Source organism: Blattabacterium cuenoti (assembly GCF_014251635.1).
GTDB lineage: Bacteria > Bacteroidota > Bacteroidia > Flavobacteriales > Blattabacteriaceae > Blattabacterium > Blattabacterium cuenoti_S.
This window is the reverse complement of the sequence record NZ_CP059194.1, coordinates 1-115,343: the sequence shown is the minus strand read 5'-3', so window position 1 is coordinate 115,343 and position 115,343 is coordinate 1. Positions and strand designations below refer to the sequence as shown.

Genomic DNA, 115,343 nt, shown 5'->3' with positions numbered 1-115,343 from the left:
CTTGTGATGAAATACGATATTTTCGTTCTAATATATCTAATATATCTAACGAGAATATTGAATCCATATCTTTTATAACTCAAAAAATTCCTTTTTGTAAGACATTAAAAGAATTTGAAGAATTATTGTTAAAACATGAAAAAATTATATCAAAAATACTAAACCTTCCTACTATTAAAGAAATATATTTTCCAGACTATTTAGGGGTAGTAAAAAGCCTAGGTGCTTGGGGAGGGGATTTTGTTTTAGTTAGTTCTAGAAAAGGAATGAAAAATTATTTCTCTAAAAAAGGATTTAATACTCTTATTTCATTTGATGAAATGATTTTTAAAATATAAAAGTTGCATTTTCCTTATATTATATATATTTAAAAAATTTATTTATTATGTGCAGTGTCGTGAATTTTAATATCAATGGATATCATTACAAACTTCCTATAATTTATGGAACTTTTTATGACAAAGCTATTAATATTTCTCAATTAAGAGAAAATACAGGTTTTATTACGTTCGATCCAGGATTTAAAAATACAGGAATTACCAAAAGCTCCATTAGTTTTATAGACGGAGAAAAAGGAGAACTTTTATATAGAGGATATCCTATTGAACAAATTATTAATAAATGTTCATTTATAGAAACAAGTTATCTTATTTTAAATGGGGAACTTCCTGATACTGCACAATTAAAGTCTTTTTCTGAAAAAATAAAAAAATTCAATCATATTCACAAGGAGATAAACAAAATACTTAATAATATTCCAAATTTTTATCATCCAATGGGAATTTTATCTTTTTTGACTTACACTTTAGATGCGTTTATAAATTGTTTACAGGAAGAGGATATGTATCTACATCTGTTAGCTAAGTTACCTATATTGGCTGCTTTAACTTACAGAAAAAAAATTGGATTACCTCCTTCTTATGCCGATCATCGCCTTGATTACACGTCTAATTTGTTAAAAATGTTTTTTTCTATCCCTAATAAATCTTATGAGAAAAGTCCCATTATAGCAGATGCTTTGAATAAAATTTTAATATTACATGCGGATCATGAGCAAAATTGCTCTACAACTACTGTTCGTTTATTAGGTTCTGCTCATGTTGGTTTATTTTCATCTATATCTGCAGGAATGAGTGCTCTTTGGGGGAGACTCCATGGAGGAGCAAATCAAGCTGTAATTGAAATGTTAGAATCTATTTTACAAAGTGGAGGAGATATAAAAAAGTGGATAGAAAAAGCTAAAAATAAAAAAGATCCATTTCGACTCATGGGGTTTGGGCATCGAATTTATAAAAATTTTGATCCTAGAGCTAGGATCGCTAAAATTGTAGCTGAAAATGTAATTCAACAATTAGGCGTTTCTGATCCAATATTGGAATTGGCTAAAAATCTTGAAAGAGAGGCTCTTAAGGATTCTTATTTTATAGAAAAAAAACTTTATCCTAATATTGATTTCTATTCCGGAATTATTTATCAAGCTATAGGAATTCCAAAAGATATGTTTACTGTTATGTTTGCTTTAGGTAGATTACCAGGATGGATGGCTCATTGGAAAGAAATGAAATTAAATAGAGACCCCATAGGAAGACCTAGACAAATTTATATAGGATATAAAAAAAGAAATATAAAAAATTAGTGCGGGCGAAGGGATTCGAACCCTTACGCCTAGCCTATAGGCATCAGATCCTAATTCTGACGTGTCTACCGGTTTCACCACGCCCACTCAATGGAAAATTGATTCTAGATTTTTAATGAAAAAAAAAAGAAGATGATACAATTTCGTGATTTTTATTTAGAATTTGATATTCTGTATATCCAAATGAATCTCTTGGAATTATCTTAATCCATTTTTTATATTTTAATAACCATTTTTGTTGAATAGAAGGGAATCCTTTTTTTAAATAAGAAGAAACAAAAGAATGAATATGTAATTGTATTCCTTTATGATTTTTATTTTTTATAATACTTTCTATAACGAATTCTAAATAATGAACATAATCTTCAGGAGAATTTTGATACTGTTTATTATTCATTTTTTTTAATTCAGGCCTTACTCTATGACGAGTAAATTGAACTAAACCAAATTTATTGGGAGGCAAAATTTTGTGTTTTGCTCTATCATTTTTCATTTTTTCCTTTAAATGTTTATATAGCTGTTTTTTTTGTATGGAATCAGACATATCTATAAAATCCACCACAATTATGCCGCCCATATCTCTTAATCTGAGCTGTCTTGCTATTTCTGTTGCTGCTAATAAATTTATTTTAAATATATTATCAATTCTTTCTGATTCTGTACAATTTTTCATCATGTGATTACTTATTCCACTATTAACGTCTATAACATGTAAAGCTTCAGTATGCTCTATAATAAGATACGCTCCATTTTCAAGAGGTACATTTTTACCTAAAAAAATTTGTATTTGTTTTTCTATCCCATATTTTTCAAATATGGGAACATTTCCTTTATAATATTTAATTATACTGGTTTTTTCTGGAGCGATTAAAGATAAATATGAATGGATTTCTTGGCAAAGAAAATCGTTATTACAAGAAATAGATTTAAAATCATCATCGAATATATCTCTTAATAAACAATAAGTTTTACTCTTTTCACTTAATACCCGAACTGGAGGTAAAAATTTCATTAAATTATTTAATGTTTTTTTCCATTTTTCGATTAAAAAAATTAGTTCATCGCTCAGAACTTTTTCTATTTCATGATCAGCAGCCGTACGAATAATAATACCAAATTCATTAGGTATTATTTTTTTTATGCAAGAAATTAGTCTACTTCTTTCTTTTATATTTTTTATTTTTTTAGAAATAGAAATTTTTTCAGAAAAAGGTATGAGTATTAAATTTCTACCTGGAATACAAATCTTTGTGGTAAGTTTTGGCCCTTTATTAGAAATTGGTTCTTTAGAAATTTGAACCAATATTTTTTGTCCAATATATAATATCTGATCTATAGAATTTTTATCATTTTTATTTTCAAAATTATTAATAACAGATTTTTTTTTTATGTGATTTGTATATATCAAATCTAACATTTGACTGATTTGAAATCCAAGATCATCATAATGTAAAAAAGCTCCTTTCGAATTTCCTATATCTATAATAGCTGCATTTAATCCATACAAAATTTTTTTAACTATTCCTAAATAAATATCTCCTACAGAAAATTTTTTATCAAAAATATCTATGTGAAGCTCCAATAACTTTCCTTCTTCCAAAAGAGCGATTTTAACTTCTTGTTCTTCTGCATTTATAATTAACTCTTTATTCATACACAAAAACAAGGAAAAAAGTTTCAGAAATTACAATATGTTAATTTAATTAAAATTATTATTTCTTTTTATGCCTATTTTTCCTATTTCTTTTTTTTCTTTTATGGGTTGCTATTTTACGTCTTTTTCTTTTTTTTCCGTTTGGCATAATTCTCATTTAGTAATTATTGATTCATCATATTTACACTATTCTTATTCCTTTATGGGGACATTTTTTTTCACTAATTCTGTGAAAGATTTTGCAGGTTTAAATGCTGGTATATTATGCGCAGGAATTACAATAGACATATCTTTGGATATATGGCGTCCAAGTTTTTTCGCTCGATATTTAATAATAAATGATCCAAATCCTCTTAGATAAACATTTTCTCCAGATGTTAAACTTTGTTTTATTTTTTTCATAAATGTTTCTATCACCTTTTGCGTATCAATTCTTTCAGATCCAGTTTCTGATATGATTTCTGTTATTATATCTGCTTTTGTCATGTTTAATCATTATATCGAATAACAAAATTCGGTTTCCTAAATATACCAATTTTTTATAAAATTGCTCTAAAATTAAATAGATATGGATTTTTCCAAAAAAATAATAAATTGGTACAAAAAAAATCATAGAAAACTTCCTTGGAGAGAAACTAAAAATCCATATCATATATTGGTTTCAGAGTTTATGTTGCAACAAACAAGAGTTTCACAAACCATAAAGTATTATTTAAACTTTATAAAAAAATTTCCTAGTTTAGAAAAACTAGCTCAAGCAGAAGAGAAAGATGTCTTGAAAAAATGGGAAGGACTGGGCTATTATTCTAGAGCAAAATATTTGCATTCTTTTGCTAAAAAATTAAAAAATGATAAAAATTCTTTTCCAAAAAAATATCAAGAATTAATAAAGTATAAAGGAATAGGTTTGTATACAGGAGCAGCTATAGCATCTATATGTTTTCATGAAGTTATACCGGCTATTGATGGAAATGCTTGCAGAGTATTTTCTAGATATTTTGGAATTTACAATGACATCACATCTACTACTACAAAAAATATGTTTAGAATTATTGTATCAAAAATAATAGATTTTAAACAACCAGGAATTTTTAATCAAGCAATTATGGATTTGGGTTCGATTTTATGTACTCCAAAAAATCCTAAATGTTTGTTATGTCCAGTGAAAGACTCTTGTTTTTCCATTAAAAATGAAACTGTACATAAATTACCTGTAAAAAAAATAAAAAAATTTATAAAACATAGATTTTTTTATTATCTTTTCATATGTGATCGGAATCATAATATTTGTATAAATAAAAGATCAACTAAAGATATATGGAAGGGCCTTTATGATTTTCCTTTAATAGAATCAAAAAAAAATCTTTCAATTCATGAAATAAAAGATAAAATTTGGGAAAAATTTCGTGTAGTTGTTTCTAGCACTTTGATCTATAAAATCAAACATAAACTTACTCATCAAATTTTATCAATTTTATTTTTTAATTGTGAAGTTTTACAAGATTTTAAAAAAAATATATTATTTAATAATTTTTTTTTTATACCACATAATAAAATAGGAGAGTTCCCTTTTCCTCGTCCTATTATTTTATTTTTAAAACATGAAAAAATGATTTAGTTTTTATTTTTCTATAGAACCCTATGTGTATATGAATAAGGGATCCGTTTTTTATCATATAAATTTTACATTTTCTTTTCTAAAAATTATTATCAAAATTTAATCTGTTGGAAAAAGAATCTTCGACGAATGTTTTTTTAGAAAAAACTTTATATTTAGTTTTTTATTTTGCATTAATAATAATATTGTTATTATTTTCTGCATTAATATCTGGATCAGAAACTGCTTTTTTTTGTATTGAAAAAAAAACTCTTGACAAAGAGAGAAAAAAAAACTCTTCTAAAGGGAATATTGTATTTAAAATTCTAAGAGAGAAAAAAAAACTTTTAGCAACAATATTAATATCCAATAATATTTCTAATATTGGAATTGTCATATTAAGTTCTTATTTTATAACAGAATTTTTACAAAAAAAAAATTTTATTATTTATAACCGACTTCGTGTACCCATAAATTTCCTTTTAGAGGTAGTCGTTCTTACTTTTATTTTACTTTTATTTGGAGAAATAATACCTAAAATATATGCTAGTAAAAATAATTTTCGTTTTGCTATTTTTATGGCAAAGCCTTTAATCATTCTTAGTAAAATATTAGATCCAATAAGTAAAATCATAATTTTCATTTCAAAGTCTATAGAAAAAAAAGTAATAAAAAAAAAGAATCTGATTTCTGTAGATCAGCTTTCAAAAGCTTTGAAAATTACGTCTAAAAATCAAAAAAATATTAAAGAACGTCAGTTTTTACAAAGAATTGTTGATTTTGGAAATACAGAAACACATCAAATTATGACTCCAAGAATAGATATGTTTGCTTTAAATAGCAATAAAAATTTTTCCGATGTTTTAGAATTAGTCCGTAATCAAGGATACTCTCGTATTCCTGTTTACAAAGACAGTATTGATGATATAGAAGGAGTTCTATTTGCTAAAGATCTTCTTCCATTTATTTATGACAAAAGTTTTAAATGGAATAAACTCATTCATATTCCTTTTTTTGTTCCAGAAAAAAAAAAGATAGATGATCTTTTAAGTGATTTTAAAAAAAGAAAAATACATTTAGCTATTGTGGTAGATGAATACGGAGGTACATCTGGATTAGTTACTCTTGAAGATGTAATTGAGGAAATAGTAGGAGATATTATTGATGAATTTGATGAAGAAGATATGTCCTATTCTAAATTAAACCAAGATAATTATTTATTTGATGGCAAAACATCTTTAATTAATTTTTATCGTATTATGAATATTAAAGAAGAAATTTTTTTTGAAAATCAAAAAGGAGAAGCAGATACTTTAGGGGGATTTATTATGGAAATAAATAAAGAATTTCCTAAAAAAAAACAAAAAATAAATTTTTTAAATTATTCTTTTATTATAAAAAGTATTGATCACAAAAGGATCAAAACTATAGAAGTTATAAGAAAAAAAATGAATTAGATAATATATAGCATTAAAATGAAAAAAATTAAATTTGATAGAATATTATAGTTACATTTTTGTAATAAATCAATGTCATGACATGAAAGTAAAGACAATTTTTTTTTCTATCATATTTATAATCATAATAACGGGGACATATTTTCTTTTAAATAAATTTTTATTATACCCCTCAGAAGAAAAAGCGATGAAAGAATTGAGTTATGCTCAACAATATCTTTCTCAAGGAGACATAGATAAGGCCTTAAATAAAAAAAATATTAAAATTAATTATTTAGGATTTTCAGGGATAGCTTCTAAATTTCCTTTCACTAAAGCAGGAAATATATCTAAATTTTATGCAGGAATTTGCTATTATAAGTTGGGGGACTACAAAGAGTCTATAAAAATGATGACAAGTTTTTCCGCAAAAGATGAAATTTTATCTTCTATGAAATACGGAATTATAGGTGATGCTTTCAGTCAAATAAAAAATAAAAAAGAAGCTTTAAAAAATTACATCATAGCAGCAAATATAAGAGAAAATGAAATCACGACTCCTCTTTATTATTACAAAATAGCGTTACTCAATTTTTATATGAAAAGATATAAAGATTCTAAATATTTTTTAAAAAAAATAGAAAAAAAATATCCTTTTTTTTTGTATAAAAAAAACATTGAAAAATATCTTATGTTTATTGAAAATAAGTTATAAATTATGTTTATGAAGACAAATCCTGCTTATTTATTAGATAAAGAAAAAATAAAAAATGCAAATTTGAAATTTGCTATTGTTGTTTCTCTATGGAATAGAGAAATTACGAGTAGATTATATAAAGGAGCTTATGAAACTTTAATTCAATCAGGAGTATTGAAAGAAAAAATTCAAACTTGGGAAGTTCCTGGAAGTTATGAACTAATTTATTCTTCTAAAAAAATAGCTCATTGTTACAATTTTGATTCAATCATTGCAATAGGATCCCTGATACAAGGAGATACTCCTCATTTTGAATATCTATGTCAAGCTATTTCGCATGGTATTAAAGATATTAACATACTATATGATGTTCCTGTTATATTTTGTGTCCTTTCTGATAGGAATCAACAACAATCTTTTGATAGATCAGGCGGAAAAAATGGAAATAAGGGAATAGAATGTGCTAAAACAGCTATATATATGTCTTTATTTAGAAAATCTATAAAATAAATGAAAAATATTATTCAATTTTTGCCTGAAAAAGTGATTCAACAAATAGCTGCAGGAGAGGTAATCCAACGTCCTTCTTCTGTTTTAAGAGAACTTTTAGAGAATGCAATAGATGCAAACGCTAAAACGATTAATATTTTTATCAAAGATTCAGGGAAAACATTGATTCAATTGATAGATGATGGAATAGGAATGAGTATTGATGATGCTAAAATGAGTATTCAAAGACATGCTACTTCAAAAATTAAAAAAACTGATGATATTTTAAAAATTAAAACAAAAGGTTTCAGGGGGGAAGCTTTAGCTTCTATAGCCTTTATTTCTCAATTAGAGATCCAAACTAAAAATCAAGAAAATCTACTAGGAATTCACCTTTTTGTGCAAGAAGGAAAAATAAAAAAACAAATTCCTATAAATATTCTTAAAGGAACAAGAGTTTCTGTAAGAAATATTTTTTATAAACTTCCCGCTAGGAGGCAATTCTTAAAATCTGATAGAATAGAATTTCAACATATTATTTATGAATTTTATAAAATTGTTCTAGCACACAGAAATATAACATATCGCTTTTATCATAACGATAAAATTATTTTTTATTTAAAAAAAACTTCTTTAATAGAAAGAATCAAAGAAATTATTAAAAATAAAAGAAAAAATTTAGTTTCTATATTTATAAAAAAAAATAGAATCCTTATAGAAGGATTTGTTAGTATTCCAGATAGTTCTATAAAAAAGGGAGATCAATTTTTATGGGTTAATCGACGTTGTGTTACACATCTATTTTTACATAAAAAAATTGTTCATGCTTATGATGGTTTTTTAAAAGATTTCAAAACAGCTTCTTATTTTATTTTTATTTTTTTAGATTCTAGTTTAATAAATTGGAATATCCACCCAACGAAAAAAGAAGTGAAATTAGAAGAAGAAGAGATGATTGGTGTAATGATTCAACAAGAAATTAAAAACATCCTATTTCATCAATATAAAATAAAAAATAAAGAATTAAAAAACTATGATATTTTTTTATCTTGTAAATCCATAAAAAAGGATTATTTATTAAATAATTTTTACGATAAACTTTCTGAGAAAGAAAAAGTCATACAACTAGAAAATTGGGTTAATAAAATCAATGAAAATGAATCTGATTCTAATATATTCAAAAATTTAACGAATGAATTATATGATTATGTTTCTCATAAAACAGAAATAAAGACTCTTCAGATTAACAGAAGGTATATAATTTTTGTATTGAATAATAAGTACATAATATTGGTAGATCAACATAGAGCACATCAAAACATATTATTTGAATTTTTTTTAAGAAAAAAAAACTTGGTAAGTCAACAATTCATTTTTCCTATAAAAGTAAATCTTTTAAAAAAAGAATCTATTTCTTTGAATAATATAAAAAATGACTTGATCAATCTTGGATTTCATTTATATATTTGTAACGAATCAGCTTATTTGTATTCTGTACCTGAAAAGATTCATCAAAATATCTTGGTTGAAGTTATTCAAAATATTATAACATCTAATTTTATTAAAGGAGAAAAAAATAATAAAAAAAAACTTCTTCAAATTATATCCAAATCCGCGTCTATAAAATACGGCACAAAATTATATCCTGAAAAAATGGAATGTATAATTAAAGATTTATTTTCTTGTCAAAACCCAAATTATACGTATTCAGGAGATCCTATATTTTTTGTATTAAGCAAAAACCTTTTTTAAAAAGTGAATTTTTATACAAATTTTCATTCAGATGCTGTCAAACATTTAATTAGTATAAATATACTTGTGTATACAGCTATTTTTGTTTTTTCACAATATAAAATAGAGTCCTTACTTTCATTATATCATCCTTTAGATGAACGATTTGAATTCTATCAAATTTTGACTCATATGTTTGTACACTCTAAACGACTTTTTTTGCATATAATTTTTAATATGTTGGCTTTATTCATGTTTGGAGGACAAATAGAAACTCTGTTAGGGGTTAAAAAATTTATAATTATATATTTTTTATCAGGTATTTTAGCCGCATTATTTCAAATTATTTTTAATACTAGTGTTTTATATTACTTTGTTCAAACTTTAGATTTTTCGCAAGCTAAAAAAACGTTAGATTATTTAAATGAAGAACAAAAAATTAATATTTATAGCTCTATGTATTCTCCTATGATGGGGGCTTCTGGAGCTGTTAGTGGAATAGTAGGAGCTTTTGCTAAATTTTTTCCGGAACATAAAATTTTTATTCTCCCTTTTCCCTTTCCAATAGCAGTTAGGAAAGCTCTGATCATTTTTATTTTTGGAAGTTTTATTTCGTCTGTTTTTAATTTAGCGCCTGGAGTTGCTCATTTTGCCCATATCGGTGGCATTTTATCTGGTTATTTTATAGGAAGTTTTTTTAAAAGAAACACTTTTTATTGAGTTGATGATTTTTCGTTTTTAAACAAAAAATAAATTAAATATACAAATGAAAACAAAAAAAATAAAGACAAATAAGAATGTTTTCCGTTTATTGTTTTCATGATGCGGTCCCAACGAAATTTCCAATGAAACATATTTAAAGGACTTTCTCTATTCCAATCGATACTCATCCATATGAATATAGGTTTTCCTACTATATGATCTTCTGGAACAAAACCCCAATAACGAGAATCGGATGAATTATGTCTATTATCCCCCATCATAAAATAATAATTATTTTTTACTTTATAATATTTTTTATAAAAAATATCGAATTTATTAACTTTTTCATAAGTAAAAATATCATTATAAACATGAATATTTTTTGAATTTAATTTAATGAATTCCCCTTTTTTAGGGGTATGTAATGGGCCAAAAAAATCTCTATTCCAATCAAAATAATTAGAAAATATAGAATGCTCTTTAAAATGAATAGGAAGAATATATTTTTTTATAAAAACTATGTTTTCGAATAAATTTTTTATCTGATCTGCTTTTTTTTCGTTCAACATAATTTGATAAAAAAATTCATCATTCTTTTCCCCAATATATTCAATATCTTCAATATCCATTTTATTTTTAAGATATTCTATATTTAAAGGAATATTTTCCGTTTTAATAAAATAAGCTTGTTGTTTTTCAGAAAAAAATTTTTCTTTTTTATGATTAACAAATAAAATTCCATTTTTAATGGAGATTAAATCTCCTGGTAACCCTACACAACGTTTAATATAATGATCTTTTCTATCTATTATTTTATGATGATAATCTTTAGGAAAATTAAAGACGATTATATCATTTCTTTGCACAGTCTGTATGGAAGGAAAACGAAAATAAGGCCATTGAAAAATAGAAATATAAGATTTTATATTTCCAATAATATTATTATGTGTAAAAGGAATAGAGATAGGAGACATAGGCATTCGTAATCCATAATGAATTTTACTGACTAGTATAAAATCTCCTACCAATAAAGTTTTTTCCATAGAAGAAGTAGGAATAACAAAAGGTTGAACTATATAAGTATGAGTGATAAAAGAAAAAATCACAGCTAATAAAATTCCTATATTATCTTCTTTTTTTTTTGCATTTACATTTATATTTTCAATTTTTAATAACTGAATTTTTTTAAAAAAATTTATGTAAAAAATATATAAACCTGCAGATAAGAAAAATAAAATAATATTTTTTTTCGTTTTTTCTAAAAACGAAAAAATTAAATCCATCCACAAAATAAAAATTAACATTATACTAGTTAATGGAACAAGTAATAGAAAAATCCACCATATAGATTTTTTATAAATTTTTAAAAGAATGAAAATATTATATATGGGAATAAAAATCTTCCAAGATTTTATCCCCAATTTTTTATAAAATTTCCATGTACCCAAAATATGAAAAACATGTTCAAAAAATAAAAAAACCCCACTAAAAATAAAATATTGAAGCATAAAAAGATATTTTATATTCCTTTATATTCCTAAAACCTCTTTCATAGAAAAAATTCCTTTTTTATTTTGGATCCATTCTGCAGAAATAACTGCTCCCAAAGCAAATCCTTCTCTACTATGAGCTTTATGTTGTATTTTTATATCCTCCATTTTAGATTCATATTTTACGATATGTATTCCGGGAACATTATTCAACCTTTTTGATAAAATTAAAATCTGATTTTTTGTTTTTTTATCATCCAAAATCCATGTATCTTTCATTTTATTGTTTACTATATCTCTTGCTAGAGAAAGTGCAGTTCCACTGGGTTTATCTATTTTTTCCTTATGATGAATTTCCTCTATTGTAACTTCATAATCTTTAGAATATGAATGTAATAATTTTGATAATTTTTGATTAATTTCAAAAAAAATATTCATTCCAATACTAAAATTTGAAGAATATAAAAAAGATCCATTTTTTTCTTTACATATTTTTCTAATAATTTTAAATTTTTCTAGCCATCCTGTAGTTCCACTCACTATAGGAATATCATTTTCTATACAAATTTTTACATTGTTGAATGCAGAATCAGGTTGACTAAATTCTATTGCTACATCTGAATTTGAATTATTCAATAAATGTAAAGAAGGAGTTCCATCATAACATAATGAAATTTTATGATTTCTAATTTTTGCTATTCTCTCTACAGCTTTTCCCATTTTTCCATATCCTATTATTGCTATATTCATATTATTTTGATTTGAATAGAATTCATAATTCATTCAAAGATAGCTTATATTTTTTTTTGATGAAATATCAAGAAATTATATATTTGAATAGATATGCAGATATGGATTTTATTATTCAATTATTCATATGATATAGTAAATGATAAATTGAAATTTTATTTTTTTGGGATGTAATACCCACGTGGTGAAAATGGTAGACACGCCACTTTGAGGGGGTGGTATCCGATAAGGATGTGCTGGTTCAAATCCAGTCGTGGGTACAAAATAATTATTTTATCATATTTATTCTTTCATATAAGAACACGAAATAAATCTGGATTTTTATTTAAATATTGAAAATGAACCTTATATTTTTTCATTCTTCCTAGTAATCCAGAAAATTCGTTTTTATCTGCCAATTCTATTCCTATTACTGCTGGTCCTTCTTCTTTAGAAGTTTTTTTAGAATATTCAAAATAGGTAATATCATCTTTTGTCCCCAAAATATTATTCACAAATTCTTTTAAAGCACCAGCTCTTTGTGGAAATTTTACAATAAAATAATGTTTTTTTTCTTCATACAAAAGAGATCTTTCTCTAATCTCTTCCGTTCTAGTAATATCATTATTTCCTCCACTTAAAATGCAAACAATGGTTTTTCCTTTTATTTTATCAGAATAAAAATCTAAAGCCGCTATTGAAAGAGCTCCAGCAGGTTCTGCAACAATAGCTTCTAAATTGTATAAATCCAAAATTGTTGTGCAAACTTTTCCCTCAGGAACAGTTATAATCTCAAATAATGTTTGATTACATATATTAAAATTTAATTCTCCTACTTTTTTAACTGAAGCTCCATCAATAAATCTATTTATTGTTTTTAATTCAACAATTTTTCCTTTTTTTAAAGAATAACTCATAGATGGAGCTCCTTGAGGTTCTACTCCTATGATTTTAGTCTTAGGACTAAATTCTTTAAAATGACTACTTACACCAGAAGCTAATCCCCCTCCTCCAACAGGAATAAAAACATAATCTATATCTGAAATAGATTGTTGTAATATTTCTAATCCAACAGTAGCTTGCCCTTCAATAATTTTAATATCATCAAAAGGATGAATAAAAATTTTTTCATTTTTTTTACAATCTTTCATTGCTTCATAACTGACTGCATCAAAAGTATCTCCTATAAGAATAATTTCAACATATTCTTTTCCAAACATTTTTACTCTTTCCACTTTTTGTTTAGGAGTAGTGCTAGGCATATAGATTTTTCCCTGTATTTTTAATATACTGCAAGAATAAGCTACCCCTTGTGCATGATTCCCTGCACTTGCACAAATAATCCCTTTTTTAAGTTGTTCTGGTTCTGTATGAGATAAACTTTTAATTTTATTATAAGCTCCTCTAATTTTGTATGAACGTATGATTTGTAAGTCTTCTCTTTTTAGAAAAATATTAGCTTTATATTTTTCTGATAAAATATAATTTTTCTGTAATGGAGTTTCATAAATGATATCTTTTAATATATTTTTAGCTTTAATTATTTCTTTGTAAGAAGGAAAATATCCTTTAAACTTATTTTTCAATCCTTTAAAAATAAAAATGAGTAAATCTTATTAATTTTGATCTTTTTTTTCCGGTCTAAGATTACGAATCATGGATCCTACTTTCCATAATTCACTTTTTCTTAGGTCTTTCAATTCTTTTTGTAATTCTTCTCTATAATTTATATGACTATTAGCTTTAATAATTCTTTTTGCTTCATTGCCAGAAGAAACTTCTTCATATAATTCTTGAAATATTGGAAGAGTAGCATCTCTAAATTTTTTCCACCAATCTAAAGCGCCTCTTTGTGCAGTGGTAGAGCAATTAGCATACATCCAATCCATTCCTTTTTCAGATACAAGTGGCATTAAACTTTGAGTTAATTCTTCTACTGTTTCGTTAAAAGATTCTGAAGGAGAATGCCCTTTATCTCGTAATATTTGGTATTGTGCAGAAAAAATGCCTTGTATAGCTCCCATCAAAGTCCCTCTTTCTCCTACTAAATCAGAATAGACTTCATTTTTAAAATTTGTTTCAAATAAGTATCCAGAACCTATTCCAATTCCAATTGACAAAGTTTTTTTTAAACTGTTTCCACTATAATCCTGATAAATAGCATAACTGGAATTAATTCCTTTTCCTTGTTTAAAAAGTCTTCTTAAACTAGTTCCGGATCCTTTGGGGGCTACTAAAAAAATATCTATATTTTTAGAAGGAGATATTTTTGTTTGATTACAAAAAGTTAATCCAAACCCATGTGAAAAATATAAAGATTTTCCTTCAGTTAAATATTTATTAAGAGTAGGCCAAAAAGCGATTTGTCCTGCATCTGATAACAAATACATGAGTATTGTTCCTTTTTCAGAAGCTTCTTCTAAAGAAAAAAGATTTTCACCTTCTATCCATCCATCTTTTAAGGCTTTTTTCCAAGATAAAGAATGTTTTCTTTGTCCTACTATCACTTGAAATCCATTATCTCTTAAGTTTAGAGATTGTCCAGGACCTTGAACTCCATAACCTAAAACAGAAATAGTTTCTTTTTTTAAAATTTCTCTAGCTTTAGATAATGGAAATTCATCTCTTGTAATGATAGTTTCTTCTATCGATCCAAATTTAAGTTTCATAACTTTTGTTTAAATTTAATTTAAGGAATTTAATATGTTGCTAGTGGTAAATCCATTTTTTTCCATGAATTTCTTCTGGAATTTTTTTCTTCTAATCTGTAATAGTAAACATGAATAATTCCAATTAACTTTTCAATTAATTTTTTGATTTTAAATAATTGTTCTTCCTTGCATTCTAAGTCAATAAGATATTGAACATTTCTGATTGTTTCATTTTTATTATTACTAGATACATTTACGTTAATATGATTAGTTTTTAGATTTCTTCGATTTAATAGAATAAGAATTCTACTTAATAATCTTGTTTCTTTTTCTCCTAAAATTATTATTCTAAATTGATACTTCATAGTGTTATATATTATTATATTTTTATAATTATGTTAAACGAATTTCATCTACAGCGGCTCCTGCAGGAATCATAGGAAAAACATTGTCTTCTTTTTCTATTACAACTTCTAATAAAAATGCTTTTTCATGATTTAATGCTTTTTTTACTGATTCTTTTAATTCTTCTCTTTTATTCACTTTTTTTGCTTTTATGTTATAAGCATTAGCTAATTTTATAAAATCTGGATTAACTAATTCTGTACAGGAATAACGTTTATCAAAAAAAAGCTGTTGCCACTGACGGACCATTCCCAAAAAATTATTATTTAATAGTATGATCTTAATGGGAATATTATTTTGTAAAATAGTTCCCATTTCTTGTATTGTCATTTGTATTCCTCCATCTCCTACAACGCAAATAACTTGTCTATTTTTCGATCCTAATCGAGCTCCTATAGAAGCAGGTAAAGCAAACCCCATAGTCCCCAATCCTCCAGAAGTTATTTGACTTTTTTTGTAAGTAAAATTGAAATATCTTGAAGCTATCATTTGATGTTGTCCTACGTCAGTTACAAGAATCGCATTGTTTTGCTTATATAGATTGATCCATTTGATCACTTCACCCATGGTAATCCCTTCTTTTTTTGGATTTAGATCACCTTGTATTACTATAGCTTTCTCTTTTTCTTTAAGATGAAAAAATTTATCTATCCATTCTTTATGAAAATATTTTTTAACATAGAAAATCAATTTTTTCAAAGATGTTTTGCAATCTCCCAAAATTGGGATATGACATAAAATATTTTTATCTATTTCAGAAGAATCTATCTCTAAATGAATGATTTTAGCTTGTTTCGCATATTTTTTAATATCTCCAGTTACACGATCGTCAAATCGCATACCAACCGCAATAAGAATATCACATTGATTAGTTAAAATATTAGGAGCATAATTACCATGCATCCCTAACATTCCTACATATAAATGATGATTACTATTTAACGCTCCTAATCCTAATAAAGTACTAGCTACTGGAATTCCAGTTTTTTCAACAAATTCTTTAAATTCTTCTTCTGCTTCAGCTAAAATTACTCCTTGACCTACAAGAATTAAAGGACTTTTAGCCGAATTAATTAAATTTGCCGCTTCTATTATTTTTTCGTTTTCTATACAAGGATATGGATGAAAATTTTTTATATATTCACAACGTGTGTAGTGAAACACAGTTTTTTGAAACTGAGCATCTTTAGTAATATCTATCAATACAGGGCCTGGTCTACCTTTTTTAGCGATAAAAAATCCTTTTTGAATTGATTCACAAATATCCTTCGCTTTTAAAACTTGAATATTCCATTTTGTTACAGGAATAGAAATATCTATAATGTTTGTTTCTTGAAAAGCATCAGTTCCTAATAAATGAGAAGAGACTTGTCCAGTAATGCAGACAATAGGGGTACTATCTATCAAAGCATCTGCTAATCCAGTAATTAAATTAGTAGCGCCTGGACCTGAAGTTGTAAAACATACACCAATTTTTCCAGTTGCTCTAGCGTATCCTTGTGCTGCATGAATAGATCCTTGTTCGTGACGCATAAGAATATGCGAAATGGAATCTAGATAATCGTGTAAAGAATCATATATTGGCATAATAGCACCACCTGGATATCCAAATATGTATTCTACCTCTTCATATAAGAGTGCTTTTATTACTATTTCTGAACCATAGAATAACTTTGTTCCCATACACAACTAAAATTGATCTGTAATGCATCCTTCAGAAGCTGGAGACACCATTTTTGTATATTTGTATAAATATCCTTTTTGAACTTTTAATAAAGGAGGAATCCATGATTTTCTCCTTTTTTCTATTTCTTCATCTTCTACTTCAAGAGTAATGATGTTGTTTTCCGTGTCTATTTTAATGAAATCTTTATTTTGGACTAAAGCTATTAATCCTCCAGATTGTGCTTCTGGAGTGATATGTCCTACAACAAAACCATGTGATCCTCCTGAAAATCTACCATCTGTAATAAGGGCTACTTTTTTTCCTAATCCGGATCCCATAATATAAGATGTTGGTTTTAACATTTCTGGCATTCCTGGACCACCTATTGGCCCTACATATCGAATAACAATGACTACTCCAGGTAAGATTTTATTGTTTAAAATAGCTTGATTTGCTTCTTCCTCAGAATCAAAAACATTAGCCATACCCCGAAAAATTGTTCCTTCTTTTCCAGTAATTTTGGCGATTGCCCCTTCGGGGGATAAATTTCCGTACAAAATTCTAATATGTGCGTTTTTTTTTATGGGTTTTTCTAAAGGATGAATAATTTTTTGATTAAAAGTTATATTTGGGATATTTTTCATATTTTTGGATAATGTTTCTCCAGTAACGGTTAAACAGTCTCCTGATAATATTCCTTCATTCAATAAATATTTTATAATAACCGGCATACCTCCTATGTACATATGAATATCTTCCATTAAAAAAATCCCACTAGGTTTTAGATTTCCGATGAGAGGAACTTGATTGCTAATTTTTTGAAAATCTTTTAAAGAAAAATCAATATTTGCCGATTTAGCAATAGCTAAAAAATGTAAAATCAAATTAGTAGATCCCCCCAAACACATCGCTAATTTTACCCCATTTTCTATAGAAGTTTTTGTTACTATATCTTTTGGTTTGATTTCTTTTTTTAATAAATTTTTAATATATATAGAAACTTTTTCACATTCTATTTTCTTATTTTCGCTTGTTGAAGGAGAAGAAGAAGAGTAAGGGAGCATCATTCCCATAACTTCTAAAGCAGAAGCCATAGTATTTGCTGTATACATCCCTCCACAAGATCCTGGTCCTGGGCAAGAATTCTTTACAATATTATTATACTCATTTTCAGTGATTTGAAAGGTGTTTTTTTTTCCTAAAGCTTCGAAAGATGAAACGACATCTAATTTTTTTCCATTATAATAACCAGAAGAAATACTTCCTCCATATACAATTATAGAAGGTCTATTCAATCGTAGTAAAGCGATCATTACTCCTGGTATATTTTTATCACATCCAGGTATAGCTATTACTCCATCATAATGATGAGAGGCGACTACAGTCTCTATACTGTCTGCTATTAATTCCCTAGAAGGAAGCGAATATCTCATTCCTGATGTCCCCATAGTAATTCCATCGCTTACTCCAATAGTAGTAAATTGAAATCCTACTAAATCTTTAGTTACAACCGATGATTTTATTATTTTAGACAATTTATTTAAATGCATATTACAAGGATTTCCTTCGTACCAGTTGCTAACTATTCCTATTTGAGCTTTATGAAAATCGGATTCTTTCATTCCTGTAGCATACAACATAGCATGTGCTGCTGGTAAATTAGGTTCTTTTGTAATTTTCTTGCTAAAATCGTTAATTCTTTTTTTCATGAAATATTTTAATAAATCAAAAAGCCCTACTGAGCTATCAAGTAGGGATAAAAAAATAACACCGAACTTGAATAGTTTTTATGAACTAAACTATACAAATTTTGAATTATATAATATGCAAAAATATGAAAAAATAGATTATATAAAAGCGGTTTTTAGGTATTTATTTTTATAATATTATTATTTTTTGATTTATTAATGAATATATTGTAAAGTTTTCAATTAAGAAATTGTTTAAACAATGTATTTTTTCTTTTTTTCAAAAAAAACTGTCTTTTTGAAAAAATTATAAAACAAAATTTTATATTTATAAAATATATTCAATTTTTGAAAAAAAATATAAAATAATATAAATAACTCCTGACCCTATTAATTCTTTTCCAAGATACCAAGCTGCAAATTGTCCTTCCGTTATAGCACATTGCATGTGCTCAAATTCGATGAACATTCCTTTTTTTATTTTATATAATTTTGATTTTTGTAATGGTTGTCTATAACGAATTCGACAAAATACATCCATTTGTTCCCCTTCAAAAATAGTAAGATCTTTTCGTATCCAATGGATGTTTTTTTCCTGAATAAACAAAGATTTATTGTACAATCCTGGATGTTGTTTCCCCATACCTGTATAAACAATATTGTTTTTAATATCAGTATCTATAACAAAAAGAGGTTCTTTATAACCTCCTAATGCTATCCCCTTTCGCTGTCCTTTAGTAAAATAAGGAGCACCTTGATGATACCCAATTATTTTTCCATCTGATTTTTTGTATTTTTTTTTTCTAGATAGAAAAAATAATTCTTTTTCTTTAGAAGAAAAAAATTTTTTTTCTTGATATACTGATGTATTAGAATTAATGTATACTATTTCTCCTTTTTTTGGAGGAATTCTTTTTTTGAGAAAATCTGGTAAATTGATTTTTCCTACAAAACATAAACCTTGAGATTCTTTTTTAGAAGCATTCCATAATTTATGCTTTTTTGCTATTTTTCTCACTTGATTTTTAGTCAATAAACCTAATGGAAATAAGGATTTTTTCAATTGATATTGCGTTAATTGACATAAAAAATATGATTGATCTTTATCAAGGTCTTTTCCAATCAAAAGACGATAAATCGTTTTTTGATTTTTTACAATTTTTTCTTTATTTACATAATGTCCTGTAGCAATAAAATCCGCTCCTAAATCAAGGGCTTTTTTCAAAAAAACATTAAATTTTATTTCTCTATTACACAAAACATCTGGATTAGGGGTTTTTCCTGATCTATAATCGTTAAACATATAATTGATAACATGTTTTTCGTATTCATTTTTCATTTCTACGACTTGAAAGGGAATATCTAATTGTTTAGCAACTAACATAGCATCAATGCTGTCTTCTTTCCAAGTACATTTATTATTAGAATCTTTATCTTCCCAATTATGCATAAACAAACCAATGACTTCATACCCCCTTTTTTTAAGAATTAATGCAGCTACACTTGAATCTACTCCTCCTGAAAGCCCAACTATTACTTTTTGCATTTCGATAAAAATTTATTTTCTTTTTTAAGAAAACATCTCCCTTACACGATCAAAAAACGATTTTTCTGAATTTCCAGGATGAGGAAGAAAATTTTCATTTTTTCTCATTCTTTCAAAAAATTTTCTTTGTTCTTCATTAATTTTTTTTGGAGTCCAAACATTCACATGAATTAAAAGGCTCCCATATCCATATCCTTCAAGATTAGGTAATCCTTTATTTTTTAGCCTCAGAGTCTTTCCTGATTGTGTTCCTGGATCTATTTTTATTCTTGCTTTTCCATTAATGGTAGGTACTTCTTTTAAAGAACCCAATATTGCATCTGGAAATGATATGTACAAATCATAATGAAGATTGCTCCCTTCTCTTTTTAATTTAGGATGAGGAATTTCCTCAATTAATACAATCAAATCACCAGAAATTCCACCAAATGGGGCTTCATTCCCTTTTTCAGAAACTTTTAATTGAATTCCTTCTGTAAGACCTGCGGGAATTTTAATATTTACTAATTCTTCTTCTTTAATTAATCCATGTTTATTAGCTCCATAAGGAATATTTTCAATGATTTTCCCCGTTCCAGAGCATGTCCCACATTGAGAAGTGGTTTGCATTCTTCCTAAAATAGTGTTGGTTATTCGTATTATTTGACCACTACCATTACAAGGAATACAATTTTTAAATTGTATTCCTTTAGCAACTTTGAGTCTCTTTACTTTAACTTTTTTTTCTACTCCATTAGCTATTTCTTCTAATGAAAGTTTTACTCTGATTCTTAAATCACTCCCTTTAATAGTTTTATGTATGTTGGATCTTCCAAATCCAAAACTGGAAAAACCTTCTCCAAACGCATCTGCAAAAATATCTCCAAAATTTGCAAAAATATCCTCCATGTTCATTCCTGAACCAGCCCGATTTCCTTTCACTCCAGAATGTCCAAATTTATCATAACGTTGTCTTTTTTCTGGATTGCTTAAAATTTCATAAGCTTCAGCTGCTTCTTTAAATTTTTCTTCCGCTTTTTTTTTATTATCTAAATTCTTATCTGGATGATATTTTATTGCTAGTTTTCGATAAGCTTTTTTTATTTCTTCTGGAGAAGCGTTTCTAGAAACTCCTAATACTTCGTAATAATCTTTTTTCATCATGAAGATAAAAATTATGAATTATTATTTTCCGGTAATAACTTTAGCATGACGTATCACTTTTTCTTTTAGAATATATCCAGCTTCTATGATTTCTATAATTTTTCCTTTCAAATTTTCTGTAACAGCTGGAATTTGTGTTATAGCCTCATGAAAATCTGTGTTAAAATCATCTCCTTTTTTTATTTTGATTTTATTCAATCCTTTTTCTTTTAAAATTTTAATAAGTTTCTCTTGTATCAAAAAAACTCCCTTTACAAGATGTTCATCTTTATATTTATATTTTTTTAATTCTTTAATTCCTCGTTCAAAATCATCTAAAATCGGAACTAAATCTATAAGAATTTGTTCATGAACATTTCTGAAAATATCAAATCTTTCTTTTTGAATACGTTTCTTATAATTCTCAAATTCTGCAAAAAGACGTAAAAATTTATCTTTTTCTTTTTTTAATTCTTCTTCTTTTTCTTTTTTTAATTCTTCTTTAAGAAACTCAATTTCTTTTTTTAATGGATCATGTATTTCTCTTTTACAAGAGGAGAATACTCCATCAGACATATCATTAGATGGATTTGACTGTTTTTCAGTATTTTTTTGTTTTTGGTTGATATTGATATCCATAATATAAAAAATATTTTTCAATATAATTCTACGGACTGTGGGCAAAAGATTTGCCAAAAATTATAATGATGTCATAATGACATTTGATAAATCAAATTATAGAATTGAATCTCAAATGTTTTCTAATGCAATTTAATCTTTTGTAGGCTATGTTTTTCGCTTTCTTAGCACCCAAAGATAAAATATGATCTAATAAAGATTTGTTTTTCAAAAAATAAAAAAATTTCTCTCTCTCCGAGGAAAATTTATGAATAATATGTTCGTATAATGCAATTTTTGCCTCAAAGTATCCATATCCTCCTCTGATATATCTTTTTTTCATAATCTCTATTTTGTCTAAAGGAGCGATCAAACTGTATAAAGACATGATATAATCCGTTTCAGGATTTTTTTTTTCTTTTACAGATTTACTATCTGTACGAATACTCATAATCTGTTTTTTCAAAACTTCATCTGAAGAAAAAATATTAATATAATTTTTTTTAGATTTACTCATTTTTTCTCCATCTGTTCCTATCACAAACATATTTTTTTTTTGTAAAAAAGCATTAGGTAATACAAATAATTTTTTCCCTATTTTTTTATTAAAAAAATTGGCTATACGACGAGTAATTTCTATATGTTGTAATTGATCTTTTCCTACTGGAATGAGTTTTGCATTATAAAGTAAAATATCAGCAGCCATTAAAATAGGATAAGTAAATAACCCCACACTTATTTTTCCTTTATCTGTTTCTTTCAATTCCTTTTTGAAAGCATGAGCTAATGAAAGTCTTTGGTATGGATAGAAACAATTAAAATACCAAGCTAATTCAGTAACTAATGAAACATCGGATTGTCTGTAAAATAAACAATTATCTATATCTAATCCAAAAGCTAACCATGCCGCTGCAATTTGATAAGTATTATTCTTTATTATTTTTACGTTATCTATTTGAACCATAGAATGAAAATCCGCTATAAATATAAATGAAGAATGTTTTTTGTTTTTGTTAGCTATGGATACAGACGGAATAATAACTCCTAAAATATTACCTAAGTGAGGGGTACCTGTGCTTCTGATTCCTGTTAACATTCTTTCCATAATTATGTGTTTTTTATTTATTTAAAGATTCTAATCCACTAATAATTTCAAGTATTTCTTTAGTAATCGTAGTTTGTCTTTCTTTATTATAATTTAAGATTAGATTATGTTTAATGTCAGATGCGTTTTCTGCAGCTTTATGCATAGATATCATACGAGCAGTATGTTCTGCTGTGGTCGATTCCAAGAAAATTTTTAGTAATTTTGCATTTAAAAATTTAGGAATTATAAAATTTAATATTTTTTTTTGAGAAGGTTCTAAAATGTAGGATATTTCTAACTTTTTTTTTTTAAAATTTTCATAAGTAATTGGAAGAAATCTCTCTATGTTTATTTCTTGAAATAAGGTTTTTTTTAAATTATTGTATATTAAATAAATAGAACAAAATTTTTTTTTTAAAAAATCAGAAATTAACTCTGACACTAAAAGTTGAATTTTTCGATTAGATAAATCATTTCCGATCCAATTTTTATTGTACATATTATATTTTTTACATAAAAAATCAAATCCTTTTTTACCGATAGAAAAAAACATGCATTCATTATGTAAATATCCTTTTTTTTTAAAAATATGATTAATTTTTTCAAAAATTAAAGAATTAAAAGAACCACATAAACCACGATCAGAAGTAAATACAATAAACAATTTCATGTTTCCTTTTCCAGTTTCAGAAAAATATTGATTGTTTTCAAAATTTTCTTTAAATTCTGATTCTGTAAACAAAAGATCTAAAAGAATTGTCTCGATATAATCTAAATAAATTTTCATTTTCATAAGTAAATCTTTTGTTTTTCGTAATTTTACTATAGAAATCATTTTCATTGCTTCTGTTGTTTTTATAACTGATTCTATAGATAATATTCTTCTCTTAATTTCTTTTGGATTAGACATAATAAAAATTTAAGAAACGTATTTATCAGTTAGTTCTAAGGCTACTGTTTCTAAAATATCAGATATTTTTTCGTCAAAAATTCCATTTCTTAAAAAATTTAAGATATTTTCATGTTTTTCTTTTAAATATAAAAGATATTCTTTTTCAAAATCTGAAATTTTATCAATAGGGATTTTTTTGAGTAAATTTTTAGTCCCAGCATAAATAATAGCTATTTGATCTGCTATATCATAAGGTGTATGAGGAGGTTGTTTTAATATTTCTATATTAATTCTTCCTTTTCTGAGAATATTCATAGTAGATGAATCTAGTTCAGAGCCAAATTTTGAAAAAGATTCTAATTCTCTAAATTGAGCTTGATCTAACTTTAGAGTTCCAGATATTTTTCTCATAGATTGAATTTGTGCAGATCCTCCTACACGAGAAACAGATATACTTTCATTAATTGCAGGACGAATTCCAGAATGAAATAAATCTTTTTCTAAAAAAATCTGTCCATCTGTAATAGAAATAACATTAGTAGGAATATAAGAAGAAATATCTCCAGATTGAGTTTCAATAATAGGCAATGCAGTTAAAGATCCTCCACCTTTAATTTGTTTTCTAATAGAAGATGGGATATCATTCATTTTTTCAACCATTTTTTGATCCTTTATAATTTTAGAAGCTCGTTCTAAAAGACGAGAATGTAAATAAAAAACATCTCCTGGATAGGCTTCTCTACCAGGTGGACGTCGTAGTAGGAGAGATATTTCCCGATAAGAAACCGCTTGTTTTGAAAGATCATCGTATACCACTAAAGAAGAACGACCAGTATCCCGAAAATATTCTCCTATAGCAGTTCCAGAAAAAGGAGCAAAAACCTGCATAGAAACTGGATCTGAAGAAGTTGCAGATACTATAATTGTATAAGACATCGCTCCTTTTTCTTGCAATATTCTTGAAATTCTAGCTATTGTAGAACCTTTTTGACTAATGGCGACATAAATACAATAAACAGGTTTCTTTTTTTCAAAAAATCTTTTTTGATTAATAATCGTATCAATAGCTATAGTTGTTTTTCCAGTTTGTCTATCTCCAATAATTAATTCTCTTTGTCCTTTTCCTATGGGAATCATAGAATCTATAAATTTTATACCAGTTTGAAGGGGTTCTTTCACAGGTTCTCTATAAATAACTCCTGGGGCCTTTCTTTCCAAAGGCATTTCAAATAACTTTCCTTTTATAGGTCCTTTACCATCTATAGGCCTTCCTAATACATCAACAACACGACCTAACATATTTTCTCCTACTTTTATCGACAAAATTTTTCCAGTTCTTTTTACTATATCTCCTTCTTTCAAATTTTTTGATGAACTAAGTAAAACGATACTAACGTGATCTTCTTCTAGATTTAAAACCATACCTTTTATTCCATCATGGAATTCTACTAATTCCCCATAAAAAGCAGAATTTAGTCCAAAAGATCTAACGACACCATCTCCTATTTGAACAATTATCCCAAACTCTGATAATTTTGATTCAAACTTAAAATTTGATAATTCTTCCTTAAGAATTGATGATATTTCAGAATATTTTATATCTGACATATGAAAATAAAAGCTTTTATTTTTTATTAATTATTTATGAAATATTTTTATAAGATGTAACAATTGTTTTTGAACGCTAAAATTCCATTCTTTATATCCTATACGAAATATAAACCCCCCAATAATAGATTTATCAATTTTATTAATGATATGAAATTTTTTTTTATTTTTATTTTCATATTTTTTATGACAATTAGTTGTTATTTTATGTGCAATTATTTCTTGCATCTCCTTATTCAAAGGATAAGCAGAGATAACAATAGATTTTATTAATCCTTTTTTCTCTTCTTCGTATATTTTCTGATATTCTATAAAAATTTTTTCTAAAAGAGATTCTCTTTTTCTTAGAATTAATAGTTTAACAAATTGAAAAAGAAAAACATCAAAATTATAAAGTATTTTTTTGAAAATTTCTATTTTTTTTTCTTTCTTTAATAAAGAAGTATGAATAATCTTATATAAATCTATATTTTCTTTTAATAAAGAAGATGTTTTCTTAATTTTAAGATAAAAGATTTCACTATTATGAATATGAGTAATAGAATACTCAAAAAAAACTCTAGCGTAATGTTGAATGATTTTTTTATTTGAAAACATTTTTACTAAAATTAGTACAATTTATCTACTAATTTTTTTATAAATTCATCTTGTTTATCTACTTGATCTAACTCTTTTTTTAATATTTTTTCGGATATACGAATAGAAATATCTCCTATTTTATTTTTTAACTTATAAAGTTCAACTTCTTTTTCTATTTGAATATTTTTTTTTGTTTCTTCTATAATTCTTCTTTTTTCTATCATTCCTTCTTCTTTAGCTTTTAATTTTATTTTTTCTCCGATTTGAATAGCTTCTTTTAAGATCATGTCTCTTTTCTCATGGGTTTTCTTTAAAATTCTATTTTTTTTATCTTCTATATGTTTTAATTCTTTTTTCATTTGATCAGCTTTTTCAATAGATATTTTAATTTCTTCCTCTCTTTGGTCTATAAAATTCATTATTGGCTTCCAAGCGAATTTTGAAAGGAAAAGCATGAGTATTATAAATATTATAGTATGCCAAACAATTAGTCCAATAGAAGGAGTTACTAAATCCATTGGTATTTTTTTTTATTTAAACACAGCTAATAATGTAGTGACTATTCCGAATAATGCTGCTCCTTCAATTAATGCAGCTGCTACAATCATAGCATTCTGTATTTTATTCGAAGCTTCAGGTTGTCTAGCAATTGCATCCATTGCAGAACTTCCAATTTTTCCAATTCCTAATCCTGCTCCTATTACAGCAAGACCGGCCCCTAAAGCCGCTAAACCTGAGTAAGTTAAATCTATATCCATATTATTTAATTTTTAATGCGTTTCATTATCATGATCATGGTCATAATTTTTAACAGACATTCCTATAAGTAAGGCAGACAAAGTTGTAAAAATAAAAGCTTGTAAAAAGGCCACCATAATTTCTAACATAGAAATAAAAAAACCAAAAATTATGGAAAAACCAGCGATGAAAAAACTTTTGAAAATAAAAATGAGACAAATAAAACTTAAAATAATTATATGTCCAGCAGTAATATTAGCAAACAACCGAATACATAAAGTTAATGGACGGATAAAAATTCCAATAAATTCGATAGGCGCTAATAACAATCTAATTCCCATTGGAATTCCTGGCATCCAAAAAATATGTTTCCAATAACTTAAATTTGCATTTGTATTACTCACAATAAAAGTCATAACTGCTAACATTAATGTAATGTTAATGTTTCCTGTAACATTTGAAAACCCTGGAATAAGACCTAATAAATTGTTAATTAATATAAAAAAAAAGGATGTTAACAAAAAAGGGAAAAATATTTTATATTTTTTATTTCCAATATTAGGAATTGCAATTTCATCCCGTATAAATAAAATTAAGAATTCTAAAAAAATACCTAAACTCCATTTAGTTTGATAATTAGTATAACTACGTTTCATTCTTATAAAAATATAAGACAACAAAAAAGAGGATATAAAAATGGATACCACATTTTTTGTAACAGAAAAATCCCAAGGTTTATCATTTTTTGGAATTCCTTTTGGATTTATATATAACAATCCAAGATAATTAGTCTTATATATTTTTCCTCGAAACATCTTATAATACCCATATTTTCCTTTTACCACATTATGAGATGAAAATGTAGAGGAAGAAAAAATTTCTAATCCATTATTCCATAAAATAACTGGTAAAGAAAAAATAATTCCCCGATTGTGAGTCCCTGCAACATGCCATTCATGAGAATCACTTACATGATCCAAAATAATATTAGCTATATTTTCTTGATTTTTATTTTCATTTTTTTCATTCTTTTTTTGATTTTGATTAGAATTAGAAGCAGAAGATTCAAAAAATAAAAATAAAAAAAAGAATAATAAATATATTATCTTTTTTGAAATCATTTACTGAAAATCGAAAAATAGGAGACAAATTTATATTTTTTCCAAAAAAAATATTGTTTTTATAGAAAAAAATTTTTTTTCAAAAATTGTATTTTCATTTTTAGTACATTTGCATACAATAATGAAATTTCATAACTAACTATGACGATGAAGGAAGAAACAAAGCTTATTCAAAACATTTTATCTGATCCTCTTACGGGAGCAATATCTACACCAATATATCAAACTTCTACTTACGTACAGGAAGCTCCTGGTGTTCATAAAGGATTTGATTATACTAGAACCAATAATCCTACAAGAAAAATATTAGAAAACTTAATAACTAATTTGGAATATGGTTGTGCTAGTTTAGCATTTTCTTCTGGATTAGCATCTGTGGATGCTGTTTTAAAATTGCTAAAATGTGGAGACGAAATAGTAGCTGTAGATGATATTTATGGAGGAACATTTCGTTTACTAAATTTGTATAAAAAATTAGGAATTAATACTAAATTTGTGGATACAACAGATGCAGAAAAAACTATTTCTGCTATTTCTGATAGTACAAAATTAGTTTGGCTGGAATCCCCTACCAATCCTACGTTAAAAATATCCGATATAGAATTTATTAGTAAGCAATCTAAAAAGAAAAATCCAACTATTTTAGTTGTTGTAGATAATACTTTTGCTTCTCCTGCTATTCAAAATCCTTTGAAATTAGGATCCGATATAGTAGTTCATAGTGCTACAAAATATTTAGCAGGACATTCAGATGTGCTAGCTGGATTAGTTACTGTAAAAAATACAGATTTATATGAAAAATTGAAATACATTCAAAACACAACTGGAGGGGTTTTATCACCTATTGATTGTTGGTTAACTATAAGAGGAAGCCAAACATTATATTTACGTATAAAAAAACAATCTCAAAATGCATTTCAAATCGCTTCTTTTTTAAAAAATGAAAAGAATTCTGAAATAGATAAAGTTTATTATCCTGGATTATCCCATCATAAAAATCATTTTATTGCAGTAAAACAACAACGATATTTTGGAGGAATTGTTTCTTTTAGTCTTAAAAAAAATACAATAGAATCAGCAAAAAAAGTAGTAACTTCCACTAAAGTATTTAAGTTAGCAGAAAGTTTAGGCGGAACAAAAAGTCTGATTTGTCATCCAGCTACTATGACTCACAAATCTACACCATTAGAAGTCAGAATTAATGCAGGAATACAAGATTCCCTTATTCGTTTATCTATTGGTATAGAAAACGTAGAAGATCTTATAGAGGATCTTGATCAAGCCTTAAAATAAAATAAGTGTGTTAAAACGTTTTTTCATCATGTAATGAAATACCTATGTAAGAGAGCTCTTGTCTAATTTTATCTGAAATTATCCAATTTCTTTCTTTTCTTATCTCTATACGAAGTTTGATTAATCTCTCTACAAGTATTTTAAAATTTTTAGAATTTTCTTCATCATGATTGATTTCTTGAATTCCTAAAATATCAAAAACAAAATAAATCATATATTTTTTTAATAAATTAACATAATATATATCTATATCATGAAGAGAATTATTAATAATATGCATAGAAGCTTGAAATAAATAAGTAATTAATAAAGGAAGATTAAAATCATCATTAATCGCTTGATAACAATTATTTATCCAATGATGAATATTAAAAATATTGTGATTTTTTAATGTTTTTTTGGATGTTTTAGGTTCAAAATTTTTTAACATCTCTATTGCTTTCATTATTCGATAATATACTTTTTCAGCATCCATAAGCCCTTTACTGGAAAAATTTATAACATTTCTATAATGAGATTGCAGAATGTAAAATCTAAAAATACTAGGAAAAAAGGTTTTTCCACAAATTTTATCGTGAATAATATCTTTTAACTCCAGAAAATTTCCTGTAGATTTGCTCATTTTATTCCCATTTAAAGTTAGCATATTAGTATGCATCCAATAATGTGCAAAATTACTTTGATTATAAACTCCTATCGCTTGTGCTAACTCGCATTCATGATGAGGAAATTTTAGATCTATTCCTCCACCATGAATATCAAAAGTCTCTCCTAAATATTTTGTACTCATAGTAGTGCATTCTATATGCCACCCTGGAAATCCTTTTCCCCATGGAGAATTCCAATTCATAATATGACTATCATAAGCTTTTTTCCAAAGAGAAAAATCCTGATATCCACGTTTTTCTTCTAAAAATTTTAATTTATTATGAGAAAGTTCATCAATTTTATTTTTACTAATCACACCATAAGGATATAATTTTCTATATTCTTTTAAATCGAAATATACAGATCCATTTATTTCGTATGCTAATTTTTTGGCAATTAATTCTTGAATCATATCTATTTGTTCTATAATATGACCTGTTGCTGTAGGTTCTATACTTGGAGGTAATACATTTAAAACGTTCAATAAATTATGAAATGAAAGAGTGTATTTTTGAACTATTTCCATAGGTTCAAGTTTTTCTATACGAGATTTTTTAGAAATTTTATCTTCTACATCGTGGTTTTCATTTTCTAAATGTCCAACATCAGTAATATTTCTTACATAACGAACTTTATATCCCAAATGTTTTAAATAACGAAAAACAATGTCAAATGATATAAAAGTTCTACAATTTCCCAAATGTAAGTGATTATAAACTGTAGGACCACATACATAAATTCCTACATATTCCTTATGAATAGGCTGAAAAAATTCTTTTTTTCCTGTTAAAGAATTATATATTTTTAGATGATTTCGATTTTTTTCTAGAAAATTTTTTTCCTTCATTTTTTCATTTAAGAAATTCCAATATAATGCAAAAATTCTTTCCGAATCTCTGAATTCTTTTTAAAAGATCCTATTAACTCAGTAGTTATAGTCTTACTGTCAGTATCTCTAATTCCACGAGAATTTACACATAAATGTTTTGCTTCTATAACACAAGCAACATCTTGTGTTTCTAGCATATCTTGTAAAGATTGAACAATTTGCATAGTTAAACGTTCTTGAACTTGTGGTCTTTTTGCATAAAAATTTACAATTCTATTAATTTTAGAAAGGCCTACAACTTTTCCATTAGAAATATAACCTACATGAGCTTTTCCTACAATAGGAAGAAAATGATGTTCACAAGTGGAGTAAACTGTTATATTTTTTTCTATTAACATTTGATTATATTTATATTTATTCTCGAAAATAGAAAAATCAGGGATATTCTTTGGGTTAAGACCACTAAATATTTCTTGTATAAACATTTTTGCTACTCGTTTAGGAGTTTTACGCAAACTATCATCATTCATATCTAAACCTAAAATTTTCATAATTTGAAAAAAATGTTTTTTTATTTTTTCAATCTTTTCTTCATCAGTCATAAACAAAACATTATTTTGTAAAGTTGTATCTGTATTAATTGAATGATTAAAAATAGAATTAGATTTTTGAGTAAATTTTTCTTTTTTTAAAATTTTTTTATGTTTTTCTTCCATCATAGCATAAACTTAATCCATGAAAAACAAAATTACGAAAACGATTCTGTTATAATCTATTTTATTTTACATTGATTTATATATATACAAATAAATAACAAAATTTTCATTTTTTAATATCATCAGGAATTTTACATATAGGAATAGGAATCATCTTATGTATATTTTTTTGATGTAAAATTTGATATTTTTTTAAAATTTTGTATTCTATATCGGATAAAGTATCATCTTTTTTTTTCATAATTTCCATTTTCATTGCCCATTCTAGTTCCTCATAAGTAGCTCCTAATTGATCTTCATCCGATCTATGATCATCCCAAAGTCCATCCGTTGGCTTTGCTTTTTGAATTTCATCAATAATATTTAATTTTTTAGCTAAAAAACGTACTTCACTTTTAGTCAAATCAGCTATAGGATGTAAATCTACACCTCCATCTCCATATTTTGTAAAAAAACCCACTCCAAAATCTTCCACTTTATTTCCAGTTCCAACAACAAGATAATTTTTAATATTAGCATAATAATATAAAGTCAACATACGAATACGGGATTTTACATTAGCTAACGCTAAAGAAAGTTTAGAATTTTTAACGTCATGAGTTATATGACAAAAGGTTGTAAATAAAGCAGACAAATCTTTTTCAAGATAATGAACGTTTGAAAATTTTTTTTTCAAAAAATTTGCATGTTTTATAGACAAAATATTTTTTCTATTTTCCATAATAGGCATTTCTAATATGATAGTAGGAAACTTAGTCATAGACACTAAATAAGATACTACTGAAGAATCTATTCCTCCAGATATTCCAAGAATAAAGCCATTAGATTTAGATTTTTGAATATATTCTTTCAACCAGGAAACAATATGTCTAATTACTTTTTTTTCTTTCATTATTTTATTTTAGTTTGAATACCATTATAAACATTTTAATATGTCTTTAATACTAAATATAGAAACTTCTACTAAAAATTGTTCAGTCAGTATTGCTAAAAACGGAATATGTTTAGCTTCTGTAGAAGAATGTTCGGAAAAATATTTTCACTCAGAAAAATTACATACATTTATACAGTACGTTATAAATATTTCCGGAATTCATTTTCAGGATTTAAAGTCTATCTGTGTTAGCAAAGGGCCGGGGTCTTATACTTCTTTGAGAATAGGAGCATCCGCTGCTAGAGGTTTATGTTGTGCTTTAGATATTCCTTTGTTATCTATAGATACATTGACAATTATGAGTTATAAAATAAACATAAAAAAAGGATTTTTGATTCCCATGATACATGCTAAATCTGATTTTTTCTATACATCATTATTTAATGAATCAAAAGAAAGATTGAGCCCTATCAGGATAAAAAAATTGGATGATGATTTTTTTAAACATTTTTCAAAAAATGAAAAAGTCTATTTTATTGGAAATTACCCTCTCATATATAAGAAATTATTTTTTCTTGTAAATAAAAATGAATGTTCATATAAAATGCCATCTGCAATGGATATGTCTCTCATTTCTTACAAAAAATTTTGTAAAAAAAAATTCAATAATGTAGAAAAATTTGTTCCTTTTTATTTATGAAATACATAATTTTTTTAAAAAACTATGAATAATAAATAGTTTATTCACTATTTATTATTGAACAAAAAACAATGTACTTTTTTTAAATTTAAAGAAACCCCTGTTCCCCTAATAAAATTCTTACGATTTACTAGCGTAGTAAGTATAGTTTCAATACAATAAAAAGCCATTATTTTACGTTAATTTTTTATTTAAAGTAAAGTAAGTGTAAGAAACGTCGTGTAAGTGCGTGTGTATGACATGAAGTATTATAGTAGCATATGCTGTGATTCAAAATAAAATTGTTTATTTTACCAGAATGTTACTGAATTTAGATAGAATGGGGAAAGCATGATATAATTTATATTTCAATGTACTGAAAAAATTTTATCAAAGAACAAAGAAAGAGAAATAAACATATTATAAAAAATAAAAAAGTATTTCATAGAAAATCATGATCCAAATTAGATTCCAAAATTTTTTGGATATGTTTACTCCAATTATATTTATTTATATAATTCTATCTTTAGGATGGAAAACCTTTCGATTTTTTAATGTAGAAATTCTTTTAGGTATTGTATTAATAATAAGTATTTTACATTTTTTTATTCTTTTTGATAAAAGGATCGAAAAAGGTTATAGGTCTATGATTTTTTTATCCTTTTTGATATTGACGCTTTCTCTTATTTTTTCTTTTGTAAAAATTTCATTCTTTTATAATGGAAGGATAACTGCAGATATAAAAATATCCACGCTTATTAGTTTAATTTTATATATACTAATTCGTGTCACTTATTTTATGCGAATAGTATACGTTAAAATTCATAATCCTGCTTTTATATTCATTATAAGTTTTGTTTTTTTATCTTTTTTAGGATCTATTTTATTAATGCTTCCTGCATCTACAGTAAAAAAAATATCATTTATAGATGCTTTATTTACTTCTACTAGTGCTGTATGTGTGACGGGGCTAGTAGTATTAGATACAGCTAAAGATTTTACATATTTAGGAAAAATATTTATACTTATATTAATAGAATTAGGAGGTTTAGGTATTTTAACTATAACTTCTTTTTTTAGTTACTTTTTTAGAGATGGATTTTCTTTTAAGGAAGCTATTTTTGTTAGTAATTTTTTAAATACAAAAACAACGAGTAACGTTCTTAGCTTAGCTGTTAAAGTAGTTATGTTTACTCTAACAGTGGAATTTATTGGTACTTTATTAATTTATTTTTCTATTAAAAATAAAAATACAATAGAATCTGATAGTATTTTGTTTTTTTCTATTTTTCATTCTATATCTGCTTTTTGTAATAGTGGATTTTCTACCTTGAGTCAAGGACTATATTCACAATCTGTAAGATTTAATTATATATTTCAATTAATTATTGCTTTTTTATTAATATTAGGTGGAATAGGTTTTAACATTTTATTCAATTTTTTTTCATATGTATGGTTAACTGTAAAAAAATATTTTTTAAAAATTTTTAAAGATGAAGGTTTTAGGCGTCCTGCACATGTAGTAACTTTAAATACACAAGTTGTTATATTAACAACTTCTTTTTTGCTTTTTTTTGGAACAATTTTTTATTATGTAAGTGAATATCATTGTTCTCTTTCAGAACATTCTTCTTTTCATGGAAAATGGATTGTTTCGTTTTTTTCTTCAGCTACATCTAGAACAGCTGGATTTCATGTGTTAAATATGAGTCTTTTAAGCCCAGTTACTATTTTTTTTACTATGTTATTAATGTGGATAGGTGCTTCTCCAGCTTCTACTGGAGGTGGAATAAAAACAAGTACTTTTGCATTAGCGTTGATGAATATCATTTCTTTGTCTAGAGGAAAAAATAGATTAGAAATTCAAAGAAAAGAAATCTCTCAGGAATCTATTAGATTGTCTTTTTCAATTATTATGTTATCTATAATAGTTATATACATGAGCATTTTATTGATAATTTTCATGGATCCAAAAGAAGATATTTTATCTATTTCTTTTGAAGTTTTTTCCGCTTTTTCTACAGCAGGATTATCTTTAGGGATCACTTCTAGTTTGTCAAATGGAAGTAAATTAGTTTTAATACTTTTAATGTTATTAGGAAGAATAGGAGTTTTTAATGTTATGATTGGTTTATTAAGGAAAAATAAAATTGGTTCCCATCATTATTACAGATATCCTAAAGGAAATATTCTTATCAATTAATTAAGATTAAGAAATATATATGAAAATTATAATTATTGGGTTAGGAAATTTTGGAAGATCTTTAGCTCTTAATTTAACAGATAATGGACATGAAGTATTTGGTATAGATCATAAAATGGAAAAAGTAGATTTATTAAAAGATCATATAGCAAATGTAGTATGTATGGATGCTAACAATGAAGCAGCTTACAAAGTATTACCTATTCAACAAGCAGATTTAGGAATTGTAGCTATTGGAGAAAACGAAGGCTCTTCAATAGTAACTACAGCTATACTAAAAAAATACAAAAATTTGAGAATCGTAAGTAGATCTTTGTCCAAAATTCATGATACAATATTAGAAGCAATGGGTATTAATGATGTGATTCATCCAGAACAAGATGCCGCATTTCGATTAACTAAACAAATCTCTTTTAATTATGCTTTAGATTATTTTAGAGTCGATAATAAACATTCTATAGCAGAAGTTTTTTCCCCATATTCTTTTAGTGAAAAATCAGTTAAAAGTTTAAGATTAACTCAAAAATATTCTGTTTCTTTAATTACCGTGATACGAGATATTAATAACCCAACGTCTTCCAAAGGAACTCCTACAAGAAAAGTCATAGGATTAGTCACAGGAGATACTGTTTTACAAAAAGGAGATATATTAACTCTTTTTGGATCTAATAAATCTATCATGAATTTTGTTAAAGATAAAAAATAGTAATTATGATGAGTATTTCACATATAAGGATACTTATAATTTTTACTTTCCTGAAAAAAAGGATTTCCTTCAGAAGTAGAAGAATCAAATTTTCTTTTATTAAAATTTGAAAATAAAATATAAATAAACCCCCCCCCTATTATCAATAAAAAACCTATTATTTCGAATATACAAAATTCAACCCCACTATTAATATCTGGAGCTATTAAATTATATATATCTATGTAATGGCCTATGAGTAAAATTAAAGATACTAAAAATACTATTTTGTAATTTGATTTACTTTTACTGCTAATTAATCCAAAAAAAGGAATTAAAAAATTAGGAATCAACATCCAAAAATGAATGGAATTATAAATTTCTTCTCTTTTTATAAAATATATAATTTCTTCTGGAATATTTCCATACCAATAAAGTAAAAATTGTGAAAACCAAAGATAAGTCCATAATAAGCTCCCAGAAAATAAATATTTGCTTAGATCATGTAAATGATTTTTATTGAATAAGGGAAAATGTCCTATATTGTTTAGATAAATAGCTACTATTGTGATAGTGCTTATTCCCGTTATAATAAAACTACTCAAAACATACCAACTAAATAAAGTACTGAACCAATGTGGATTTAAAGACATAATCCAATCCCATATCATAAATATAGAAATGATAGAGAAAAATATAACAAAAATAACAGATCTATTATATAATTTTTTATAGTCACTTAAAGAATATGATATATATAATTTATATGATAGTTTTTTTATATTTAAATAAAAAAAACTATATAATAATACATAAATCGTACTTCTTATCAAAAAAAACGGAATATTCAAAAATAATTTTTTATTTGCAATAATTTTATCATATTTTAAAGAAATAGGATTATATAAATCGGAATTCATCCAATGAAATATGTGTACTATATCCATAGCATTTAATAACAAAAAAATAAGAATCATAAAACAGCCATATGGAATAAAAGAAGAAATTTCCTCCATAATAGGATGAATAATTACGGACCAACCTGATTTTGAAATATTTTGTACTCCCAAAAAAAATAATGTTCCTAGAGATATAGAAGTAAAATAAAAAATGGAAATATATAATACTGTACAAGAAGGGTTATGATCCTGAAAGATTTTATCTAAAAAAACAAAAATAAAACCTACAATTATTATAATAAAAACAAGAATTTTCTTTTTTTTTTTATAAAACTGATACATGTTGATTTTATTTATTTTTATTTTTTAGAAACATAACATATTCTGATACTCTCCATCTATCTATTTCATTTAATTGTGAAGCATAAGAATTCATATTGTTTTTTCCATATGTAACAACAGAATAAACACTTCCAATAGTAAGATCTCTATCTTTATAATTAGGAATTCCAAAAATTTTTTCATGTTTTACTAACTCTCCTTCTCCATCTCCATTTTTACCGTGACATATAGAGCAATTGATTTCATATATTTTTTTTCCTTTTTTTATTATAATTTCTTTTTTTTCATTGCTATATAGAGGATTTTGAACTATATTTTTTGAGTCATTTAATCCTTTATTTTCAATATTTATTAAATTATAAAATGTTTCATTTCTAGAAACAGTTCCTCTCACTGGTAAAAGTGAAGAAGTTTTTCCTTTTAAAAAGAAAGGAATTTGAATTTTTTTAGTTTTTTTGTAACTAGGATAAGGATCTGAATAAGGTTCATATGCTTCTGAATAATACATATCCGGCATATATACTATATTAGGTTTAGTTTTATCAAACCAACAAGATTCTAAAAACATTGATAAAATTATGTTTAAAATAATAATAATTTCGTAAAAATATTTATTCATAGCACTACACTTAACTTATAATCTTTTATTTTTATTTTTTTTGAATTGAGTTTAACATTTTTTTATCATAACCTCTATTGCTCCATTTTCTTTTAATAGATCAACTAATTTTTCTGTATTTTTTTCAGTATAAATTTCTACTAGAAACATGTTATCAGTCGTTCTTGGATCTGGGTTTTTTGGCATACGTCCTGGAAATAATCTACATTGAATAAGATAAGTGATACACATAAAATGTGCAGAAAAAAAAATTGATAACTCAAATATAACAGGGACAAAAGAAGGAAGATTTTTAATCCAAGAAAAAGAGGGTTTTCCTCCAATATTTTGAGGCCAATCCCAAATCATAGCATACCAAGTTAATAGACAAGCTACGCAAAAACCCAATAGTCCATATATAAAAGATAAAAAAGATAAATTTGTTTTTTTTAGTTTTAACACATTATTTAAATTATGAATAGGAAAAGGAGAATATACATCATGGATATTATAATTCTGATCCTGTATAATTTTTATGCTATTGATCAACGTATTATTATTATTATATAATGCATGTACATATACATATGCATTCACATTCATTTCATTATTTTTTCTCATGATCAGGGTTCAATATTGTTTTTAATTCTGATTGTGAAATAACAGGAAAAACACGTATGTATAACAAATAAAGCATGAAAAATAGCCCAATAGTTCCTATAAAGATTCCAACATCTACAAATGAAGGAATAAAACCTGTCCAAGAAGAAGGAAGATAATCATGACTCAAGTTTAAAACAATAATGTCAAACCTCTCAAACCACATTCCAATATTTATGATGATAGCTATAACATAAGACCAGAAAAAGCTTCTTCGTATAGATTTAATCCATAAAAATTGAGGAATAATAACATTACAGATGATCAAAGCCCAAAAAGCCCACCAAAATGGCCCTTTAGACGCTTCTACAGAAAAATAAATGAATTTTTCAAAAGGATTTCCTGAATACCAAGCAAGAATAAATTCTGAAATATAAGCTAATAAAACAATTCCTCCTGTTAATAAAATAATCATATTCATGTATTCAACATGGTTTTTGGTAATATAATCTTCCAAAGAAAGAACTTTTCTTGCTACGCCTAATAAAGTTTGTACCATAGCAAAGCCAGAAAATATAGCTCCTGCCACAAAATAAGGAGGAAATATTGTGCTATGCCAACCCTTAATAACAGAAGTAGAAAAATCAAAAGAAACTATGGTATGTACAGAGAATACTAATGGAGTGCATAAACCAGCTAAAATTAAGGAAACTTCTTCGAACCTTTGCCAATCTTTTGATGTCCCCCCCCATCCAAAACTCAGAATACTATATATTTTTTTTTGAAAAGGATCTGAAATCCGATCTCGTATCATTGCGAAATCTGGAATTAATCCCATGAACCAAAAAACTGTAGAAACAGAAAAATAAGTACTAATAGCAAATACATCCCATAATAAAGGAGAATTAAAATTTGGCCATAAAGTTCCAAATTGATTAGGTATAGGTAATACCCAATGAGCATTCCATGGTCTTCCCATATGAATAATAGGAAATAATCCTGCTTGGATTACTGCAAAAATTGTCATTGCTTCTGCTGAACGATTAATAGACAAACGCCATTTTTGACGAAATAATAACAAAACAGCTGAAATTAAAGTTCCAGCATGACCGATTCCAACCCACCAAACAAAATTGGTAATATCCCAAGCCCAGTTAATAGTTTTATTTAATCCCCATACACCAATCCCTGTTCCTATTGTATAAAAAATGCACCCTAATCCCCATAAAAAAGCTAAAATAGAAATAAATAAAGATATCCACCACAGATTTCCGGCTTTATTATTTATAGGATTTAATATATCATCGCTGATATTTTCAAATGTTTTTTTTCCTAAAATTAGGGGTTTTCTTATAGGAGATTCATAATGATTTAACATAATTTTCTCTATTTCATTTTCTCTATTTCATTTTCTCTATTTCATTTTCTCTATTTCATTTTTCTTTTTATTTCTAATTTTCAATTGATAAGATACATTAGGTCTTACTCCTATAAAATCTAATAGTTTATAAGATCTAGAATTTTTTATTTTTTTAGAAATAAGACTATTCATATCATTAACGTCTCCAAAAGTAATGGCTTTGGTTGGACAAGAAATGCTGCAAGCTGTTTCAAATTCTTGGTCTTTAACTTTTCTATTTTCTTTTTTTGCAATGCCTATAGCATATTGCGTTCTTTGTATGCATAAAGAACATTTTTCCATAACTCCTCTAGTTCTAACAACGACATCTGGATTTAGAACCATTTTTCCCAAAGTATTATTCATGTTAAAATCAAATTTTTGATTATTAGCATAATTAAACCAATTAAACCTTCTAACTTTATAAGGACAATTATTTGCACAATAACGAGTTCCTACACAACGATTATAGGCCATCATATTTTGCCCTTGTATTCCATGAGAAGTCGCTCCAACAGGACATACTGTTTCACAAGGCGCATGATCACAATGTTGACACATGATCGGTTGAAATATTACTTTTGGATTCTTATAAATATCTTTTTCATTTTCATCATTTTCTTCTTTTTCTTCTTGTGGAAAATAATACCTATCTATACGTAACCAATGCATATCTCTAGATTTCTCTATTTCCTCTTTTCCAACAACAGGTACGTTGTTTTCAGAATGACATGCGATTATACAAGATCCACATCCAATACAGGCATTTAAATCTATGGATAAATTAAAATGATGTCCATTTTTATTTTCATGGTTTTTATCCCAAATCGAAATTTTTTCTTGAGAAAACATTCCTTTATGAGTTAAAACTTTTTCTTCTTCATTCCAAACTTCTTTTGGGTTGTTTAAAAATGTATCCAAATTAGTTTCTTTCACTAAACTTCTTCCTACTGTTGTGTGATGCAGCTGCACACAAGCAAATTTATGTATTTTATCTACTTTTTTTATTTGTATATTATTTTGTACTATGAAAAAATTTTCATAACCTCTGTAAGCATTTTTTCCATTAACTAGTTTAGATAATTTTCCTTTTTTTTGCCCATAGCCAAAAGCTAATCCTACAGATCCTACAGCTTGTCCAGGTTGAATAAAAATAGGAATATTTTGAATTATCGTTTTATTATTCTTAATTAAATTTACACAGTTACCATTTAAAGATCCATCTCCCGAATTCCAATTTTTCAATTCCATTTTATTTGCATCGGAATATGATATAGTCAAATAATTATCCCATGTGGTACGCGTAATGGGATCCGGAAGCTCTTGCAACCAAGGATTATTATATTGATGACCATCTCCCATACTAATTTTTGTGTATAATCTAAGTTCAAGATTTTTTCCTATTTCTTTTTCTTTGTCAATTAGTTTTTTTCCATATTTCTTGATTTTTTCGTTATCTTTTGAATAATTCCAATTATTTGAAATAGGTTTATAGTTACTCATTTTCACTACTCCATGAAATAAAGCTTCATTAAAAGAGGAAACATTAGATTTAGGAATAATATCTCTCTCCCAAGCTTTTTTCAAATATTCGTAATAATTTTTTTCTTTTATTTGACTCCAAATTATTAAAGAATCCTGAAATTGTCTTGTATTAAAAATGCATTGAATTGTGGGTTGTATTAATGTATAAACATTAGTAACCGGATGAGTATCCCCCCAACTTTCCAACCAATGAGGAATAGGAGCTAATACATCCATAATTTCATTTGTTTCATCTTTTTTCATAGAAAAAGAAACTGTTAAAGGTATTTTTTTTATAAATTTTTTTACTTTTTCAGAAATGGATAATGGAAGGCTGTAAATAGGATTAACATTGTGAATAAATAAACCTCCAATATTTTCTTTTTCTAAATTTTTCAAAAAACTTATGAATTCATTATCATTACTTTCTTTTGAAAAAAGATATTTATTCTTTTGTAATGCATGACTATTAATTTTTTTATTAATTAAAAAAGATAATTCATAAGATTCTTCATCTCCATCTGCAAGAATAACGCTTTTAGATCCCATTTTATTTATTAATGAAGCTATTTTTTCTGCATTTTCATCCTTAGGTTTTTTCCCTAAAAAAATTTTTTGAAAAATTTCAAGCAACATTTTTTTTATGTCAGAAGGTTTTTTAGATAAACGAATATCTGCATTAGCTCCAGTTATTGTCATATTACTTTCTATTTGAATATGTTGCGTCATATTTTTTTTAGGGGTCCTGTTAAGGACATAAGATTTAGCCATATTTTCTGGACTCCAATCCCCCAAAAAATCAGCATCAAATGAAACTATTAATTCGGATTTTTCTAAATCAAAAACAGGGAAACCACGAACTCCAAATGTTTCTTCTGAAGCATCCAAAGCTTTGGAATATGAAATAGGATCATAAGTAATCCATTTAGTATAAGAATATTTTTTTTGAAAATCTTGAATCAATTTTTTTGTTGAAAAACTTGGAAAAGAATAAGAAAGAAAAATTATATCTTTTTTCGTTTTAGATAAATATTCCAAATGTTGGATAACATAATTATCTATTTCTTTCCAAGAACTTTTTTTTCCTTTTATAAAAGGGCTTCGTAATCTTTCTTCATCATAAAGAGAAAGCAAAGAAGATTGTATCCTTGCAGAAGTTGTATTAAAGTGTTCAGAAGATGAATTCGGTTCTATTTTTATAGGTCGTCCTTCTCTTGTTTTCACCAAAACACTTCCTACATCAAAAGAATCAATCATAGTTGATGCATAATAATTAGGAATTCCTGGAGTGATATTATCTGGTTTGACTACATAAGGAATAGATTTTATTACTGGCCCTTTGCAAGCGGCTAAAGTTACTGAAGCTGTCCCAAACCCTAACCACTTAAGAAAATCACGTCTAGATGTTTCTCCTTTAAAAAGATCTTTTACCGGATTGTAATTTTCAAATATTTTTTCCTTTTTATTTGATTTCATAATAATTTTATTAATCGCTTTCATTTTATTTTCAGTAATGACATTTAGCGCATTCCGTTCCTCCAATCATATCAACAGTTATTTGTTTTTTTTTATTCGGAAAATATTCTTTATAATATTGATTTTTAGTGTCTATTTCTACTTGTCTATGACAAGAAATGCACCATTCCATGGTGAAATCATTAGACATTTCTACTGTATCCATATTCTGAACTTCTCCATGACAAGCATTACAAACTAAATTTACTTTTTTTAATTTTTTAATTGTTTTTTCTCCTGTTATGATATGTTGAGAATGATCAAAGTAGACAAAATCTGGCATATTGTGAATACGTGTCCATTGAATGGGGTGAGTTTTTTTAGAATATTCTCTGGTTTCAGGATTCCATCCTACTGCCTTATATATTTTTTGTATCTCCTGATTATACTCATTTCTACTTTTTCCTTTTTCTAAATAATCTCCATTATATTCATGAATAGTAATATGACAATTCATGCAAACATTAACTGATGGTATACCAGAAACTTTCCCATATTTTGCAGAAGAATGACAATATTGACAATCAATTTGGTTAATTTCAGAATGAATTTTGTGAGAAAAGTAAATAGGTTGTTCAGGTTTGTAACCCTTATTAACATCTATTTTCATTAAAAAATTCCAACTTTCATATATTCCTGCTAACAAGAAAAAACCTGTAAAACAAGAAAATAAATACCATTTTTTCTTGTCATCTCCTAATATTTTTTTATATAAAATATTTATTAAAAAATTTTTTTTTCTAAAAATAGAAACTTCTGTTTTTCCTTTATTTATTAACCTTATTAGAATTTGTATTCTATATAAAACCCAAAGTAGAATTAAAGATAAAATACCAAAACAGAAAATAATTAATTTCACTAAAAATTCTTTTTCTTCTTTTTCATTAGTTTCATCATTATTATTATTATTCCCATGATTTTCTTTTTCTTTTCTTGAATCTGGATTTTGTATTATAAAAGATAATATGTCATCTATCTCTTTTTCTGAAAATTGAGGAAATGAATTCATTTCTATATTTCCATATTCCTTATAAATTGCTATAGCTTCTTTATCTCCACTTTCTCTTAAAGATTTATTATCCTTAATCCATTGGTGTAACCATTTACGATTTCTTTTTTCAGTCACTCCATGTAGAGCAGGCCCTATCATTTTTTTTTCTAGATCTATGGAATGGCATGCTGTACAATTTTTTTTAAAAAGTTTAGTTCCATTTTCTACGTCTCCTTTTATACTGTCAGCTTTTATCTTTTTTTCTCCTACTCCTATTAAAAAAAAAGAAAAAATGAAAATAAAAAACGAAATTTTTCTCATACTATAAATTATAATGAATTCATACATTATTTTATATTATAAACAAAATAAAAGAAAAAAATCCCATTTTTTGGAAAAAAAAATTCGTAAATTCCTTTTATGAATCTATGAATCTTTTAACTTTGTTTCATGAATAAGATTTATTTTTCTTTATTAATGTTAATAACTATGACCTATAATAATTTGATTTCCAAAGATTTTAATTCTTATAAAAAATCGTATAAAATTAAATTTTTCGAAGAAAAGCTATCAAATGGTTTGCATGTTATTTTACACCAAAATAAAACAAACCCTTTAGTTTCTATTTCCGTTTTGTATCATGTAGGAAGTAAAAATGAAATACCTGGTAGATCAGGTTTTGCTCATTTTTTCGAACATCTTATGTTTGAAGGATCTAAGAATATTAAAAAAGGAGAATATTTTAAATATATAGCTTCTAACGGAGGAAAAAATAACGCTTATACAAATTATGATGAAACTTGTTATTATGAAATATTGCCATCTGACCGTCTTCCATTAGCTTTATGGTTAGAATCGGAAAGAATGCTTCATGCTAAAGTAGATGAAGAAAGTATTAACATACAAAGGGAAGTAGTAAAAGAAGAAAAAAAAATGCGAGTAGAAAATCAACCATATGTGAAAGCAATTTCGGAAATTATTCCTTCTTTATTATTCAAAAAACATCCATATAAATATCCAATTATTGGATTGGATCAAGATTTAGATGCCGCTACAGAAGCGGATTATAAAGAGTTTTATAAAACTTACTATGTTCCAAATAATGCTGTTTTAGTTGTATCTGGGGACTTTGATATGAATGAAGCTAGAACATTGATTAAAAAATATTTCGAATCTATTCCTAAAGGAACAATGAATTTTAGAATGAAAAAAATAGAAGAAGAACCTATGAAAAAAGAAATATTTTTTACTTATGTAGATAAAAATACTAAAGTTCCTGGAGTATTTTTATCCTATAGAGTGCCTAAACTCACAAATAAAGATTCTTATGTATTAAAAATGATTGATCACGTATTATCTTCTGGAGAAAGTTCTCGTATAATAAAAACTATTGTAAACACAAAACAAATAGCTTCTTATGCCGGTTCTTTTTTAGATACTATGGAAGATTATGGTATTTTTGTAATATATGGATTAATAAACCCTGGAATTACATTAGACCAATTAACAAAAATAATAGATGAAGAAATCGATTTTTTAAAAAAAAAAGGAATAACACAATATGAATTGGATAAACAAAGAAACTATTTTGAAAAGAAATTTATTTCCGATAACTATTCTATGAGTGGAATAACTGCAAATTTATCTCACTATTATTTATATTATCATAATGCTGACTTAATTAATACTGATATAGAAAAATATCGAAAAATAACTATAGAAGATATAAAAATAGTTGCTAACAAATATTTAAATAAAAATAATAGAGTTCGTTTATATAATGTTCCAGATAACAATAACACAAATAAATAAATTCCTTGTAAAAATTATCCTTTCTATAATAATTTTTTTTCATACAATAATTATGTTTGCTCATATATTTAATCGGAATATACCACCTCAATCTCTAAAAAGAAAGACTACTATAAATATTGAAAAACCTAAATTTTTTCAAATGAAAAATGGGTTAAAAGTTTTAATAGTAGAAAATCACAAACTTCCTTTAGTTAGAATTGGGTTAGAATTAGATTGTAAACCTTTTCTAGAAAAAGATAAGGCCGGAATAAAAAAAGTTTTTGGTCAAATGATTCGTTCTGGAACAAAAAATTACACTAAAGAAGAACTAGACGAAATTGTTGATTACATGGGATGTAGTTTATACACTTCTTTTTCAGAAATATCTATTTTCACTATGAAAAAATATTTGGATAAATCAGTTTCAATCATGAGCGATATTTTAATGAATAGTGTGTTTGATAATTCCAAAGAATTAGATAAAATAATAAAACAAAGAATTATCGATATCAGCCTTTCAGAAAAGGATCCAAATGCTATTTTACAAAGAGTAAGAAACGTTTTATATTTTGGAAAAAATCATCCTTATGGAGAATACGAAACTCATGATACTATTAAAAATATCACCCTTCATGATTTAAAAAAATTGTACGAAAAATATTATATCCCAAATATATCCTATCTTTCTTTTATCGGGGATGTATCCAAAAAAGAAGTAGAAAAATTGTGTCATCTTTATTTTTCTAAATGGAAAAAGAAACCATATATAGATGATCCTGTTATAGAGGAGTATGTGATTCCATCTAAAATAGAAATTGATGTAGTGGATATTCCTTCTTTAACTCAATCTACTATTTGTTTCGGTGGACCGGTTTGTTTAAAAAAAAATGATCCTGAATATTTTTCTTCTATACTTGCAAATGGAATTTTAGGGGGAGGGCCTCAAAGTCGTTTATTTTTGAATCTTAGAGAAAAGAAAGCTTATACATATGGAGCTTATTCTATTTTAAAATCAGACAGAAATATTGGTTATTTTTCAATTTATACTCAAGTAAGAAATGAAGTAACAGAAAAGGTTATAAAGGATATTATAAAAGAAATTGTGGAAATAACAGAAAATCAAGTCTCTTTAGAAGAATTAAATATCAAGAAAAAAGAAATAAGTGGTCAATTTATTCTTGATTTTGAAGATCCTAATAGAATTAGTGATCTTTTTATATGTGAATTAAAAAATAATCTTCCAAGTGGATTTTACAAAAATTATTTAAATCAAATAGAATCAGTTACGATAGATAATATATATCAATCATCCAAAAAATTTTTTTCTACAAAAAATGGAAGAATTATAATTGTTGGAAAAAATAGTGATATATTACCTAATCTCAAAAAGTTAGGTTATCCTATTCGTTATTTTGATCAATTTGGATCTTTAATAAAAAAAGAAGAAAAATGAATCAAGATTGTTCTTTAGAAGAACGTATTATTTCAGTACTAAAAAGTATATATGATCCAGAAATTTCAGTAGATATTTATGAATTAGGTCTGATTTACGATGTTCAAGTTTTTGGAATAGATAAAGTAAAAATAGTAATGACTTTAACTACACCTAATTGTCCAGTAGCAGAAAGTTTACCTTTGGAAGTCAAAGAAAAAGTTAAATCCATACAAGGAATAAAAAAAGTAGATGTAGTTTTAACATTTGATCCGCCTTGGAGTCGGGAATTTATGAGCGAAGAAGCTCGTTTAGAACTAGGATTGTTATAATATAAATATAATATGAGTATTTTCAGTTTATTATTTTATGGAATATTGGTTCTTTTAATTTTATCTTTTTTTTCTAGTTTTATTTTTATAGTGAACCAGGAAACAGCCGCTATTCTTGAAAGAGTGGGAAAATTTCATAATATTTGTTATGCAGGATTAAATTTTAAGCTTCCTATTATAGATAATATAGTAGGAAAATTAACATTAAAAATTCAACAATTAGATGTATTAGTGGATACGAAAACAAAAGATAATGTCTTTGTTAAAGTAAAAGTATCGGTTCAGTTCAAGGTTATAAAAGATAAAGTATATGAAGCTTTTTATAAATTGGATAATTCTCATGCTCAGATTACTTCTTATATATTTGATGTTGTTAGAGCAGAAGTTCCTAAAATGCGTTTAGATGATGTTTTTGAACGAAAAGATCATATTGCTCTTGCAGTTAAAGGAGAATTGGAAGGATCTATGTTGGATTATGGATATTCTATAATTAAAGCATTAGTTACAGATCTTGATCCAGACGAACAAGTAAAACAAGCTATGAATCGAATTAATACAGCGGAGAGAGAAAAAGTAGCGGCTGAATATCAAGCAGAAGCTGAGAGGATTAAAATAGTAGCTAAAGCTAAGGCAGAAGCTGAAAGTAAAAAATTACAAGGAAAAGGAACAGCAGACCAACGTAGAGAAATAGCTAGAGGAATTTTAGAATCAGTAGAAGTGTTAAATAATGTAGGAATAAATTCACAAGAAGCTTCTGCTTTAATTGTTGTAACACAACATTATGATACTCTTCAATCTATGGGAGAAAGTGGAAATACTAATTTAATTTTATTACCTAATTCACCAGGATCAGCGAATGAAATGTTAAACAACATGATCACTTCATTTAATATTTCTAACCAAATTGGAGAAACTCTTAAAAAAAAGAACAATAATAGAAAAAAATAAATTTTAAATTTCATGGAAATTATAGGAATAGTCAAAAAACTATTTGATATTCAAAAATTTAATAGCGGATTTCAAAAAAGAGAAATAGTTATTACCACTGAAGAGCCATATCCTCAAAATATATTAGTTGAATTTATTCAAGATAAAGTGGATTTGTTAGAAAATGTAAAACCAAAAGATAAAATAAAAATTTTTATCAATATTCGAGGAAGAGAATGGACAAATCCTGAAGGAATTATTAAATACTTTAATTCTATACAAGGATGGAAAATAGAATATCATTCTAATTATACAGGAACTTCAAATAAAACTTCCACTGCTTCTTCATCTTCTTCTTTATCCTCTGATGATTTTGATGATTTACCTTTTTAAATTTAAAAAATATTAGTTTACAATAAATTATTAATTAATAATTCTTGGTATATAATATCTTTTTTATAATCCCATTTTTGGGATGGAGAATATTTTTTAGCATAAAAAATAATTTGAAAATGTAATTTTTTCCAATTTTCTTTTTTGAAAATACGTTTTGCATCTTGTTCTGTTTGTTTCACGTTTTTTCCATTACTTAGTTTCCAACGAAACATCATTCTATGAATGTGCGTATCCACAGGAAATACAGATTCATTAGATACATGAGATAAAAAAACAGACGCAGTTTTATGTCCTACTCCAGGTAAAGATTTTAATTTTAAAATATCCTTAGGAATAATTCCATTATATTCTTCTATTAAGATGACAGATAAATCATAAATATTTTTAGATTTTATATTATAAAGCCCTATATTTTTTATATAATTTTTTATTTCTTCAATAGAGATACAAATTGTATCCATGGGGGTCTTTATTTTTTTAAATAAAAGTTTTGTTATTTCATTTACTTTTTTTTCTTTACTTTTAGCGGTTAATATTATAGAAATCAATAAGGTATATTCGTTAATATAATAGAGAGTACTCGTTGGATTAGGATATAAAAAATCTAATATTCTTTCAATGATATTTTTCTTTTTTAAAAGAATATTCATTTTTTTTGACTAATTAATACTTTTACATTGTCATAACTTGCATTCATTTTTAGTGAAATTTTATCTCCTTTTTTTAATTTTTCACTAATTATATATTCAGATATAGGATTTTTTATAAATTTTTCTATTACTCTTTTTAAAGGACGAGCTCCGTATTCTTGATCAAATCCTCTTTTTTTAATAAAATCTATTACTTCAGGAAATAGGACTAATTCATAACCTAAATTATGTACATGAAGAATTATTTTTTTCAATTCTATACAAGTTATTTTTGATATATCTTCTTTTGATAGAGAATTAAAAATAACAATATCATCTATTCTATTTAAAAATTCAGGAGAAAAAGTTCGTTTTAAAGCTTGTTCTAATACATTTTTAATATAATTGTTTAATTTTCTTGCTTGAGTATGAAAACCTATTCCCTGACCAAATTCTTTTAATTGTTGTGTTCCCGTATTTGAAGTAAAAATAATTACGGTATTTTTAAAATTTATTTTTCTTCCAATACTATCTGTTACACATCCATAGTCTAACATTTGTAATAAAACATTAAATACTTCATGATGAGCTTTTTCGATCTCATCTAATAATATTACAGAATAAGGTCTACGACGTATAATCTCTGTTAATTGTCCTCCTTCTTCATAACCTACATAACCTGGAGGGGCCCCTATTAATCTAGATACAGAAAATTTTTCCATATATTCACTCATATCTATTCGAATTAATGATTCCTCAGAATCAAATAATTCTTTAGCAAAAATTTTTGCCAAATAAGTTTTTCCTACTCCTGTTTGTCCTAAAAAAATAAAAGAACCTATAGGTGAATTGGGGTCTTTCAACCCAGTTCTATTTCTTTGAACCGCTTTTACTATTTTTTCTACAGCTTCATTTTGTCCTACTATTTTTTCTTTTAATATATCTATCATTTTGCTCAATTTTTTCATTTCAGCTTGAGCTATTTTATTTACTGGAACTCCACTCATCATAGACACCACTTCTTCAACATTTTCTTCGGATACAATTTCTTTATTTTTTTTAGAAGATTCTTCCCACTCTTTTTGAGCTTTTATTAATTTTTTTTCTATCCGTTTTTCTGTATCACGTAATCGTGCCGCTTCTTCATATTTTTGACTTTTAACTACTTTAGATTTCTCTTTTCGAATGCTTTCTAATTCTTTTTCCAAAAGAACTATTTCCTGTGGAACTTTTATATTCTTAATGTGAACACGGGATCCCGCTTCATCTAAAGCATCAATCGCTTTATCTGGTAAAAAACGATCTACAATATATCGTACAGTAAGATGTACACAAGCTTTTATCGCTTCTTCTGTATAAATAACATTATGATGACTTTCATATTTTCCTTTTATCTTTTTTAATATTTCTACGGTTTCTTCCTCAGAAGAAGGTTGCACAATGATTTTTTGAAATCTTCTCTCTAATGCTCCATCTTTTTCTATGTATTGTCTATATTCATTTAGTGTAGTAGCGCCAATACATTGAATATCTCCTCTCGCTAAGGCCGGTTTAAATATGTTAGAAGCATCTAATGAACCTGTAGTCCCTCCTGCTCCAATCATAGTATGAATTTCATCTATAAAAAGAATTAGTCCTGTATTTTTTTCTGATTCATTTATAATGGCTTTCATTCTTTCTTCAAATTGACCTCTATATTTAGTTCCAGCAACTAAACTTGCTAAATCTAATACAACGACTCTCTTATTATACAATACTCTAGAAACTTTTTTCTGCACAATACGCAACGCTAACCCTTCAGCAATAGCAGATTTTCCTACTCCAGGTTCTCCTATAAGAAGAGGGTTATTTTTTTTTCTCCTACTCAATATTTGAGATACACGTTCAACTTCTTTATCTCTACCTACCACTGGATCTAATTTTCCTTCCATCGCTATGGAATTTAAATCTCGTCCAAAATTATCTAAAACAGGAGTTTTACTTCTTATTGAAGACCCTCCTCCATAATAACCAGAACCTGTTCCACTCCCTCCAGATCCATAAGAAGAGGCAGTACTATCATTTTCAATATCTTCATCGGAATAAGCAGAAGAGAAAAAAATTTTTTTTCTACTGTTTGACGAATAATGATGAATCATAAATTAAAATCATTAAAAATATTTTATAAATAAAAAAAAAGATAAAATATCTCTTTCATTTCTACAAATTATAAATAATTTGAATAAAAATATTATTAAAAAAAAGAATCGTTTATCAAAAGTTTTTTTTTTCTTGTATTTCAGAAGAAGAAATTTTTAAATTCAACCGTTCTATTAATGTTTCTATTAATTGATTTTTCTGATATAAAAGATTATATTGTTTTATTGTATCTGAATTTTTTTTCACTATTTCAAATTCTAAATGTAGATTATTTAATTTTTCTTTAAAATATTTTAAAAAATGTGTTTGAATGAACAAAAAACTATGGTTTCCTAATTTATATGGGATAATAAAAAATATTTTATTTTTTTCTATTTGAAATTCTATTTCATTTTTCAAAAAATATAAATAAATAGGACTTATTTTCCCATAAAATTTATGTACAAATTCTGTCCAATTCTTTTGTAAGAATTGAATGATTTCATGATTCTTATAAAATTTTTCATTTTTTTTTTCTTCTTCTTCTATTAAGGAAGAATTTTTATTATTATTATGAAACAAATATGCTAACTGTATTAAATAAATTTCGATTGTTAATCGATAATTTTGATTTAATCTTTCATATTCTCTTTTCAAACGAAAACAAATATTTAAAGCATTCACTAAAAAAAAATAAGACATTTTTTTTGATTGCGCAACGTAAGAGAATATTATTTCTTTTTTAAATTTCAAAACAGAAATTGTTTCATAATTTTTAGATAAAAATAAATTTCTGAAATGTTTGATTAATCCTATAATTAAATAATCATAAGAATCAATTTTTTCTTGTAAAATTTGATCCAATAAAATAAACGCTTTATGTATTTTTTTATCTAAAAGATAATCTACTATTTTAAAATAATACTTTATATCAATAATTCCTAATTTTTGAATTATAAAATCTTTGGATATTTTTTTTTCACTATATAAAATTAATTTATCAAATAAATAAAGAGCTTTACTAATAGATCCTTTTACATGTTTTGATAAAATCAATAACGCTTCACTTTCTACTTTTATATTTTCTTTTTCAGCGATCATTTTTAAATGAAAAAAAATTTCTTTTGTAGAAATACTTTTGAATTCGTAAACTTGGCAACGTGATAAAATAAATTTTGGAATTTTTCTTTCTTCTGTTCCACAAAAAATGAATAATACATGTGTATGTTTTTCTTCTAAGAATCTTAGAAAAAAATTTAAAAAATATTGAGAAAACATATGTATATTATTAATGATAAATACATTGTATTTTCCTATTTTAGGGATAAAACGAGATTGGCTGATGATTTTATCAAAAAATTCTAATGAATTATTAAATAGACCATTAATTTCAAATAGATTCAAAGGGGTATTTTCTAATTCTGAAAAAGAATTTAATTCATTTGATAAAATCCGAGCACATGTATTTTTTCCGACTCCTTCTGGACCAAAGAAAAATAAAATTTTAGATAAACAATTTTCTTGTATTGTTTTTTTTAAAAGAAAAATTATGTCTTTTTGTCCTATTACTTCATTCCATTTTAAGGGTTTATATTTTTCAGATAATACAGAAAAATTTTTTTTCATAAAAAATGAATCTTATCTTATAATTTCTTGAATCTTATCAGCAGCTTCTTTTAAAGTATCAGTAAAATAAATAGGTAATAAACTTTTTTTAATCAATTTTTTTGCTACTTTTTCATTTGTTCCTTGCAAACGAACAACTACAGGAATTTCAATATCATGATGAATTTTAGAATAAGAATTGACAATTCCTTCTGCAACCGTATCACAACGAACAATCCCTCCAAATATGTTGATTAATATTGTTTTTACAGATTTATCCTTTAATATCAAATAAAATGCTTTTTCTACACGTTCTCGATCAGCAGACCCTCCTATATCTAAAAAATTAGCCGGAATTCCTCCACAAGACTTAATCATATCCATAGTAGCCATAGCTAATCCAGCTCCATTCACCATACATCCTACATTTCCTTCCAATTTTAAGAAATTTAACTTAGCATCTATCGCTTCTCTTTCTATTGAATTCAGATCATCTCTATCATGTATAAAATCGTATTTTTTATAACGGAACAAAGCATTATTATCTAAAATAATTTTTACATCAACGGGAATGAATTTGTGATTAAATGTTTTTATCAAAGGATTGATTTCTAATAATAAAGCATCGAAAGCTATATAAGCCTTATAAAGTGAAAATAAAAAAATACTAAAAAATTTCAAAGACTCATTATTATGAAGACCTAAATCCAAACCAATTTTTCTTGTTTGAAATAGTTGAAGGCCTAATAATGGATCTATTATTTCTGTATATATTTTATTTTTTCTTGAAATATCTTCTACATTTACTCCTCCTTCTTTAGAATAGATAATCATATTTTTTCCTATATCACGATTCAATAATATGGATAAATAATACTCCGTTGGAGGATTTAATTCATGAAAATAAACATCTTCAGATAACAAAATCTTCCGAACTAATTTTCCTTTTTTGGAAGTTTGTGAAGTAATCAAAAATTTTCCTAAAATTTTTTTTGATTTTTCATAAACTTCATCCAAATTTTTTGCGATTTGAATACCACCAGCTTTTCCTCGTCCTCCAGCATGTATCTGAGCTTTAATCACTAAAGAATTTTTTTTAGTTCTTTCAAAAAGGATTTTAGCGACTTTTACCGCTTCTTCAGGTGAAAAAGCCAGCATTCCATCAGGAACTTGAATTGAAAAAGAATTCAATATTTCTCTACCTTGGTATTCATGTAAATTCATTGAAAATAATTTTAAAAGTAAATTTAAACGAAAATTCGTTTATTTTTGAAACGATTTTTTTAGCTTTATAATTTGGTTTATTCATTTATTTAAAATAAAAGAAGAATTTTAAATTTACGAAAAAATGATTCAGGCTGAAAATATTTACAAATCTTTTGGAAAAGATAAAATTTTGAAAGGAGTCAATATTATGGTAAAAAAAGGAAGTATGGTGTGTATTTTAGGAGAGTCTGGCGCAGGAAAAAGCACTTTATTACATATTTTAGGAACTTTAGAAAAACCGACTATAAATAAAAAGATAAAAACCATTTTAAAAATCAATAAAAAAGAGATATTATCTCTTACAGATAAAGAACTCTCTATTTTAAGAAATCAAGAAATAGGTTTTATATTTCAAACTCCTCAATTTTTTCCTGAATTTACTGTATTAGAGAATATTTGTTTACCAGGTTTTATCTACAAAAAAAATAAAAAATATGTTAAAAAAAAAGCCATAAAATTATTAAATAAATTAAACTTATCTAAATATGAAAATTCAAAAGTAGAAGAATTATCTGGAGGTCAAAAACAAAAGTTATCTGTAGCAAGGGCTTTAATTAATGATCCAAAAATAATTTTCGCAGACGAACCTTCTGGTAATTTAGATTCAAAAAATGCAGAAGAATTACATAATTTTTTTGCTTTACTTAATCATCAATTAAAACAAACTTTTTTAATTGTTACTCATAATCTACAATTAGCAGATATGGCAAATGAAAAACTAAAAATAGAAAACGGGACAGTATACAAGATTGATAAATAAAAATATTTTATGCTTTTAAAAAATCAACTTTCTATTAAACATATTATAAAAAAATCCATAAGTGGAAATGAAAATATCCTATTTTTGATGATTCACGGATATGGAAGTAACGAAAAAGATCTTTTTTCTTTTGAAAAAGATCTTCCAGAAAATTTATTTCCAATTAGTATTCAAGGTCTTTATTCTATTGGAACAGATAAATACTCTTGGTATGATATAAATTTTGATAATGAAAAAAAATTCATTAACATAGTACAGGCTAAAGAAACTATTGAAAAAATATCATTTTTTATACATGAAGCCATAAAAGAGTATAAATTGAAAAAAAATCCAATATGGATATGTGGTTTTAGTCAAGGCGCTATTTTAAGCTACGCTATCGCACTAAAAAATTCTGATAAAATAAAAAAAGTAATCGCTTTAAGTGGATATTTAGAAAATGGTATTTTGCCAAAAAAAATAAATCATTATACCGATTTAGAATTTTTTATATCTCATGGGAAATATGATCCCATAATTCCTGTGAATTGGGCAAAAAAAGGATTAAAATTTTTAAAGCAAAAGAAAATACTTTCTTTATTTTATAAAGAATATAACTCTGGACATACTTTAAATGATATGAATTATCAAGATCTTATCAATTGGATTAAAGAAAAACATATTTCTTATAATGTTAAGAATAAAAATTTTAATCATGAGTAAATATTCAAAAATGGGTTTATTTATATTTATTTTCTTGGTATCCATTTTTTCATTCTTTAACAAGAATTATATATATGGATATATTCTACTTTTATTAAGCTTGATTCCTGTTTTTCTGATTTTTAGAAATGAATTTTTATTATTAGCTTTTATTAAAATACGGAAAAAGGATATGATAGGATTAAATAAATATTTAGGATACGTTAAAAACCCTAAATTACAGTTAACTAAAAATCAAATAGCTTATTATTATTTCTTGAATGGAATTCTGTATTCAGAAAACAATATTTCTAAATCAGAACATTATATGCAAAAGGCTTTAGATACAGGACTAAAATTTAAACAAAATATAGCTATTGCTAAACTAAACTTGGCAATAGCGTCCTTATCAAAGGGAAATAAGAAAAGAGCTGAATTCTTATTGTTAGAAGCAAAAAAAATGGATATCTCTGGTTTATTACATGATCAAATTCAAATCATAAAAATACAAATGAAAAAAATAGGAAATATAAATAGACCTGATCCTTATGTGAGAAAAAAAATTTAATGTAAACGAATTACCCATAATCCTCTATTAAGATATCCTCCTTTATCATAAATTTTTTCATATCTATATTTGCTAATCAATCCTGAAAAAGGTTTTTTATCTATGATTTTAAATAAATTGTTGTTTTCAATCAAACGACACAATATATCATAAGATAAATCAAATCCAAATAATTGGTATTTGTTTAAATGAGATCCAAGTTTATTCCTTATAAAAAAAAACATTTCTCTTTTATTCTGATCATTTTTGTTAAAATGATACTTAGTTGTAAATAAGAATTTATATTCTCTTAATAAGGAAATATTCTCATAATAAACGCTATTGTAACCTATTCCAAAAGGAATAATTTTTTTTTTAGAAAACTTTTTGATAAATTCAATAAATTTTTTTCCTAAAAAAGGGTTTCCTCCTAAAAAAATCGCAAAAAAAGGCATATCGTTTATAACATTAAAAGAATTATTTTTAAAATAAAAAACTTGAAAATGAGGGTTCCATTGTAACAATTTTTTTTTTATTAAATTTGTGATTTTTTTGTATGGATCTTCTCCTAACAGATATAAAGTTTTTATTTTTTCTTTTTGGTGAATAATTTTAATTTCTTCCAAAATAGGTTCTATTAGATAAATATCTTTTGCTTCAGCTTGAACAATGTTAGGATAAAAATTTAAATGGTCAGAAGATATAAAAGGAGAAATTATAGGTATTTTATTGTTATTTTTAGCAATTTTTTCTAAGGAAGAACGAAAAAAAGGGCCTATAATAGCATGAATTTTTGAAAAATCATATGAATCTATAAAGTTATCTACTCTTTTTTTTTCATTTTCAGTATCAAAAATTTTGATATTTATTTTTTGTTTTTTTTTCTTATTAAGAATAAAATCAATAGCCGTTTTAGACCCAAAATAAAAGGACAAAGCATGATCGCTCAATTCTTTATTTTCTTGATTTATTTTTTTAGAACTAAAAAACAAAGGCAACATAAAAATTATGTTAATAGGTTTTGTAAGATGTGATTTATCTTCTTTTTTTTTTATTATAATTTTTATTTTATTATTAGATTCTTGTTTTTCTACTCCTTCTAATAAAAAAATAAAAGAAAAAATAATGAAAAAAATTTTTTTCATGTTTTATTTTAAACCTTAACTAGAAAACTAAAACTTGCCTTTATTTTATATTTTACAATTCTAATATTTTATAAATATTTTCTTCACTTCCTCCCATCAAAAATTTTATAGGGTTTTCTATAGACTCCTTTACAGATACTAAAAATCCTACAGATTCTCTTCCATCAATGATTCTATGATCGTAAGATAAAGCTAAATACATCATAGGACGTATCTCTACAGACCCATCTATCACTACAGGCCTTTCCATAATTTTATGCATTCCTAATATGGCGCTTTGTGGGGGATTTATAATCGGAGTAGATAACATAGACCCAAAAATACCTCCATTAGTAATAGTAAAAGTTCCTCCTGACATATCATCAATAGATACTGTTCCATTATGAACCCGTGTTGACAATTTATATATTTCTTGTTCTATTCCACGAAAAGATAAATGTTCAGCATTTCTAATTACAGGGACCATTAATCCTTTAGGTCCAGATATAGCAATACTAATATCATAATATTCAAAATTTATTTTTTCTTCTCCACTAATCATAGCATTGATATCTGGATAAAGTTTAAGAGCTCTTACACAAGACATAGTGAAAAAAGACATAAAACCCAAGTTTACTCCATGTTTCTTCTTAAAAATATCTTTATATTTTTTTCTAATAAGAAAAATTTCTAGCATATCTACTTCATTAAACGTGGTAAGAGAAGCCATTTGATTTTTTGCAGAAACCAACCTTTCAGAAATATTTCTTCTTAGAGAAGAAAGAGGAGTTCTTGTTTTTGATCTATAAATTGGTCTATCCATACTAGTAGTAGTTTCATTTTTTTCATTTTCTAAATGAAAAATACAATCTGTTTTTGTAATTCTACCATGTTTTCCTGTCCCTTGAATAGATTCTATAGAAATATTTTTTTCTTTCAAAATTTTTTTCGAAGCTGGAGAAGGTATTTTTAGGTTTATAGGAGATATTTTTTCAATATTATCTTTTTGTTCATGAACAATATGTTTTTTCGTCTCTTTTTTAGAAGAATCGATAATACATAAAATATCTCCAACTCGTACTCTTTCTCCTTTTTTCACCATTAAGTTTATAATTCCATTATCTTCTGCAGAAATTTCTAAGGTAGCTTTATCTGAATCTATTTCTGCTATTGTTTGACCTTTATTAACATAATCTCCATTTTTTACGAACCATGTGGATACTTCGACCTCTGTAATTGATTCTCCTGGAGAAGGGACTTTTACTTGTATTATCATAATTTAAATTTTATTTATTATAATTTAAATTTTAAAGAAAAGCTTTTTTTAATATTTCATTTTGAATTCTTAAGAAATCAGGATAAGATCCTGTAGACGGACTAGAACTTTCAGATGGAGCTATTAAATTAAATGGAATAACATTTCCTAATTTTCTTAAAATAAAACTCCATAACCCCATATTTTCTGGTTCTTCTTGAACCCAGAAAATTTCTTTTTTATTTTTATATTTATCTAGAAGCTTTTTAATTGTTTCCATTTTTAATGGATAAATTTGTTCTATACGAATTAATGCGGTTATTTCATCTTGAATGGATTCTTTCTTATTTAGTAATTCATAATAAACTTTACCAGAACAAAAAATTAATTTTGTAATTTTTTTTACGTCTTTAACATAAGGATCATCCAATATCTCCTGAAAGATTCCTGTTGAAAGATCTACTATTTTAGATAAACACCTCGTATTTCTAAGTAAACTTTTAGGAGTAAAGATTATAAGAGGTTTTCGGTATTTTAATTTCATTTGCCTTCTTATAATATGATAAAAATTCGCTGGAGTAGTGCAATTAACTACAAATAAATTATTATTAGCACAAAGTTGTAAATAACGTTCAATACGAGCAGAAGAGTGTTCCGGACCTTGCCCTTCATATCCATGAGGTAACAATAATACAATTCCATTTCTAATTTTCCATTTATTTTCTCCAGAAGAAATATACTGATCTATTACGATTTGCCCCCCATTTACAAAATCTCCAAACTGAGCCTCCCACAAAGTTAAAACATGAGGAGAATACATAGCATATCCATAATCAAAACCCAAAACTCCATATTCTGAAAGTGGAGAATTAAAAATTTGTATTTTTCCTTGTTTTCTACATATTTGATTAAGAAGAATAATTTCTTCCTCTTCTTCTGTTTTAACAATAGCATGACGTTGAGAAAATGTTCCTCTTGCTACATCTTCTCCTGATAAACGAATATGAATTCCTTCATACAAAAGAGTTCCATAAGACAGTAGCTCAGCCATACTCCAATCTACTAATTCTTTTCTAATCATTTCTAATCTTTGTTGAAAAATAAATTCTGTTTTTCTAAAGAATTTTTTCTCTTTAGGAAGAGAAAAAATTTGATTAGATATTTTGATCATCTTTTCGGTAGAAAATCGTGTATCTACTTTTTGAAAAATTGTTTCATTATCAGATACTATAGCAAAATTTTTCCATTCTTCTTCTAAAAAAGAGTTCAATACGTTCCATTTAATATTACTTGCCTCATGATATTTCATATTAAGAATATCTTCATATTCTTTTTCCATATTTTTTATATCATCATTATTAATAATTTTTTCTTTTTCCAATTTCTTTTTGTATAAATTGTAGGAATTAGGATGTTTGGAAATTGCTTTATATAAAGAAGGTTGAGTAAATCTAGGTTCGTCTCCTTCATTATGTCCATATTTTCTATATCCCAATAAATCTATAAAAATGTCTTCATGATAACGCATTCTAAAGTCTACAGCAAAATAGACTGATCGAATAACAGATTCTACATCATCCGCATTAACATGTAATACTGGTAACATCAAGGTTTTGGCTATATCAGTACAGTATACACTGGAACGTGCTTCAGTATAACTAGTAGTAAATCCTATTTGATTATTAATTACTATATGAATAGTCCCTCCCGTTTTATATCCTTTTAATTGAGATAATTGAAGAACTTCATATACAATTCCTTGCCCGGATAAGGCTGCATCTCCATGAATCAGAATAGGGATAATTTTTTCAGAATTACTATTTTGATTGTAAATGATATCTATTTTAGCACGCGTAATTCCTTCTACAATAGCATCTACAGATTCTAAATGAGAAGGATTAGGGACCAAATTCATTTTAATATATTTGCCTTTACGAGTTTTTTTTATTTTTGAAAATCCTAAATGATATTTAACATCACCAGAAAAAGTTTTTTCTTTATATTCTTTTCCTTGAAACTCACTAAATATCTGAGAATAATTTTTTTCAAAAAAATTAGAAAGTATATTTAAACGACCTCTATGTGACATTCCAATTATGAAATCTTCAGTAAGATATTTATCCGATGTATATTCTATCATTTCTTCCAATGCAGGTAACGTGGATTCATTTCCTTCTATAGAAAATCTTTTTTGACCTACGAATTTGGTATGAATAAAATTTTCAAATGTAACTGCTTGATTTAATTTTTTCAAAAAAAACTTTTTTTCTTCCGAAGAAAATTGCAATTTTTCTTTTTGGAACCATTTTTCAATCCATTGAATTTTTTCAGAATCCGAAATATACATGTATTCTATTCCTATAGATCCACAATAGATTTTTTTTAGTTGATTAATTATATTTTTTAATGAAGTTTTTCCTACACCTATTGATTTTCCAACTTCAAAATAAGTATCTAATTCTTTTTCTGATAATCCAAAATCTTTCAAATCTAAAAAAGGAAAATGTTTTCTTCTCTTCCGTATGGGGTTTGTTTCCGTGAAAAAATGACCTCTTTTTCTATAAGCGTGAATCAAATTATATACTAAAAATTCTTTTTGGATAATATCATTTTCTGATTTTATATCATTTTTATAGATTCCTTTTCCTAAATCAAATCCATTAAAAAATGCCCTCCAACTTGATTCTATTGAATTAGGGTTTTCTTTGTACTTATTATATAAAAATTCTATATCTTTAAAATGAATGGCGTTTAGAAAAGAATATCTATCATTCATATACATATACTATTTTTTACTTCAAATTTAAACATTTTAAATATCTATCAAAGTTTATTATTTTTTTTAATTTGTAAATGATTTTGATATGCTATTGCATCTTTTAAAACTAAATTTAATCCATTTTTTTTAGTTCCCATAGCTGTAGCAAAAGAAGAGTTTCCCCAATATTTTCCGTGTATATGAGGGGCCATTTCACATATTATTTTATGAGCATGAACATTATGATTTTTAATTACAAAATCAGAAATAGATATGAAAATAATTACTTTTTTATTTTTTACAAACCCTATAATCATAAATAAGTTATGAATTTCATGTCTTAAATCTAAGACAATTCTCCTCATAATATCTATTTCTTTTTCTCGATGAGAATCAATTTCACATATATATTTTATTTTTATAGAAGATAAATAGATGATTTTCGAAAGATATTTTTGTTTTAATCTTCTGATTTTTTGTAAGTGAATATTTGATATTTCTTGTTTTAATTTTTCATTAGAGTTCTGCAAAATTGAAAAACTTTTTATAGGAGATTCTGTGCATTTCATCATCTTTTTTAAAGACAAATACTCATCACGAATAGATTTCAAATGTTGAATTGCCTTTTTCGAAGTTATAGCCTTAATTCTACGTATTCCATGCGAAATAGAAGATTCTGATAAAATATCAAAAACTTGAATTAATCCAGTATGTTTAACATGAGTCCCAATACATAACTCGGAAGATTCCCCAAAAGTAACGACTCTAACTTCTTTTTGATATTTATTTTCAAATATTTCACTAAAAGAAGCATTTTTTTTAGCTTCTTCTAAAGAATTAAACGTTTTTTCTTTTAATAAAAGATCAGAAAAAATTAGTTCTTGAACTAAATTTTCTATATGATGCAATTCTTGAATAGTTATTTTTTTATAATGAGAAAAATCAAATCTTATATAATCGTCTCCTACATAAGAGCCTTTTTGCTGAATATGATTTCCTAAAATTTGTTTCAAAGCGAAATGTAATAAATGAGTAGAAGTATGATTTTTTTCTATTTCTGTTCTTCTATTTTGATTTACTATAGCCTTAAAAGAAGAAAAAATATCTAAAGGTAATTTTTGAACACAATGTATAATAATGGAATTTTCTTTTTTAGTATTAAAAACGTTAAGTTTTTCAACTTTGTTTTTTATAATACCTGTATCTCCCAATTGCCCCCCTCCCTCAGGATAAAAAGGAGTTTTAGAAAAAACTAATTCATAATAATGTATTTTCTTTAATTTATTTTCTACTTGTCTATATTTTAATATGATTATATTACATTCTTTTGAGTTGTATCCTACAAAATTTGCATTTTGATGAATATCATTATGGACTTTTATCCAGTCTTTTTTTATGATGGAATTGTTTTCTTTTTTAGATCTTTCTTTTTGTTCTAACAATTTTTTTTGAAATGATTGTTCATTAATGGACAAATTATTTTTTTCAACCAAAATTTTAGATAATTTCATGGGAAATCCATAAGTATCATATAATTGAAAAATTTTTTCTCCATCAATAATTTTTTCATTTTTTTCTTTATATTTTGTAATTATATGTTGAATTTTTTTACTTCCTTTCTCAATAACACCGAAAAAAGAGAATTCTTCTTCTTTAATAATGTCTTGTATGTGTTTTTTTTTATTTTCTAATTCTGGAAAAAAGTCTTTCATTCCTATCACTAAAGAATTTACAAATTTATAAATAAAAGGTTCTTTTTTATATAAAAAACGAGTGGCATAAATAACGGCTCTTCTGAGTATTCTTCTTATTATATAACCAGCTCCACTATTGGATGGTAATTGTCCATCTGAAATAGAAAAAACAATAGCTCTTAAATGATCTACTATAATCCTTATTGCCACTTTTTGATTAAAATTTTCTGGATTATAAACATTTCCTAAATAATCTTTTATATCTTGAATAATAGGATAAAAAACATCAGTTTCATAACTAGAAATTTTCCCTTGCAAAACCATACATAATCTTTCTAACCCCATTCCTGTATCTACATGTTTTGTTAAAAGCTTTTCTAATGTTCTATCTGATTTGCGTACAAATTCTATAAAAACAAGATTCCAAATTTCTATAACTTCAGGATGTTTTTTATTTATAAGGTATTTTCCAGGTAATCCTTTTTTTTCTTTTTCGTTTCGTAAATCTATATGAATCTCTGAACAAGGGCCACAAGGCCCTGTCGATCCCATTTCCCAAAAATTTTCTTTCTTTCCAAAAAAAAGAATATTATTTTCGTTAATTAAAGTTTTCCAATATCTAAAAGTTTCCTTATCCATGGATAATTCATCTTTTTTATCTCCAATAAAAACAGATACATAAATATTTTGATCAGGAATATTATATACTTTAATTAATAACTCCCAAGCCCATTCTATCGCTTCTTTTCTTGAATAATCCCCGAAAGACCAATTTCCTAACATTTCAAACATAGTATGATGATAATTATCATATCCTACATTCTCTAAATCATTATGTTTTCCAGTTATTCTAAGACATTTTTGAATATTTGCTATTCTAGTGTATTTAGGCCTTACATGCCCTAAAAAATAGTCTTTTAAAGGACTCATCCCTGCATTAACAAAAAAAAGAGTGGGATCATTTATTGAATGGATGGGAAAAGAAGGAATGATTTTATGTTTTTTTTTTTGAAAAAAACTGAGAAAAGTATCTTTTATCAATTTATATTTCATTACTATTTTATTTTAAAACATTTATGTATTGTATTATGTTATGTTGTATTTATGAATTAAATCCTCTATATTTTTTTATATTTAGGAGATTGTTCTATAGCATCCATAATTTTTTCCATGATAGAATCTGTTGTATCTTTTTTCAAATCCAATTGAATTGGCTCTTTAAATTTCATTTTTTGTAAAACTCCTTTTTTTTTAACGCGAATTCCTTTTTTGTCATAAGCTTTTTTAAATCCATCTATAACAATGGGGACAACAATAGGACTATACTTTCTGATTACGTGCACTATTCCTCTTCGTCCAGGAGCAAAAGCTTGAGTTGTTCCTTGCGGAAAAGTAATTAACCAACCATCATTAAGTGCTATTCCCATACGAGTAATTTCAGATAACACATCTAAGGAACGATTGATTTGTTTTTTTCTTTCTCTCCAAGTTCTTTTTACAGTAATCCCTCCTGAATAACTAAATAATTTAGTTAACAAACCTTGATCCATAGTTTCTTTAGCTGCCACGTAATATAAATTAACTTTAGGATTTAAAAGATAAATAGGATTTCTAATACTATTAACAAAACCATTTTTTACGCTACAAAATACATGAAACATAGCAAAAACATCGGCAAAATAAGTTTGATGATTGGAGACAAAAAGAACTTTTTTATCAGGCAAATCCTTTATATATTCAGTCCCTTCTAAATGTAACTGATTGAATCCATTATAACGATTATAAGAAATACAACCAAAAGTAAAAATTAAAAAACGTTTTATAAAATGAAAATTTCCAAATGCATCTCTGAATAAAGTACTTTTTTTTTTCCTTAAATATTTCTTAAAAAAATATGAATGAAAATTCACTGTTTATTTATATTAATTTTTTTGTAAAATCTAAATGAATAATAAGATGAAATAGAGATAATTAACAAAATCAACAAACTATAATATATCCAAAAAGGAACAGAAGGAGGATTTCCTTTTGCATAAGAATGTAATCCTGACAAATAATAATTTACTCCAAAATAAGTCATTAAAATAGAACTTATTGAGAATATACTGGATAAATTAAAAATAAATATATTTCTTAAATATGGAATTAAGCGAATATGTAATACAAACGCATAAATCATTATGCTAATCAAAGCCCAAGTTTCCTTAGGGTCCCAACTCCAATAACGGCCCCAACTATTATTAGCCCAAACAGAGCCTAAAAAAGTTCCTATGGTTAATAAAAAAAGTCCTATAGTCAAACATATTTCATTAATAATAGTCAATTTTTCAATGTGAATATGAATAATTTTGCTATAATTACGAAAACACACCTTTAATATAAAAAAAAGTAATACTAAAAATCCTAAAAATGCTCCTGTTAAAAAAAAACCATAGCTTGATGTGATTGTCGCTACATGTATAATTAACCAATGAGATTTTAAAACGGGAACTAAATTGGTTATTTCTGGATCCATAGCATTTCCATGCGCTATCATTAGTAAAATAGATGAAATTAAAGCTGTGATTCCTGAAACAAATTGATTTTTATAAAATAAGAAACCTATACCGATTAAACTCCAACTAATGAAAACAGCTGATTCATATCCATTAGTCCATGGAGCATGTCCAGAAATATACCATCTGGTAATTAAACCAAAAAAATTGAAAATAAATAAAACAAATAAAATGAAAACAAATATTTTAGAAAAAAAATACATGTATTTTTTTTCTAAAAAAATCATCAAAAAAGAATTAATAATAATAATTACTCCAAATAAAGCATAGAGAAAAGATAATACATAAAATATATTTAATTTATTATAAATGATTTCTACAGATATTTGATTATCCGATGGTAAAATCGATTTAGCATACTTACGTTGATACAGTCGTATTTTTTGAACTGCATTATCCGCAATATTCCAATTTTTTTCATTTTGAGAAAATGATAAAGATTTAAGATAATTATTAAACATAGATAAACCTAAAGGATTCAACTTATTTGAATCTGAAACCCAACTAGACCAAGTATGATTGAGATCATGAGGGATAGGAAAAATCCGAATATACTTTCCTTGAAATATTTCATGTATTATTCCTACACGTTCACTAAGATTTAGTACCGCTTTATCATATTCATTTCTTTGAATAGGATCTTTAGAAAAAGCTCGTTCATAATCTTCTTGTAGAAGAAATTTAAGTTTTGAAGTTCTTGAATCTATAAAATATAAATCCATAAGAGAAACATAATATTGTTGATTTGCTTTTACTTCATTTAAAAATTTATTTCCTCCTTTTTTATCAACTTTAATAAAAGGTATTTTTGCCCAAAATATATTATCTTGATGTATAGATATAAACCATTGATTGGCATCTAAACTTCCTATAGAATCTTTTTTATGTATTTTTCTAAGTAATTCAATGGCGATAGTATTAACAGGTTTAATTCGACCTTTCTGGTCTTGTATTAATAAACGTCCAAAATTTTCACTATGTTTTTTAGGAATATGAATTGCGTCGAAAACACTTTCTAAGGGAATTTTTTTTAATTCGTGTATTTGAGAATACACAAAATTATGTAGACTTGACAAAATAAAAAACAAGATTGAACAATTTCTATAAGACAAGTATTTTAGTTTTTTTTTTAGGTAACTAAAGCGAGTTCCTTTCCAAAATAAAGTAAAAAACATCCCTATAGTCATAAAAATATAACCTATATAGGAAAAGTATGTTCCTAAATAATCATTATTAACAGAAAAATGAGTCCCTTTTCCATCTGGATCATATCCAGATTGAAAAAATCGAAACCCTTTATAATTTAGAATATTATTCATATAAATCAAATAGTTTTTTTCCTTATTTTGATCTATTAATGTTACATGACTCTTAAAAGTAGATGGAAATTCAGAACCGGGATAATTTTCTACTTTAAATTTTTTTAATTTTAAAAAAAAAGGAAGATGACAAAAAATAGATCCATATCCGATGGATATTTTATAATCCTTAAAAAATAAAGGATTACTCATATTTAGAGCATTTTTTCCTCCTAAAAAGGTTACTAATTTGAATTGATTTTTGAAAAATATTTTTGCCGTAATTGCGCTCAACTTATTATTTTCTTCTTCATGTTCATGATTACATGACTGTATATATTTTAACTTTCCTTTTACTACTCCTTCAGGAATAACCCATTGCATAATTTCATGATTTTTATCTATCTTGACTTGATACAATGCTCTGTTATTCAATAATATAACGTTATCTTTAAAAAAAGAATCGATTTTTTTATTAACCATGTTAATGGTTTTACCTGAAAAAGATGATTTTATGTAAAGTTTATTATTCTTTTCAAAAATTATAATTCCAAAAGGAATTTTTTTATTAAAAGAAAATAAAATTCCATTTACATTTATAATATCTCCATTTTTTACAAAATGCTCTGTTCTTTCTCTTTGATTTGTTGAAACTATTTTTATAATTTTCTCTTCAGGTTTTTCTTTTGAAAGAAGAACTTTTGCACATGGGATATAATCTATAACTTTTACTTTTAAAGGATTTTCTTTAAAAAAAAATTTTCCTTTATATCCATTGTGAAAAGAAGAAAAAATATAAGGATCACGATAAAATCTAGTGTAAGATCCCTTACTTATTTTTAATTTTACGTAATTTTTTCTAGAAAGAATTTTTCCATTTATTTCTCCCTCTCTTATAGACATTGTTCCTTCAAAACTGGAATATCTAGATAAAACTCCACCAACAAAAATGAATATAAATGAGAAATGAAAAATGAACAAAGGTAACTTTTTATAATTCCATAATTTATATTTCCATATATTTCCTATTAGATTGATTATGGTAAATAGCATGATAACTTCAAACCAAGTCGACTCATAAATAAATATTTTTGCTACATCTGTAGAATATTTTTTTTCTATAAAAGTAGCTATCGCCATAGATAAAGCTAACAATAAGAATAAAAAAGAGGTAATTTTTGTGGAAAAAAGAATATTTTTTAATGTTTGCATTTACTTATTTTATTTGTAATGTTTGCATTTACTTATTTTATTTGTATTGTATTCTTACATAAGAAATTGTAATTTTTATTTATTCATATATAATTAATCTATCATAAGCTAGATATACGTTTTTAGGTAATTGTGTTTCAATTTCTTCGTGAAATCCGAATGTATGACTAATATGTGTTAAATAAGTTTTTTGAGGGCGAATTTGTTGAATGATATTCAAAGTTTCAGAAAGCATGAAAGAAAAAGGATTTTTTTCTATTTTCCTTAGTACATTTAATACCAAAATATTGATTCCTTTTAATTGTTGTATGGTTTTAACAGGAATACTGCTAGCATCTGTGATATACGCAAAATTTTCTATACGAAAGCCTAAAATCGGAAGATGTCCATGCCATATGGATAAAGGATAAATTTTATAATTTTCTACGAAAAAAAAATTCGTGTAATCATCTAATTCATGTACAGAAATTTTTGAAAAATTTGATTTTTGATTTTCCAAAAAGATGTAAGAAAATCTTTTTTTTAAACTTTCTACAACTCTACGTAAACCATAAATAGGAATAGGTTTATTTATATTAGAATTAATTGGTCTAATATCGTCTAATCCTCCTATATGATCTTGATGTTCATGTGTCATAAAAATAGCATTCAACTTTTTATAATTATTTCTGAGCATTTGATAACGAAAATCTGGGCCACAATCTATCAAAAAATTTTTTTCATCTTTTTCAATTAGAATTGAACTTCTAAGTCTTTTATCTTTTGAATTTTTAGATAAACATACCGGATGTCTAGATCCAATAATAGGAATTCCCTGAGAAGTTCCAGTTCCCAAAAAAGTAATTTTCATATATTTTTATATATATTTTTTTGTATTTCAGTTATGATATTTTCTTTCTCTTCTAAAAATTCTCTTACAGAATCCCTTCCCTGACCTAATTTGATATCTCTATAACTAAACCAAGATGCATTTTTTTTAATAATTCCTAAATCTACTCCTAGATCCAAAATTTCTCCTATCTTTGAAATTCCTTTTCCGTATATAATGTCAAATTCAGCACTTCTAAAAGGAGGAGATAATTTATTTTTCACGACTTTTACTCTTGTCCTATTCCCTAATATTTTTTCTCCATTTTTGATTTGATTTCCTCTTCGTATATCTAATCGTATTGAGGAATAAAATTTTAAAGCATTACCTCCTGTTGTTACTTCTGGGTTCCCATAAATTCCTATTTTTTCTCTTAGTTGATTAATAAATATCAATATGCTTTTAGATTTTCCTATACTAGAAGTTAGCTTTCTCAAAGCTTGAGACATTAATCTTGCTTGTAATCCAATTTTAGAGTCCCCCATTTCTCCTTCTATTTCACTTTTAGGAGTTAAAGCTGCGACAGAATCTACCACGATGAGATCAATAACACTAGATCTAATTAAATTATCCACAATTTCAAGCGCTTGTTCTCCATTATCTGGTTGAGAGATTATTAATTCTTTTATATTGACTCCTATTTTTTGAGCATAAACACGATCAAAAGCGTGTTCTGCATCAATGAAACTAGCAAACCCCCCTAATTTTTGAGATTGAGCTATAGCATGTAAAGCTAAAGTAGTTTTTCCGGAAGATTCCGGTCCAAATATTTCAACAATACGGCCTTTTGGAAAGCCTTTTATCCCTAAAGCAATATCTAAACTTAAAGATCCAGAAGAAATAATTTCTAAATTTTCTATATGAGAATCTCCCATTTGCATCACTGTCCCCTTACCATATATTTTGTCCATTTTTTCCAAAACAAGTTGTAAGGATTTTCTTTTTTTTTCAATTTTTTCATTCATAATTTTGAAAGTGAATTTTTTCAAAAAATTAATTTTACCCATAATACATAATATGTATCCATTATTTAGGAATAATAGTTAACTCTTTTGTTTTTTTTCTGAAAAAAAATCCCTCTTTACTTTTTAAAAGTAAAATCTTATTTTTTGGTAGTCTTAATTTATTACCAGAAGGAATACTATCTACAAGATATTGCGGATTAAGGATTATTATATCTTGATAAGGAATATTAAGATTATAAGCAAAAAATTTCAACGAAATTTTTTCTTTTATAGGGATTAATACAGTTTCTTTATATTTATATTTGTAAGGAGAAGAATAGAAATGATATGTAGAAATATTATGTTCTTTATAATAATTCATTACATAATTTATAGCAATAAATTTTGGAATATAATTCTGAGTTTCTTTCGGAAAAAATTCCCATAATTTCCAAAAATCTTTCATATTTTTATGACGTTGTAAAATTTTATCTACGGTTCCTGGACCTGCATTGTAAGCAGCTAAAACCAATTCCCAATTTCCTATTTTTTTATATAAAAACTTCAAATATCGGCAAGCTGCTTCTGTGGATTTAATCGGATCATTTCTTTCATCATAAATATTGTTAATATTGAGATTATATATTTTTCCAGTTTCAGGCATGAATTGCCAAATCCCTTTCGCTCCTGCCTTGGAAGTAACAACTGGATTTAAATTTGACTCTATAATAGCTAAATATTTTAATTCTTTTGGAAGGCGATAATTTTCAAGTTTTTCTTCAAACATAGGAAAATAGAAATCTGACAATGAAATTATTTTTCCTATATATTTTCCCATACGAAGATAACTTTCAACAGAAGCATGTACAATGCTATTATATTTTAATATTTTAATTTGAGATTTTTGATTCAGAAAATTTAGTCTTAATCTTAATTCTTCGGGGGTTATATTGATAATAACAATATTTTTTTTATTATTATGAGATAACTTTTTTCCAGATAAAAATTTTTTCTTTCCTCCTAATATTTTCTTCCATAATTTTTCTATATATATATTATTTAAATCTAATTTTGGATTAGAAACATTTTTATGAAAGTTTATTACATTTTTTTGTTCTAAAAATGGTTTAGATACAGATTGTATTACCAAACTTTTCAATATGAACAAAGAAAACATAATATTTTTTATCGTTGTCGTTCCCATTATTTATTAGTTTGATTAGTTTCTAAAATTTTAGAAAAAAAGTACTAATAAACAAACATAAAATGAAATAAAAATTTTTATTTTTCTGTTTCTGAATCTTTTTCTTCAGTTTCAGAAGCTTTTTTGAATTCTTTCAATCCAGTTCCTAATCCTTTCATTAATTCTGGAATTTTTTTCCCTCCAAATAATAAAAGTGCAAGAATGACAATGACCACAATTTCAGTGGTCCCAAAAGTCCCAAGTAGTATAGAAAAAATATAAATAAAATCTATGTACATGGAATTTTTTGATCAAATATAAAAAAAATAAAAATAATGAATTTTTAATTTACTTAAAAACAGAATAATCACTTAAACTTACCTTTTTAGATTTTTCTCCTATATATGTTGAGTGACTTCCTATTATTGAATGATTTAAATTTGCGTGTTGAATTGTTGTATAATCTTGAATTAAAGATTTTTTTATGTTGCTATTTTTTATTTTTGTGTATTTTCCAATTGAAACATAAGGGCCTATAATACTGTTTTCAATATTTGTGTTTTCTTCTATTGAACATGGTTTTATAATTAAACTATTTTTTATAACAACTTTTCTATGAATTAATTCCGAATTTTTAGACTCTCTAGATAATATTTTTGAATTTGAATAAATAGTTCTTTTTTTATTTCCAAAATCCATCCATTCTTTAACCTGTTTGCTAGTAAATTTTTCTCCTTTTTTTCTCATATTTTCTAAAACAGATGTTAACTGATATTCTTCTTTATTTTTTTTATTTTTTATATTATGATCTAACATAGATTGTAATTCTTTTTTTAAAAGAAAACTATTATTAAAATAATAAAGTCCTACAATTGCAATATTTGATACATAATTATTTGGTTTTTCTATAAAATTAGTAATAATTCCCGAAGAATCACATTTTACAATGCCAAATAAATGAGGGTTTTTAACTTTTTTTGTCCATATAATGTTATCTACTTGATCAGTGATTTCTTTATCAAAAGAATCATGATAGAATAAAGAATCAGAAAAAGCAACAATAATTGGTTCTCCTGTTAAAGAATTTTTAGCTTTTAACAAAGCATCTGCAGTACCAAGAGGAATTATTTGATAATAGATAACAGGATTAACACTCATATCATGAGATAGTTTTATTAATTGTTTCTCTACATCATTTCCAAAGTTTCCTATAATAAAAATAATTTCTTCTATGGAAAAAATTTGAATAATTTTGGATAAACTTTCCACTAATCTTCTCAAAATTGTTTTTCCTCCAATAGATATCAGTGCTTTAGGAGTATTTAAAGTATGTGGAAGAAAACGTGATCCTTTTCCCGCCATGGGTATTATAATTTTCATATCATTTTTTTTTATATTCCAGTGCTTCCAAAACTATTATTTCCTCTCATACTTCTACTTAAAATAGAACATTTTTTCCATTTTATTTCAACATCTTTAACAAGATCTACTATTACTAATTTTTCATTGGGTTCAATCATTATTTTTTTAAAAAAGACATTGATCGCAATTATTTGAATCTCTTTATACAAAGAATGTTCTTTCTTTTCAGAGAGATGAACTATACAAATAGACTCTACAAATTTTCTTCTCAAAAGAAAAGAACATCTAGTCTCTTTCGAGATTTTAATAAAAATACCTGTCGAAATCAATTTTCTTTCCAAAAAATTAATGAAAATAGATTTTTTTAGGTTAGCAATTAAAGTTAATTGATAGATTCGCAAGGTTTACTTTTATTTGATTAAATGAATCAATCTTTTTTTTTCTAAAAAGAAAATAATTATTAAATATAAAAACTGTATAATTAAGCTGAATTCTATTTTTTTTTTTATTATAAAAACGATAAAAAGTGCAAATAAAAAATGTATTATAATATTTCTGATTTTTTTATTACAAAATTGGAAAAATTGCTTTTTTCCCCAAATATATAAAACTATTAGCATTGCCCCATAAGACGTCAACGTTCCCCAAGCAGGAATCATAAAACTATTATTAGAAATTAAAATAAAAATAGTATTAAATAAAAAAGTGATGAATACACCGATTAAGGATATATAAGTTCCAATAATAGGTTTATCTATAATTTTATAAAATATGGATAAATTTGTGTAAACACCCAAAATAAGATTTCCCATCATTATTATGGGAATAATGGGTATAGCAATATGATATTTTTTATCGATTAAAAATTTCATAAATATGTTAATATTCCCACATACTAATACATAAAAAATTAAGCCAAATAGAATAAACATATAAGTGATTTCTTCATAAAAATATATCGCATCAGAATCCTTAGATTTTTTAAAAAAAAAAGGTTCAATTCCTAATCTAAATATCCTATTATACAGACTCATAAAAGACGCAATTTTATAACAGGCAGAATAAGATCCATTAATTTCATCTGAAATCCACCTTTTAATCAAAATTTTATCCAAATTTTCATTAATAGAAAAAGCTATAGCTCCTAGCATAATAGGAACACCATAATTTAACATATTCATAGCAAGAATTTTATTGAATTTTTTTATAGTTACTTTTTTTAAAAGAATAGGAAGTATTAAAAATAAATTACCTAAAGAAGAGATCATATTTGCAAAAAATACATAACCTATTTTATCTGTAAAAGAATTGATCCATTTAAAAATGAAAAAAAAGAAAGTTTTTTTATCATAAACATTATCATAACAAAAAAATAAATATATTACTAGAAATGATTGTATTAGGATATTTATAATATTTATTGCAGAATATTGTAAAGGTTTGTCATTTACACGAAGCCAGGCCATAGGAAGAATACAAATTGTATCGAAAAATACAATCAAGAAAAACATGAAAAAATATTCTGGATGATTATGATATCCAGCGATGGAAGATAAGTATCTTATTAAAGATATAGAGATTATCAAAAAAAAAGAACTAATCAACAGTTGCATTATAACTCCCGTTGAAAAAACAATTTCTTTATTACAATTTTTTTTATATAAAAACCTAAAATAGGCGTTTTCTAATCCAAAAGAAAGAAATCCTATCGCTATAAAAGATAATGCATACATATCTGTATAAAGTGAAAATTCTTCTCTTTTAAAAAAAATAGTAAAGAATTTTAAAAAAGCATAATTAACGATTCTAGGAAATATGAATCCTATAGAATAGATAATTGTTTGTATTGCTAATTTTTTGTACAAAAAAAATACTTTTATTTAAGATTAAAAGTTTCTAATTTCTACATTTTTTTATGCATGTATAAACTTTTTTGTAAAATTTTACATAGAAGAAAGTAACTTTGATGAAAGTTTCAACATAAAAAAAATGGATTTTCATAAAAAATCAGAAGAATTTATGCTATATGCCATAAAACATAAAAGGATTAGTAGTTTAACCATTAATGAATATATTAAGTTTATGACTCCTTATATTGTTGAAGAAAGAAAACTAAATGTTGCTCAAATGGATGTTTTTTCTCGTTTAATGATGGATAGGGTAATTTTTTTAGGAACTCCAATAGAAGACCAAGTTGCTAATATAGTGCAAGCTCAGTTATTATTTTTGCAATCTGTAGATTCTATGAAAGATATACAAATATATATTAATTCACCAGGAGGGGATGTCTATGCTGGATTAGGGATATATGATACAATGCAAATTGTAGAACCAGATGTAGCAACTATTTGTACTGGAATGGCTGCATCTATGGCGGCTGTATTACTTTGTGCGGGAGTAAAAAATAAAAGATCAGCATTAAAACATTCTAGAATTATGATTCATCAACCTATAGGAGGGACACAAGGTCAGGCTTCAGATATTGAGATAACCGTTCGTGAGATTTTAAAATTGAAGAAAGAGCTTTATGAGATTATCTCAAAACATTCAGGATTACCTATTGAAAAGATAGAAAAAGATTCAGATAGGGATTACTGGATGACTTCTATAGAAGCTAAAGAATACGGAATGATAGATGAAATATTAGAAGGTAAAAGTAAAAAATGATCACGACAGGATTTGAACCTGTAACCTACTGCTTAGAAGGCAGTTGCTCTATCCATTTGAGCTACGTGATCCCACATTATCAGTAAAATATCGGGATAGCAGGATTTGAACCTACGATCTCCTGGTCCCAAACCAGGCGCGATAACCAAACTTCGCTATACCCCGTTTGCGGAGAATGTGGGATTCGAACCCACGCGGTACTTGCATACCGACAGTTTAGCAAACTGTTCCGTTAACCACTCCGGCAACTCTCCAAAAAAATACAAATCTAAAATAGATCTATTAAATAACCAAATCATTATTGATTTATATAGAATTAATAGTTAGGATATTCTATTCTCGTGTGATAAATATTCCTTAATTTTTTTTTTAGAACTTGTTTAACTTTTTCTATTTCTTTTAAAGTAATATCTGCATTGGAAAATTGATTTTCTATTTTTTGTTTTTTTATTATATTTTCTACTAAGTTTTCCAGATCTTTAAAAGATGGGTTTTTAATGCTTTTTGAAGCCGCTTCTACAGAATCAGCTATCATGACAATAGCAGTTTCTTTAGAAAATGGTTTAGGACCAGAATATTGAAATTGTTTTTTATCCACTTTTATATTGGGATATATTTTTTTTTGTTTTTCATAAAAAAAGTAAATAATACTATTCCCATGATGAGTACGTATAAAATCAGTAACAGGATCAGGTAAATGATATTTTTTTGCAAGTACAACTCCTACTGATACATGTTCTAAAATAATTTTAGCGCTTTCTTTTGGGGTCAATTTTTCATGAGGATTAATAATAATATTATGTTGATTCTCAGTAAAAAATATAGAATTTTCAATTTTTCCTATATCATGATAAATTGCTCCTATTCTTACTAATAGAGAATTAGCCCCAATTGCAACAGCTGCTTCTTCGGCAATATTTGCTACTGTTAATGCATGTTGTAGAGTTCCTGGAGCTTTTTTAGATAATAATCTTAATATAGGAGTATTGGGATCAGACAGTTCTAATAATGAAAGATCTGAAGTTAAATTCAATAATTTTTCAAAAAGAAATATTAATGGATGAACAAATAAAGTTAAAACTCCACTAAAAAAAAATAAAGAAAAAGTATCCCAAGAAATTTTCTCTAAAGATCCTTCACGGATTAAAGTGAGTAGAATAAAAGTAATAACATAAGTAATGGTTATTTTTGCTACAGCTATAAAGAGATTTTCCATTTTGCAAATATTTTTTTTTGTCAACATAACTAAAAAACCTGCAGTGATTTGAAGAAAAATAAATTCAAAACTATTTGGTGTAATTAAGGATAACAATAAAATTGTTATTAAATGAATAAAAATACTTAAATTAAAATTGAAGAAAGCTCGTATACTTATGGGGAGGATACAAAAGGGGATTATATATAATATTTTAGAATGATATCTTAAAACTGTAATGGTAATTAATGATATCAATAATATATTTATAATTAAAAAATTTACTTCTCTATTATTATGAAATGTTTTGTTTTCAAAATGAAAAATATATAATATAAATAGAGTAAATATCATACTAATTATTAAAAAATATCCTATAACAAGACAATAATATTTTTTTTTGTTCCATACTTTACTCTCATATTCTTTTTTGAAATGGGATAAAATCTTAAATTTGTTTTGATTTATAATCTCATTATTTTTAATAATATTATCTCCTTTGATAAAGGAATATTTAATTTTTTCTATAGATTGTATTTTATTTTGAAAAAAAAAATCAGTGTAATATTGGCTATAAAATAAATTTGGGACAATAATTTTAATTAAAATTTTTTTTAAAATCCTTACATGATAACTTTTTTTTCTAAAATTATTTTCAATAATATTATTAACTTTTCCATGATTAAAAATTTTTTTGTATAAAATCGGAATCCATTTTTTATTTTTCTTTAAAAGAAATATGTGATTTTCTTTTGTGAAATTATTATAGTTTTCTATATATCCATATTTGTATATCGTGTTAATTGTTTTATGGACAATCTTATTGTAATGTTTGTTTTTTCGTATAAATGAAATCTTTTTTATCTTTTTCTTTATACTTTTTACTATTTTTTCATTTTTAATACAAAATATTTCTTGATTTTTTCTTAATTCTTTAATTTCTAAATCTATATCTTTACTATTTTTTAGAACTAAAAAATTAAATGGAGAAAATAAATCTTCGTAAGACCAAATTTTTCCTTCTGAAAATTCATATTTAAAAATTTCTTTTTTTGGGAAAAAAAATGTCAATAATAAGATTGCAATAATTAAAACTAGAATTCTATATGTAATAGTTTTATTATTATAAAACTCGAAGAAGTTAGCCATTACCTAAAAAATTGAAGCTTATGCAATTTTTTTGGAAGGAAAAATTTTTTTTCTTTTTTAAAGAAGAAGTTTCATATTGAAATGATGGAAAATTATAATAATAATTCTCAATTATTATATTATTATAATCATATTTTTTTTTTATAAGACGTTTGATGTTTTTGTAATATATTGGATAATAATCTATTTTCATCATTAATGCTTTCTTCTAAACAAATAGTAGATTCTGTTCTAAGCACTCCTTTTATTTCCCCTATTTTAGAAATAACATCTCTTGCATCTGAAGGGTCTCTAGCAATAATTCTACAAAACAGATTATATTTTCCTGAAGTAATATATAGTTGTACTATATTTGGTATTTTTTTTAATTCTTCTTTTACTAATTTAGATTCACGAGAATCCGATAATATACCTACAAAAGCTATTAAATGAAAACCTAATGATTCATATCCTATAATTAAAGTACTCCCCTTTATAATCCCTGCATCTTCTAATTTTTTTACTCTAACATGAACAGTTCCAACAGATAATGGTTTAATTTCTTTACTGATTTGTTTACTAATTTCAGTATAAGGTGTTCTAGCATTTATGTTTAGTTTTCTGACAATAGTATTGTCGATTTCGTCTGTATTATATGTATTATATCTTAGAATCATTGTTTTATATTTTTATTTTTTCTTAATTTTTTGAATAAAGGTATTAAAAATACCAAGATACAAAACTTTCTATTGAAGAAATGGATTATTTTTTTTCAATATATTTTATAGTTTTCATTCTATAATATAAAAAATTTCATAATTTTTTTAAGTTAATATAATTATACTTCAATTTGATATGATATCAATAATTTCGTTTTTATTGATTTTTGAATATCAATATTTGATTTATGTTAACTAAAATAAAATTAATTAATGTATCATCATTACATTGCATTTTTTTCTTTATTTCATTTAAAAATAAACTATAAAAACAATGATTTTTAGCATTTGATAAAATAGAATCATTATCTGTATCTGTCAATTGATCAATTTGACTTTGATTGTTGTATGATAGTATATTTTTTAATTTTTTCAAAATAATTCCATATATAGAAAAATATAAAAAATTTTTTATAATATCAGTTTTTAATAAAAATTTTCCTAATATTAGAACAGAAACAAATTGCATTGTTTTTTCCTCGAAAGAATTTAATTTTTCTGATAATTTTTTTTGGATATTTTCATTACTTTCAGGAAACAAAATATCCATATTAATATTAGGTTTTTGTATTTGACCAGAAATATTAATTCTTAATTCTGTAAAGATCATATTTTCTGTATTTTTTTTCATATTATCTATGTATTCAATTACATTGTTTACATATTTAGTATCATAAACGATCAAATTGATATTTGATTGATGAAAATTATTTTCCCAAGTAATAGAGCCTCCTGGTTTGATTTTAAATTTTTTTTCTAATTTTATTGGAATTCTTTCATCTTTGTATAAATGATATAATCCATCTTTTACAAAATATTGACCACTAATTTGCATGTTTTCTTTATATCTTTTTCTTATAAAAAGAAAACCTTCCCCTCTCAATTCTATAAAGTGATTTTTATCTAAAAATATTGATACTTTTGTGTTTTTGCTTATAATAGTATTTATATTATCTATTAATAAAAAATAATTATTTTCCTCCTTTTTTTTTGAACCATTTAATTCAGATTCAGATCTATTTTTTTTATGGAACTTCAGTGTTTTAGGGTTTATGTATAAATGAGAAAAATTCATAATTTTTCCGTTATTCATAGAAATACGAATTTTATTTTCTTTTTTCATTATTTGAATTTTTCCATGAGTAAATATTTTTCCAAATAAAAAATTATTTTGTTTTTCATTTGAGTCTAAAACAAGCAAATTTTTTGTATTAATAGATAATTTTATTAAATTCCATTGAATAAGGTTTTTATGTGAAAAAGAACCATTAATGTATCCTTTTGTATTATATTTAGTATCTACAAAACAAGAAGTGGATAACGAACAGGATTCGGAAAGAATATTAATATAAGCTGTATTTTTAATTTCATAATTTGTATTTGTAGAATTGATTCTGATTCCAAACTTGTGAAGTTCTAATTTTCCAAAATATTGAAGATCATTTAAATAACCAAAAACTTGTATTGTTCCCGTTAGAGCCCCTTTTACTTCAGTATTCATTTTTTTCCAAAAAAAAGAAAAATTATCTATTCCAAAATTTTTAATAATTATACTTAAATTAAGTTTGGATTGATTTTTTGATTCATTTTTAATATTTCCAAAAACCTTTAAAACATCATGAGAATTTTTTCTAATAATTCCATTGATTTCATAATTATTTTTCTTCTTTTGAAAAGAATAAATAAAAAAATCTCCTAAAATCGTTTCTCTAATTGAAAAATTTTTAATAATTATATTAACATTGGGTTCAATTTGATTATAAATGTTCTTACATAAAAAGAAACCATTTGCTACCCCATCTATATTTTCATTAAAAAAAATTTTTTTTAATTGCACATTTTTTAAATGAAACTGAAATATTTTTTTTTGGTTTTTAATACAATTTGCATCAATAATGATTTTTTGTTTTCCATAGAAAAAAATAATATTGTCAATAATATATTTTTGATTGATAAAATCAATTTTAATGATTCCAGATTTATAATGATCGTAATCAGTAAACCAGTTATATCCATTTATATTTAATTTAGAAAGGAAAGGATAGCACACTAAAAAATTTTTTTCTTTCTTGCAAAAGAAATTCAGGATCTGTTCTTTATATTCTTGTTTTTTAAATTTTAATAAAAACTTAGAATTTATTATCCAAAAATTTTGTTGATTTAAAACAGATATATTTATTTTTTTCGAAAAAAAATTTTTGTAAATGATCTTTTCTATATAAATTTTAATCTTTTTTCTTAAAGAAGAATTCACCATTATAAATAATTTTTCCAGTAGAATATCATTCACTTGCATAGTTTTCGTGTAAAAAATCATTTTAAATTCATTATCTTTTTTCTCTCCTGAAATTTGAATATCAGAAAATATATTTTTGTTTTTTATTGGTTTTATAAAATCAAAAAAAGATTTTTTAATTAGAAAATTAAAGATTGCGTATTTTATTTCTTTTTTGTCTGGATTCTTTAAACAAGAAATTTGTAATAAATTTTTATATTTTATATCTCCATAAATATGACCAATAATCATATCATATATATTGATACGGATCTTTTGAAAAGATTGATTCTCATTTTTAATAAATGTTATTTTTATATTTTTGTTATTTTCGTTTTTGTTATATATTTTAATATATATTTTTTGAAAATTTGAAAATACTTTTCCTATAAAATGCATTTTGTATTTTGAATGAGAGAATAATAATGTTATAAAAAATTTAGAAAAATTACCTTCAAAATCCATTACATATAAATTTGATAACGTATTATATATGAAAAGCGGAATTTTTGATGTTAAATGAGAGATGTTGTTCTTCTTTTTTATCAAAAAATATTTTTTTTCTATAAAAATTCTTCCTGCATATTGGTTTTTCAAAAAATCAACATGAGTAGATATTTGAGCGACAAAAAAACGATTTTGAACAATGCCTTTTATTTTTAAATTCTTTTTATTATCAAATAAGGATAAGGTAAAATCTCCTTTGTAGAGAATAGATTGTTTAAAATCTAAAATAAATTTTACAAATTTAAACTTGTAATTTAAATTATATGGAATTACATTTTTAATGATATAAGGATTTAATTGCATTAAAGTTTTAAAAAATTTGATTTCTTTCCATTTTTTTTTTGCATAGGAAATATGAATTTTATCTGCTAATAATTTGTTTTTCTGTGAATCTTTTATAGACATGTCATAAAGAAAAAATGTTTTTTCTTTATGATTAAATTTTCCATGAATATAGCCTCGAATGAATACTTTCGTATAAAACCCCCATTTTTTATAAAAAAAAATTCCTAAATCTGAACCTAATTTTGATCCTTCAAAAATTTTGCACTGTATATTTATTTTCGGAAAAAGTATTTTATTCCCTACTGCTTTATCTTGAAATATAGTAAGATATCCTTTTAGATAACTGCTAGATGTTTTGATTAATAAATTGTTAATTTTTAATCTTGAAGGGTAATAATAGGTTAAATCACAAAATATATTTTCTATAAAAGGAAACTTACTTTTTTTAAGTAATCTTTTATTAGATTGAAAAGAAAAAATAGAAGCTTTTACTTTTTTATTATCAATTTTAACATTTTTTATGCAACTGGAAAAAAAATGTTGAAATCCTTTATTAGTATTTATATTCTTATATTTTATATAAGATTTATGTATTGTTAATTTGGAGCAAGTAATGAAATTGACATTAAATTTATTTGATTTTTGATGAATCAAAATATTTTTTATAAAAACAAGAACATTATTTTCTTTTTCATTAAAATATTTTTTTATAAAAAAAGAAGAATTTTCAACAAAAATATTTTTTATTTTTAAATTATCAGAGTTTATAAAAATAAAATAAAGTAAATTATCAATAGATATTTTACATTTAGACAAATGAATAAAAGAAAAACGATGGTGGTCTAAAATTTGTACATTATAAAAAATGAATTCTTTTTCTAAAAAATCAATAGAAGCATGTTTTATGGTAATTTTATCGTTTAAATGATTCCTTATTCTTTTCAAAAGAAATGTGGAGGTTTTTTCTTTTATTTCTTGTTTATGAGAAACATAAAAAAAAAATAATCCCAATAAAAAAAATAAAATAAGGATTTTTTTCTTATGAAATTTATAGAAAAAAGCATTATTCATTTTCAAAGATATTGTTATTTTTTTTATGAAAAAAGAAACTATAATTATTATTGGAATAGAATCGTCATGTGACGATACAGGTGTTTCTATCATTAGAAATAGAAATGTATTATCTAATATTATTATTCATCAAGAAATTCATAAAAAATATGGAGGAGTTGTTCCTGAATTAGCTTCAAGATTACATGACATAAATCTTGCAAAGGCAGTTCAACAAGCGATTTTTTCAGCAAAAATTAATCAAGATCAAATTGATGCAGTATCTTTTACTTTAGGACCTGGATTAATCGGGCCATTATTAGTAGGAGCTTCTTTTGCAAAATCATTTTCCATGGGATTAGGAATCCCCTTATTGACTGTGAATCATATACAAGCTCACGTTCTTTCTCATTTTATACAAGACGCTAATCTTAATAATTGTTATCCAAAATTTCCATTTTTAAGTTTAGTTATAAGTGGAGGTCATACTCAAATTATAAAAGTTAATGATTTTTTTCAAATGGAAATATTAGGAGCTACTTTAGATGATTCTGTGGGAGAAGCTTTGGATAAAATAGCTAGAATGTTAGGGTTTTATTATCCTGGTGGACCTATGATCGAGTATTTTTCTAAGAATGGAAATGATAAAAAATTTATTTTTTCAAAACCCAGAGTAAGTGGACTAAACTTCAGTTTTAGTGGATTTAAAAGCGATGTTTTTCAATTCATAAAGAAAGAACTAAAAAAAAATACATTGTTTATAAAGCAAAATTTGTATGACATTTGTGCTTCCATACAAAAAACAATAGCAGAAATTCTTTTAGAAAAAGTACAAAAAGCCATTATAATAACTGGAATTTCCAGAATTGTTTTGGCAGGAGGAGTTTCCGCTAATTCTGAAATTAGAAAAATATTTCTGTATTTTTCTAAAAATCAGAAAAATAAAAAATTTGAAGTTTTTATTCCGAAAAAAGAATATACTACTGACAATGGGGCTATGATAGCCATTACAGGATTACTAAAATATGAAAGGAATCTATTTGATTCTATTCATGTAACCCCATATTCAAAATTTAAAAAATTTTAAATATAGGGTTAGGAATTTTCATGTAGGATCTCTTTTATCTATTATTCTAATAATAGAATCTACTCGTATCGTAGGCACTCCTCTTACAATAACGAAAGTCATAAGTAGACCATAAGGTCTCTATTTTATTATGTACATGTACATATTAAATTTCTATCCCCATATCCATCATCAACGCGATTTACTGATGTCCAAAATTTTCTATCTTTAATCCAACGTAAAGGATAAGCAGCTTTTTCTCGACTATAAGGATATTTCCATTCATCTTGAGTCAAAATATCTATACTATGGGGGGCGTTTTTTAATACATTATTTTCCTTTGAAAACTTTCCATCCTCAATTTCCTTAATTTCTTGTCTTATACTGATAAGGGTGTCAATAAAACGATCTATTTCTTCTTTAGACTCGCTTTCCGTAGGTTCTATCATCATGCATCCTTCTACTGGAAAGGATACGGTGGGGGCATGATACCCATAATCTATCATTCTTTTTGCTATGTCTATAACTTCTACATTCGTGGATTTAAAAACTCTACAATCTATAATTAATTCATGTGCTACAGCATTGTTTTCTCCTACATACAATATATTAAAAAATTTTTTCAATTTTTCTTTGATGTAATTTGCATTTAATATAGACATTTCTGTAGATTTTTTAAGACCATCTGGCCCTAACAAGCGAATATAAGCATAAGAAATTGTTAAAATTAAAGAAGAACCATATGGAGATGAAGAAATAGTTAGTGTTTTATCGTTTTTTTTATAATCTTCTTCTTTTTGAAAAGGATGGGTTGGTAGAAAAGGTTTTAAATGTGAAGCAACACAAATGGGCCCCATACCAGGGCCACCTCCTCCATGAGGGATTGCAAAAGTTTTATGAAGGTTAAGATGACAAACATCTACACCTAAATATGCCGGTTGAATTAATCCTACTTGAGCGTTCATATTTGCTCCATCCATATAAACTTGCCCTCCATTTTCATGGATTATATCTATAATTTCCTGAATATTTTTTTCATATACTCCATAAGTAGAAGGGTAAGTTATCATTAATACTGACAGTAAATCTTTATTTTCTTTTGCTTTTTTTAACAAGTCATTTTTATTAATGGATCCATCGCTTGTTGTGGAAACTAACATGACTTTCATTCCAGCCATATTTGCTGATGCAGGGTTAGTTCCATGAGAAGAAGAAGGAATTAATGCTATATTTCTTTTATGTTCTTGTAATGAATGATGATAATGTTTTATAACCATAAGTCCAGCATATTCTCCTTGAGCCCCTGAATTGGGTTGTAAAGAAACACCAGAAAACCCAGTAATTTCTTTCAAATATTTTTTTAAATTCCGAATAATAATATGATATCCCATTGCTTGTTTTTTAGGGACAAAAGGATGTATATTTTTCCATTCGTGTTGACTTAAAGAAAATAATTCCGCAGAAGCATTTAGTTTCATGGTACATGATCCAAGTGGAATCATGGAATGAACCAAGGAAATATCTTTTTTTTCCAATCTCTTTATATAACGCATCAGCTCATTTTCTGAATAAAAACTTTGAAAAATTTTATGTTCTAAAAAATTAGAAGTTCTTTTAAAAAAATTTGGAAATTTATATTTCTCATTATCATGAATACTCGTATGGTATTTTATTTTTTTATACGTTTTTTTATCTTTATTATATGATTCATGAAAAATTGATAGAATATGATTTATATCTTCTTGACAGGTTGTTTCATCTAAAGTAATAGTTAAATGATTTTCATCTACATATCTAAAATTAGTTTTTTTACGTTCCGCCACTTTTTTTAATGTATTTATATGATCTGTTTTAATTCTAAGAGTATCAAAATAAAAAGTATTCACTTGAAAAAGATGATTGATATTATTAATCAATAAAAATTCCAATTTTTTAGCATACTCATGAATAGATTTTGCTATTTCTATTAATCCTTTTTTTCCATGATATAAAGCATACATAGAGGCCATTACAGCAGGAAGGACTTGCGATGTACAAATATTGGAAGTGGCTTTTTCTCTTTTGATATGTTGTTCTCTTGTTTGTAAAGCCATACGAAAAGCTTTTTTGTTTTTTTTATCTACAGACATTCCGATAATTCTTCCAGGAAGAAAACGTTTATATTGTTCATGAGTGGAAAAAAAAGCAGCATGAGGACCACCATATCCCATAGGGATTCCAAAAGATTGACTGGATCCGATAACTACATCAGCACCCCATTCTCCAGGCGGTTTTAACAAAGATAAAGATAAAAGATCCGTAGAAACAATTATTGATATATTGTGACGTTTTGCGTATTCAACTGTTTCCCGATAATCATATATTTCTCCTAGAATAGAAGGATAAGATATTATCAATCCAAATATTTTTTTATTATTATATTTCCTTTTTAAATTTTTATGAGTATCATTTATGATATGTATTCCCAACCCAAAACATCTTGTTTTTAAAACAGCAAAAGTTTGTGGAAGAATTTCATCTGAAATAAAAAAACAATAGTTATTATCTATTTGTTTTTTTTTTATTTTTTCTTGAAAAATCATGAACATAGCATCAGCTGCTGCTGTAGATTCATCTAACATCGAAGCGTTACTAATTTTCATTCCGGTTAAATCTGAAATCATAGTTTGAAAATTAATTAAAGCTTCTAAACGCCCTTGAGATATTTCTGATTGATAAGGAGTATATGGCGTGTACCAACTAGGATTTTCCAAAATATTTCTTTGAATTACACTTGGAGTTATAGTATTTTTATATCCTAATCCTATATAAGAACGATAAATTTTATTTTTTTTACCTATTCTGTAAATGTGATTTAAATATTGATATTCAGAAATAGAGTTGGGAAGATTTAATTTTCTTTTTAAACGTATTTCTTTGGGTACCGTTTTATTTACAAAATCCTTAATAGAAGAACATTGTAATTTTTTCAACATGTTATCAATTTCACGATAGGATGGCCCTATATGTCTAAAATAGAATTTTTTTCTTCTAACGTAATCCTCTTTCATTATAATAAAAAAATTGTGTTTATATTTAATATTTATTACAAATTTAGGTAAAAAATAAGCTTATCATTAAATAAATAAAAAAATAAAATGAAAGTAACTATTATTGGAGCGGGGAATGTAGGAGCTTCTTGCGCTAGTTTATTAGCTCAAAAAAATATAGTCCGAAAAATTGTTTTGTTAGATATTAGAGAAAAACTTTCAGAAGGAAAAAGCTTAGATATATCTCAAATGCTTCCTATGACGGAATCAAATACTAAAGTTATTGGAACAACTAATGATTATTCTAAATCAAAAAATTCAGAAATTATCATTATTACTTCTGGAATTCCTAGAAAACCTGGAATGAGTAGAGACGATCTTATTCAGACTAACGCAGAAATTATCCGTTCTGTAACTAAAAAATCTATTTTTTTCTCTCCAAAAGCTAAATTCATTATAGTATCTAATCCATTAGATGTTATGGCGTATGTAAGTTATATGACGGCAAAGATAGATTCTTCCCGTGTCATTGGTATGGCTGGAATATTGGATTCTACCAGATATCGTTTTTTTTTATCAAAAAGACTAAATATTTCTCCTATTGATATACAATCTTTATTGTTAGGAGGACATGGGGATACAATGGTTCCTTTATATAGATATACATCTGTATCAGGTATTCCTATTAAAGAATTTTTATCAGAAGAAGAAAATGATGCAATTGTTGAAAAAACAAAAAAAGGAGGAGAAGAAATAGTTGATTTGTTAGGAACATCTGCTTGGATGGCCCCCAGTGCATCTGTAATAAAAATAGCGGAGTCTATTTTAAAGGATTCTAAGCGAATTTTTCCATGTTCTGTTTTTTTAAGAGGACAATATGGATTAAAAAATATATATTTGGGAGTTCCATCTATTATAGGAAAATCTGGAATAGAAAAAATTATAGAATTGCAATTAAATCGTAAAGAAAATGATCTTTTAATAAAATCTGCAGATCATGTAAAAAACATGATCAATAAACTTAAAAAGTTTAATGATTAATTTTTTACAAATACAAAATTTTATTTTTCTATAAAGATCAATAATTCTCCTTTTTTATAATTGATTTCTATTTTATGATTAAAGGCTTCATTTCTGATCCCTATATTTTTTCCTATTTGTAATGATCCTTTATCTATAAAATATTTTAGTCCACAAGTGGACAATCCTTCTACTTTAGGAAATGGAAATAAAGATACTTTTTTATTTTTTTTCTGATAAAAAGAAGTTTTTTTATCAGAAAAAAAATAGCAGTGATATTTATCATGAAACATGATAGATAACTTTTTTTTATATTTTAAAGCTATAGATAAATTTCCTAAAAAATGATCTTGTTCCATTCCACTTGCACCCCAAACATTTATATTAAAAAATCCTTTATGATAAATGATATTTAAAGCTTTATCAAAATCAGTATATTTTTGATCACAAGCATTCAATAAACGAGTTTCTATAGGGATATCATTTTTTGAAATAGAATCAAAATCACCAATTATATAATCTACTGAAATTCCAAATGCACTTAAATAATAAAAAGCCCCATCTGCTGCAAATATTTTTTTATAAGAAAGAAATTTTTTTCCTGAAAAAGGAGGAATTTCTCCATTTAGAAATAATCCCACTTCAGGACCATGAAACCTGTGATTCATTTCTTTTTAAAATTTATAATTCTATTTCCTAAATAAATTTTTCTTACTACAGAATCTTGCATAATTTCTGTAGTGGACCCACATTTCATGATTTTTCCATTAAATATTAAATAAATACGATCTGTTATTGTAAAAACTTCTTGTACATTATGATCTGTAATTAATATACCTATATTTTTTTTTTTAAGAGAAAGAATTATTTTTTGTAATTCTTCTATAGAAATTGGATCGATTCCAGAAAAAGGTTCATCTAAAAGAATAAATTTAGGATTTATAGCTAAACATCTAGCAATTTCGGTTCGTCTTCGTTCTCCTCCAGAAATAAGATCTCCTCGATGATTTCGTATTTTTTGCAATCCTAATTCTTCAATTAATTTTTCTACTATTTTTTTTCTCTCTTGATTTGATATTTTATACATTTCTAATATGCATAAAATATTATCTTCCACAGATAGTTTCCTAAATATAGATGGTTCTTGAGATAAATAACCAATTCCTTTTTTTGAACGTTTATACATTGGTTTTGATGTAATATCCTGATTGAAAAGAAATATTTTTCCTTTGTCTGGTTTAATTAAACCGACCATAATATAAAAAGAAGTTGTTTTTCCTGCACCATTAGGACCTATTAATCCTACTATTTCTCCTTTGTTCAATTGAATTGAAATATTATTTATAATATGTTTATTTTTATACTTTTTACATATATTTTTGGCTTCCAAAGTCATAAATCAATGATTTTTTTTGAAAAAAAGAAAAAAATATGAATATTTGTATGTGATGAATAATTTTATTATAAAATGTTTTTTTATTGCATTTATATGTAGTTATTTTTCTTATTCTAATTCTTCTGATTTAGAAAAGATAAGTGGGATTTTTGCAGTCATAGGAAACGATATTATTTTAGATTCTGATATAAAGAATAGTGATGATAAAAAATCGTTTTGCAATACTGATGGTTTAAATAATTTTATAATTCAGAAATTAATGCTTTATTATGCTAAAAAAGATGAAAGTATACAAATCAACGATCAAGAATTAGAATTGAAAACTCAAGCATTTCTATCAGAAATGAGGGAAAAATATGTAAATCAAGAAGAATTTTTAACACAACTTGAAAATAAGGATTTCTTAAAAGAATTAACTGAAAAAATTAAAAACAAACAGTATACAGAAATATTTTATAAAAAAATAACGGATGATGTGGAAACTTCTCCTGAAGAAGTTAAATATTTTTTTAAACAGAATAAAATCCCTATTTTTCCGAAAAAGATATGTATTTCTTATATAATATTCTATCCAAAATTAAGTGATATTAACAAAAAAAAAATAATTGATTTTTTAAATAAAATAAAAAAAGAAATACATTCTGATACTGATTTTTCCACTAAAGCTATTTTATTTTCTGAAGATGATTCTTCAGCATTAAAGGGAGGTTTTATAAATATAAAGGGGATAAAGATAAATAATCTTCCACAAAAATTTAGACATTTAGTCCTTGCTTTAAAAGAAGGAGAAATATCTGAACCGTTTGAAACGGATTTAGGTTTTCATCTTATTAAACTAGAAAAAAGAAAAAAAGATGAGATTGATTTTAGACACATTTTAATAAAACCTAAATATTCAAAATATGAATTACATAAAACAAAATTATTTGCAGAATCCTTTAAAAAACGTTTTTTTAATAATAAAATAGATTTAGATAAAATACCTAATTTATTGAATAAAAATAAAATAGTTGATGTAATGATCCAGAAGCGTATTTGGATAGAAGAAAATAAACTATCAAAAAATATGAAAAAAACGTTCCTTTTTTTAAAAAGAGGAAAAATGACTAATCCTTATAAGGAAATTATAAACGGAAAAGAAGCATTTATCATAATCAAATTATTGGATGAAATTCCATCTAAATCAGCGTCTTTTGAAAAAGACTACAGTACATTAAAAGACTTTGTAATAAATTTCAAAAAAAAAGACAAAATAATAAATTGGGCAAAAGAAATTTTAAAAAAAACTTATTATTTAAAATATAATTGTTAATTTTTTTTGCTAAAAGATTCTTTATATAATCCAGCATAGTATCCATTTAATTGAATTAATTCTTTATGAGTTCCTTTTTCTACAATGTATCCTTTATCAATCGCTAATATTTTATCAGCATTTTCTAATGTGGAAAGACGATGAGTAATGATAATCGAAGTTTTATGTTTAGTTAAAAGATCTGTAGCATGATAAATCATTTTTTCTAATTCTTTATTCAAAGATGCAGTCGCTTCATCTAATATAAGAACAGAATAAGGATGCATTTGTACTCTTAAAAAAGAAATCAATTGTTTTTCCCCAAGAGAAAGTAAATTACCTCTTTCTTTTACAATAGATTTGTATCCATTAGGTAATGATGTAATAAAATTATGTATTCCTATTTTTTTTGCCATATTTTCTACTTTATCAACACTAATAGATGGATCCCCTAAAGTAATATTATTAATAATTGAATCATTAAATAAAAAAGTGTCTTGTGTTACTACTCTTATATGAGATCTTAAATTTTTCAATTCTATATCTTGAATAGAATGTCCATCGATCCAAATATTTCCTTTTTTTATTTCATATAATCTAGATATCAAATGAGTAATCGTAGATTTCCCCGAACCTGTTGATCCTACTATAGCAACTTTTTCTCCTGGTTGAATATCAAAAGATACTCCATTTAATACCATTTCATCATCTATATAAGAAAAATAAACATTATTAAATACAATATGTCCTTTTAATTTTTCAAAACGAAAATTTCCTCTATTAATAATGATTTCTTCAGAATTTAATATAGAAAATATACGTTCTATTCCAGCAATTCCTCTTTGTATAATATTAAATCTATCAGCTATTTGTCGCATGGGACGAAAAAGAAGATAAATGAAAAAAATAAAAGCGATAATTTGTCCTGGTTTAACGTTCCCTACTTCAATAGCATGAAATCCTCCATAAAATATGATGATACTTATTGTTATTGCAGAAATTATTTCTACTATAGGAAAAAAGATAGAAAAATAAAAAATAGTTTTAAAATGAGCATTCATTAAATTACGATTAATAGACTCAAACTTTGAATATTCCTTTTTTTCCTTATGAAAAAGCTGAATAATAGACATTCCTATGATGTTTTCTTGTAAAAAACTATTCAAACGTGAGGTTTGAATCCGTTCTTCATGAAACGTTTTTTTTAACGTTTTTTGAAAAAAACGAGTTATGATATACATAAAAGGAATAGTTAGAAAAACTATAAAAGATAGTTTTTGATGAACTGTGTACATCATAATAATAATCATAATAATCCTTAAAACATCTCCAGAAACAAGTAAAATTCCATCATTAAATATGACAGTTATCGTTTCTATATCTGATATAGAATAAGATACTAATTTTCCTATTGGAGTTTTATTAAAAAAAGAATTTTTAAAATGCAATAATTTATCAAATAAAAGAATTCTTATTCTTTCAATTACATTTTGAGCTAATACATTAGATAGATATAATAAAATAAAATGAAATATACTTTCTAAAAAAAGAAGTATAATTATTAACATCAATATATTTTTTAATCCTAAAAAATCTTTATAAAGAATATGAATATCTATAGCCTTTTGTATTAATTTAGGGCGATAAGCAGAAATAAAAGAAATTAATATAGAAGTAATAATTGTTAATATTAATATCAATTTATAATTTAAACTAATTATAATCAACTGTTTTAAAGAGGATTTTTTTTTCTTCAAATTTTCTTTCATAAAAAAATATCTTCTGGATAAAGAATCTGAGTCAGAAATAAACCACATGCAGGAACTATCAATTTGCAAAAATTAGAATTTTTTAATTCTATAATCTTTGTAAATTCATCGATACTAATTTTGTTTCTCCCTACATCAATCAGGGTACCTATAATCGACCTAACCATAGATCTTAAAAATCGATTAGCTTCAATAGTAAAACATAAAACATTATTATCCTCGGACCAATAAGCATGATAAATTTGACATATATTATTTGCATTTTCATTAGTTCTTTTTTTTTTACAAAAGGAACTAAAATCCTTATATTCTACAAGCTTTTTTGAAGCAATATTCATTTTTTGAATATTTATCGGATAAAAGCAGTACCAAGAGAAATCTTGATTGAATGGGTTTTTTTCTTGTGTTAAATAATACTTATATGTTCGTTTTATAGCATCAAATCTTGCATGAAGATTTTTTTTTACTGGAAAAATATTGAAGACTCTAATCGAGTTAGGTAAAAAAATATTTAATCTATCTACAAAATTATTTTCGATTTTTTCTTCATAATCAAAATGAGCAAACATTTGTTTAGCATGAACACCTTTATCCGTTCTACTAGCGCCTACAACATTTATAGACGTTTTTAATAATTTTGATAAACAATATTCTAATTTTTCTTCTACTGTACTTACTTTTTTTTGAATTTGCCATCCAAAAAAATATTTACCATTATAAGCTAATTCAATAAAAAATCTCAATTACATTATTTTTTTAAAGTTGATTTAAACTTTCAATAATAATAGAGCATCCTTTTTGAATTTCCTTTTTTGTGATAGTCAATGGAGGAGATATACGTACAAAATTACTATGAAATAGAAAACGAAATAATATTAATCCTTTTTTTATACAATTTTTGAAAAATTTTTCCACTGTATCTTTATTTTTTAATTCAAAAGATAAAAAAAGACCTTTACCATGAATATTCTTGATTTCATGATGAATCAAACATTCCCTAATCCACTTCTCTTTCATTGGGACTTTTTCCATAATATTGGAATTGATTAGTTGATTTAAAGTAGCTAAAGAAGCAGAAGCTGAAACAGCATTTCCTCCAAAAGTAGTTAAATGTCCTAAAGGAGCAATCTCAATAAAAGTTTTCATAATTTTTTTGGATGAGACAAAACCACTGATAGGCATTCCTCCCCCCATTCCTTTTCCCATTATTAGGATATCAGGAACAATTTCATAATGCTCGAATGCAAAAAGTTTCCCTGTTCTTCCAAATCCAGTTTGAATTTCATCAAGTATCATTAAAGCTTTTTTTTTATCACACTGTTTTCTTACTTCTTTCAAAAAAAAATTATCAGGTAATATAATTCCAGAAGAACATTGAATAGTTTCTAAAATTACACAAGCAGTTTTTTCTGTAATAGAATTAATTAATTCTTCTATATGATTAAATGTGATAAATTTAACTAAAGGCAACAAAGGTCTAAAAGGTCTTTTATAATTTTCATATCCCATAATACTCATAGAACCATGAGTGCTTCCATGATAAGAATATCTACAGGATATAATTTCTTCTCTTCCCGTATAACATTTAGCTAATTTTAAAGCTCCTTCTACTGCTTCTGTTCCCGAATTAACTAAATAAGTAGTAGTAAGTGGATGTGGAATATTTTCTGATATTTTTTTGCAAAGCTTTATACAAGGAGTTTGTATAAACTCTCCATATACCATAGTATGTAAATATTTATTTACTTGTTTTTTTATAGCTTCTTTTATTTTTTTATTTCCATGCCCCAATACATTTACGGAAACACCTGCTACAAAATCTAGATATTTTTTTCCATTTATTCCATAAATATAACTACCTTCAGCATAATTTACCATAATATTCATAGGATATGGATTGATTTGAGTTTGATATTGAAAAAAATCTTTTTCTAATTTTTTCATAAGAATTTTATTCTATTTGTTTTTTATCATAGCTTTAATTTCTTTTTCTTCTAGCAAGCTTTCTTTTTTATATTTGTATATTTCTTGATACATAAAAAGTTTTTTATTTGGTTTCTCTTTTTCTTTCCAAAAAAACTTAGAAAGATAAAGCAACCCCTTAGGACTTTCTTTGTGTATTGGAATCAATTCTGAACGTGCTCCTTTTGTACAAGAAATTTTTTCTATTTTTTTTGATTGATCTAAATATATTGATAAAATCTCACAAGATAACCTATTAATTATTTTTTGATCAGGATCAGGATAAATAATACTATTAATATTTCCTTGAATCATCACTTCTTCTAAATAATTTTTTTTATTAAAAAAGCCAATCATAACATCTCCTTCTATCTGATTAAATTTTTCTGAGTTCATTTTTTCTGTGTAAAAAGCATTTTTTACAATTTTTACACATTTTAAAGAATTATTATTTCGAAAATAAACATATATAATTTTTCCAGAAATTTGTTGATTTTTATTCCAAAATATGGGATTTCCATCAAATTGTATATAATCATTTGAAGATTCATAATTGAAAAAATCGCATTTTCCTTGAATATTTTCATTCAAAAAAAAACTTTTAACAGAAAAAGCTTGAATTGAATATCCGTTATTTTTTTTCACACTTATTTTTAAAATATTTGAATAAAGAAAAACTGGATCGGTTTTTGTCATTTTTATAATTTTAGGATTTTTTTCTAAAATTAAAGAACCAGAATGAAAATCAAATTTTCCATATCCGCTTATCAAAAAACATCTATTTTTTGAATTTTCTATAAAAATATTTTGAATAAATCCACATTTTTTTTTCTGATCGAAAAACAAATATTTCCCTCTCACAATTTTACCATTATAATGAATACTTACATAATTTTTAAATAAAAAAATTTTTTTTTGAATTGAAAATACTGCCTTTTTAGTGTAAATAAAATTATTAAAATTTGTATTTTTATTTTGCATTATGATGGCAGTACAAAAATTGATCTGTTCTTGTTTGAACAGATATTCTAACGTATTAGCATATACAGTATAATTTTTACTAATCAATTTTATTTTATCTTTTAACTCTATTTTTTTTTCATTAATGTAAAAAAAACCCTCTTGACTACATATGGTATAATCTCCATAATAAATAATACTTTTTTTTTTGTAAAAAACTTGGTTTAGTATAAAATTATATTCTAATATATTAGTTTTTAATTTAATTTTATTAAAAAACAGAACAACATCGTTTATAGCTTGAAGCTGCTTTCTTTTAAAATTAAAATTCATTACATCTGCTGTTAATTTTATTTTATCCTGATATAAAATTACATTTCCTGATAATTGAAAATCAAAAAAATTTCCGACTATGTTTTGAGAGATTATTTTATTTTTTTCTGATTCTAGTCTGACATTCCCATGTCCATAAAATTTATTCTTTTTTTTGTGATATCTAACCTGATCACAGAAAATATGATACTTTTCATATTTTAAATGAACGTTTCCTATTAAAACGAAAATTTGATTATTATTATTGTTTTGTATTATATCTGCATGAATTATTTGTATAACTCCTTTTGTTTTATTCAAAAATAATTCATCGGAATTAGAAAATGTTTTGTTTAATGAGAATAATAAAAAAATAACAAAAATTAAAAATTCATATTTCACAATTGATTATAATAAATAATTAATTTTTATATGCTATTAAAGATATTTCAACATTGGCGTTCTTAGGAAGACCAGAAACTTGTATAGTTTCTCTCGCTGGATAATCTCCTTCATGAAAAAACTTAGAATATACATTATTTATTTTTGGAAAAAAATTCATATCTGTTACAAAAACAGAAGTTTTGATTACATTTTTAAATCCTATTCCATTTTCTGAAAGAATAATTTTTATATTCTCCATAACTTTTCTTGTTTCTATTTCTATGTTATCTGAAACTAATTTTTCTGTATTTCGATCTATAGCTATTTGTCCGGAAACGAATAAAAAACCTCCAACAAGAACACATGTATTATATGGTCCATAAGATGGGATCTTTTCTATTGAAAATTTTTTTGGTATCATAATTTTTAATTAATAATTAGTTTTTTTCATTATACTGTATGATATTTTTTAAATAAGGGTCTTTCAATCCTATGAAAAAATACCAGGAAGAATTTTTTACGATATTCCAATTAAAACTCATTTCAAAGCTTCTTAAATCCCTACCAAAAATAATATTTGCTAATATTATTTTATTTTTTAATAAATCGTAATCTGTATGAAAACTAATTTTCCAATATTTCGTAATATTTACAGACCCATTAAAACTTAAAAAAGTATAAAATAATTTCTTTTTATCTAAAAAATTTTCATAATTGGAATGAAAGTCAATTTTTAAATTAAACGGAATTGGGTATTTAGCATAATTTTTTTGATCAAAAAAAAAGTAATCATAACGATTTTTTCCTTTTTTTTGAAATTTATTTTTTATAGGAAAAAAAGTAATGTCATAATTAGAAGAAAAAGAAAAATCAAAATATATCATTTTGTGTTTTTTTTCCAAAAAATTTATTCCCACTTTATATTTTGCTTCCAAATTTTTTGTTAAACCAGTATTTCCCATAATATGAAAATTCTCCCATTTTATAAAATTATGATCAACAATAAATGAGGAATTAATTTCTTTGAAAATTTCTATTTGTTTACAAACCCCCATACAATTCCGTGTATTTTTTATTATCCAATTGTCATTTAAAATAAAATTTATTCTTTTTTTTAAATGATTTTTTGCGTTATAAAAAACAGGAGAAAAATATATCATATGAAAAGATAGAATCGGTTTTATTTCATGTTTTAATAGTAAAGTATCTTTTAATTTCCATATTTTATAAAACGGAATAGAGAGAATGTTTGTTGAAACATCCATTTCTTGAAGACTTGAAATATGAAAATAAGGAAAATCCCATGCATAAAAATCCTTATATAAAATTTTAGATGAAATTCTTAAATAAGGATAAAAAAAAGGAAAATAAGCAGTCATGCTCATATTGTGATTAAATTCAGCATGAAAATACTTTGTTTTTTGATAATCTATATAATTTTGAAAATGAAATTCATTTTCAATGTTTATATGATTTAAAAATAAATTTTTTTTATCATGAAATAGTATATTTTTTGTATGTAAAATTAATTCTGGAATTATAAATTTTATTTCTTTTTTCTCATGATTTTGAATCATATAAATATCCATAAACCATAAATAATTAGATAACTTTTTTCTTATATTGATATAAGAAAAATTTTCATTATGTAAAAAAATATTATCATAATTAATACTTGCATTGAAATTTATTTTTGGATTTGATTTCAAATCTGAATTATGTTTCCATTGAAATAAATAATTTTTATGTTGATTGGACATATTTTGATAATCAAAATTGATAAATCCATAATGATCCGCTTTTAATTTATATTCTATTTTTGTTTTAATTTTCCATTGTTCAGTATTATATATAGAAGTATTTATCCTAAAATTTAATAAATCAGAAATGGGAAAAAATAACCCCAGATCTTCCATGTAAATTCTTTTTTTTTGAATTCCGAATTTTGGATATATAATACTATAATATGCTTTATTAAATTTTATAGGCATATACAAAAAAGGAAAAAAAATAGGCAATGGAACTCTGTACCAATAAAAAAAAATTGGTCCAGAAAGAATATATTTTTTTGAATAAGAATATTTTAAATAATCTGTTTTTAAATAAAAATCAGGAAAATTATCTTTATTTTTTAAAAAAAAAGGATCTGATATGTATGTTACTTTTTTCATTAATATATCTTCTTTTTTTTGAAAAATATCATCAGCTATCACAATATGATTTTCTTCTTTTGTATAAAAATTTTTTGCTTCTCCTATTTTATTTTTTAAATCAAAATGAATTTTACTAAAAAAATATTGGTGATTTTTATTTTGTAAAAAAACAGATTTTTCTTTTGAGTTTGCGTATAAATTTCCATTTTTCCAATCTAATTCTATATAATCCGCTTCAATTTTTGAATTATCATATTCTATAGTAGCTCGTCCTCTTAAATATGATTTTCCTTTTTTTATATCATGTTCTTGTATATTTGATTTGTATTTTAAAACATCTTTCAAAAAAAAGAAATCATTTTTATTTTTATGATGTATTATATCATCATTTTCTTTTCCGTAAAAAATAGAGATAGAAAAAATGAACAATATGATATAAATATAAAGTTGAATTTGATTCAAATTTTTTTTTATTATTTAGAATAAAAATTCATTCAAAAAATTTTTTTTACATATAATTTATCTAAACATAATCCTAACATTTCTAAAATCGTAAAATTAAATATTGGATGATTTTTATTTGGAGCTATTTCACACATAGGTTCTAAAACGAATCTTCGTAAATGTAATAATGGATGCGGAATTGTCAAAATAAAACTATATATAATGATATGATCATAAAATAAAATATCTATATCTATTTCTCGGTTTTGATACTCTCTTCTATAATTAGAAGAACTTCTTTTCCTTCCTATGAAGGATTCTATATTTAATATTTTTTTTAAAAGATGAACAGGGGAATAATTTGTTTTTATATGTAAAGCTCTATTATAAAAAATAAAAGAACTTTTCATATTCCATGCTTCACTTTCAAAATATGATGAAGTTTTAATAATTTCCCCGATTTCTTGAGATATTAAGATTAAAGATTTATCTAAATATTTTTTTTTATTTTCTTTATTACTTCCCTGTAATAAAAAGACATCATGTTCTTTTAATTCTTTCAAAAGAAAAATTATTAATATATTCAATATACTGAAAAACTGTATTTTTTATTTAAATTAGGTAAATCTTTTCATAAAAAAAATATTAATGGGATTAGTAGTTGATTTTATGAAGAATCTTTTCACTCAAGAAATAGCTATAGACTTAGGAACAGCAAATACATTAATTATGCACAATAATAAGGTAATAGTTGATTTACCTTCTATAATAGCTATAGATGTAAGAACAAATAAAGTGTTAGCTGTAGGAGAAGAAGCTAAACAAATGCAAGGAAAAACACATGATAATATTAAAATATACAAGCCATTGAAAGATGGAGTTATTGCAGATTATCAAGTGGCAGAACTTATGATAAAGGAGTTTCTTAAGAAAGTTCCAGGAGTTAATAATAAATTTTTTACTCCGTCATTAACAATGGTAATTTGTATTCCATCTGGAATAACCGAAGTGGAAAAAAGAGCAGTAAAGGATTCCGCTCAACATCTTAATGCTAAAGAAGTTTATCTTATAGAAGAACCCATGGCTGCAGCTATTGGTTCAGGTATCTCTGTAACTAAAGCAGAAGGAAATATGATTATTGATATAGGAGGAGGAACAACAGAATGTGGCGTGATCGCTTTAGGTGGAATAGTTTGTCAAAAATCTATAAAAATAGCTGGAGATGTTTTTACTAATGATATAGCCTATTTTCTTCGTTCTAAATATAATCTATATATTGGAGAAAGAACTGCAGAAAAAATAAAAATAGATATAGGAGCGGCAATGGAATCTATAGAAACCCCTCCAGATGATATTCACATACAAGGAAGAGATCTTCCTACAGGAAAACCTAAAGAAATGAATATCTCTTATAAAGAAACAATTCCTGCTCTAGATAAATCAATTTTACGAATTGAAGATGCCGTAATGGAAACTCTTTCTAGAACACCTCCTGAACTTGCCGCAGATATTTATAAAACAGGAATATATATGGCTGGAGGGGGGGCTCTTTTAAGAGGATTAGATAAAAGAATCTCCAAAAAAACGGGACTTTCTGTTTATTTAGTAGAGGACCCTTTGAGGGCTGTAGTGAAAGGAACAGGTGTTGCATTAAAAAATATTGATAAATTTACATTTTTAATGAAATAGGGTTGATAGATTAATTTTATGCGTGAATTTTTTAATTTTTTTTTGAAATGGCGTTTTTTTATTTTATTTTTTTTGCTAGAATTTTCTGCCATTTTTCTTTCTTTTTCAAATTCAAAATTTCATCAATATATTTATGCAGGTTCTTCCAATTTTATGATTGGAAAAATTTATGAAGTCATATATAAACTACGTAGCTATTTTTTATTAGAAATTGAAAATAAAAAACTATTAAATGAAAATAAAAGGTTACGTGAAGCTCAAATCTTTTCTAAGATAAGAAAAATATCTAAAGATTTTAAAGAAGAAGATATTAATTATTTACAACAGTACACTTTCACTCCAGTACAAATCATAAATAATAGCATTCATGAACAGGATAATTATATAACTATAAACAAAGGAAATATAGATGGAATAGAGCCAGATATGGGGATTATATTATCTAATGGAATTGCAGGAATCATTATAAAAACTTCCCCACATTTTAGTGTGGCAATTTCTCTGTTAAACCCAAAAATTAAAGTTAATGCCAGACTAAAAAAAAATAAATATTTTGGGACTCTTAGTTGGGATGGCCTGAATCATGAATATGTAGTTTTATATGATATTCCCAGACATTCCACTATACACAAAGGTGACATTGTAGAAACAGATGGAAAATCCGCTACTTTTCCTGAAGGAATTCAGATTGGAAGTGTACATTCTTATAAATTTGATGAAGAACATGCTAATTATATTATAAAAGTGAAACTCATGGCTAATTTTTCTACTATAGAAAACGCTTATGTTGTAAAAAATTTATTAAAAAAAGAATGGAATGATGTTCAACTTTATAAAGTTGAAAATAAGTAATGAATTTAATAAAAAATTTTGTTATTTCTATATTTTATATTTTTTTTCTTTGTTTAGTTCAAATCTCAATATTTAATCCTTTATTTCTATTTTTAGGATACTATTCTTATATATATATTCTTTTTATATTAGTATTTCCATATAATGGAAATAAATTTTTGTTCTTATTTTTATCGTTTTTAATAGGATGGATCATTGACCATTGTATGAATTCTGGAGGGATTCATGCTTTTTCTTCTACTTTATCTGCTTTTTTAAGATTGAAATTTCTACAGTTTTTTGATGGAAAAAATTTTGTAAATAGAAATGATTTTTCTATCTATGAATTGCCTTTTATTAGGAAAATGCTTTATATACTTTCGTTAGTTTTTGTACATCATTCTTCTTTGTTTATACTAGAAATGTTAAAAGGAACTGTTTTTAACAAAATTGTTTTATTTAGAACAATATATAGCAGTATTTTTACAACTATTTTATGTATTATATATTTTTTTTTCAAAAAAATTAAACATTGAAAAAATTATATAAATTTTACATATTGTTGAGTTTTGTGGCTATTATATTAATAATAAGGCTATTTTATATACAGATATATACGGAAAAATATATTTTGAACGCTTTTAACACTTCAATAAAACAAGAAATTGTTATTCCTGAAAGAGGATCAATTTTTGATAGAAATGAAAATTTATTGGTTTTTAATAAATCTATTTATGAATTAATAGTTATTCCTATTCTTATAGATGAACATTTTGATATTACAGAATTTTGTAATCTTGTAGGAATTGAAAAAAATACTTTTTCTAAAAATTTAGAAAAAGCAAAAATTTATTCTAAATATTTACCATCTGTTTTTTTACCTTTCATTTCAAAAGAAAAATTTGCAAGTATACAAGAAAAACTTTATAAATACAAAGGGTTTGATTGGACAAAACGTTCTCTTAGAGATTATAAAGTAGAAAGTTCAGCTAATGTTCTAGGATATATTGGAGAAGTAAGTCAAAAAGATATTAAGAAAGAATCTAGTTATTATCAAATAGGAGATTTTATTGGTTGGGCTGGAGTAGAAAAATCTTATGAAAAAATTTTGAGAGGAAAAAAAGGAGTAAAATATTGGGTAAGAGATAGAAAAGGCTGCATTATAGGAGGTTATAATAATAGTAAAAATAATATTAAAGCTGTAAGTGGAAATGATGTTTCTTTAACTATAGATTGGAATTTACAAAATTATGTAGAACAGCTTATGTATCAAAAAAAAGGAGGAATAGTTGCTATAAATCCTAAAAATGGAGAAATTTTATCCTTAGTGTCTAGTCCCATTAATAATCCTAATTTATTTGTAGGTATTAACAGATCTAAAGAATTTAAAAAATTAATGAAAGATACGATAGATTATCCTTTATTTGATAGAACGACACAAGCTCGTTATCCACCCGCTTCTCCATTTAAATTATTAACTGAATTAGCAGGGCTTCAAATGGGGGTAGTAGACCCCAAGACAACTTTCATATGTTATAAGGGATTTAAATATGGAAAAAAAAGAATTCATTGTCATTCTGGAATTCATGGATTTCCTATAGGAATAGAAACAGCTGTTGCTGTTTCTTGCAATAATTATTTTGCACAAGTTTATAAACGTGTTATAGAAAAATATCCTAAAAATTTGACAAAAGGAGTTAATGAATGGTGTGATATTGTCAAAAGTTTCGGCTTTGGAAATTATTTATATAACGATTTAGCTACAGGAGAAAAAGGTGTTATTCCTTCTGGAGATTATTATAATAAAAAATATGGAACAACAAAGTGGAATGCTATTACGATTATTTCTAATAGTATTGGTCAAGGAGAAATCAATGTAACTCCTATGCAATTAGCTAATATGGTTTGTGCCATAGCAAATCGCGGATTTTTTTATACCCCACATATCGTAAAAAAAATTAATCATAAACCTGTATACAACCCTAATTATACTGTTGCTAAACATACTAAAGTTAAAAGTAAATATTTTGATTTAATTATTCATGGGATGGAGAAAGTTTTTGTTATTGGAACTGGAAAAAGTTTTAAATCATCTGATATTAGAATGGCTGGAAAAACAGGAACGTCTCAAAATTTTATTAAAGTAAATCATAAAATAGTTTCTTTGCCTGATCATTCTATTTTTATATTATTCGCTCCAGTAGAAGATCCTAAAATTGCTATTTCTGTTATAATAGAAAATGGAGGATTTGGCTCTCGTTGGGCTGGACCTATTGCTAGCCTTATTGCGGAAAAGTATATCAAAAATAATGTGAATAGAAAAAATCTTGAAAAAAAAATAATGACTTCAGGATTGAAAAAAGTATACAATTCAATAGCAAGAATGAAAAAGTTTAATAACTCTTATACAAAAAATTCTATTGACAAAAAGAAATAAAATATCGCTTAGAAACATAGATTGGGTAATTGTTCTCTTTTATATTATTATGATTTTTTTTGGATATATGAATTTATATTCAGTTTCTCACGAAAAAGCAGAAAAACAATTAATATGGATATTATTAAGTGTTCTTTTCATATTCATTATTTTTTTATTTAAACCTATTTATTATAAACATATAACTCCATTTTTCTTTTTACTTACGTTATTTCTTTTAGTTGGGATATTTTTTTTTGGAAAAAATATAAATGGGTCAAAATCTTGGTATGTTTTTGGCCCTATTAGTTTTCAACCATCTGAATTAGCTAAAATATCAACATCTTTAATGATAGCACATATTATGAGTCAAGAAGATATTGAAAATAATAATAAAGTATTATTATATATATCTATTATATTAGTGTTACCTACTTTTTTAATATTTTTACAACCTGATCCTGGTTCTTCTATTATTTTTTCTTCTTTTCTTCTTACTTTGTATAGAGAAGGGCTGTCTATTTCTTTTATATTTTATTTTTTATTTTATATTTTTTTATTTGTACTTTCATTGAGTTTACCCCCTTGGATTATAGTTTTATTTTTATTCATTATTTTTATTTTTTTCTTTATTTTTAAGAGAAAATTATCGCTTATTGATTTATTTTTTTATATATTTTTATTTATTAGTTTTTCAGTTTTTTCTATTTTCTCTCCATTTTTTTTTCAAAAATTTTTAAAACAACATCACAAAGATAGAATCAATATTTTATTTCAAAATGAATTTGATAGAAAATATAGAGATAGTGTAGGATATAATTTATTATATTCTAAAACGGCCATTGGTTCTGGAAAGTTTTTTGGAAAAGGATATCAAAAAGGAACTGTTACAAAAGGAAAATTTGTTCCTGAACAACATACGGATTATATTTTTTGTACAGTAGGAGAAGAATGGGGCTTTATAGGAAGTGTAATTCTAATTATATTTTATTTATTATTTATTAGTCGTATTTATTTTTTATCTGAAAGACAAAAAGATATTTTTGGAAGAATTTTTGGTTATTCGGTTGGAAATATTCTTTTTATTCATTTTATTATTAATTTAGGAATGGTTATGGGTCTTTTTCCTACAATAGGAATTGTTTTACCTTTTTTTAGTTATGGAGGGTCATCTCTTTGGTCTTTTACAGTTTTATTATTTATATTTATAAGAATAGATGCATCAGATAAAACCAGTTTGATCTGATTTTAATTTCAAAGTGGTCTAATTAATATAATTATAATAATGATTTAAAATTAGGGGCTGATTTTGGATTTGACAGCAAGATAAGTAATAAAAGAAAGCATATCGTGTCACGTAAGGTATTACACGAAAATACAGCGTTACAAAATATATAAATGGCGAAAAAGAATACGCTTTTGCTGCTTAATGTTAATACATTATAGTCTTAGTCTGCAAAAATGCAGAAGCAAAATATCTCTCAGAAATTCATCCTTATAATTTTTGATATAGAGATACTGTAAACTATTAAGGATAAGAAAACATATGATTCTTAAGTTTTCTGAAACTATATTTTGAATCTTTCATTTTTATTCGAGATCCAAAACTGGGATAAAAATGTAAAAAACTTTTTTTGGATAAATATGTAGAAATCTTTTATACTACTTGTTTGGACGCGGGTTCGAATCCCGCCAGCTCCACTTTTTTTAATATTGAGTTAAAATTTTATATAAAAAAAATTGAATTTTTTATATACAGTGTACTTTCTGGCATTTTGTTAGGATTAGGATGGCCTACAGATGGTTTTCCTATATATTTATTTATCGCTTTTGTTCCTTTATTATATGTAGAAAATTATTTGAATCATTCTTTATTTTATATTTTATTATGTTCTTTTATTAGTTTCTTAACATGGAATGCTATTTCTACATGGTGGTTATCTTATGCAAAAAGAATTAATGGAACTTTTGCTTTAGAAGCTTATTTAACCCCTGTGTTATGTAATGCTCTTTTTATGTCAATTATTTTTTCTTTTTATTCATGGATTAAAAAGCATGTAAAAGACAAAAAAATAGGATATGTATTTCTAGTTTGTTTATGGGTTTCTTTCGAAAAAATGCATTTAGAATGGGAATTATCTTGGCCCTGGTTGAATTTAGGAAATGGTTTTGCGAATTACACTGAATGGATTCAGTGGTATGAATATACAGGAATTTTAGGGGGGTCTATATGGATATGGATTGTGAATATTGGATTTTCAGAATCTATTATTAAGTATAAAAATGATAAAAATATTTTATCATTATATAAAAAAATATTTTTTTATATAGGAATAATTTTTATCATGATTTTTATTTCAAATCTTATTTATATAAGATATAAAAGAAATCAATATGAACGTACTGCAAACGTATTAATTTTGCAACCAAACATAGATCCGTACAATCAAAAATATTATATTTCCACAAACAAATTAATTTCAAAATTAAAAAAATTAATAGATCAAAAAATATCTAAAGAATCTATGATGATTATAGCTCCCGAAACTATGTTTTCAGAAAAAATACAAATAAAAAATATAAATAAAAATAAAATCATTTCTGTATTTAAAGATTATTTGAGAAATAAATCCCCAAATACAGTATTTATAACAGGAGTAGAATTAATTTCTTTATATAATAAAAAAAAAAATAAGAGCAAAACTTCCATTCCTATTTTTTCAAAAAAAACGAAAAATATACAATGGATAGATGTTTTTAATTCCGTCATTCAAATAGGGACTAATGAAAATATTGAATTTCATCATAAATCTAAATTAGTTCCAGCAGTAGAAACTTTTCCTTATAAGAAAATCCTTTCCCCTATATTAGGAAATATATTACTTAATTTTGGAGGAACTGTAATGGAACTTGGAAAAGAAAATTATCCTTCTGTTTTTAAACATCCTTATTTAGGAATAAAAATAGCTCCTATTATTTGTTATGAATCTGTTTTTGGTGAATATGTTTCTAATTTTTTTAGAAAAAAAAATGTGGAGTTTATGGTCATTATTACTAATGATGGATGGTGGGGTTTATCACAAGGGCATAAACAACATATGTATTATGCTCGTATTAGAGCGATTGAAAATCGAAAATACATAGCTAGATCCGCAAACACAGGAATCTCTTGTTTTATTAACGAAAGAGGAGAAATCATATCCCATATTCCTTATGGAGAAGAAGGTGTATTGTATAATAAAATATATCTTAATAAAAAGAAAACTTTTTACATTAAATATGGAGATTTTATATCAAAAATTAGTTTATTAACAACGATCATAATTTTATTATATACCATTATATATAACATATATAACGTCAAATATAGATAAGATAAACAATAAAAAAATAAATAAATATGAATGAAATTAACTCAAATTTTAATTTTTAGATAGGCTTTCCCAATATAATTAATAATATCATTAGCCATTATGGCTTCTTCGCTTAATTTTTTTGAAGCAAGATCTCCCGATAATCCGTGTAAATAAACTCCCATTATACATGATTCTTTTGGAGAATATCCTTGAGATAAAAAACTCATAATCATTCCAGTCAGAACATCTCCACTGCCAGACGTTGCCATTCCTGTATTTCCTGTACTATTAAAATACAATGTTCCATTAGGAGTTGAAATAACGGAATGAGCTCCTTTTAATACAATAAAAACCTTATGTTTTGTAGACATTTTTTTTAAAATATGTAATTTTTCATAATCGTTTTTCCATGAACTACGACATAATCTCTGAAATTCTTTTGGATGTGGAGTAAGGATAGTTTCTTTCGGAAGAAGATCCAATAATTGAAATTGATGTGATAATATATTTATAGCATCTGCATCAATTACCATTGGTATTTTTTTATTTTTTAATAAAAAAGATTCTAGAGCATATACAGTTTGAGGGTGAGTCCCCATTCCCATACCTATTCCTATTGCATTTATTTTCTCATTGGGATTGGGAATAGGGATGTTACTGATCCAATCTGTTTTATAATCTGTATTTACAATAGCTTCTGGAAGTACATTTTGTATAATTTGATATCCACAGGAAGGAACATATACACTTAATTTTCCTATTCCAGTGCGAAAACTAGCAGTTGCGGAAAGTGCTACAGATCCTATCATGCCAAAACTTCCACCTATAATCATTCCATGTCCATAATTTCCTTTATGCGAAAATTTTTTTCTTATTTTTTTTTTGTATGTAGTATGAATATATACATCATCTATATAAAAATTTTTAGTTTGTATTTTACGAAAAAAATCATCTTTCCACCCAATATTTATTAAATCCCACTTCCCAACATAATCAGCGTAATTTGGTAATAAAAAAGATAATTTTGGAACTTGAAAAGTTAAAGTATGAGTAGCTTTTATTATTCCTTCAAAATTTTCATGGCTTTTTTCTATAAAAAGTCCAGATGGAGTATCTATAGATATAACCGCTTTAAATTTTATTTTATTGATATAATGAAAAAAAGATTTCCAATATTGATTAATTGCACGATTAAATCCTATTCCAAAAATAGCATCAATAATATAACTTTTCTGATTTAAAAAAGGAAATTTTTCTTTTTCATTAATTGTTTTAAAATTTATATTGTACTGTAATATTTGATTTTTTTTAATCAAAAACTCATTTGAAAAATGATTAGATATAGCAACTACATATACCGATACTGTTGCTCCATATAAGTGTAACATATAAGCTAAAGATAGCCCATCCCCCCCATTATTTCCATTTCCCGCTAATACTATAAATGGAATTTCTTTAATTTTGAAATATTTATTATGAATAATCCAATCGAAACAGCCTTTAGCTGCTCTTTCCATTAGCTGAACAGAAGAAATTGATTCGGAATCAATACAATATTGATCGGCTTTTCTAATTTGATTTAAAGAAAGAATTTTCATTTTTTAAAATGAATTTATTATTTTTGGTTTTGTAAATTTTCTATTTTGATTAGATTGTGAAATCTGATTAGTATCTGCAAATATAAAACGATTAATCTAGATGGCCGAGTATAATTTGACCCTTCCAGCCATGGGTGAAAGTATAGCTGAGGCTACTATCATTCGTTGGTTAAAAGAAGAGGGAGATTTTGTAAAAAAAGAAGATCTTTTGGTAGAAATAGCTACAGATAAAGTTGATTCTGAAATATCTTCCCCTGTAAATGGTATTTTAAAAAAGAAACTATTTTCTCCGAATGAAGTTGCTAAAGTAGGAAGTTTCATTGCTATTTTAGAAACGGAAGAAAAATTTTCTTTAGAAAATATTCCAATAGAAAAAAGTAAAAAACGTTTTTATTCTCCTCTTGTGCGGACTATTGCTCACAGAGAAGGGATCAGTTTTTATGAATTGGATACAATAGAAGGGACTGGAAATAAAGGGCGTGTAACTAAGAAAGATATATTAAAATATATTAGTATTAAAAAAAGAAATATTGTTATTCCTTATAATAATGTTATAGGTGTTATAGGGATAAATAATAAAAATGAAGAAATAATTGAGATGGATAGAATGCGTAGGGTTACGGCAGAACATATGGTTAATAGTAAAAATATTTCCGCACATGTCACTTCTTTTGTTGAAGCGGATGTGACTAATATAGTAAAATGGAGAGAAAAAATAAAAGATTCTTTTCAGAAAAATACAGGAGAAAAATTAACCTTAATGTCTGTTTTTGTGGAATGTGTAGTCAAAGCAATAAAAGATCTTCCTATGATAAATATTTCAGTAAATGGTACAAATATAATAAAAAAAAGAAATATCCATATAGGTTTAGCTACTGCTTTACCTAATGGTAATTTGATTGTTCCTGTAATAAAAAATGCAGATTCTTACAATTTAGTAGGATTAATAAAAATTATTAATGATTTAATAAAAAGAGCTAAATCGTATCAATTAAAACCTGAAGAAACTCAAGGGGGGACTTATACTATTAGTAATATTGGGAGTTTTGGAAATCTTTTTGGAACACCAATTATACATCAACCGCAGGTTGCTATTATGGCGATAGGTCTTATTCAAAAAAAATTATCTATTATTGAAACTCCAGAAGGAGATTTAATAGGAATACGACATAAAATTTATTTATCTCATTCTTATGATCACCGTGTAATAGATGGTGTTTTAGGTGGATGTTTTGCTAAAAAAGTAGCTTTATATTTAGAAAAATTTAATTGTTATACAAAAATATAATATAAAAATTATGAAAGTCAGTTTTGATGCACTCATAGAAATTCCCAAAGGAAGCAGAAATAAATATGAATTTGATAAAAAAAATAATCTCATTCGATTAGATAGAGTTTTGTATTCTCCTATGAGTTATCCGACAGATTATGGTTTTATTCCAAAAACTCTTTCTATGGATGGGGATCCATTAGATGTATTGGTTTTCCTAACGGAACCTACAATACCAGGTTGTTTAATAACAGTAAAACCTATAGGAATTTTTTTCATGATAGATGAAAAAGGAGAAGATGAAAAAATTATTTGTGTTCCAGTTGCAGATCCTAATTATAATATTATAAATAATATTGATGAAATTCCTTTACATACAAAAAAAGAGATAGAACATTTTTTTTTGGTATATAAAGATTTAGAAAACAAAAAAGTGAAAATAGGAAATTGGAAAGATCAAAAAGAAGCTATTTCTGTATATCAACAATCTTGTTTACGATATCAAAATCATTTAACACAGATGTAGTTCTTTTAATTTTTCTTTTTCTAAAAAAGATGGAGCATTTATCATTATATCTTTTCCATAATTATTTTTTGGAAAGGCTATGAAATTTTTCATATTCTCATTTCCTTCTAAAGTATTAATTAATCTATCTAATCCAAAAGCTATTCCTCCATGAGGAGGAATACCATATTCAAAAGCTTTTATAAAAAAACCGAATCTAGATTCTATTTCTTTTTGAGACAATCCTAAATGTTTAAAAATTAAATTTTGTACGTTTTTATTGTGAATACGTATAGATCCACTCCCAATTTCTATTCCATTTATAATCAAATCATAAGATTTAGAACGAATATTTTTTGGATATTTTTCTAATAAATGAATATCTTCTTCTTTTGGACTAGTAAATGGATGATGTACAGATTTATATTTTTTCGATTTTTCTTCCCATTCTAATAGAGGTAAATCTGTAATCCACAAAGGTTTGAATATTTTAGAATTTCTTAAATTCAAAAAATCTGCTATTTTTAGTCGTATTTTACCAAATTCTTCTCTAGTTTTACTTTTTTCTCCATAAGAAAAAAATAATAAATCACCGGGTGTAGCTTTAAAATATTTTATGAATATTTTTACAATTTCTTGATTTAAAAAATTTTGATTAGAATAAAGTAAAGTTTGATCATATAAATATTTTATCCAAAAAAAATTTTTATTTTCTATTTTTTTCAGAAAACAATTCATTTTATTATTTTCATGAATATTATAACATTTTTTAATTTTAATTCCTATTACCAATTCTTGTATTTTCAAAAAATTAATATCTTGTTTTTTAACAAAATCATTCAATTCGACAAAATGTATATCAAAACGAATATCAGGAGAATCCGTTCCATACATTTTTATGGCATCATAATAAGAAATACAAGGGAAAGGATCTAATTGAATATTTTTAATTGTTTTGAATATATGTTTAATAAAATATTCGAAAAATACTAATACATCGTGTACTTCTACGAAAGACATTTCACAATCTATTTGTGTAAATTCTATTTGTCTATCAGAACGAGAATCTTCATCTCTAAAACATTTGACAATCTGAAAATATTTGTCAATTCCTCCTATCATTAACAATTGTTTAAATAATTGTGGAGATTGAGCTAATGTATAGAATTTATTAATGTGTGTTCTAGAAGGAACGACAAAACTTCTAGCTCCTTCTGGAGTATAATTTATCAATACAGGAGTTTCTATTTCCAAGAATCCATTTTTTGAAAGAAAATTACGTGTTTCCAAAGCTAAATTATGACGAAGAATCAAATTATTTTTAATAGGATTTCTTCTGATATCAAGATATCGGTAAAGCATTCTAATTTCTTCATTTCCATCTGTTTGATTTTCTATAGTAAAAGGAAGTGATAGAGATGAATTTAATATCTTTATATGAGATATGGAAATCTCTATTTCCCCTGTAGAAATATTGTAATTTTTAGATAATCTTTCTACCACTTTTCCTTTTACTTTAATTAAAAATTCTTTTCCCAAAAAAGAATTTCTTTTTATTAATTTTTTAGAAATAATTAGTTGTGTAATCCCAAAATAATCTCTAATATCTATAAAAAATAAAGATCCTAAATTTCTTATTTTTTGAATCCATCCAGATAATATCACTTCTTTTCCAATATCTTTTCGACTCAATTCTCCACAATTATGTGTTCTATACATACATTATTCATTATTAATTTTTTTTATATTCAGATAACTCTTCATAAACTTCTATAATATCTCCAGATCTAATATTATGATAATTTTTGATTCCTAATCCACATTCATATCCTTTTGAAACTTCTTTAACATCTTCTTTAAAACGTTTAAGAGAAGTAAATTCTCCATTATGAATCACAATTCCCTCTCTAATTAATCTTACCTTCGCTTGACGTAATAGTTTTCCTTCTATTACCATGCATCCAGCTATAGTTCCTGTTTTTGGTATTTTAAATATTTCTCTAATTTCAGCATTTCCTAGTATTTTTTCTCTAATTTCTGGAGATAACATCCCATCCATCGCTTCCTGAATATCATTGGTCACATCGTATATGATAGAATAAGTTCGTATTTCTATATTTTCTTTTTTTGCTATATTTTTAGATCCAATATTAGGACGAACATTAAATCCTATAATAATAGCATCTGAAGCACTTGCTAATAATACATCAGATTCTGTAATCTGACCAACTCCTTTATAAATAAGATTGATCATAATAGTATTTGTAGATAATTTTTGAAGAGAATCGGCAATAGCTTCAACTGATCCATCTACATCTCCTTTAATAATAATTTTTAATTCTTTGAAATCCCCTAACGCTATACGTCTTCCTATTTCATCTAATGTAAGATGTTTTTGGGCCCGTATATTTTGTTCCCTTTGCAATTGTTCTCTTCTAGAAGCAAGTTGTTTTGCTTCCTTTTCATCTTTAAATACTTTAAATTTATCTCCGGCTGTAGGAGCCCCATTCAATCCCAGTATAGTAATAGGTTTAGACGGTCCTGCTAATGAAATAGATTTTCCTCGTTCATCTAAAATACTTTTTACTTTTCCATGATGACTCCCTGCTAAAATATAATCTCCAACTTTCAATGTTCCTCCTTGTAGAAGTAAAGTACTAATGTATCCTCTCCCTTTATCTAAAGAAGCTTCTATAACAGTTCCTATAGCAGGTTTATTTGGATTTGCTTTTAAATTTAATGATTTAGAAACTAAAAGTACTTTTTTTAATAATTCATCTATTCCAGTTCCCAATTTTGCTGATATTTCTTGAGTAATATATTTTCCTCCCCATTCTTTTACTAAAAAGTTCAAATTAGCTAATTGTTCTCTAATTTTATCTGAATTTGCATTAGATTTATCTATTTTATTGAAAACAAAAAGAATAGGAACATTAGCTGCTTGAGCATGACTAATTGCTTCCTTGGTTTGTGGCATAACTTGGTCATCCGTCGCTATAACTATGATTGCAATATCTGTGATTTGTGCTCCTCTTGCACGCATAGCGGTGAAAGCTTCATGACCCGGAGTATCTAAAAAAGTAATACTTTGATTATTGGAACATTCTACACTATAAGCGGCTATATGTTGTGTAATTCCGCCTGCTTCCCCTGCAATGACATTAGTATTTCTAATATAATCTAATAAAGATGTTTTTCCATGATCGACATGTCCCATTACAGTAATGATGGGAGGTCTGGGTTTTAAATGTTCCTCTAAATCTTTATCATCTTGAACGGCCTCTTCTAAGTCTAGACCAATAAATTTTACATTGTAACCAAATTCATCTGCAACTAAAGTTAATATCTCTGCATCTAATCTTTGGTTCATAGTTACCATAATTCCTAAAGACATGCAAGACATAATCACATCAGTAGCATTAACTTTCATCATAGATGCTAATTCATTAACTGTAGTAAATTCTGCTAGTTTAAGAATTTTTTCCTCTCTTTTATTTTCTATTTCATTTTGCAAAAGCCTCTTTTCCTTCTTAGACTGACGTTTTTCTTTTCTAATTTTTGAAGCTTTTGATTTCATTTTTTTGGAAGATAACTTTTCCAAAGTTTCTTTAATTTGTTTTTTTATTTGCTCATCAGTAATTACTGATTTTTGTGCATTTTTTTTACTTTTGGATTTATCTATTTTCTTTTCATTAGAATGTTTGTTAAAAGAGGATTTTCTTTCTTTATTTTGTTTTTTTCCTGTAGTAATATTTTTTATTTCTTCAATGAAAATTTCTTTTTTAATTCTTTTTCGTTTTTTTTTAGTTTCTGATCTTGTTCTTTTTTTTTCAAATTGAGATAGATCTATTCTATCTCCTGTTAACATAACTCCATCTAGTTTTTGATAAATTGTATCAATATGTTCAGGTTTATTATTATTTTTAAATCTATTATCTATTTTTTTCTCTTTATGTTGATATAATTTATTTTTTTTTTCTTCTTTAGTCCCATATTTTTTGTCTAATGTCTCAATATCTATTTTTCCTACTTTCTTAAATTCAATTAATCTATCTGATTTAGCTCGTATAATTTGATAATTGTGAATGTGTTTTGATTTTAATAATTCTTCTTTTATTTTTTCTTTTTCTATTCTTTTTTGCAAAAAAACTTTCTCAGACGCATCTCGTATTTCTTTGTAAGTTTTAAATTCTCTGACAAGAAATTTATATACTTGTTCTTCTATTTTAGCATTAGGATTATTTTCTATTTCAATTCCTTTTTTTTGTAAAAAACTAATTACTCTTTGTAAGGATATATTAAATTTTGTCAATACTGTTTTTAATCTGATTTTATCAGTCATATAAAAATATAAAATGTATTAAGAACAAAAATAAAAATATTAAAAAGAAAAAATTACGTATTTATATTTAATTCTTCTTCAAATTCTTTTCTCAATATGGTGAATACTTTGTTTATAGTTTTTTCTTCAAGATTAGTTCGTTTACTTAAATCATTTTTTCTGTAATTTAAAACGGATTTTGCTGTATTTAAACCTACTTTATGAAATTTTTCTAAAACGTCTGATTCTATTTCATCAGAAAATTCTGTTAGTTCTACATCATCTTCATAAGGATAATCTCTGAATATATGTATTTTGTATCCGGTTAATTGACTTGCTAATTTTATATTTTGTCCCCCTTTCCCAATTGCTTTTGATATTTCTTCAATTTTTACATATACATTAACATACTTATGTTCTTCATTAATTTCCATCATAGAAACTTTAGCGGGGCTTAAAGATCGCGTTATATATAATTGTGTATTAGAGGTATAATTAATAACATCTATATTTTCATTTTTTAATTCTCTGACTATAGGGTGAATTCTAGAGCCTTTCATCCCCACACAAGCTCCAACTGGATCTATACGATCATCATAAGACTCTACCGCTATTTTAGCTTTTTCTCCTGGAATACGTGCCACTTTTTTTACTGTAATTAAGCCATCAGAAACTTCTGGAATTTCCAGCTTAAAAAGCTCTTCTAAAAAAGATTCATCTTTTCTCGTAAGAATAGCAAAAGGTTTATTGTCTTTCCAGTCTACTCGTTTAACTAAAGCTCTAACTGGATCTCCTTTTCTAAAAAAATCACTTGGAATTTGTTCTTGTTTAGGTAAAACCATTTCGTTTTGTTCATCATCCCTCATAATTATCTGTTTAGGCAAAATATGATAGACTTCCACATTAATAATTTCTCCTATTTTATTTTTAAATTTTTTATAAATATTCGTATTATCATATTCGTTAATTTTAGAAAGCAAATTTTGTCTTAGAGATAAAATTGCCCTTCTTCCTAAAGATTGTAATTCTACTTTCTCTGTAACTTCCTCTCCAATTTCGAAATCGGGTTCTATTTTTCTAGCTATAGATAATTCTATTTCTTTGTTTATATCTTTTACTTTTCCATCTTGGACCACTATACGGTTTCTCCATATTTCTAAATCGCCTTGATCTGGATTGACAATGATATCGTAATTTTGTGATGATTCATATTTTTTTCTTAAAACACATCGTATAGATTCTTCTAAAATGGCCATAAGACTTACTCTGTCTATATTTTTTTCATATTTAAAATCTGAAAAAGAATCGATTAAAGCTTCATTATCCAT

The 115,343-nt window shown here is 25.4% G+C and carries 94 protein-coding genes, 5 tRNA genes and 1 other RNA gene (1 of these 100 running past the window's edge); 34 read left to right on the top strand and 66 right to left on the bottom strand.

The window, feature by feature from the left end; translation table 11 throughout:
- Together H0H64_RS00500 and H0H64_RS00495 are read left to right on the top strand one after the other, a co-directional pair.
- Nucleotides 1-338, top strand: the final stretch of a protein-coding gene (locus H0H64_RS00500) for a GYDIA family GHMP kinase (protein WP_185857407.1). Its footprint begins 598 nt before the window's first position; only the last 338 of its 936 coding nucleotides appear in the window; the start codon falls outside the window, past its left edge; its stop codon occupies nt 336-338.
- A gap of 47 nt (nt 339-385) precedes the next feature.
- A complete protein-coding gene (locus H0H64_RS00495; protein ID WP_185857406.1) occupies nt 386-1,636 on the top strand; it encodes a citrate synthase in 1,251 nt (416 codons plus the stop codon).
- Here the strand turns inward: H0H64_RS00495 and H0H64_RS00490 are convergent.
- The 3 genes from H0H64_RS00490 to H0H64_RS00480 form a co-directional block, all read right to left on the bottom strand.
- Nucleotides 1,637-1,723 (bottom strand) — tRNA-Leu (locus H0H64_RS00490).
- 25 nt (nt 1,724-1,748) lie between these two features.
- Nucleotides 1,749-3,290 carry an Rne/Rng family ribonuclease gene (locus H0H64_RS00485; protein ID WP_185857405.1) on the bottom strand — a complete coding sequence of 514 codons (1,542 nt, stop codon included), beginning with the start codon at nt 3,288-3,290 and terminating at the stop codon, nt 1,749-1,751.
- Nucleotides 3,291-3,482: 192 nt separating this feature from the next.
- Nucleotides 3,483-3,776: an HU family DNA-binding protein gene (locus tag H0H64_RS00480; protein WP_185852232.1), complete on the bottom strand. Its 294-nt coding sequence runs from the start codon at nt 3,774-3,776 to the stop codon at nt 3,483-3,485.
- 82 nt (nt 3,777-3,858) lie between these two features.
- Here H0H64_RS00480 and mutY point away from each other — a divergent pair, with 82 nt between their 5' ends.
- The 6 genes from mutY to H0H64_RS00450 all read left to right on the top strand — a co-directional run bounded on the left by mutY (nt 3,859) and on the right by H0H64_RS00450 (nt 9,960).
- Nucleotides 3,859-4,908, top strand: coding sequence for an A/G-specific adenine glycosylase (mutY, locus tag H0H64_RS00475; protein WP_185857404.1), 1,050 nt, complete (start codon nt 3,859-3,861; stop codon nt 4,906-4,908).
- Nucleotides 4,909-5,015: 107 nt separating this feature from the next.
- Nucleotides 5,016-6,344 (top strand): gliding motility-associated protein GldE, encoded by a 1,329-nt coding sequence (gldE, locus tag H0H64_RS00470; protein WP_185857403.1) that lies wholly within the window; start codon nt 5,016-5,018, stop codon nt 6,342-6,344.
- 82 nt (nt 6,345-6,426) lie between these two features.
- On the top strand, nt 6,427-7,038 hold the full coding sequence (locus tag H0H64_RS00465) for a tetratricopeptide repeat protein (protein ID WP_185857402.1): 612 nt from the start codon (nt 6,427-6,429) through the stop codon (nt 7,036-7,038).
- A 9-nt stretch (nt 7,039-7,047) separates the two neighbouring features.
- Nucleotides 7,048-7,530 (top strand): 6,7-dimethyl-8-ribityllumazine synthase, encoded by a 483-nt coding sequence (gene ribH, locus H0H64_RS00460; protein ID WP_185857592.1) that lies wholly within the window; start codon nt 7,048-7,050, stop codon nt 7,528-7,530.
- Entirely contained in the window at nt 7,531-9,261 is a 1,731-nt protein-coding gene (mutL, locus tag H0H64_RS00455; protein ID WP_185857401.1) for a DNA mismatch repair endonuclease MutL, read from the top strand.
- Between the two features lie 3 nt (nt 9,262-9,264).
- Complete coding sequence (locus H0H64_RS00450) at nt 9,265-9,960, top strand: rhomboid family intramembrane serine protease (protein ID WP_185857400.1); 696 nt, start codon at nt 9,265-9,267, stop codon at nt 9,958-9,960.
- Here the strand turns inward: H0H64_RS00450 and lepB are convergent.
- Nucleotides 9,954-11,450, bottom strand: a complete 1,497-nt coding sequence (gene lepB, locus H0H64_RS00445; RefSeq protein ID WP_185857399.1) for a signal peptidase I — start codon at nt 11,448-11,450, stop codon at nt 9,954-9,956. The two genes, H0H64_RS00450 and lepB, sit on opposite strands and share 7 nt — an antisense overlap.
- Before the next feature lie 21 nt (nt 11,451-11,471).
- On the bottom strand, nt 11,472-12,182 hold the full coding sequence (gene dapB, locus H0H64_RS00440; RefSeq protein ID WP_185857398.1) for a 4-hydroxy-tetrahydrodipicolinate reductase: 711 nt from the start codon (nt 12,180-12,182) through the stop codon (nt 11,472-11,474).
- A 175-nt stretch (nt 12,183-12,357) separates the two neighbouring features.
- Here dapB and H0H64_RS00435 point away from each other — a divergent pair.
- A tRNA-Leu gene (locus H0H64_RS00435) sits at nt 12,358-12,442 on the top strand.
- Between the two features lie 30 nt (nt 12,443-12,472).
- Here the strand turns inward: H0H64_RS00435 and ilvA are convergent.
- The 15 genes from ilvA to atpB all read right to left on the bottom strand — a co-directional run bounded on the left by ilvA (nt 12,473) and on the right by atpB (nt 27,882).
- Entirely contained in the window at nt 12,473-13,747 is a 1,275-nt protein-coding gene (ilvA, locus tag H0H64_RS00430; protein WP_185857397.1) for a threonine ammonia-lyase, read from the bottom strand.
- A gap of 30 nt (nt 13,748-13,777) precedes the next feature.
- A complete protein-coding gene (gene ilvC / locus H0H64_RS00425; protein ID WP_185857396.1) occupies nt 13,778-14,830 on the bottom strand; it encodes a ketol-acid reductoisomerase in 1,053 nt (350 codons plus the stop codon).
- 29 nt (nt 14,831-14,859) lie between these two features.
- Nucleotides 14,860-15,177, bottom strand: coding sequence for an acetolactate synthase (locus H0H64_RS00420; RefSeq protein ID WP_185857395.1), 318 nt, complete (start codon nt 15,175-15,177; stop codon nt 14,860-14,862).
- A gap of 28 nt (nt 15,178-15,205) precedes the next feature.
- A complete protein-coding gene (ilvB, locus tag H0H64_RS00415; protein WP_185857394.1) occupies nt 15,206-16,900 on the bottom strand; it encodes a biosynthetic-type acetolactate synthase large subunit in 1,695 nt (564 codons plus the stop codon).
- 6 nt (nt 16,901-16,906) lie between these two features.
- Nucleotides 16,907-18,592, bottom strand: a complete 1,686-nt coding sequence (gene ilvD / locus H0H64_RS00410) for a dihydroxy-acid dehydratase (RefSeq protein ID WP_185857393.1) — start codon at nt 18,590-18,592, stop codon at nt 16,907-16,909.
- 307 nt (nt 18,593-18,899) lie between these two features.
- Nucleotides 18,900-20,117, bottom strand: coding sequence for a tRNA 2-thiouridine(34) synthase MnmA (mnmA, locus tag H0H64_RS00405; RefSeq protein WP_185857392.1), 1,218 nt, complete (start codon nt 20,115-20,117; stop codon nt 18,900-18,902).
- 24 nt (nt 20,118-20,141) lie between these two features.
- A complete protein-coding gene (dnaJ, locus tag H0H64_RS00400) occupies nt 20,142-21,260 on the bottom strand; it encodes a molecular chaperone DnaJ (protein ID WP_185857391.1) in 1,119 nt (372 codons plus the stop codon).
- Between the two features lie 21 nt (nt 21,261-21,281).
- The gene (locus tag H0H64_RS00395; protein ID WP_185857390.1) at nt 21,282-21,878 is read right to left on the bottom strand and encodes a nucleotide exchange factor GrpE; all 597 of its coding nucleotides are present in this window, start codon (nt 21,876-21,878) and stop codon (nt 21,282-21,284) included.
- A gap of 91 nt (nt 21,879-21,969) precedes the next feature.
- Nucleotides 21,970-22,962, bottom strand: a complete 993-nt coding sequence (gene trpS, locus H0H64_RS00390; protein ID WP_185857389.1) for a tryptophan--tRNA ligase — start codon at nt 22,960-22,962, stop codon at nt 21,970-21,972.
- A 13-nt stretch (nt 22,963-22,975) separates the two neighbouring features.
- Nucleotides 22,976-23,854: an ATP synthase F1 subunit gamma gene (atpG, locus tag H0H64_RS00385; protein WP_185857388.1), complete on the bottom strand. Its 879-nt coding sequence runs from the start codon at nt 23,852-23,854 to the stop codon at nt 22,976-22,978.
- 9 nt (nt 23,855-23,863) lie between these two features.
- Complete coding sequence (gene atpA / locus H0H64_RS00380; RefSeq protein ID WP_185857387.1) at nt 23,864-25,444, bottom strand: F0F1 ATP synthase subunit alpha; 1,581 nt, start codon at nt 25,442-25,444, stop codon at nt 23,864-23,866.
- 30 nt (nt 25,445-25,474) lie between these two features.
- Nucleotides 25,475-26,041 (bottom strand): ATP synthase F1 subunit delta, encoded by a 567-nt coding sequence (atpH, locus tag H0H64_RS00375; protein ID WP_185857386.1) that lies wholly within the window; start codon nt 26,039-26,041, stop codon nt 25,475-25,477.
- 11 nt (nt 26,042-26,052) lie between these two features.
- Nucleotides 26,053-26,541 (bottom strand): F0F1 ATP synthase subunit B, encoded by a 489-nt coding sequence (gene atpF, locus H0H64_RS00370; RefSeq protein WP_185857385.1) that lies wholly within the window; start codon nt 26,539-26,541, stop codon nt 26,053-26,055.
- 12 nt (nt 26,542-26,553) lie between these two features.
- Nucleotides 26,554-26,781 (bottom strand): ATP synthase F0 subunit C, encoded by a 228-nt coding sequence (atpE, locus tag H0H64_RS00365; RefSeq protein WP_185852213.1) that lies wholly within the window; start codon nt 26,779-26,781, stop codon nt 26,554-26,556.
- Nucleotides 26,782-26,793: 12 nt separating this feature from the next.
- Complete coding sequence (gene atpB / locus H0H64_RS00360; protein ID WP_185857384.1) at nt 26,794-27,882, bottom strand: F0F1 ATP synthase subunit A; 1,089 nt, start codon at nt 27,880-27,882, stop codon at nt 26,794-26,796.
- Between the two features lie 147 nt (nt 27,883-28,029).
- On the opposite strand from atpB, the gene H0H64_RS00355 reads away from it, so the two are divergent.
- A complete protein-coding gene (locus tag H0H64_RS00355; RefSeq protein ID WP_185857383.1) occupies nt 28,030-29,175 on the top strand; it encodes a trans-sulfuration enzyme family protein in 1,146 nt (381 codons plus the stop codon).
- 10 nt (nt 29,176-29,185) lie between these two features.
- On the opposite strand, the gene cysS is transcribed toward H0H64_RS00355, so the two are convergent.
- The 3 genes from cysS to nadE all read right to left on the bottom strand — a co-directional run bounded on the left by cysS (nt 29,186) and on the right by nadE (nt 32,260).
- Nucleotides 29,186-30,670, bottom strand: a complete 1,485-nt coding sequence (gene cysS / locus H0H64_RS00350; RefSeq protein ID WP_185857382.1) for a cysteine--tRNA ligase — start codon at nt 30,668-30,670, stop codon at nt 29,186-29,188.
- Between the two features lie 8 nt (nt 30,671-30,678).
- Nucleotides 30,679-31,254 (bottom strand): GTP cyclohydrolase I FolE, encoded by a 576-nt coding sequence (folE, locus tag H0H64_RS00345; RefSeq protein ID WP_394798754.1) that lies wholly within the window; start codon nt 31,252-31,254, stop codon nt 30,679-30,681.
- Nucleotides 31,255-31,474: 220 nt separating this feature from the next.
- Nucleotides 31,475-32,260, bottom strand: a complete 786-nt coding sequence (nadE, locus tag H0H64_RS00340) for an NAD(+) synthase (RefSeq protein ID WP_185857380.1) — start codon at nt 32,258-32,260, stop codon at nt 31,475-31,477.
- 40 nt (nt 32,261-32,300) lie between these two features.
- On the opposite strand from nadE, the gene tsaB reads away from it, so the two are divergent.
- The 3 genes from tsaB (at nt 32,301) to H0H64_RS00325 (ending at nt 35,830) form a co-directional block, all read left to right on the top strand.
- Entirely contained in the window at nt 32,301-32,942 is a 642-nt protein-coding gene (gene tsaB / locus H0H64_RS00335) for a tRNA (adenosine(37)-N6)-threonylcarbamoyltransferase complex dimerization subunit type 1 TsaB (protein WP_185857379.1), read from the top strand.
- A 433-nt stretch (nt 32,943-33,375) separates the two neighbouring features.
- The gene (locus H0H64_RS00330) at nt 33,376-35,124 is read left to right on the top strand and encodes a TrkH family potassium uptake protein (protein WP_185857378.1); all 1,749 of its coding nucleotides are present in this window, start codon (nt 33,376-33,378) and stop codon (nt 35,122-35,124) included.
- 19 nt (nt 35,125-35,143) lie between these two features.
- Complete coding sequence (locus tag H0H64_RS00325; RefSeq protein WP_185857377.1) at nt 35,144-35,830, top strand: potassium channel family protein; 687 nt, start codon at nt 35,144-35,146, stop codon at nt 35,828-35,830.
- Between the two features lie 17 nt (nt 35,831-35,847).
- Here H0H64_RS00325 and H0H64_RS00320 read toward each other — a convergent pair whose 3' ends face one another.
- The 6 genes from H0H64_RS00320 to H0H64_RS00295 are packed head-to-tail and all read right to left on the bottom strand — an operon-like array spanning nt 35,848 to nt 43,998.
- Nucleotides 35,848-37,050, bottom strand: a complete 1,203-nt coding sequence (locus H0H64_RS00320; protein WP_185857376.1) for a hypothetical protein — start codon at nt 37,048-37,050, stop codon at nt 35,848-35,850.
- Nucleotides 37,051-37,057: 7 nt separating this feature from the next.
- Nucleotides 37,058-37,669, bottom strand: coding sequence for a c-type cytochrome (locus H0H64_RS00315; protein ID WP_185857375.1), 612 nt, complete (start codon nt 37,667-37,669; stop codon nt 37,058-37,060).
- 51 nt (nt 37,670-37,720) lie between these two features.
- Nucleotides 37,721-38,269 carry a DUF3341 domain-containing protein gene (locus H0H64_RS00310; RefSeq protein ID WP_238784994.1) on the bottom strand — a complete coding sequence of 183 codons (549 nt, stop codon included), beginning with the start codon at nt 38,267-38,269 and terminating at the stop codon, nt 37,721-37,723.
- A complete protein-coding gene (nrfD, locus tag H0H64_RS00305; RefSeq protein ID WP_185857374.1) occupies nt 38,256-39,626 on the bottom strand; it encodes an NrfD/PsrC family molybdoenzyme membrane anchor subunit in 1,371 nt (456 codons plus the stop codon). Before nrfD ends, H0H64_RS00310 begins: the two co-directional genes overlap by 14 nt.
- Nucleotides 39,627-39,662: 36 nt before the next feature.
- Nucleotides 39,663-42,671: a 4Fe-4S dicluster domain-containing protein gene (locus H0H64_RS00300; RefSeq protein WP_238784993.1), complete on the bottom strand. Its 3,009-nt coding sequence runs from the start codon at nt 42,669-42,671 to the stop codon at nt 39,663-39,665.
- Between the two features lie 7 nt (nt 42,672-42,678).
- Nucleotides 42,679-43,998: a c-type cytochrome gene (locus H0H64_RS00295; protein WP_185857373.1), complete on the bottom strand. Its 1,320-nt coding sequence runs from the start codon at nt 43,996-43,998 to the stop codon at nt 42,679-42,681.
- A 129-nt stretch (nt 43,999-44,127) separates the two neighbouring features.
- Here H0H64_RS00295 and H0H64_RS00290 point away from each other — a divergent pair, with 129 nt between their 5' ends.
- From H0H64_RS00290 to H0H64_RS00270, 5 genes are read left to right on the top strand one after another with little or no spacing between them, the layout of a single operon-like run.
- The gene (locus H0H64_RS00290; RefSeq protein ID WP_185857372.1) at nt 44,128-45,489 is read left to right on the top strand and encodes a M16 family metallopeptidase; all 1,362 of its coding nucleotides are present in this window, start codon (nt 44,128-44,130) and stop codon (nt 45,487-45,489) included.
- 52 nt (nt 45,490-45,541) lie between these two features.
- Nucleotides 45,542-46,924 carry a M16 family metallopeptidase gene (locus H0H64_RS00285; protein WP_394798749.1) on the top strand — a complete coding sequence of 461 codons (1,383 nt, stop codon included), beginning with the start codon at nt 45,542-45,544 and terminating at the stop codon, nt 46,922-46,924.
- Complete coding sequence (locus H0H64_RS00280) at nt 46,921-47,235, top strand: iron-sulfur cluster assembly protein (RefSeq protein WP_185857370.1); 315 nt, start codon at nt 46,921-46,923, stop codon at nt 47,233-47,235. The genes H0H64_RS00285 and H0H64_RS00280 overlap by 4 nt, the downstream gene beginning before the upstream one ends.
- Nucleotides 47,236-47,247: 12 nt before the next feature.
- On the top strand, nt 47,248-48,183 hold the full coding sequence (locus H0H64_RS00275) for an SPFH domain-containing protein (RefSeq protein WP_185857369.1): 936 nt from the start codon (nt 47,248-47,250) through the stop codon (nt 48,181-48,183).
- A 12-nt stretch (nt 48,184-48,195) separates the two neighbouring features.
- Entirely contained in the window at nt 48,196-48,555 is a 360-nt protein-coding gene (locus tag H0H64_RS00270; RefSeq protein WP_185857368.1) for a DUF3127 domain-containing protein, read from the top strand.
- Between the two features lie 17 nt (nt 48,556-48,572).
- Here the strand turns inward: H0H64_RS00270 and H0H64_RS00265 are convergent, their stop codons facing one another.
- The 4 genes from H0H64_RS00265 to sucC form a co-directional block, all read right to left on the bottom strand.
- Entirely contained in the window at nt 48,573-49,208 is a 636-nt protein-coding gene (locus tag H0H64_RS00265; RefSeq protein ID WP_185857367.1) for an endonuclease III domain-containing protein, read from the bottom strand.
- Nucleotides 49,205-51,325 carry an ATP-dependent Clp protease ATP-binding subunit gene (locus H0H64_RS00260; RefSeq protein ID WP_185857366.1) on the bottom strand — a complete coding sequence of 707 codons (2,121 nt, stop codon included), beginning with the start codon at nt 51,323-51,325 and terminating at the stop codon, nt 49,205-49,207. Before H0H64_RS00260 ends, H0H64_RS00265 begins: the two co-directional genes overlap by 4 nt.
- Before the next feature lie 115 nt (nt 51,326-51,440).
- The gene (locus tag H0H64_RS00255; protein WP_185857365.1) at nt 51,441-52,931 is read right to left on the bottom strand and encodes an AAA family ATPase; all 1,491 of its coding nucleotides are present in this window, start codon (nt 52,929-52,931) and stop codon (nt 51,441-51,443) included.
- A gap of 12 nt (nt 52,932-52,943) precedes the next feature.
- The gene (gene sucC / locus H0H64_RS00250) at nt 52,944-54,134 is read right to left on the bottom strand and encodes an ADP-forming succinate--CoA ligase subunit beta (RefSeq protein WP_185857364.1); all 1,191 of its coding nucleotides are present in this window, start codon (nt 54,132-54,134) and stop codon (nt 52,944-52,946) included.
- A gap of 124 nt (nt 54,135-54,258) precedes the next feature.
- On the opposite strand from sucC, the gene H0H64_RS00245 reads away from it, so the two are divergent.
- From H0H64_RS00245 to H0H64_RS00235, 3 genes are read left to right on the top strand one after another with little or no spacing between them, the layout of a single operon-like run.
- Nucleotides 54,259-54,936, top strand: a complete 678-nt coding sequence (locus H0H64_RS00245) for an ABC transporter ATP-binding protein (RefSeq protein WP_185857363.1) — start codon at nt 54,259-54,261, stop codon at nt 54,934-54,936.
- A 9-nt stretch (nt 54,937-54,945) separates the two neighbouring features.
- The gene (locus H0H64_RS00240; RefSeq protein ID WP_185857362.1) at nt 54,946-55,638 is read left to right on the top strand and encodes an alpha/beta hydrolase; all 693 of its coding nucleotides are present in this window, start codon (nt 54,946-54,948) and stop codon (nt 55,636-55,638) included.
- Nucleotides 55,631-56,185 carry a hypothetical protein gene (locus H0H64_RS00235; RefSeq protein ID WP_185857361.1) on the top strand — a complete coding sequence of 185 codons (555 nt, stop codon included), beginning with the start codon at nt 55,631-55,633 and terminating at the stop codon, nt 56,183-56,185. The genes H0H64_RS00240 and H0H64_RS00235 overlap by 8 nt, the downstream gene beginning before the upstream one ends.
- Here H0H64_RS00235 and H0H64_RS00230 read toward each other — a convergent pair.
- The 13 genes from H0H64_RS00230 to H0H64_RS00170 form a co-directional block, all read right to left on the bottom strand.
- On the bottom strand, nt 56,182-57,309 hold the full coding sequence (locus H0H64_RS00230; RefSeq protein ID WP_185857360.1) for a hypothetical protein: 1,128 nt from the start codon (nt 57,307-57,309) through the stop codon (nt 56,182-56,184). The two genes, H0H64_RS00235 and H0H64_RS00230, sit on opposite strands and share 4 nt — an antisense overlap.
- A gap of 52 nt (nt 57,310-57,361) precedes the next feature.
- Nucleotides 57,362-58,564: a 2-oxoglutarate dehydrogenase complex dihydrolipoyllysine-residue succinyltransferase gene (odhB, locus tag H0H64_RS00225; protein ID WP_185857359.1), complete on the bottom strand. Its 1,203-nt coding sequence runs from the start codon at nt 58,562-58,564 to the stop codon at nt 57,362-57,364.
- Nucleotides 58,565-58,595: 31 nt separating this feature from the next.
- Nucleotides 58,596-61,319 carry a 2-oxoglutarate dehydrogenase E1 component gene (locus H0H64_RS00220; RefSeq protein WP_185857358.1) on the bottom strand — a complete coding sequence of 908 codons (2,724 nt, stop codon included), beginning with the start codon at nt 61,317-61,319 and terminating at the stop codon, nt 58,596-58,598.
- Between the two features lie 47 nt (nt 61,320-61,366).
- On the bottom strand, nt 61,367-64,048 hold the full coding sequence (gene alaS / locus H0H64_RS00215; protein ID WP_185857357.1) for an alanine--tRNA ligase: 2,682 nt from the start codon (nt 64,046-64,048) through the stop codon (nt 61,367-61,369).
- Between the two features lie 65 nt (nt 64,049-64,113).
- Nucleotides 64,114-64,905, bottom strand: coding sequence for a lysophospholipid acyltransferase family protein (locus H0H64_RS00210; protein WP_185857356.1), 792 nt, complete (start codon nt 64,903-64,905; stop codon nt 64,114-64,116).
- Nucleotides 64,902-68,060, bottom strand: a complete 3,159-nt coding sequence (gene ccsA, locus H0H64_RS00205) for a cytochrome c biogenesis protein (protein WP_185857355.1) — start codon at nt 68,058-68,060, stop codon at nt 64,902-64,904. Before ccsA ends, H0H64_RS00210 begins: the two co-directional genes overlap by 4 nt.
- Before the next feature lie 79 nt (nt 68,061-68,139).
- A complete protein-coding gene (locus H0H64_RS00200) occupies nt 68,140-68,910 on the bottom strand; it encodes an MBL fold metallo-hydrolase (RefSeq protein WP_185857354.1) in 771 nt (256 codons plus the stop codon).
- Nucleotides 68,907-69,893, bottom strand: a complete 987-nt coding sequence (gene recA, locus H0H64_RS00195; protein WP_185857353.1) for a recombinase RecA — start codon at nt 69,891-69,893, stop codon at nt 68,907-68,909. The genes H0H64_RS00200 and recA overlap by 4 nt, the downstream gene beginning before the upstream one ends.
- Before the next feature lie 61 nt (nt 69,894-69,954).
- Nucleotides 69,955-71,076, bottom strand: coding sequence for a lytic transglycosylase domain-containing protein (locus tag H0H64_RS00190; protein WP_185857352.1), 1,122 nt, complete (start codon nt 71,074-71,076; stop codon nt 69,955-69,957).
- A 77-nt stretch (nt 71,077-71,153) separates the two neighbouring features.
- A complete protein-coding gene (locus H0H64_RS00185) occupies nt 71,154-71,354 on the bottom strand; it encodes a Sec-independent protein translocase subunit TatA/TatB (RefSeq protein WP_185857351.1) in 201 nt (66 codons plus the stop codon).
- 49 nt (nt 71,355-71,403) lie between these two features.
- The gene (locus H0H64_RS00180) at nt 71,404-72,435 is read right to left on the bottom strand and encodes a sugar phosphate nucleotidyltransferase (RefSeq protein ID WP_185857350.1); all 1,032 of its coding nucleotides are present in this window, start codon (nt 72,433-72,435) and stop codon (nt 71,404-71,406) included.
- An 11-nt stretch (nt 72,436-72,446) separates the two neighbouring features.
- Nucleotides 72,447-72,758: a dCTP deaminase/dUTPase family protein gene (locus H0H64_RS00175; protein WP_238784992.1), complete on the bottom strand. Its 312-nt coding sequence runs from the start codon at nt 72,756-72,758 to the stop codon at nt 72,447-72,449.
- A gap of 69 nt (nt 72,759-72,827) precedes the next feature.
- Nucleotides 72,828-74,282: a lipopolysaccharide biosynthesis protein gene (locus H0H64_RS00170; protein ID WP_185857348.1), complete on the bottom strand. Its 1,455-nt coding sequence runs from the start codon at nt 74,280-74,282 to the stop codon at nt 72,828-72,830.
- A 124-nt stretch (nt 74,283-74,406) separates the two neighbouring features.
- Here H0H64_RS00170 and clpP point away from each other — a divergent pair, with 124 nt between their 5' ends.
- A complete protein-coding gene (gene clpP, locus H0H64_RS00165; RefSeq protein ID WP_185857347.1) occupies nt 74,407-75,084 on the top strand; it encodes an ATP-dependent Clp endopeptidase proteolytic subunit ClpP in 678 nt (225 codons plus the stop codon).
- Here clpP and H0H64_RS00160 read toward each other — a convergent pair.
- The 6 genes from H0H64_RS00160 to H0H64_RS00135 all read right to left on the bottom strand — a co-directional run bounded on the left by H0H64_RS00160 (nt 75,082) and on the right by H0H64_RS00135 (nt 82,264).
- A tRNA-Arg gene (locus H0H64_RS00160) sits at nt 75,082-75,155 on the bottom strand. The genes clpP and H0H64_RS00160 overlap by 3 nt on opposite strands.
- Nucleotides 75,156-75,174: 19 nt before the next feature.
- A tRNA-Pro gene (locus tag H0H64_RS00155) sits at nt 75,175-75,249 on the bottom strand.
- 4 nt (nt 75,250-75,253) lie between these two features.
- Nucleotides 75,254-75,338 (bottom strand) — tRNA-Ser (locus H0H64_RS00150).
- Nucleotides 75,339-75,400: 62 nt separating this feature from the next.
- A complete protein-coding gene (locus H0H64_RS00145) occupies nt 75,401-77,350 on the bottom strand; it encodes an HD family phosphohydrolase (protein WP_317168465.1) in 1,950 nt (649 codons plus the stop codon).
- A gap of 206 nt (nt 77,351-77,556) precedes the next feature.
- Nucleotides 77,557-78,084 (bottom strand): Lrp/AsnC family transcriptional regulator, encoded by a 528-nt coding sequence (locus H0H64_RS00140; protein ID WP_185857345.1) that lies wholly within the window; start codon nt 78,082-78,084, stop codon nt 77,557-77,559.
- 199 nt (nt 78,085-78,283) lie between these two features.
- On the bottom strand, nt 78,284-82,264 hold the full coding sequence (locus H0H64_RS00135) for a translocation/assembly module TamB domain-containing protein (protein ID WP_185857589.1): 3,981 nt from the start codon (nt 82,262-82,264) through the stop codon (nt 78,284-78,286).
- 25 nt (nt 82,265-82,289) lie between these two features.
- On the opposite strand from H0H64_RS00135, the gene tsaD reads away from it, so the two are divergent.
- The gene (gene tsaD / locus H0H64_RS00130) at nt 82,290-83,330 is read left to right on the top strand and encodes a tRNA (adenosine(37)-N6)-threonylcarbamoyltransferase complex transferase subunit TsaD (RefSeq protein ID WP_185857344.1); all 1,041 of its coding nucleotides are present in this window, start codon (nt 82,290-82,292) and stop codon (nt 83,328-83,330) included.
- A gap of 128 nt (nt 83,331-83,458) precedes the next feature.
- On the opposite strand, the gene gcvP is transcribed toward tsaD, so the two are convergent.
- Nucleotides 83,459-86,359, bottom strand: coding sequence for an aminomethyl-transferring glycine dehydrogenase (gcvP, locus tag H0H64_RS00125; RefSeq protein WP_185857343.1), 2,901 nt, complete (start codon nt 86,357-86,359; stop codon nt 83,459-83,461).
- A gap of 87 nt (nt 86,360-86,446) precedes the next feature.
- On the opposite strand from gcvP, the gene mdh reads away from it, so the two are divergent.
- A complete protein-coding gene (gene mdh, locus H0H64_RS00120) occupies nt 86,447-87,379 on the top strand; it encodes a malate dehydrogenase (RefSeq protein WP_185857342.1) in 933 nt (310 codons plus the stop codon).
- Nucleotides 87,380-87,399: 20 nt separating this feature from the next.
- Here mdh and H0H64_RS00115 read toward each other — a convergent pair whose 3' ends face one another.
- Together H0H64_RS00115 and lptB are read right to left on the bottom strand one after the other, a co-directional pair.
- On the bottom strand, nt 87,400-88,026 hold the full coding sequence (locus H0H64_RS00115) for a thiamine diphosphokinase (protein WP_185857341.1): 627 nt from the start codon (nt 88,024-88,026) through the stop codon (nt 87,400-87,402).
- Nucleotides 88,023-88,754, bottom strand: a complete 732-nt coding sequence (gene lptB / locus H0H64_RS00110) for an LPS export ABC transporter ATP-binding protein (protein ID WP_185857340.1) — start codon at nt 88,752-88,754, stop codon at nt 88,023-88,025. Before lptB ends, H0H64_RS00115 begins: the two co-directional genes overlap by 4 nt.
- A 16-nt stretch (nt 88,755-88,770) precedes the next feature.
- Between lptB and H0H64_RS00105 the strand changes: the two genes are divergently transcribed.
- Nucleotides 88,771-90,066 carry a peptidylprolyl isomerase gene (locus tag H0H64_RS00105; protein ID WP_238784991.1) on the top strand — a complete coding sequence of 432 codons (1,296 nt, stop codon included), beginning with the start codon at nt 88,771-88,773 and terminating at the stop codon, nt 90,064-90,066.
- Here H0H64_RS00105 and H0H64_RS00100 read toward each other — a convergent pair.
- The 7 genes from H0H64_RS00100 to folK form a co-directional block, all read right to left on the bottom strand.
- Nucleotides 90,063-91,814, bottom strand: a complete 1,752-nt coding sequence (locus tag H0H64_RS00100; protein WP_185857587.1) for an ABC transporter ATP-binding protein — start codon at nt 91,812-91,814, stop codon at nt 90,063-90,065. The two genes, H0H64_RS00105 and H0H64_RS00100, sit on opposite strands and share 4 nt — an antisense overlap.
- Nucleotides 91,811-92,557 carry a tRNA pseudouridine(38-40) synthase TruA gene (gene truA / locus H0H64_RS00095; protein ID WP_185857339.1) on the bottom strand — a complete coding sequence of 249 codons (747 nt, stop codon included), beginning with the start codon at nt 92,555-92,557 and terminating at the stop codon, nt 91,811-91,813. The genes H0H64_RS00100 and truA overlap by 4 nt, the downstream gene beginning before the upstream one ends.
- A 13-nt stretch (nt 92,558-92,570) precedes the next feature.
- Nucleotides 92,571-93,758, bottom strand: coding sequence for an aspartate aminotransferase family protein (locus tag H0H64_RS00090; RefSeq protein ID WP_185857338.1), 1,188 nt, complete (start codon nt 93,756-93,758; stop codon nt 92,571-92,573).
- 12 nt (nt 93,759-93,770) lie between these two features.
- Nucleotides 93,771-95,369 (bottom strand): OstA-like protein, encoded by a 1,599-nt coding sequence (locus H0H64_RS00085; RefSeq protein ID WP_185857337.1) that lies wholly within the window; start codon nt 95,367-95,369, stop codon nt 93,771-93,773.
- Between the two features lie 100 nt (nt 95,370-95,469).
- Entirely contained in the window at nt 95,470-95,853 is a 384-nt protein-coding gene (locus tag H0H64_RS00080) for a Rid family detoxifying hydrolase (protein ID WP_185857336.1), read from the bottom strand.
- A gap of 16 nt (nt 95,854-95,869) precedes the next feature.
- Entirely contained in the window at nt 95,870-98,047 is a 2,178-nt protein-coding gene (locus H0H64_RS00075) for a putative LPS assembly protein LptD (RefSeq protein ID WP_238784990.1), read from the bottom strand.
- A 32-nt stretch (nt 98,048-98,079) separates the two neighbouring features.
- Nucleotides 98,080-98,592: a 2-amino-4-hydroxy-6-hydroxymethyldihydropteridine diphosphokinase gene (gene folK, locus H0H64_RS00070; protein WP_185857335.1), complete on the bottom strand. Its 513-nt coding sequence runs from the start codon at nt 98,590-98,592 to the stop codon at nt 98,080-98,082.
- A gap of 85 nt (nt 98,593-98,677) precedes the next feature.
- On the opposite strand from folK, the gene H0H64_RS00065 reads away from it, so the two are divergent.
- From H0H64_RS00065 to lnt, 7 genes are all read left to right on the top strand, one after another.
- Nucleotides 98,678-99,718, top strand: coding sequence for a rod shape-determining protein (locus tag H0H64_RS00065; RefSeq protein WP_185857334.1), 1,041 nt, complete (start codon nt 98,678-98,680; stop codon nt 99,716-99,718).
- Nucleotides 99,719-99,736: 18 nt separating this feature from the next.
- Nucleotides 99,737-100,570: a rod shape-determining protein MreC gene (gene mreC / locus H0H64_RS00060; RefSeq protein ID WP_185857333.1), complete on the top strand. Its 834-nt coding sequence runs from the start codon at nt 99,737-99,739 to the stop codon at nt 100,568-100,570.
- The gene (locus H0H64_RS00055) at nt 100,570-101,085 is read left to right on the top strand and encodes a hypothetical protein (RefSeq protein WP_185857332.1); all 516 of its coding nucleotides are present in this window, start codon (nt 100,570-100,572) and stop codon (nt 101,083-101,085) included. The genes mreC and H0H64_RS00055 overlap by 1 nt, the downstream gene beginning before the upstream one ends.
- Nucleotides 101,082-102,986 carry a penicillin-binding protein 2 gene (mrdA, locus tag H0H64_RS00050; protein ID WP_185857331.1) on the top strand — a complete coding sequence of 635 codons (1,905 nt, stop codon included), beginning with the start codon at nt 101,082-101,084 and terminating at the stop codon, nt 102,984-102,986. Before H0H64_RS00055 ends, mrdA begins: the two co-directional genes overlap by 4 nt.
- Nucleotides 102,970-104,211, top strand: coding sequence for a rod shape-determining protein RodA (gene rodA, locus H0H64_RS00045; RefSeq protein ID WP_185857330.1), 1,242 nt, complete (start codon nt 102,970-102,972; stop codon nt 104,209-104,211). The genes mrdA and rodA overlap by 17 nt, the downstream gene beginning before the upstream one ends.
- A 53-nt stretch (nt 104,212-104,264) precedes the next feature.
- Nucleotides 104,265-104,669: a transfer-messenger RNA gene (gene ssrA / locus H0H64_RS00040) on the top strand.
- A complete protein-coding gene (gene lnt / locus H0H64_RS00035; protein WP_238784989.1) occupies nt 104,636-106,339 on the top strand; it encodes an apolipoprotein N-acyltransferase in 1,704 nt (567 codons plus the stop codon). Before ssrA ends, lnt begins: the two co-directional genes overlap by 34 nt.
- 41 nt (nt 106,340-106,380) lie before the next feature.
- On the opposite strand, the gene H0H64_RS00030 is transcribed toward lnt, so the two are convergent.
- Nucleotides 106,381-107,919, bottom strand: coding sequence for an NAD(P)H-hydrate dehydratase (locus H0H64_RS00030; RefSeq protein WP_185857329.1), 1,539 nt, complete (start codon nt 107,917-107,919; stop codon nt 106,381-106,383).
- Between the two features lie 100 nt (nt 107,920-108,019).
- Here H0H64_RS00030 and H0H64_RS00025 point away from each other — a divergent pair, with 100 nt between their 5' ends.
- Both H0H64_RS00025 and H0H64_RS00020 read left to right on the top strand, forming a co-directional pair.
- Complete coding sequence (locus tag H0H64_RS00025) at nt 108,020-109,207, top strand: dihydrolipoamide acetyltransferase family protein (RefSeq protein WP_185857328.1); 1,188 nt, start codon at nt 108,020-108,022, stop codon at nt 109,205-109,207.
- A gap of 10 nt (nt 109,208-109,217) precedes the next feature.
- Nucleotides 109,218-109,715: an inorganic diphosphatase gene (locus tag H0H64_RS00020; RefSeq protein ID WP_185857327.1), complete on the top strand. Its 498-nt coding sequence runs from the start codon at nt 109,218-109,220 to the stop codon at nt 109,713-109,715.
- On the opposite strand, the gene aspS is transcribed toward H0H64_RS00020, so the two are convergent.
- The 3 genes from aspS to nusA are packed head-to-tail and all read right to left on the bottom strand — an operon-like array spanning nt 109,701 to nt 115,343.
- Complete coding sequence (aspS, locus tag H0H64_RS00015) at nt 109,701-111,413, bottom strand: aspartate--tRNA ligase (RefSeq protein WP_185857326.1); 1,713 nt, start codon at nt 111,411-111,413, stop codon at nt 109,701-109,703. The genes H0H64_RS00020 and aspS overlap by 15 nt on opposite strands.
- A 13-nt stretch (nt 111,414-111,426) precedes the next feature.
- Nucleotides 111,427-114,036, bottom strand: coding sequence for a translation initiation factor IF-2 (infB, locus tag H0H64_RS00010; protein WP_185857325.1), 2,610 nt, complete (start codon nt 114,034-114,036; stop codon nt 111,427-111,429).
- Between the two features lie 53 nt (nt 114,037-114,089).
- Nucleotides 114,090-115,343 carry a transcription termination factor NusA gene (gene nusA, locus H0H64_RS00005; protein ID WP_185857324.1) on the bottom strand — a complete coding sequence of 418 codons (1,254 nt, stop codon included), beginning with the start codon at nt 115,341-115,343 and terminating at the stop codon, nt 114,090-114,092.

Bases quoted from the DNA above. Each gene is read 5' to 3' on its own strand.
- H0H64_RS00495 (WP_185857406.1), top strand. From the start codon at position 386: ATGTGCAGTGTCGTGAATTTTAATATCAATGGATATCATTACAAACTT.
- H0H64_RS00485 (WP_185857405.1), bottom strand. From the start codon at position 3,290: ATGAATAAAGAGTTAATTATAAATGCAGAAGAACAAGAAGTTAAAATC.
- H0H64_RS00480 (WP_185852232.1), bottom strand. From the start codon at position 3,776: ATGACAAAAGCAGATATAATAACAGAAATCATATCAGAAACTGGATCT.
- mutY (WP_185857404.1), top strand. From the start codon at position 3,859: ATGGATTTTTCCAAAAAAATAATAAATTGGTACAAAAAAAATCATAGA.
- H0H64_RS00465 (WP_185857402.1), top strand. From the start codon at position 6,427: ATGAAAGTAAAGACAATTTTTTTTTCTATCATATTTATAATCATAATA.
- ribH (WP_185857592.1), top strand. From the start codon at position 7,048: ATGAAGACAAATCCTGCTTATTTATTAGATAAAGAAAAAATAAAAAAT.
- mutL (WP_185857401.1), top strand. From the start codon at position 7,531: ATGAAAAATATTATTCAATTTTTGCCTGAAAAAGTGATTCAACAAATA.
- lepB (WP_185857399.1), bottom strand. From the start codon at position 11,450: ATGCTTCAATATTTTATTTTTAGTGGGGTTTTTTTATTTTTTGAACAT.
- dapB (WP_185857398.1), bottom strand. From the start codon at position 12,182: ATGAATATAGCAATAATAGGATATGGAAAAATGGGAAAAGCTGTAGAG.
- ilvC (WP_185857396.1), bottom strand. From the start codon at position 14,830: ATGAAACTTAAATTTGGATCGATAGAAGAAACTATCATTACAAGAGAT.
- H0H64_RS00420 (WP_185857395.1), bottom strand. From the start codon at position 15,177: ATGAAGTATCAATTTAGAATAATAATTTTAGGAGAAAAAGAAACAAGA.
- ilvB (WP_185857394.1), bottom strand. From the start codon at position 16,900: ATGGGAACAAAGTTATTCTATGGTTCAGAAATAGTAATAAAAGCACTC.
- ilvD (WP_185857393.1), bottom strand. From the start codon at position 18,592: ATGAAAAAAAGAATTAACGATTTTAGCAAGAAAATTACAAAAGAACCT.
- mnmA (WP_185857392.1), bottom strand. From the start codon at position 20,117: ATGCAAAAAGTAATAGTTGGGCTTTCAGGAGGAGTAGATTCAAGTGTA.
- dnaJ (WP_185857391.1), bottom strand. From the start codon at position 21,260: ATGATGAAAAAAGATTATTACGAAGTATTAGGAGTTTCTAGAAACGCT.
- H0H64_RS00395 (WP_185857390.1), bottom strand. From the start codon at position 21,878: ATGGATATCAATATCAACCAAAAACAAAAAAATACTGAAAAACAGTCA.
- trpS (WP_185857389.1), bottom strand. From the start codon at position 22,962: ATGGAAAGAATGTTAACAGGAATCAGAAGCACAGGTACCCCTCACTTA.
- atpG (WP_185857388.1), bottom strand. From the start codon at position 23,854: ATGTCTAATCCAAAAGAAATTAAGAGAAGAATATTATCTATAGAATCA.
- atpA (WP_185857387.1), bottom strand. From the start codon at position 25,444: ATGTCAGATATAAAATATTCTGAAATATCATCAATTCTTAAGGAAGAA.
- atpH (WP_185857386.1), bottom strand. From the start codon at position 26,041: ATGTTTTCAAATAAAAAAATCATTCAACATTACGCTAGAGTTTTTTTT.
- atpF (WP_185857385.1), bottom strand. From the start codon at position 26,541: ATGGATTTAGTAACTCCTTCTATTGGACTAATTGTTTGGCATACTATA.
- atpE (WP_185852213.1), bottom strand. From the start codon at position 26,781: ATGGATATAGATTTAACTTACTCAGGTTTAGCGGCTTTAGGGGCCGGT.
- atpB (WP_185857384.1), bottom strand. From the start codon at position 27,882: ATGATTTCAAAAAAGATAATATATTTATTATTCTTTTTTTTATTTTTA.
- H0H64_RS00355 (WP_185857383.1), top strand. From the start codon at position 28,030: ATGAAGGAAGAAACAAAGCTTATTCAAAACATTTTATCTGATCCTCTT.
- cysS (WP_185857382.1), bottom strand. From the start codon at position 30,670: ATGAAGGAAAAAAATTTTCTAGAAAAAAATCGAAATCATCTAAAAATA.
- folE (WP_394798754.1), bottom strand. From the start codon at position 31,254: ATGACTGATGAAGAAAAGATTGAAAAAATAAAAAAACATTTTTTTCAA.
- nadE (WP_185857380.1), bottom strand. From the start codon at position 32,260: ATGAAAGAAAAAAAAGTAATTAGACATATTGTTTCCTGGTTGAAAGAA.
- tsaB (WP_185857379.1), top strand. From the start codon at position 32,301: ATGTCTTTAATACTAAATATAGAAACTTCTACTAAAAATTGTTCAGTC.
- H0H64_RS00330 (WP_185857378.1), top strand. From the start codon at position 33,376: ATGATCCAAATTAGATTCCAAAATTTTTTGGATATGTTTACTCCAATT.
- H0H64_RS00325 (WP_185857377.1), top strand. From the start codon at position 35,144: ATGAAAATTATAATTATTGGGTTAGGAAATTTTGGAAGATCTTTAGCT.
- H0H64_RS00320 (WP_185857376.1), bottom strand. From the start codon at position 37,050: ATGTATCAGTTTTATAAAAAAAAAAAGAAAATTCTTGTTTTTATTATA.
- H0H64_RS00315 (WP_185857375.1), bottom strand. From the start codon at position 37,669: ATGAATAAATATTTTTACGAAATTATTATTATTTTAAACATAATTTTA.
- H0H64_RS00310 (WP_238784994.1), bottom strand. From the start codon at position 38,269: ATGAGAAAAAATAATGAAATGAATGTGAATGCATATGTATATGTACAT.
- nrfD (WP_185857374.1), bottom strand. From the start codon at position 39,626: ATGTTAAATCATTATGAATCTCCTATAAGAAAACCCCTAATTTTAGGA.
- H0H64_RS00300 (WP_238784993.1), bottom strand. From the start codon at position 42,671: ATGAAAGCGATTAATAAAATTATTATGAAATCAAATAAAAAGGAAAAA.
- H0H64_RS00295 (WP_185857373.1), bottom strand. From the start codon at position 43,998: ATGAGAAAAATTTCGTTTTTTATTTTCATTTTTTCTTTTTTTTTAATA.
- H0H64_RS00290 (WP_185857372.1), top strand. From the start codon at position 44,128: ATGAATAAGATTTATTTTTCTTTATTAATGTTAATAACTATGACCTAT.
- H0H64_RS00285 (WP_394798749.1), top strand. From the start codon at position 45,542: ATGTTTGCTCATATATTTAATCGGAATATACCACCTCAATCTCTAAAA.
- H0H64_RS00280 (WP_185857370.1), top strand. From the start codon at position 46,921: ATGAATCAAGATTGTTCTTTAGAAGAACGTATTATTTCAGTACTAAAA.
- H0H64_RS00275 (WP_185857369.1), top strand. From the start codon at position 47,248: ATGAGTATTTTCAGTTTATTATTTTATGGAATATTGGTTCTTTTAATT.
- H0H64_RS00270 (WP_185857368.1), top strand. From the start codon at position 48,196: ATGGAAATTATAGGAATAGTCAAAAAACTATTTGATATTCAAAAATTT.
- H0H64_RS00265 (WP_185857367.1), bottom strand. From the start codon at position 49,208: ATGAATATTCTTTTAAAAAAGAAAAATATCATTGAAAGAATATTAGAT.
- H0H64_RS00260 (WP_185857366.1), bottom strand. From the start codon at position 51,325: ATGATTCATCATTATTCGTCAAACAGTAGAAAAAAAATTTTTTTCTCT.
- H0H64_RS00255 (WP_185857365.1), bottom strand. From the start codon at position 52,931: ATGAAAAAAAATTTTTCTGTATTATCTGAAAAATATAAACCCTTAAAA.
- sucC (WP_185857364.1), bottom strand. From the start codon at position 54,134: ATGAATTTACATGAATACCAAGGTAGAGAAATATTGAATTCTTTTTCA.
- H0H64_RS00245 (WP_185857363.1), top strand. From the start codon at position 54,259: ATGATTCAGGCTGAAAATATTTACAAATCTTTTGGAAAAGATAAAATT.
- H0H64_RS00240 (WP_185857362.1), top strand. From the start codon at position 54,946: ATGCTTTTAAAAAATCAACTTTCTATTAAACATATTATAAAAAAATCC.
- H0H64_RS00235 (WP_185857361.1), top strand. From the start codon at position 55,631: ATGAGTAAATATTCAAAAATGGGTTTATTTATATTTATTTTCTTGGTA.
- H0H64_RS00230 (WP_185857360.1), bottom strand. From the start codon at position 57,309: ATGAAAAAAATTTTTTTCATTATTTTTTCTTTTATTTTTTTATTAGAA.
- odhB (WP_185857359.1), bottom strand. From the start codon at position 58,564: ATGATAATACAAGTAAAAGTCCCTTCTCCAGGAGAATCAATTACAGAG.
- H0H64_RS00220 (WP_185857358.1), bottom strand. From the start codon at position 61,319: ATGAATGATAGATATTCTTTTCTAAACGCCATTCATTTTAAAGATATA.
- alaS (WP_185857357.1), bottom strand. From the start codon at position 64,048: ATGAAATATAAATTGATAAAAGATACTTTTCTCAGTTTTTTTCAAAAA.
- ccsA (WP_185857355.1), bottom strand. From the start codon at position 68,060: ATGCAAACATTAAAAAATATTCTTTTTTCCACAAAAATTACCTCTTTT.
- H0H64_RS00200 (WP_185857354.1), bottom strand. From the start codon at position 68,910: ATGAAAATTACTTTTTTGGGAACTGGAACTTCTCAGGGAATTCCTATT.
- recA (WP_185857353.1), bottom strand. From the start codon at position 69,893: ATGAATGAAAAAATTGAAAAAAAAAGAAAATCCTTACAACTTGTTTTG.
- H0H64_RS00190 (WP_185857352.1), bottom strand. From the start codon at position 71,076: ATGGGAACGACAACGATAAAAAATATTATGTTTTCTTTGTTCATATTG.
- H0H64_RS00185 (WP_185857351.1), bottom strand. From the start codon at position 71,354: ATGTACATAGATTTTATTTATATTTTTTCTATACTACTTGGGACTTTT.
- H0H64_RS00180 (WP_185857350.1), bottom strand. From the start codon at position 72,435: ATGAAAATTATAATACCCATGGCGGGAAAAGGATCACGTTTTCTTCCA.
- clpP (WP_185857347.1), top strand. From the start codon at position 74,407: ATGGATTTTCATAAAAAATCAGAAGAATTTATGCTATATGCCATAAAA.
- H0H64_RS00140 (WP_185857345.1), bottom strand. From the start codon at position 78,084: ATGATTCTAAGATATAATACATATAATACAGACGAAATCGACAATACT.
- H0H64_RS00135 (WP_185857589.1), bottom strand. From the start codon at position 82,264: ATGAATAATGCTTTTTTCTATAAATTTCATAAGAAAAAAATCCTTATT.
- tsaD (WP_185857344.1), top strand. From the start codon at position 82,290: ATGAAAAAAGAAACTATAATTATTATTGGAATAGAATCGTCATGTGAC.
- gcvP (WP_185857343.1), bottom strand. From the start codon at position 86,359: ATGAAAGAGGATTACGTTAGAAGAAAAAAATTCTATTTTAGACATATA.
- mdh (WP_185857342.1), top strand. From the start codon at position 86,447: ATGAAAGTAACTATTATTGGAGCGGGGAATGTAGGAGCTTCTTGCGCT.
- H0H64_RS00115 (WP_185857341.1), bottom strand. From the start codon at position 88,026: ATGAATCACAGGTTTCATGGTCCTGAAGTGGGATTATTTCTAAATGGA.
- lptB (WP_185857340.1), bottom strand. From the start codon at position 88,754: ATGACTTTGGAAGCCAAAAATATATGTAAAAAGTATAAAAATAAACAT.
- H0H64_RS00100 (WP_185857587.1), bottom strand. From the start codon at position 91,814: ATGAAAGAAAATTTGAAGAAAAAAAAATCCTCTTTAAAACAGTTGATT.
- H0H64_RS00090 (WP_185857338.1), bottom strand. From the start codon at position 93,758: ATGAAAAAATTAGAAAAAGATTTTTTTCAATATCAAACTCAAATCAAT.
- H0H64_RS00080 (WP_185857336.1), bottom strand. From the start codon at position 95,853: ATGATACCAAAAAAATTTTCAATAGAAAAGATCCCATCTTATGGACCA.
- H0H64_RS00065 (WP_185857334.1), top strand. From the start codon at position 98,678: ATGGGATTAGTAGTTGATTTTATGAAGAATCTTTTCACTCAAGAAATA.
- mreC (WP_185857333.1), top strand. From the start codon at position 99,737: ATGCGTGAATTTTTTAATTTTTTTTTGAAATGGCGTTTTTTTATTTTA.
- H0H64_RS00055 (WP_185857332.1), top strand. From the start codon at position 100,570: ATGAATTTAATAAAAAATTTTGTTATTTCTATATTTTATATTTTTTTT.
- H0H64_RS00030 (WP_185857329.1), bottom strand. From the start codon at position 107,919: ATGAAAATTCTTTCTTTAAATCAAATTAGAAAAGCCGATCAATATTGT.
- H0H64_RS00025 (WP_185857328.1), top strand. From the start codon at position 108,020: ATGGCCGAGTATAATTTGACCCTTCCAGCCATGGGTGAAAGTATAGCT.
- H0H64_RS00020 (WP_185857327.1), top strand. From the start codon at position 109,218: ATGAAAGTCAGTTTTGATGCACTCATAGAAATTCCCAAAGGAAGCAGA.
- aspS (WP_185857326.1), bottom strand. From the start codon at position 111,413: ATGTATAGAACACATAATTGTGGAGAATTGAGTCGAAAAGATATTGGA.
- infB (WP_185857325.1), bottom strand. From the start codon at position 114,036: ATGACTGATAAAATCAGATTAAAAACAGTATTGACAAAATTTAATATA.
- nusA (WP_185857324.1), bottom strand. From the start codon at position 115,343: ATGGATAATGAAGCTTTAATCGATTCTTTTTCAGATTTTAAATATGAA.